The 115,343-nt window shown below is 50.8% G+C and carries 108 protein-coding genes, 5 pseudogenes and 3 riboswitches (1 of these 116 cut by a window edge); of the genes and pseudogenes, 30 read left to right on the forward strand and 83 right to left on the reverse strand.

Annotated elements, in window-relative coordinates; translation table 11 throughout:
- Positions 1-13 precede the first annotated feature (13 nt).
- The 3 genes from FPL14_RS00795 to FPL14_RS00805 all read right to left on the reverse strand — a co-directional run bounded on the left by FPL14_RS00795 (position 14) and on the right by FPL14_RS00805 (position 2,051).
- Positions 14-706: a DUF3105 domain-containing protein gene (locus FPL14_RS00795; protein WP_182301235.1), complete on the reverse strand. Its 693-nt coding sequence runs from the start codon at positions 704-706 to the stop codon at positions 14-16.
- Positions 707-777: 71 nt separating this feature from the next.
- A complete protein-coding gene (locus FPL14_RS00800; protein WP_182301236.1) occupies positions 778-1,638 on the reverse strand; it encodes a M56 family metallopeptidase in 861 nt (286 codons plus the stop codon).
- A complete protein-coding gene (locus FPL14_RS00805) occupies positions 1,635-2,051 on the reverse strand; it encodes a BlaI/MecI/CopY family transcriptional regulator (RefSeq protein ID WP_182301237.1) in 417 nt (138 codons plus the stop codon). The genes FPL14_RS00800 and FPL14_RS00805 overlap by 4 nt, the downstream gene beginning before the upstream one ends.
- Before the next feature lie 144 nt (positions 2,052-2,195).
- On the opposite strand from FPL14_RS00805, the gene FPL14_RS00810 reads away from it, so the two are divergent.
- A complete protein-coding gene (locus FPL14_RS00810) occupies positions 2,196-2,603 on the forward strand; it encodes a FixH family protein (protein WP_182301238.1) in 408 nt (135 codons plus the stop codon).
- A gap of 19 nt (positions 2,604-2,622) precedes the next feature.
- On the opposite strand, the gene FPL14_RS00815 is transcribed toward FPL14_RS00810, so the two are convergent.
- From FPL14_RS00815 to FPL14_RS00850, 8 genes are all read right to left on the reverse strand, one after another.
- Positions 2,623-3,306: a sulfite exporter TauE/SafE family protein gene (locus FPL14_RS00815; protein ID WP_182301239.1), complete on the reverse strand. Its 684-nt coding sequence runs from the start codon at positions 3,304-3,306 to the stop codon at positions 2,623-2,625.
- A gap of 30 nt (positions 3,307-3,336) precedes the next feature.
- Positions 3,337-5,520 carry a heavy metal translocating P-type ATPase gene (locus tag FPL14_RS00820; RefSeq protein WP_182301240.1) on the reverse strand — a complete coding sequence of 728 codons (2,184 nt, stop codon included), beginning with the start codon at positions 5,518-5,520 and terminating at the stop codon, positions 3,337-3,339.
- Positions 5,521-5,629: 109 nt separating this feature from the next.
- A complete protein-coding gene (locus tag FPL14_RS00825; RefSeq protein WP_182301241.1) occupies positions 5,630-7,153 on the reverse strand; it encodes a DHA2 family efflux MFS transporter permease subunit in 1,524 nt (507 codons plus the stop codon).
- A gap of 1 nt (position 7,154) precedes the next feature.
- The gene (locus tag FPL14_RS00830; RefSeq protein ID WP_182301242.1) at positions 7,155-7,691 is read right to left on the reverse strand and encodes a PadR family transcriptional regulator; all 537 of its coding nucleotides are present in this window, start codon (positions 7,689-7,691) and stop codon (positions 7,155-7,157) included.
- A 311-nt stretch (positions 7,692-8,002) separates the two neighbouring features.
- Positions 8,003-8,203 carry a twin-arginine translocase TatA/TatE family subunit gene (gene tatA, locus FPL14_RS00835; RefSeq protein WP_182301243.1) on the reverse strand — a complete coding sequence of 67 codons (201 nt, stop codon included), beginning with the start codon at positions 8,201-8,203 and terminating at the stop codon, positions 8,003-8,005.
- A 59-nt stretch (positions 8,204-8,262) separates the two neighbouring features.
- A complete protein-coding gene (tatC, locus tag FPL14_RS00840) occupies positions 8,263-9,018 on the reverse strand; it encodes a twin-arginine translocase subunit TatC (protein WP_182301244.1) in 756 nt (251 codons plus the stop codon).
- On the reverse strand, positions 9,015-10,736 hold the full coding sequence (locus FPL14_RS00845; RefSeq protein WP_182301245.1) for a GMC family oxidoreductase: 1,722 nt from the start codon (positions 10,734-10,736) through the stop codon (positions 9,015-9,017). Before FPL14_RS00845 ends, tatC begins: the two co-directional genes overlap by 4 nt.
- A gap of 12 nt (positions 10,737-10,748) precedes the next feature.
- Positions 10,749-11,528, reverse strand: coding sequence for a gluconate 2-dehydrogenase subunit 3 family protein (locus FPL14_RS00850; RefSeq protein WP_229263734.1), 780 nt, complete (start codon positions 11,526-11,528; stop codon positions 10,749-10,751).
- 298 nt (positions 11,529-11,826) lie between these two features.
- Here FPL14_RS00850 and FPL14_RS00855 point away from each other — a divergent pair, with 298 nt between their 5' ends.
- On the forward strand, positions 11,827-12,354 hold the full coding sequence (locus FPL14_RS00855) for a discoidin domain-containing protein (protein WP_229263735.1): 528 nt from the start codon (positions 11,827-11,829) through the stop codon (positions 12,352-12,354).
- A gap of 83 nt (positions 12,355-12,437) precedes the next feature.
- On the opposite strand, the gene FPL14_RS00860 is transcribed toward FPL14_RS00855, so the two are convergent.
- Positions 12,438-13,094, reverse strand: a complete 657-nt coding sequence (locus tag FPL14_RS00860; RefSeq protein WP_182301247.1) for a nucleotidyl cyclase domain-containing protein — start codon at positions 13,092-13,094, stop codon at positions 12,438-12,440.
- A 153-nt stretch (positions 13,095-13,247) separates the two neighbouring features.
- Positions 13,248-13,386, reverse strand: a riboswitch (cyclic di-AMP (ydaO/yuaA leader).
- 188 nt (positions 13,387-13,574) lie between these two features.
- Between FPL14_RS00860 and trhO the strand changes: the two genes are divergently transcribed.
- Positions 13,575-14,477, forward strand: coding sequence for an oxygen-dependent tRNA uridine(34) hydroxylase TrhO (trhO, locus tag FPL14_RS00865; RefSeq protein ID WP_182301248.1), 903 nt, complete (start codon positions 13,575-13,577; stop codon positions 14,475-14,477).
- Between the two features lie 27 nt (positions 14,478-14,504).
- Positions 14,505-15,134, forward strand: coding sequence for a helix-turn-helix transcriptional regulator (locus FPL14_RS00870; protein ID WP_182301249.1), 630 nt, complete (start codon positions 14,505-14,507; stop codon positions 15,132-15,134).
- Between the two features lie 58 nt (positions 15,135-15,192).
- Here the strand turns inward: FPL14_RS00870 and FPL14_RS00875 are convergent, their stop codons facing one another.
- The 6 genes and pseudogenes from FPL14_RS00875 to FPL14_RS00900 all read right to left on the reverse strand — a co-directional run bounded on the left by FPL14_RS00875 (position 15,193) and on the right by FPL14_RS00900 (position 19,621).
- Positions 15,193-15,447, reverse strand: a complete 255-nt coding sequence (locus FPL14_RS00875) for a hypothetical protein (RefSeq protein WP_182301250.1) — start codon at positions 15,445-15,447, stop codon at positions 15,193-15,195.
- The gene (locus tag FPL14_RS00880; protein ID WP_182301251.1) at positions 15,434-16,648 is read right to left on the reverse strand and encodes a hypothetical protein; all 1,215 of its coding nucleotides are present in this window, start codon (positions 16,646-16,648) and stop codon (positions 15,434-15,436) included. Before FPL14_RS00880 ends, FPL14_RS00875 begins: the two co-directional genes overlap by 14 nt.
- A gap of 16 nt (positions 16,649-16,664) precedes the next feature.
- Complete coding sequence (locus tag FPL14_RS00885) at positions 16,665-17,483, reverse strand: hypothetical protein (RefSeq protein ID WP_182301252.1); 819 nt, start codon at positions 17,481-17,483, stop codon at positions 16,665-16,667.
- Entirely contained in the window at positions 17,480-18,169 is a 690-nt protein-coding gene (locus FPL14_RS00890; protein ID WP_182303786.1) for an ATP-binding cassette domain-containing protein, read from the reverse strand. Before FPL14_RS00890 ends, FPL14_RS00885 begins: the two co-directional genes overlap by 4 nt.
- A 36-nt stretch (positions 18,170-18,205) precedes the next feature.
- Positions 18,206-18,592, reverse strand: a pseudogene (locus FPL14_RS00895) (GntR family transcriptional regulator); the annotation flags it as partial.
- A 249-nt stretch (positions 18,593-18,841) separates the two neighbouring features.
- The gene (locus tag FPL14_RS00900; protein WP_407644637.1) at positions 18,842-19,621 is read right to left on the reverse strand and encodes a MerR family transcriptional regulator; all 780 of its coding nucleotides are present in this window, start codon (positions 19,619-19,621) and stop codon (positions 18,842-18,844) included.
- Between the two features lie 173 nt (positions 19,622-19,794).
- Between FPL14_RS00900 and gdhA the strand changes: the two genes are divergently transcribed.
- A complete protein-coding gene (gene gdhA / locus FPL14_RS00905; RefSeq protein ID WP_182301253.1) occupies positions 19,795-21,168 on the forward strand; it encodes an NADP-specific glutamate dehydrogenase in 1,374 nt (457 codons plus the stop codon).
- 78 nt (positions 21,169-21,246) lie between these two features.
- On the opposite strand, the gene FPL14_RS00910 is transcribed toward gdhA, so the two are convergent.
- Both FPL14_RS00910 and FPL14_RS00915 read right to left on the reverse strand, forming a co-directional pair.
- Complete coding sequence (locus FPL14_RS00910) at positions 21,247-22,017, reverse strand: undecaprenyl-diphosphate phosphatase (protein WP_182303788.1); 771 nt, start codon at positions 22,015-22,017, stop codon at positions 21,247-21,249.
- Positions 22,018-22,212: 195 nt separating this feature from the next.
- The gene (locus FPL14_RS00915) at positions 22,213-22,926 is read right to left on the reverse strand and encodes a hypothetical protein (RefSeq protein ID WP_182301254.1); all 714 of its coding nucleotides are present in this window, start codon (positions 22,924-22,926) and stop codon (positions 22,213-22,215) included.
- 191 nt (positions 22,927-23,117) lie between these two features.
- On the opposite strand from FPL14_RS00915, the gene FPL14_RS00920 reads away from it, so the two are divergent.
- Positions 23,118-24,791 carry a ribonuclease J gene (locus FPL14_RS00920; RefSeq protein WP_182301255.1) on the forward strand — a complete coding sequence of 558 codons (1,674 nt, stop codon included), beginning with the start codon at positions 23,118-23,120 and terminating at the stop codon, positions 24,789-24,791.
- On the opposite strand, the gene FPL14_RS00925 is transcribed toward FPL14_RS00920, so the two are convergent.
- The 11 genes and pseudogenes from FPL14_RS00925 to FPL14_RS00975 form a co-directional block, all read right to left on the reverse strand.
- On the reverse strand, positions 24,778-25,710 hold the full coding sequence (locus FPL14_RS00925; protein WP_182301256.1) for an EamA family transporter: 933 nt from the start codon (positions 25,708-25,710) through the stop codon (positions 24,778-24,780). The two genes, FPL14_RS00920 and FPL14_RS00925, sit on opposite strands and share 14 nt — an antisense overlap.
- Positions 25,711-25,785: 75 nt before the next feature.
- Positions 25,786-25,885: riboswitch (purine riboswitch) on the reverse strand.
- Between the two features lie 92 nt (positions 25,886-25,977).
- Positions 25,978-26,388 carry a DUF2203 domain-containing protein gene (locus tag FPL14_RS00930; RefSeq protein WP_182301257.1) on the reverse strand — a complete coding sequence of 137 codons (411 nt, stop codon included), beginning with the start codon at positions 26,386-26,388 and terminating at the stop codon, positions 25,978-25,980.
- A gap of 103 nt (positions 26,389-26,491) precedes the next feature.
- Positions 26,492-27,379, reverse strand: a complete 888-nt coding sequence (locus FPL14_RS00935) for a DMT family transporter (protein WP_324617858.1) — start codon at positions 27,377-27,379, stop codon at positions 26,492-26,494.
- A gap of 179 nt (positions 27,380-27,558) precedes the next feature.
- Entirely contained in the window at positions 27,559-27,831 is a 273-nt protein-coding gene (locus FPL14_RS00940; protein ID WP_229263925.1) for an ABC transporter permease, read from the reverse strand.
- Positions 27,828-29,744, reverse strand: coding sequence for a YhgE/Pip domain-containing protein (locus FPL14_RS00945; RefSeq protein ID WP_182301259.1), 1,917 nt, complete (start codon positions 29,742-29,744; stop codon positions 27,828-27,830). Before FPL14_RS00945 ends, FPL14_RS00940 begins: the two co-directional genes overlap by 4 nt.
- A 144-nt stretch (positions 29,745-29,888) precedes the next feature.
- Positions 29,889-30,515 carry an FMN-dependent NADH-azoreductase gene (locus FPL14_RS00950; protein ID WP_182301260.1) on the reverse strand — a complete coding sequence of 209 codons (627 nt, stop codon included), beginning with the start codon at positions 30,513-30,515 and terminating at the stop codon, positions 29,889-29,891.
- Between the two features lie 171 nt (positions 30,516-30,686).
- On the reverse strand, positions 30,687-31,346 hold the full coding sequence (locus tag FPL14_RS00955; RefSeq protein WP_182301261.1) for a response regulator: 660 nt from the start codon (positions 31,344-31,346) through the stop codon (positions 30,687-30,689).
- A complete protein-coding gene (locus FPL14_RS00960) occupies positions 31,343-33,010 on the reverse strand; it encodes a GAF domain-containing sensor histidine kinase (RefSeq protein ID WP_182301262.1) in 1,668 nt (555 codons plus the stop codon). The genes FPL14_RS00955 and FPL14_RS00960 overlap by 4 nt, the downstream gene beginning before the upstream one ends.
- 154 nt (positions 33,011-33,164) lie before the next feature.
- A complete protein-coding gene (locus FPL14_RS00965; RefSeq protein WP_182301263.1) occupies positions 33,165-33,983 on the reverse strand; it encodes a DUF2935 domain-containing protein in 819 nt (272 codons plus the stop codon).
- 255 nt (positions 33,984-34,238) lie between these two features.
- A pseudogene (locus FPL14_RS29700) lies at positions 34,239-34,985 on the reverse strand (VanW family protein); the annotation flags it as partial.
- Positions 34,986-35,075: 90 nt separating this feature from the next.
- Positions 35,076-35,252 (reverse strand): annotated as a pseudogene (locus FPL14_RS00975) (small acid-soluble spore protein H); the annotation flags it as partial.
- A 128-nt stretch (positions 35,253-35,380) separates the two neighbouring features.
- On the opposite strand from FPL14_RS00975, the gene FPL14_RS00980 reads away from it, so the two are divergent.
- Positions 35,381-35,809, forward strand: coding sequence for a hypothetical protein (locus FPL14_RS00980; RefSeq protein ID WP_182301265.1), 429 nt, complete (start codon positions 35,381-35,383; stop codon positions 35,807-35,809).
- 23 nt (positions 35,810-35,832) lie between these two features.
- Positions 35,833-36,582 carry a hypothetical protein gene (locus FPL14_RS00985; RefSeq protein ID WP_182301266.1) on the forward strand — a complete coding sequence of 250 codons (750 nt, stop codon included), beginning with the start codon at positions 35,833-35,835 and terminating at the stop codon, positions 36,580-36,582.
- Here the strand turns inward: FPL14_RS00985 and FPL14_RS00990 are convergent.
- On the reverse strand, positions 36,561-38,051 hold the full coding sequence (locus FPL14_RS00990; RefSeq protein ID WP_182301267.1) for a PQQ-binding-like beta-propeller repeat protein: 1,491 nt from the start codon (positions 38,049-38,051) through the stop codon (positions 36,561-36,563). The genes FPL14_RS00985 and FPL14_RS00990 overlap by 22 nt on opposite strands.
- A 180-nt stretch (positions 38,052-38,231) precedes the next feature.
- A complete protein-coding gene (locus FPL14_RS00995) occupies positions 38,232-39,416 on the reverse strand; it encodes a KamA family radical SAM protein (RefSeq protein ID WP_182301268.1) in 1,185 nt (394 codons plus the stop codon).
- A gap of 198 nt (positions 39,417-39,614) precedes the next feature.
- Positions 39,615-39,754, reverse strand: a riboswitch (cyclic di-AMP (ydaO/yuaA leader).
- Between the two features lie 120 nt (positions 39,755-39,874).
- Between FPL14_RS00995 and FPL14_RS01000 the strand changes: the two genes are divergently transcribed.
- Positions 39,875-41,047 (forward strand): AI-2E family transporter, encoded by a 1,173-nt coding sequence (locus tag FPL14_RS01000; RefSeq protein ID WP_182301269.1) that lies wholly within the window; start codon positions 39,875-39,877, stop codon positions 41,045-41,047.
- Between the two features lie 92 nt (positions 41,048-41,139).
- Here the strand turns inward: FPL14_RS01000 and FPL14_RS01005 are convergent, their stop codons facing one another.
- Positions 41,140-42,858, reverse strand: a complete 1,719-nt coding sequence (locus tag FPL14_RS01005) for an ABC transporter ATP-binding protein (RefSeq protein WP_182301270.1) — start codon at positions 42,856-42,858, stop codon at positions 41,140-41,142.
- Positions 42,859-42,860: 2 nt separating this feature from the next.
- A complete protein-coding gene (locus tag FPL14_RS01010) occupies positions 42,861-43,232 on the reverse strand; it encodes a hypothetical protein (protein WP_182301271.1) in 372 nt (123 codons plus the stop codon).
- Positions 43,233-43,406: 174 nt separating this feature from the next.
- Here FPL14_RS01010 and FPL14_RS01015 point away from each other — a divergent pair, with 174 nt between their 5' ends.
- Both FPL14_RS01015 and FPL14_RS01020 read left to right on the forward strand, forming a co-directional pair.
- Positions 43,407-43,868 carry a MarR family winged helix-turn-helix transcriptional regulator gene (locus tag FPL14_RS01015; RefSeq protein WP_182301272.1) on the forward strand — a complete coding sequence of 154 codons (462 nt, stop codon included), beginning with the start codon at positions 43,407-43,409 and terminating at the stop codon, positions 43,866-43,868.
- On the forward strand, positions 43,855-44,169 hold the full coding sequence (locus FPL14_RS01020; RefSeq protein ID WP_182301273.1) for a hypothetical protein: 315 nt from the start codon (positions 43,855-43,857) through the stop codon (positions 44,167-44,169). The genes FPL14_RS01015 and FPL14_RS01020 overlap by 14 nt, the downstream gene beginning before the upstream one ends.
- Before the next feature lie 63 nt (positions 44,170-44,232).
- Here the strand turns inward: FPL14_RS01020 and FPL14_RS01025 are convergent, their stop codons facing one another.
- From FPL14_RS01025 to FPL14_RS01080, 13 genes are all read right to left on the reverse strand, one after another.
- On the reverse strand, positions 44,233-44,568 hold the full coding sequence (locus tag FPL14_RS01025) for an antibiotic biosynthesis monooxygenase (RefSeq protein WP_182301274.1): 336 nt from the start codon (positions 44,566-44,568) through the stop codon (positions 44,233-44,235).
- A gap of 25 nt (positions 44,569-44,593) precedes the next feature.
- Positions 44,594-45,610 carry a siderophore ABC transporter substrate-binding protein gene (locus FPL14_RS01030; protein ID WP_220471200.1) on the reverse strand — a complete coding sequence of 339 codons (1,017 nt, stop codon included), beginning with the start codon at positions 45,608-45,610 and terminating at the stop codon, positions 44,594-44,596.
- 63 nt (positions 45,611-45,673) lie between these two features.
- Positions 45,674-46,432 (reverse strand): iron ABC transporter ATP-binding protein, encoded by a 759-nt coding sequence (locus tag FPL14_RS01035; protein WP_182301275.1) that lies wholly within the window; start codon positions 46,430-46,432, stop codon positions 45,674-45,676.
- Positions 46,429-47,376, reverse strand: a complete 948-nt coding sequence (locus tag FPL14_RS01040) for an iron chelate uptake ABC transporter family permease subunit (protein WP_182301276.1) — start codon at positions 47,374-47,376, stop codon at positions 46,429-46,431. Before FPL14_RS01040 ends, FPL14_RS01035 begins: the two co-directional genes overlap by 4 nt.
- Positions 47,369-48,319: an ABC transporter permease gene (locus FPL14_RS01045; protein WP_182301277.1), complete on the reverse strand. Its 951-nt coding sequence runs from the start codon at positions 48,317-48,319 to the stop codon at positions 47,369-47,371. Before FPL14_RS01045 ends, FPL14_RS01040 begins: the two co-directional genes overlap by 8 nt.
- A gap of 111 nt (positions 48,320-48,430) precedes the next feature.
- Positions 48,431-49,981: an AraC family transcriptional regulator gene (locus tag FPL14_RS01050; RefSeq protein WP_182301278.1), complete on the reverse strand. Its 1,551-nt coding sequence runs from the start codon at positions 49,979-49,981 to the stop codon at positions 48,431-48,433.
- 140 nt (positions 49,982-50,121) lie between these two features.
- Positions 50,122-50,322 (reverse strand): copper chaperone CopZ, encoded by a 201-nt coding sequence (gene copZ, locus FPL14_RS01055; RefSeq protein ID WP_182301279.1) that lies wholly within the window; start codon positions 50,320-50,322, stop codon positions 50,122-50,124.
- 18 nt (positions 50,323-50,340) lie between these two features.
- Positions 50,341-50,670 (reverse strand): metal-sensitive transcriptional regulator, encoded by a 330-nt coding sequence (locus FPL14_RS01060; protein WP_324617859.1) that lies wholly within the window; start codon positions 50,668-50,670, stop codon positions 50,341-50,343.
- 110 nt (positions 50,671-50,780) lie between these two features.
- Positions 50,781-51,941, reverse strand: coding sequence for an MFS transporter (locus FPL14_RS01065; protein ID WP_229263736.1), 1,161 nt, complete (start codon positions 51,939-51,941; stop codon positions 50,781-50,783).
- 140 nt (positions 51,942-52,081) lie between these two features.
- Positions 52,082-52,618, reverse strand: a complete 537-nt coding sequence (locus FPL14_RS30255) for a Dyp-type peroxidase domain-containing protein (protein WP_220471201.1) — start codon at positions 52,616-52,618, stop codon at positions 52,082-52,084.
- A complete protein-coding gene (locus FPL14_RS30260) occupies positions 52,540-53,313 on the reverse strand; it encodes a Dyp-type peroxidase (protein ID WP_220471202.1) in 774 nt (257 codons plus the stop codon). The genes FPL14_RS30255 and FPL14_RS30260 overlap by 79 nt, the downstream gene beginning before the upstream one ends.
- 17 nt (positions 53,314-53,330) lie before the next feature.
- Positions 53,331-54,545 (reverse strand): hypothetical protein, encoded by a 1,215-nt coding sequence (locus FPL14_RS01075; RefSeq protein WP_182301280.1) that lies wholly within the window; start codon positions 54,543-54,545, stop codon positions 53,331-53,333.
- 119 nt (positions 54,546-54,664) lie between these two features.
- Entirely contained in the window at positions 54,665-56,947 is a 2,283-nt protein-coding gene (locus FPL14_RS01080; protein ID WP_182301281.1) for an ATP-binding protein, read from the reverse strand.
- 213 nt (positions 56,948-57,160) lie between these two features.
- On the opposite strand from FPL14_RS01080, the gene FPL14_RS01085 reads away from it, so the two are divergent.
- From FPL14_RS01085 to FPL14_RS01095, 3 genes are all read left to right on the forward strand, one after another.
- Positions 57,161-58,231, forward strand: coding sequence for a Delta(5) desaturase DesA (locus FPL14_RS01085; protein WP_182301282.1), 1,071 nt, complete (start codon positions 57,161-57,163; stop codon positions 58,229-58,231).
- 101 nt (positions 58,232-58,332) lie between these two features.
- Positions 58,333-59,478 carry a sensor histidine kinase gene (locus FPL14_RS01090; RefSeq protein WP_182301283.1) on the forward strand — a complete coding sequence of 382 codons (1,146 nt, stop codon included), beginning with the start codon at positions 58,333-58,335 and terminating at the stop codon, positions 59,476-59,478.
- Entirely contained in the window at positions 59,475-60,080 is a 606-nt protein-coding gene (locus tag FPL14_RS01095) for a response regulator transcription factor (RefSeq protein WP_182301284.1), read from the forward strand. The genes FPL14_RS01090 and FPL14_RS01095 overlap by 4 nt, the downstream gene beginning before the upstream one ends.
- Here the strand turns inward: FPL14_RS01095 and FPL14_RS01100 are convergent.
- Entirely contained in the window at positions 60,073-60,885 is an 813-nt protein-coding gene (locus FPL14_RS01100) for a glucosaminidase domain-containing protein (RefSeq protein WP_182301285.1), read from the reverse strand. The genes FPL14_RS01095 and FPL14_RS01100 overlap by 8 nt on opposite strands.
- 432 nt (positions 60,886-61,317) lie before the next feature.
- Here FPL14_RS01100 and FPL14_RS01105 point away from each other — a divergent pair, with 432 nt between their 5' ends.
- From FPL14_RS01105 to FPL14_RS01125, 5 genes are all read left to right on the forward strand, one after another.
- On the forward strand, positions 61,318-62,412 hold the full coding sequence (locus FPL14_RS01105) for an endospore germination permease (protein ID WP_182301286.1): 1,095 nt from the start codon (positions 61,318-61,320) through the stop codon (positions 62,410-62,412).
- Positions 62,409-63,890, forward strand: a complete 1,482-nt coding sequence (locus tag FPL14_RS01110; protein ID WP_182301287.1) for a spore germination protein — start codon at positions 62,409-62,411, stop codon at positions 63,888-63,890. Before FPL14_RS01105 ends, FPL14_RS01110 begins: the two co-directional genes overlap by 4 nt.
- Positions 63,887-65,032, forward strand: coding sequence for a Ger(x)C family spore germination protein (locus FPL14_RS01115; protein WP_182301288.1), 1,146 nt, complete (start codon positions 63,887-63,889; stop codon positions 65,030-65,032). Before FPL14_RS01110 ends, FPL14_RS01115 begins: the two co-directional genes overlap by 4 nt.
- Before the next feature lie 143 nt (positions 65,033-65,175).
- Complete coding sequence (locus tag FPL14_RS01120; protein WP_182301289.1) at positions 65,176-65,817, forward strand: metal-dependent hydrolase; 642 nt, start codon at positions 65,176-65,178, stop codon at positions 65,815-65,817.
- Positions 65,818-65,885: 68 nt separating this feature from the next.
- On the forward strand, positions 65,886-66,311 hold the full coding sequence (locus tag FPL14_RS01125) for an SRPBCC family protein (protein WP_182301290.1): 426 nt from the start codon (positions 65,886-65,888) through the stop codon (positions 66,309-66,311).
- Positions 66,312-66,368: 57 nt separating this feature from the next.
- Here the strand turns inward: FPL14_RS01125 and FPL14_RS01130 are convergent, their stop codons facing one another.
- The 5 genes from FPL14_RS01130 to FPL14_RS01150 form a co-directional block, all read right to left on the reverse strand.
- Positions 66,369-66,719: a PH domain-containing protein gene (locus tag FPL14_RS01130; protein ID WP_182301291.1), complete on the reverse strand. Its 351-nt coding sequence runs from the start codon at positions 66,717-66,719 to the stop codon at positions 66,369-66,371.
- Between the two features lie 88 nt (positions 66,720-66,807).
- A complete protein-coding gene (locus tag FPL14_RS01135; protein ID WP_182301292.1) occupies positions 66,808-71,271 on the reverse strand; it encodes a DEAD/DEAH box helicase in 4,464 nt (1,487 codons plus the stop codon).
- A gap of 79 nt (positions 71,272-71,350) precedes the next feature.
- On the reverse strand, positions 71,351-73,090 hold the full coding sequence (locus FPL14_RS01140) for an ABC transporter ATP-binding protein (protein ID WP_182301293.1): 1,740 nt from the start codon (positions 73,088-73,090) through the stop codon (positions 71,351-71,353).
- An 81-nt stretch (positions 73,091-73,171) separates the two neighbouring features.
- On the reverse strand, positions 73,172-73,687 hold the full coding sequence (locus FPL14_RS01145; RefSeq protein WP_182301294.1) for a GNAT family N-acetyltransferase: 516 nt from the start codon (positions 73,685-73,687) through the stop codon (positions 73,172-73,174).
- A 92-nt stretch (positions 73,688-73,779) separates the two neighbouring features.
- Positions 73,780-74,490 (reverse strand): M15 family metallopeptidase, encoded by a 711-nt coding sequence (locus FPL14_RS01150; RefSeq protein ID WP_182301295.1) that lies wholly within the window; start codon positions 74,488-74,490, stop codon positions 73,780-73,782.
- A gap of 115 nt (positions 74,491-74,605) precedes the next feature.
- Between FPL14_RS01150 and FPL14_RS01155 the strand changes: the two genes are divergently transcribed.
- A complete protein-coding gene (locus tag FPL14_RS01155; RefSeq protein ID WP_182301296.1) occupies positions 74,606-74,797 on the forward strand; it encodes a uracil-DNA glycosylase in 192 nt (63 codons plus the stop codon).
- 43 nt (positions 74,798-74,840) lie between these two features.
- Here FPL14_RS01155 and FPL14_RS01160 read toward each other — a convergent pair whose 3' ends face one another.
- The 4 genes and pseudogenes from FPL14_RS01160 to FPL14_RS01175 all read right to left on the reverse strand — a co-directional run bounded on the left by FPL14_RS01160 (position 74,841) and on the right by FPL14_RS01175 (position 77,006).
- A complete protein-coding gene (locus FPL14_RS01160) occupies positions 74,841-75,119 on the reverse strand; it encodes a YqkE family protein (RefSeq protein WP_182301297.1) in 279 nt (92 codons plus the stop codon).
- 6 nt (positions 75,120-75,125) lie between these two features.
- Positions 75,126-75,788 (reverse strand): PIG-L deacetylase family protein, encoded by a 663-nt coding sequence (locus tag FPL14_RS01165; RefSeq protein WP_182301298.1) that lies wholly within the window; start codon positions 75,786-75,788, stop codon positions 75,126-75,128.
- 20 nt (positions 75,789-75,808) lie between these two features.
- Positions 75,809-76,006, reverse strand: a pseudogene (locus FPL14_RS01170) (SDR family oxidoreductase); the annotation flags it as partial.
- 79 nt (positions 76,007-76,085) lie between these two features.
- On the reverse strand, positions 76,086-77,006 hold the full coding sequence (locus FPL14_RS01175; RefSeq protein ID WP_182301300.1) for a glycerophosphodiester phosphodiesterase: 921 nt from the start codon (positions 77,004-77,006) through the stop codon (positions 76,086-76,088).
- A 190-nt stretch (positions 77,007-77,196) separates the two neighbouring features.
- Here FPL14_RS01175 and FPL14_RS01180 point away from each other — a divergent pair, with 190 nt between their 5' ends.
- Positions 77,197-78,108, forward strand: coding sequence for an SDR family oxidoreductase (locus tag FPL14_RS01180; RefSeq protein WP_182301301.1), 912 nt, complete (start codon positions 77,197-77,199; stop codon positions 78,106-78,108).
- Positions 78,109-78,215: 107 nt separating this feature from the next.
- On the opposite strand, the gene FPL14_RS01185 is transcribed toward FPL14_RS01180, so the two are convergent.
- Both FPL14_RS01185 and FPL14_RS01190 read right to left on the reverse strand, forming a co-directional pair.
- Complete coding sequence (locus tag FPL14_RS01185) at positions 78,216-79,700, reverse strand: DHA2 family efflux MFS transporter permease subunit (RefSeq protein WP_182301302.1); 1,485 nt, start codon at positions 79,698-79,700, stop codon at positions 78,216-78,218.
- Positions 79,693-80,148 carry a MarR family winged helix-turn-helix transcriptional regulator gene (locus tag FPL14_RS01190; RefSeq protein ID WP_182301303.1) on the reverse strand — a complete coding sequence of 152 codons (456 nt, stop codon included), beginning with the start codon at positions 80,146-80,148 and terminating at the stop codon, positions 79,693-79,695. Before FPL14_RS01190 ends, FPL14_RS01185 begins: the two co-directional genes overlap by 8 nt.
- Positions 80,149-80,357: 209 nt before the next feature.
- On the opposite strand from FPL14_RS01190, the gene FPL14_RS01195 reads away from it, so the two are divergent.
- Complete coding sequence (locus FPL14_RS01195) at positions 80,358-81,308, forward strand: helix-turn-helix transcriptional regulator (protein WP_182301304.1); 951 nt, start codon at positions 80,358-80,360, stop codon at positions 81,306-81,308.
- 70 nt (positions 81,309-81,378) lie between these two features.
- Here the strand turns inward: FPL14_RS01195 and modB are convergent, their stop codons facing one another.
- The 4 genes from modB to FPL14_RS01215 form a co-directional block, all read right to left on the reverse strand.
- Positions 81,379-82,041, reverse strand: coding sequence for a molybdate ABC transporter permease subunit (modB, locus tag FPL14_RS01200; protein ID WP_182301305.1), 663 nt, complete (start codon positions 82,039-82,041; stop codon positions 81,379-81,381).
- Positions 82,042-82,070: 29 nt separating this feature from the next.
- Positions 82,071-82,847, reverse strand: a complete 777-nt coding sequence (gene modA, locus FPL14_RS01205; protein WP_182301306.1) for a molybdate ABC transporter substrate-binding protein — start codon at positions 82,845-82,847, stop codon at positions 82,071-82,073.
- A gap of 443 nt (positions 82,848-83,290) precedes the next feature.
- The gene (locus FPL14_RS01210) at positions 83,291-83,836 is read right to left on the reverse strand and encodes an NADPH-dependent FMN reductase (protein ID WP_182303792.1); all 546 of its coding nucleotides are present in this window, start codon (positions 83,834-83,836) and stop codon (positions 83,291-83,293) included.
- A gap of 108 nt (positions 83,837-83,944) precedes the next feature.
- Positions 83,945-85,891 (reverse strand): ATP-dependent DNA helicase, encoded by a 1,947-nt coding sequence (locus FPL14_RS01215; RefSeq protein WP_182301307.1) that lies wholly within the window; start codon positions 85,889-85,891, stop codon positions 83,945-83,947.
- 174 nt (positions 85,892-86,065) lie between these two features.
- Between FPL14_RS01215 and FPL14_RS01220 the strand changes: the two genes are divergently transcribed.
- Together FPL14_RS01220 and pdxR are read left to right on the forward strand one after the other, a co-directional pair.
- The gene (locus tag FPL14_RS01220; protein WP_182301308.1) at positions 86,066-87,700 is read left to right on the forward strand and encodes an S-layer homology domain-containing protein; all 1,635 of its coding nucleotides are present in this window, start codon (positions 86,066-86,068) and stop codon (positions 87,698-87,700) included.
- 98 nt (positions 87,701-87,798) lie between these two features.
- A complete protein-coding gene (gene pdxR, locus FPL14_RS01225; protein ID WP_182301309.1) occupies positions 87,799-89,262 on the forward strand; it encodes a MocR-like pyridoxine biosynthesis transcription factor PdxR in 1,464 nt (487 codons plus the stop codon).
- A 2-nt stretch (positions 89,263-89,264) separates the two neighbouring features.
- Here the strand turns inward: pdxR and FPL14_RS01230 are convergent, their stop codons facing one another.
- From FPL14_RS01230 to FPL14_RS01240, 3 genes are all read right to left on the reverse strand, one after another.
- Positions 89,265-89,477 carry a hypothetical protein gene (locus tag FPL14_RS01230; protein ID WP_182301310.1) on the reverse strand — a complete coding sequence of 71 codons (213 nt, stop codon included), beginning with the start codon at positions 89,475-89,477 and terminating at the stop codon, positions 89,265-89,267.
- A gap of 23 nt (positions 89,478-89,500) precedes the next feature.
- Positions 89,501-90,751, reverse strand: a complete 1,251-nt coding sequence (locus FPL14_RS01235) for an MFS transporter (protein WP_182301311.1) — start codon at positions 90,749-90,751, stop codon at positions 89,501-89,503.
- A 174-nt stretch (positions 90,752-90,925) separates the two neighbouring features.
- Positions 90,926-91,903 (reverse strand): hypothetical protein, encoded by a 978-nt coding sequence (locus FPL14_RS01240; RefSeq protein WP_182301312.1) that lies wholly within the window; start codon positions 91,901-91,903, stop codon positions 90,926-90,928.
- A gap of 209 nt (positions 91,904-92,112) precedes the next feature.
- Between FPL14_RS01240 and FPL14_RS01245 the strand changes: the two genes are divergently transcribed.
- Positions 92,113-93,024 carry a DMT family transporter gene (locus FPL14_RS01245; RefSeq protein WP_182301313.1) on the forward strand — a complete coding sequence of 304 codons (912 nt, stop codon included), beginning with the start codon at positions 92,113-92,115 and terminating at the stop codon, positions 93,022-93,024.
- 53 nt (positions 93,025-93,077) lie between these two features.
- On the opposite strand, the gene FPL14_RS01250 is transcribed toward FPL14_RS01245, so the two are convergent.
- The 6 genes from FPL14_RS01250 to FPL14_RS01275 all read right to left on the reverse strand — a co-directional run bounded on the left by FPL14_RS01250 (position 93,078) and on the right by FPL14_RS01275 (position 100,340).
- Complete coding sequence (locus FPL14_RS01250; RefSeq protein ID WP_182301314.1) at positions 93,078-94,358, reverse strand: ArsB/NhaD family transporter; 1,281 nt, start codon at positions 94,356-94,358, stop codon at positions 93,078-93,080.
- A 192-nt stretch (positions 94,359-94,550) separates the two neighbouring features.
- On the reverse strand, positions 94,551-95,567 hold the full coding sequence (locus FPL14_RS01255; RefSeq protein WP_182301315.1) for a zinc-binding alcohol dehydrogenase family protein: 1,017 nt from the start codon (positions 95,565-95,567) through the stop codon (positions 94,551-94,553).
- Positions 95,568-95,582: 15 nt separating this feature from the next.
- Positions 95,583-96,527 carry an aldo/keto reductase gene (locus tag FPL14_RS01260; RefSeq protein WP_182301316.1) on the reverse strand — a complete coding sequence of 315 codons (945 nt, stop codon included), beginning with the start codon at positions 96,525-96,527 and terminating at the stop codon, positions 95,583-95,585.
- The gene (locus FPL14_RS01265; protein ID WP_182301317.1) at positions 96,527-98,020 is read right to left on the reverse strand and encodes a UxaA family hydrolase; all 1,494 of its coding nucleotides are present in this window, start codon (positions 98,018-98,020) and stop codon (positions 96,527-96,529) included. The genes FPL14_RS01260 and FPL14_RS01265 overlap by 1 nt, the downstream gene beginning before the upstream one ends.
- Entirely contained in the window at positions 98,017-99,513 is a 1,497-nt protein-coding gene (locus FPL14_RS01270; RefSeq protein ID WP_182301318.1) for a tagaturonate reductase, read from the reverse strand. The genes FPL14_RS01265 and FPL14_RS01270 overlap by 4 nt, the downstream gene beginning before the upstream one ends.
- Entirely contained in the window at positions 99,510-100,340 is an 831-nt protein-coding gene (locus tag FPL14_RS01275; protein ID WP_182301319.1) for an amidohydrolase family protein, read from the reverse strand. Before FPL14_RS01275 ends, FPL14_RS01270 begins: the two co-directional genes overlap by 4 nt.
- Positions 100,341-100,480: 140 nt before the next feature.
- Here FPL14_RS01275 and FPL14_RS01280 point away from each other — a divergent pair, with 140 nt between their 5' ends.
- Positions 100,481-101,344, forward strand: coding sequence for an AraC family transcriptional regulator (locus FPL14_RS01280; protein ID WP_182301320.1), 864 nt, complete (start codon positions 100,481-100,483; stop codon positions 101,342-101,344).
- A gap of 3 nt (positions 101,345-101,347) precedes the next feature.
- Here FPL14_RS01280 and FPL14_RS01285 read toward each other — a convergent pair whose 3' ends face one another.
- Positions 101,348-102,592, reverse strand: coding sequence for a DUF445 domain-containing protein (locus tag FPL14_RS01285; RefSeq protein WP_182301321.1), 1,245 nt, complete (start codon positions 102,590-102,592; stop codon positions 101,348-101,350).
- A gap of 85 nt (positions 102,593-102,677) precedes the next feature.
- Complete coding sequence (locus FPL14_RS01290; protein ID WP_182301322.1) at positions 102,678-104,138, reverse strand: MDR family MFS transporter; 1,461 nt, start codon at positions 104,136-104,138, stop codon at positions 102,678-102,680.
- Positions 104,139-104,653: 515 nt separating this feature from the next.
- Between FPL14_RS01290 and rsgA the strand changes: the two genes are divergently transcribed.
- Complete coding sequence (gene rsgA, locus FPL14_RS01295; protein WP_229263737.1) at positions 104,654-105,760, forward strand: ribosome small subunit-dependent GTPase A; 1,107 nt, start codon at positions 104,654-104,656, stop codon at positions 105,758-105,760.
- 366 nt (positions 105,761-106,126) lie between these two features.
- Here the strand turns inward: rsgA and FPL14_RS01300 are convergent, their stop codons facing one another.
- From FPL14_RS01300 to FPL14_RS01320, 5 genes are all read right to left on the reverse strand, one after another.
- Positions 106,127-106,489 (reverse strand): hypothetical protein, encoded by a 363-nt coding sequence (locus FPL14_RS01300; RefSeq protein ID WP_182301323.1) that lies wholly within the window; start codon positions 106,487-106,489, stop codon positions 106,127-106,129.
- 342 nt (positions 106,490-106,831) lie between these two features.
- On the reverse strand, positions 106,832-107,353 hold the full coding sequence (locus FPL14_RS01305) for a DinB family protein (protein WP_182301324.1): 522 nt from the start codon (positions 107,351-107,353) through the stop codon (positions 106,832-106,834).
- A gap of 13 nt (positions 107,354-107,366) precedes the next feature.
- Complete coding sequence (locus FPL14_RS01310; RefSeq protein ID WP_182301325.1) at positions 107,367-108,440, reverse strand: M42 family metallopeptidase; 1,074 nt, start codon at positions 108,438-108,440, stop codon at positions 107,367-107,369.
- A gap of 120 nt (positions 108,441-108,560) precedes the next feature.
- Positions 108,561-109,439 (reverse strand): radical SAM/SPASM domain-containing protein, encoded by an 879-nt coding sequence (locus FPL14_RS01315; protein WP_182301326.1) that lies wholly within the window; start codon positions 109,437-109,439, stop codon positions 108,561-108,563.
- A 69-nt stretch (positions 109,440-109,508) separates the two neighbouring features.
- On the reverse strand, positions 109,509-110,015 hold the full coding sequence (locus FPL14_RS01320; protein ID WP_182301327.1) for a metallophosphoesterase family protein: 507 nt from the start codon (positions 110,013-110,015) through the stop codon (positions 109,509-109,511).
- Positions 110,016-110,141: 126 nt separating this feature from the next.
- On the opposite strand from FPL14_RS01320, the gene FPL14_RS01325 reads away from it, so the two are divergent.
- Positions 110,142-110,633: a DUF5643 domain-containing protein gene (locus FPL14_RS01325; protein WP_182301328.1), complete on the forward strand. Its 492-nt coding sequence runs from the start codon at positions 110,142-110,144 to the stop codon at positions 110,631-110,633.
- Complete coding sequence (locus FPL14_RS01330; RefSeq protein WP_182301329.1) at positions 110,630-111,235, forward strand: hypothetical protein; 606 nt, start codon at positions 110,630-110,632, stop codon at positions 111,233-111,235. Before FPL14_RS01325 ends, FPL14_RS01330 begins: the two co-directional genes overlap by 4 nt.
- Positions 111,236-111,305: 70 nt before the next feature.
- Here the strand turns inward: FPL14_RS01330 and FPL14_RS01335 are convergent, their stop codons facing one another.
- The 3 genes and pseudogenes from FPL14_RS01335 to msrA form a co-directional block, all read right to left on the reverse strand.
- Positions 111,306-112,301 (reverse strand): LLM class flavin-dependent oxidoreductase, encoded by a 996-nt coding sequence (locus tag FPL14_RS01335; protein WP_182301330.1) that lies wholly within the window; start codon positions 112,299-112,301, stop codon positions 111,306-111,308.
- 79 nt (positions 112,302-112,380) lie between these two features.
- Positions 112,381-113,313, reverse strand: coding sequence for a manganese-dependent inorganic pyrophosphatase (locus tag FPL14_RS01340; protein ID WP_182301331.1), 933 nt, complete (start codon positions 113,311-113,313; stop codon positions 112,381-112,383).
- A 142-nt stretch (positions 113,314-113,455) separates the two neighbouring features.
- Positions 113,456-114,420: pseudogene (gene msrA, locus FPL14_RS30915) on the reverse strand (peptide-methionine (S)-S-oxide reductase MsrA).
- Positions 114,421-114,600: 180 nt separating this feature from the next.
- Between msrA and FPL14_RS01350 the strand changes: the two are divergent.
- Positions 114,601-115,343: the 5' portion of an alpha/beta hydrolase gene (locus FPL14_RS01350; RefSeq protein WP_182301332.1), read on the forward strand. The gene runs 106 nt beyond the window's last position; 743 of the gene's 849 nt are visible here — the first part of the coding sequence; it begins with the start codon at positions 114,601-114,603; the stop codon falls past the right edge of the window.

Below are 115,343 nucleotides of genomic sequence, written 5' to 3' on the forward strand. Positions count from 1 at the left end.
ATGAATGAATCCTTTACATCGTCCCGCCGCCGCGACGCACGTTGGCCGGAATTTTCTCAGGGCCTTCATTGATATACTCGTAAATGAAAGTACCGGCCTGCTGCTCGTCGTAGGTCGCTAACTCTAATGTTTTGGTCCAGGCATTCAAGATGATTTCCTTGCCTTCCGGTATGTCCGCGCTTGGTACCGCAAGTACGCCCGCTCCCGCTTTGGTGAAGTGGGACAAATATTCGACCGCGTCCTTAATAGCCGAACTTGCGTCCGGACGATAGTAAATCAGGATATCTCCGTGCTCTAGATTATGAACGAGCTCTTCCATGGAAGGCTTGTCCTCGTAGAAACCGAATTTCAGGTCGTGAGGGCTGTGCGTTCCGGACGTCGGAAACTTCATCTCGTACTGAACGGGCATCTCCGTGTGACCGGCTCCGTAGTCGCGATCATTCCGGACTTCGATCCGAGCCTTATAGTTAAGCGTCTCCAAGTCGTATTTGCCTGCCGCGTTCAATAACAAGGAGATCAAGACGAGCACGATCGCAACCCCTAACATGGAATGGGCGGCAACGCGCATTTTTTTGACCTTTTGTTTGATTTCGGCTTTCTGCCCTTTCTTCAATTGACTCGTGTTCTGTTTGTTCCATTTGGAAACTACCCCGTATCCGACAAGAGCTCCGCACAACAATATTGCGCCAACAATGCCTACGATCATTAAAGCAACTCTCCTCTAGCTGTTAGTATACCGCCAACACTACGCTCTGTAGTTTAAGAAAACGAAAAAAATTACATTCCCGCAACGATCATCAACATCAAAACAAGCATCAACATATAGACGGACGTCACCATAGAAACCGCGTCCAGCTTGACCGGAAGGGAACGCTCAGCGTTCACGAGCTGTTTCAGCCTGTAATTGATCGATCCATCGGCGAATTGGACGATTACAGGGGCCGAGCTCGACTTAAACCCTCTTCTGATCAGCTTAAGCATGGCGCTTCCCAAGCCTAACTCGGAGCCCGACCTATCGATCGCATACTCGTCGGCCGCAAGCTCGCTAATGATTTTATAGTTTTGATAAGACCAATGAGCGATCGGAATAAACCATAGCGCTTGCGAGATGAATTGCAGAACCAATATTTTGATCCCGTCCCGGTTGATCTGATGAAACGTCTCATGCTCGATGACCGCTCGCAGCTCATTCTCGTCCAGCATCTCCAGCAGAGCGTCCGAGATTACGATTCGCGGATTTCTGAATCCAACCGTGAATGCTAGCATCCGGTCGTTGTTCACGACAACAAGTTCGGAAGGATTCCTATTCAGCCGGCCAAGCAACTTCCGCGTTAGCTGCGGGTTCTCCAAGGCAAACAACCGATTCCTGAACTTACGAACGAGAAAGAATTGCCGCACCGCGGTGACGAGTACGATTAATATCGTATATACGATCAAGGCATTCAGGACGAAAGTAATCAAATGGTACGGAAAAGTATTCGGTTTGAACAATCCGATGCAGACATCGAACACGTTCTTATGCAAGCTGACCCCCCATAACAAATGGGCAACGTACAAGGCCATCTGGCTAAACACGATAAAGGCGGTTAACAAGCTGACGCCTAGGACGAAGGAGGACTGTTTTCTCCGTTGCTTCATTCGGAATTCCTCTTCAAACGTTGAATTTTGAGCTCCAACTCATGGAGCAGATCTTGATCCACGTCCTTCAGTACGTCGATCATATGGTTAAGGACGAGACCCCCGAATTCCTCGTAGAGATTTTCCGTTAGCTTCTTGGATTGCTCTTCGATAAAACGCTCCTTGGATTGGTTGGGCCGGTATAGAGACAATCGGGCTTGCGACCGCTTGACGAGAATGCCTTTGTCGACCAATCGATTCATGACGGTCATAACGGTATTGAAGTTGACAGGCTTGTTTTGTTCCAGCCTGGTCTGGACGTCCTTAATGCTCATCTCCTCGGCTTCCCAGAGCAGCTCCATCACTTTAGCTTCCAACGTCCCGAAAAAACGGTTAAGCCCTACCTCGTTATATTTAAAACTTTTGATATTCAACCCTTCACCCACCTTCCACTACACATTATAGTGTAGCTTTCCATTCGAAACAAGGGACGATCCTTTGCCCAGAAAACGAATCTAGAAGAGATAGCATGCATACACATCTAACGTTTGCAACTAGACTACGAAAGAGGGGATAATATGAAATCTTTTGTCCTGTCCCTATTGCTCTTAGTCGTCATTATCGCGTCCGTGTTCTTTTTGCTGCCTTCGGCTCCTAACGCGGCCGCAAAAACCGATTTCCAAGACGAAAGCGTAAGATTAACCGTCGTCTCGAACGAAGATGCCGCCGAGCGCATGCGCAGAACCTCCTTCACGCTCACCCTGGAAGACCTGAAAGGCCAACCGATTCAACGGGCCGATCTTAAGGTCATCTTGCAAATGCCGAACATGTTATGCGGGAACATTCCAACGGAAATCGTCGAGGATAAACCGGGTTCTTACGTCATTACGGGCATACCGGTCATGCAGGGAAGCTGGGAGGCGCAAATCTCGCTGCGGATGCCGGACAAACTCGTTCGCGTCGATCATCCTTTCTCCACTCATTAATTAACGATGCTAAATATCCTCACCACAGCCAGGGATGAATAGATGGTACCCATCCATTGGCGACGAATCCTTTCATCAACGTTAATATTCCCATCATATAGGCAAGCACAGCTCCAGCCGTTCTCATCCCCTGCTTCCATCTTTTCCGAATGCCTCCGGCAAATAAACCAGTCAAGAGCAATATGGGAAAAGTGGATAATCCGAATACGAGCAGGAGGAGAAAACCTTCCGTCCAAGATCCCGTAGCCGCTGCGTTGATCTGCATCGCATAAGTGAGGCCGCAGGGCAGAAACCCAAGCATTAACCCCGTTAAATAAATACCCGCAAGATCGTATTTTTCCCGGACGACCGCGATTTGCCGTGTAAAAAATGAATGTCCGGGCAACCGATGATGGAAGATGGGCAACGTGTAGCGCCAATAAGTCCATAACAGAATGAGAATGCCTCCAACGATGCTGGCAATGCTCTGAATTCCCACTAAGCCGCCTGCAACGTTCATGAACGATCCCGCAAAGCCCATAAAACCGCCGAGCAACGAATACGTCGTTACTCTGCCGGCATTATAAGCGAGTACGGATTTGAGCGGGGATTGTTTCGCGTTCATCGCGAACGACGAAGCAATTCCTCCGCACATGATGAGACAATGAGGGGCACCGGCCAAGCCGGACAAGGCAGCGATGACTAACGCGTTGCCCGAGCTCATCTTCTTGATCCCCCCATTCTTACTGTAACCTCAACGTTTGTGCAGCTTTTGCAGCCTTAAGGCATTGGCCACGACGGTAATGGAGCTTGCCGCCATCCCCATGCAAGCCAATCGAGGATCCAAATACCCGAGCGCCGCGAAAGGAACGGCTATGACGTTATAGACTGCCGCGATCGTCAAATTTTGTTTGATATTCCCCATCGTCCTGCGACTGATCGTTATCGCGTCCAATACGCCGTACAGACGATCGTTAACCAAGATAACGTCCCCTGCTTCCCTTGCGGAATTAACACCGCCACCCATGGCTATTCCAACGTTCGCGGCAGCCAAAGCCGCCGTATCGTTATTGCCGTCTCCAATCACGGCGACGATTCGTCCTTGATCGCGGAGCTCGCGCACGACGTCCAGCTTCATCTCCGGACTCATGGCCGCGCGATAATGCTCGACTCCGGCTTCTGATGCAATCCGGTTTGCCTGATGCCGCTGATCGCCCGTCAGCATCCATACATCGGCTTGAGCCTTAAGCTTGCGAACGACGAGCGGAGCTTCTTCCCGCAATTGATCGCTTAAGACTAGCCACCCTGCCATCTTAGATTGGATGGAAACATACAGAATCGTCCTTCCGGAACCGGTTGATAAGTTCCAGGGCTGTTCCGTCATAGACATTGGAACCCGCTCCGATTGCATCCATTTGTAATGGCCTACGCGGACCGCTTTACCTTCCACCAACCCTTTCATGCCATTCCCCGGAATCTCCGACACTTCCGCGGCGTCGGGAATGAGGATTCGCCGTTGCTCCGCCGCTTGAACGATAGCCTGCGCGAGCAAGTGTGCAGAATGCTGTTCGACCGCGGAAGCCATTCGAAGCAGATACGATTCCGATTCCATAAGGCTATGAACCGCTATCAAACGAGGTTTTCCTTCCGTCAGCGTGCCCGTCTTGTCGAGCAGGACGTGATTGGTCCTGTGCAGCACTTCCATCGCTCGGCCATCCTTGAAGAGAATGCCGGATTTCGCCGACAATGCGGTCGCGATCAGAATCGAGACGGGCGTAGCCAAACCTAGCGCGCAGGGACAAGCGACCAAAAGCACGGACAGCGCTTGGCGCATGGCAAGCTCGGACGCGTGCTCGTGCGATGAGTACATCCATGCCGCATAAGTCGATATGGAAGCTAGAATCATGAAGGGCACGAAATAAGCGGCGACCCGATCTACTTTGCGCGCGATCATCGGTTTATTGCTCTGCGCTTCTTCTACCATCGCGATCATTCGCGATAAGCGGGAACCTTGCGTATCGGAAGCCGCTTTGATGACAAGGCTGCCGTTCAAGCATCTCGTTCCGCTATAGACGCGATCCCTCGTCGACTTCATGACCGGATAACTTTCCCCGGTCAATAACGATTCGTCGATCTCCGAAGCTCCGGCGACGACGATTCCGTCCGCCGCTATCCACTCTCCCGCGATCACTCGAACGATATCGCCCTTGCGTAATTGTTCGGAAGGAATCCAGCTTTCTTCCCTGCCTCGAACAACGCGCACAAGACGGATCTGCAAATCATGAAGCTCGTTCAAATCCTTTAACGCTTTTCCTTTGGCAATCGATTCAAGCCATTTCCCTAATAGGATGACCGTTAAGATCATGGCGATGGAATCGAAATATAACGGGACGTGCTCCGCCGACCGACTCATGCGAAACAGCTGGTAATGGCTATAGAAATAAGCAGCGGAGGTGCTGATCACGACCAATACATCCATATTGGCGCTTCGTTGTTTTAATGCCTGGTATGCTCCCTGGTAAAAAGGATAACCGATGTAAAATTGCAAAACGGTGGCGATAACCCATTGAAAGTAAGCGTTGTGGAGGATATGGGGAACCCAAACGGCGGACAGCAGCGGCAAATGCGAGAACATACCCCATAGGAGCGGCATTGACAAAATCAAGGAGACGAGGAACCGAATTCGATAGTTGCGGATTTCCGAATCGTTGGCGGCTTTCGGCCTGACCGCCTGTTCGATTCCGTAACCCAGCTGTTCGATTTTACGGTAAATATCGGCTTCTGCGACGACGCTTTGATTCAGTTGAACGGATGCTTGCGCCGTTGCCAGACTAACGGATATCCGATGGACGCCCTCCAGCCGCCCCACTGCTTTCTCGATTCTCGAGGAGCACGCGGCACAGGTCATCCCCGTAATGTACAGCCTTATCGTCTGCAATTCGATCCCTCATCTCGCTCGTCGATTTCGTTCCGGTTTTTCGCTTGTCCTCTAATCTATGACCGGGGAAAAACGTTCAGAATCGTTCTGATCGGAGTGAGGAACGCAATTACATGTGCGCGGCGCCCGACTGCGGCTTCTTCTTCATATCCAGTCTGCCGTTTCCGACGAACAGCGCCGTAATCAAGCCGATTCCGCCGACGCAAATGCTAAGAATAAAGCCATGATTGATCGCGGTTCCAAGCGATTCTTGAAGAAACTTGCGAATCGTCGGATCGATTTGGTCGGCGGCCCGCATCAGCAGCTCCGGATTCGCCAACGTGCCGATTTTGTCCGTCGGTATACCGACTTTGGCCGCGCCGTTCGAAATCAACGTACTCAGATCGTTGTTTACGATAGTCGCCATAATGGATGCGCCCAGCACGCCGCCGATGCTTCGCCAGAAACCGACGATAGAGGAGCTGACCCCCATGTATTTCGGATCGACGTTAGCGGCAATGGAGCTTTGGGCTACGCTCATTAACGGTCCTACGGCACCGACACCGAGCAATATCATCAATGCCATCATATATCCGTTGGAAGCGTCGCTGCCGACCAACGACAGCAACGAGGCTACGATAATCGACATAAGCATGCTGACAAACATCAACGTGCGGAAAGCGAACTTGGACTGAAGGAAACCGAACAGGATCGCGCCGGCGATTAAGGAAGCCATCATGGGCGTTAACGTTCCGTTCGAATTCGGTTGTCCCAATACACCGACCGTAAAGCTCGGCAAATACGTAATCGCCGAGAACATCAGCACTCCTTGGCAGAAGCAAATAATGCTCGTTCCAAGCACCATCTTATTCTTAAAAATGCTTAGCGGAAGCACGGGTTCTTGCGCGCGACGCTCGACTAGTATGAAGAGCGTCCCGACGATCAATGAGGTCGCGAACAAGCTCATTTCCTGCCAGGAGCTCCAAGCGTAATCTTTGCCGCCCCATTCCAGCGCCAACATTAGCGAGACGGTCGTCACGATCAAGAAAACCGTGCCCAAATAGTCGATTTTCGGCTTATGCTCCGAACGGGTTTCCTTCAAAGCGATTATAAGCACGATCATCGCCGCTAGGCCGATCGGAACGTTCACGTAGAAATTCCATCTCCAGCCCAGATGTTCCGCGATAAAGCTGCCTAGCTGAGGACCCGCGACGGACGACAAGCCGAAGATCCCGCCGAATACGCCCGACATCTTCGCCGCGTCCTTCGGATCGCTGAAAATCGTATAAATGATCGTAAAGCTGATCGGGAACAATGCCCCAGACCCGATACCCTGGATAACGCGGAACCAGATCAACTGATCCACGTTCTGCGCGATTCCGCACAAGGCGGAACCGATAAGAAACATCCCGATCCCGATCAAGTAAAACAGCTTTCTTCCGAACAAATCGGACATCTTCCCGAACACCAGCATCGTGCTGGTCGCAGCAAGCATATAAGCCGTGAATACCCAACTGACTTTATCGAACACGTTAAAATCTTCGCTAAGCTTGCTAATGCATGACGCGACGATCGTATTATCCAAGGAGGACATCAGTAGTCCCAATGCCATCGCAACGATAATAAGCCCTCTATTCGAATCTGTACCCGCCATCCTAATCCCTCATCCCTTTATCTAATCGTTCCAAGCTTGCCAATCCCTCGTCGATCGTCTCCAAGTTGGCCTGATATCCTTTGAGCCCCATTTGGATGCAAATTATTTTCGACGGATGCAATTTATTCTTCTGTTGCGCGAAGATTTCGCTTAGGCGATCCATATTGCTCTGCGTCGCCGTTCGAGCCTCCTTCAACCAAGCGATGACTCTGTCTTCACCGACGTATTCTCCGAAAAATAACCTCATCAAAAAATCGGACTTAAAAGACGAGCTTTCCACGGGACTGTCCATATACTCGTTAAACCGCTCTTTGCCTAGTTCCGTTATCGTATAGACGTTTTTGTTAGGCTTCCCTTCCTGCTGCACGTTTTCCTTGGTAATAAGCCCGTCTTGCTCCATCCGGCTAAGCGTAGGATATATCGTTCCGTAACTGGTTTGATAAAAGTAGGTAAACACTCCCTCCAGAGCTTGTTTGATTTCATAACCCGATCGCGATTGTTTCATCAGCATTCCTAAAATAACGTCTTGGCTGTTCAATTCATGGCCTCCTTATCGTTACTCGCCGAATTCGGCGAACAATTCCATTCATTTCCACAAATAATATATCAACCCGATATATATCGGGTCAATATATATTTTCTTAAAAATGTTATTGTTTTAGCTCAAAAAAGAAGCCACCCGAATATACTTATGGGCGGCCTCTTGGCTATTTCTATCGATTGTCATTTTTTACGGGGATGTATCTCCTCTTTTTTATCGATTAAGATAAGAACAATTTCATAAAGACGAAAAATAGCGGTACAGGAATGAGCCCCTGTACCGCTATTATCGAGACATTCGAGTTTTGATTATCTCTTCGCGCTTTCCAATTCAACGACGGTCACTTTCTCGTCTGCTTCTTCATCCACGATTCCTTTCGTGGAATTGCGGAATTCCCGCAACGTATCTCCGAAAGCTCGTCCTAATTGCGGCAGCTTAGCCGGTCCGAAGACGATCAGCGCAATGACCAAAATAATGATCAACCCTGAAATGCCAATGTTGTTAAACATTTCGGAACACCTCCTTCCCGCTGGATAACGAATCATCTAACCGGACTAGCAGGCTTGCATCAGGTCGGGCTGATCTTCATGATCGCTCGCCTGCGGTGGTAACGCACGGAGATGAGCGCGCTGATCTCGAACAACAGAATAAGCGGTACCGTCACCGACAAGTGCGAGACGAAATCCGGCGGAGAGATGAGCGAGCCCAGAATGGCCAAGCCCACGTAGGAAAATTTGCGGACCTGCTTAATCTTGCCGGGAGTCAGCATGCCGATTCTGGTCAGGAACATCATGACGAGCGGCATCTCGAAAGCAATCCCCATCGGCAGCAGGAAGCTCGTCAGGAACGATACGTAATGTTGAATTCCGTAAACTTCGTCGGCGCCGATTCCTTGATTCAGCTTGATCATGAACTTGATCATCATAGGCAGAGCGACGGTGTAGCCGAAGCCGACCCCGAATACGAACAGCAAAAACGAAGACGGCACGTAGAGCAGCGTGTTTTTGGCTTCCGAATCGGTCATTCCCGGACGCGCGAATGCCCATAGATGATACAAGAGCACCGGCAGCGTTAACACGACTCCAACCATTAGCGCGCATTTCATATACACGACTAGTCCGTCGGAGAGCGCGAAGACGCTCCATTGGACTTGTATGCCGCCCAAATGTCCCTTCACGAACGACAAGATCTTAGGCGAGATGTAGAGTCCGAAGCTAAGCGCCGCGATAAAATAAACCGAAACGTAAATGAGTCGCTTGCGGAGCTCCGATAAGTGAACGACCAGCTCATGGTCGAGCGAGCTCGAGCCCTGCCCCGCGCTCAAACGAGCGGCCCGCCTTTCTGCAAGTACTTCTCTACGCCTTCCGCGGTCCGATAAGCCAGCGCGCCTACGGTAGCCGTCGGGTTGTAGCCGCTGTTATGCGGAAAATTGGAGGCGCCGCAGATAAATACGTTCTCCGCATCCCACATTTGCAAATAGTTGTTCACGACCGACGTCTTCGGATCGCTGCCCATTATCGTTCCGCCCGTGTTGTGCGTGGATTGATAGGGTACGATATTGTATTGCCTAATCGTATCGTGTATTTCCGTTTTCGTAGCTCCCATCCCATCCGCTATTTCTTTCGTTTTCGCAGCAATGAACTTTACGAGCTCGATATCCTGCTCTTCGAAGTCGAAAGTCATTCGAATAAGCGGAAGTCCTAATGCATCCTTATATTCGGGGTCGAGATCCAAGTAGTGATGGCGGTAAGGCATGCTCGCCCCTTGTCCGGAAACGCCAAGCACCCGATTGGCATTGTGTATGGAAGCTTGCTTGAATTCCTTCCCCCACTTCGGCGTGTTCAACGGTACCGGCTGATACTGGATCGGACGCAAGCCTGTCTGCGTAAAACGGATATTCGCTCCGTGCAGAAACTTAAGATCGGTGTGATCGAAGTTATCGCCGTTAAAATCATCCAAGCTGCTCCCTAGCGCGCCCGCGCCCATTGCCATGTTGAACTCCCGGTCCTCGTAGAACGCGGAAGTGCTCGCGCCGTTTACTTGATAAGCATAATTTCTTCCTATCGAGCCCGTATCCGTCTTCGGATCATAAGGTTTCCCGAGCTTAGACAGGAGCAGCAGCCTGACGTTGGTGAACACGTATCCTGCCAAGATGACAACGTCAGCCGGTTGAATATGTTCTTCCCCTGTCGGCATGCTCACGTATTTGACGCCGGTCGCTTTCTTGCCGTCATGAATAATCTCCGTCACGTTAGCGAAGGTACGAAGCTCAAGCTTGCCTGTTTTCAAAGCCACGGGAAGCACTGTCACGACAGGATCCGCTTTAGCGCCGTATTCGCAGCCGAACCGCTCGCAAAATCCGCAGTATTGGCAAGCAGCCCGCTCGATTCCGTCCGGGTTTTTGTATGTATCGGACAGATTGGCAGATGGAATGATGTAGGGATGGTAACCGAGCTTTTTGGCGGATTCCGTGAACAGCTTCATGCCGGGCGTCTGTTTCATCGGTCCTGTCGAAAAAGGCTTAGACATTTTGCCGATATTGTCGGGAAGCTCCTTCTCCCCCGAGATTCCCGACATTTCCTCGTACTTGACGAAGTATGGTTCAAGTTCGTCGTAGGTGATTCCCCAGTCCCGAATCGTCATCCCTTCGGGAATTTTCTTTTTTCCATAACGCTCGACCGTCTTGGTATAGATTTCGAAATCGTACGGGAGAAAGCGATAATACTGCCCGTTCCAATGCACGCCCGCTCCTCCAAGGCCATCTCCAAGGAGGAAAGAACCGTATGAACGCATAGGCAGCGCCCGCATTTTCTCCGTATTGCGGAAAGTGATCGTCTCCTTGGACAAATCTTGCATCAATTCGTAACGAGTCGCATAACGCAATTCATCGTGAACATGGTAATAGTCTTGGGTTCCGCGGCTCTTGCCCCGCTCGAGGCCAACCACGTTATGGCCCGCCTTCGTTAATTCGGCGGCGATAATGCCTCCTACCCAGCCCATCCCTACGATAACGACGTTTACTTTCGGAAGTTTGTTCGCCATGTCGATTCCTCCTTAGCCTAACTCCAGATGATCATGCAAGCTTAACGGTTCCAACTTGATAAACTCTTCCTTATCTATTGCGTCGAAGTAACTCATCTGGTTGCCGGGGTAATTGCGCATTTTCCAGCCGGCCATATTCTTGTTGCCGCCGTACAGCGGATCCGAATAGACGCCTTCGATCGTTAAATTTTGCAGTAAATTGAAAAAGGTTGCCGCCGGAACCCCCTTCAATTTAACATCGTTTTTCTCGAAAGCAGTCAACACGGCATCTTGTTCTTCCGGCGTAATTTTCGTGAACGGCTTTTTGTAAGCGTCGTTACTGTAGTCGTTCAATGCGTCTAGTCCAAGCGCTAGCAGCTCTTTTCTCTTAAAGCTTAGCTGGTACCCTTGCGAAGCTTCCGAAGGATGGAATGGCGGCATCATATAATCCCTCGCGTTTGTTCCATAATCGCTAACCATTTGATGGTCGATGAAGAAGGCAACTCCGAGTTCCTTGGCGCCCGGTCCTAGCTCGTCTTTGGGAAATATTCGCTCGGATGCCGCTTCGGCGACCAGGAACTGGTCCTGCGTGAAGTACATCAATGCCTGATTGTAATCCCGATCAGGCGCGGCACCCGGCGTCTCCGGCTGAACCGGCTCCTCTTCCGCTACATTCCCCGTTTTCTTTAAGCTCGAGCCGACGATTCCGCCGATCACTCCGCCGACGACAACGCCTCCAAGCGCCGTGCCCGAGTATTTGAGAAACCTTCTGCGCGATTCGTCTTGGGGCTTTTGCGATTGTTCATTTGCCACTATCGGATCGTCCTCTCTTCCTCTTATGGAAAGAATATAGGGTGAGTGTTTCCCTAGAATTGGTTTTTCATCCAACAAAAAACCGCTTTGTCGAATAAATCTTCTCCTTCGCCGACCTTTTCCGGCAAATTGCGCAAATCCGGCGTGATATACTTTCCATGCGTGCAAACGTATGCACAATGGAAAGGAGGGAGTCGTTGACGAGCTTGCTAGAACATTGCCCGCAGAAAACAGCAGAATTCGAAGGTTAAACCGATTCGATGAAGCATGAATCCAATTAAAAAGGAGAGATGCAAAGATGCGACTGACTCGAAAGCTTCTGAACCGAAGACTGATGTCGATCACTGCCGCATTGCTTATCACTTCCGGACTCGGCGTCATCAGCGCAAGCGCCAGCGGCAACATCATTCCGCTCATGACTTCCAACTCCAACCCGTTGGGGACGGCTTACGCAAGCAGCGAGTGGAGCACCCACGAAGCCTATAAGGCTTTCGACCACGACAACAGCACGTACTGGTCCACGTCCAGCGGAGCATACGGGGAGCTGCGCTTCACCTTCAGCAGCACGAAAAACGTGAAATCCTACACGGTCCGCACCTCATCCCAACCGCTCGGCAACGTGCCGAAGACATGGACGTTCCAAGGCTCCGACGATGGCGTTAGCTGGTCCGTGCTGGATAGCGTATCGTCGTATCTTTACCCGAATTTCACGTACACGTACGACCTTCCTTTTAACAACAGCTACTATGATCGTTACCGGCTCGTCATTACGGCCAACAACGGCGCCTACTCGACATCGGTTGCCGAAGTGCAGATGTTCGAATAGCTTTTAAAACGAAAAAAGTGTCGGTACAGCGGGTTATCCCTGTTACCGGCACTTTTTCTTATGCGTTCCGCTTCCTCTAATCCTTAACCGACCTTAAACTGATATCCGACCCATTCGTGATAACGATAAGGCTGGAATTGCACTTTGAATCCCGTTTCCGAACGTTCGATCTGTTCCTTAATTAACCGATCGACGATAACGACTCCGCTCGACATGTTGGCATATTCCACGGCGCTGGAGATTGCATCGCCGTAATATAACCGATTCATCGGCGCTTGCAAGCCGGTTTGGAAGCCGAATACCGATCCCATGCTAATCCCGATCCCGCAATGAAAGCTCATCTCGATTCCTTCCTCTCTTAAGGAAGGTTGAATCACATTGGTGATCGCGTTAAGTATTTGCATTCCGCATATGCAACTGCGACTGGTAGCATCGGGCTCGGACATTGGGAAAATAGCCGTATAGGCGTTAAGATTCGTTTCGATTAACTCTCCGCCCCATCCCGAAACGATCTGCGAGACAACGGATATAAACCGGAAGACGCCAAGCTGCGTTAAGCTGAGATCTTGCGAATGGTCGCCATTGCGTTTGCCTTGGCTCTCCAAGCTCATATGAAGAACCGCATATTGATCTTCTGTAGGATAATGCTCCGGATGTTCAACCTGACGTTCGACCAACCTTTTAGATTGCTTCATCAGATTGTCGTAAGTAGCTTTAACCGTATCTGTAGTATGGTTCATAAATACACCTCCTAAGATGATGGTTACTGACAATTTCCCGATAAATACGAAAAAGACCCGTATGTTATCGAGAGGAAATACTCCGATAATTGAAGGGCCTTAAATAAACAGAAAAGACCCTTGTGAAAGGGTCCGAAATGTTTAATCAATTGACAGACCCATCTGCTGCTGACGAGGTTAGCTGACGGACTCGGGTAGATGGTACCCTTCATTCCTAAGAATGATTCGCCCCTAATGACTGGTTCCCCCGCTTCTCTCCCCTTACAGGTCGAGAACTAAGCGTACTCTAAATTTTAAGCGGAATGGCTCCGATTGTCAACCACTTAATAAACATCCATGTTGACTAAGTAACGACAAGGAGCTAAAATAGCTAAATAACGGCTGCAACCGCTTGGATATTACGACTAGCTTGGCGGAAGAGAATTTCCCTTTCTCTTCCGCTATTCTTTATTCCGATACAATTTAGAAAGGGGTTTGATCATGACTACAGAATATCGCATCCTATTATTTTACAAATACGTACCCATCGCCGACCCGGAGGCTCTGACTGCGGAGCATCTCCAATATTGCAAGGAGCTCGGAATCAAGGGACGGATCCTGATCGCCAGCGAAGGCATCAACGGAACGTTATCCGGTACGATCGAGCAAACGAACCGCTATATGGAAGCAATGCGGTCGAATCCCCTCTTCTCGGATCTTCTGTTCAAAATCGACGAGGCAAGCGGGCACGCGTTCAAGAAACTGTTCGTCCGGCACAAGAAGGAACTCGTCACGTTGCGTTACGATAAGAAGCTTGATCCGAATACGGACGGCGGAGGAAGACTGACGCCCAAAGAATGGCATGATCATCTGGACAGGGACGATGTCCTTATCCTGGACGGAAGAAGCGACTACGAATATGATCTCGGCCATTTCCGCAACGCGATCAGACCCGACCTCGAGACGTTCCGCGAATTTCCGGAGTGGATTCGAAATAACCTAACGGAACATAAGGACAAGCGCATTCTAACGTATTGCACGGGCGGCATACGTTGCGAAATGCTGACCGCCGTGCTCAAAAACGAAGGCTTCGAGGACGTATTCCAATTGGATGGCGGCATCGTCACCTACGGACAAGATCCCGAAGTCCAAGGAAGAGGCTTCGACGGCAATTGTTACGTGTTCGATGAACGCGTCTCCGTTCGAATTAATCAGACGGACGAGCATATTTTAGTTGGCGAATGCCATCACTGCGGCAAGAAGACGGACCGTTACGTCAACTGCAAGGACGATACTTGCCATCTTCAGCACCTGGTATGCGAAGAGTGCGAGAGCGACAAGCGGGGATATTGTTCATCGGACTGCGAATCCCATGATCTGGTTGCTTCCGGGTCAACCCTCTAATCATTCGCGGTATCTGGAGGTTACGAGATGAAAGACGAATTGGACTTATCTACCCGCAACAGAATCATGCAGATGTTGAAGACGTCCGGAGAGCTTACGACCAAGGATCTAACCGAACAGTTGGGCATTACCGGAATGGCGGTCAGGCGCCACATCTCGAACCTGGAACGGGAAAACCTGATCGAATCCACGACGGTGCGCATACCGATGGGACGACCTGCAGCCGTCTATCGGTTGACCGATCAAGCCGATGACTTTTTCCCGAAAAATTATCACGCCGTCACGCTTGATCTGTTAGCGGAACTAGAGGGCGAGGCCGGCGAAAATATGGTCAACCATCTCTTCGACCTTCGTAAGACGACTCTTATGAATAGGTACAGCGGCAAGATGACGAATAAAGATTTGGAGAGCAAAGTAGCTGCCTTATCGGAAATCCAGAACGAAAACGGTTATATGGCTACTTGGGAGAAAAGCGGAGACAATGACTATACGATAACCGAATACAATTGCCCGATCTCCCGGGTCGCCAATAAATACAATCATGCTTGCTCTTGCGAGCTCAAACTGTTCGAATCCCTGCTAGACGCGGAAGTCAGCCGATCCGATTGTTTGGCCAAGGGGGACAAGAAGTGCGTCTACCATATCCGTCCCCAATAAAAAACGCTTCTTTCCTTGAGTCATAGGAAAGAAGCGTTTTTTTTATTGCATGGAAGGATCAACTTGCGTAGTGAAGCTCTATCGATTTCTTAATAATCGTTTTCTTGAAAAAGGCACGCTGACGTTCAGGCGATTCTTGATAGATGTCATCGTTTAAGCCAACTTCGATTAAGCCTGCTTTCGTTGCGTCTATAGCTAAGTTCTCATCCTGAAGAATCAAGTATGCGATCTGATAACCGTACACTTCAAGACTTCTGAGCACCTCGATTTTGCTCTCGAGATTTAACTCCGGACGACGATTACGATTTAACATAGATATTCATCAAGTGCAGGTTTTTCATCTGTTCCTCGGATTTGGACTCCGGTCCCTCGAAGGTTGCCTTGCCTTTGTACAAAACGTTTCCGTTCGTTGCATCGACGACGGCAACATAGGAGACGTCCGCTTTGCGGAGCAGCATGTAGATTCGGTCTCCTCTATTCGTCGCCGAAGCGATCTCGTCGACATCCAGCTCCCGCGCCGTTAATTCCGTTACTCCGGGCAATGGCTGTTGAGAAGCAACATCGTAGCGTTTCAAAGTAACAACGTTCCGATCATTGACAATCGATGAAAATATGTTCCCGTTTAACGTATTGCCATCGAAAAGGATCAATTCTTCGCCTTGCTTAGCAGACTGAGGCAGTGCGGTAAGTTTGCCCGTTCTGTATGCGTACGAGTACACCCGTTCGGACCGAATGATCTCGCTGTAGCTTCCGTTGGATTCATTTGTAACTTCCTTCTCCAGAGCCCTTATGACAACGTGTTCCGCGGGTTTCGAGCGGATTTCGTTGGAAACCGCGTAAAGATCGACGTAGATTCCCGGTTGTTCGGAAATCGCTCCGACATCCAGCTTCTCGTCCCTGATGAGCTCGCCGTTGCTTAGATCCAAGACATAAATGCGATACTCATCCGATATGCGGACGAGAATATGAACTTCATCGCCGATCCGTTGAACGTCTCCGATAGCGACGTAGCCAAAGAAAACGGATTCCGCGATTTTCGTCCTATAATGATTAACATTTCCGTTTTTTTCGTTCAGCAGATCCATTTTCAAAAACACGTCTTGTTTGTCCATGAGTAAATTGTCCGTAATCGTATCCGCATAGATGAGCCACTCTTCGTCTTTATAGAAGTTGTCCATCGAACTCTTTCCTCTCATGAAATTGCGATGCTCTTTCTTGAGATCTTTGTATTCCCGATCCGAATAAAACCAATTGAAATTTTTCTTCACATGCTCCTCGTAGAGGGATACGTCTTTCTTATACACGGTCCCCTTCGTATTCAAGGTTAGAAATTCGGAATGCAGTACGCCTCCATACCAACCGTTAATCTCGATTACGTCCATTTCCGTCGGACTGCCTTCTATCGTATTCAGTTTATACTCGGGCAATTTTTCCATCGCGCCGTATACATAGTACGTGCATATAGCGACGACTATGAACGCGCCAAGCAAGGCAGTTAATAGATACCGTTTCATTTCCGTTCCCTCCTTTCTATACCGATACCTTCTTGGTTATTAATCGGAATCCGAGCCAGATGGAAACCGTAACGATAAGGACGCAAATGAGGAGTTCGATCCCCCAAATCTCTTCCGGATAGAGATAAGCATCCGAAGTGTCGATCCCGGCGAACAATGGAAACGAAAAAGCGAGCAAACAAGCAAGCAGATATAGGACACCATATACGATCCCGATTAGCCGATAGCTTCTTTCCAGCAAAATCGCCGTAAACACGGCCACTACGGACATCACGCCTATTCCATAGGACAGTACAAATTGATCCAAGTTCCTCGGCAGCAGCAATTCGAACGCTTGATTGACGGAAACCGCGTCCATGAAATAGGAAGGTTTAATTTGTTCCGCAGGAACCATAAGCTTAAAAATGAAATGCTCGATCGGAAGGAGCAGCAGTTGGAAGGATATGAGCCCGAATACGAACAGAAGCATCGCCGTAAGCTTGGCCAAGTAAATATGACTCCTGGCCGTCGGCAGCATAAGCAAACGGTAAACGAACGTATTTCTTCCTAGCCAGTCACGATACCAGATGAAGAAGATATATAAGATCAGCACTGATATGCTGGCGATGATCGGGATGGTAAACAAGAATTGGGTGCTCGCTATCGCCTGCGCGAACGACATGTCCATTACCGGGTATCCATACTTGATCAGAACTTTCTCATGCATGTTCAACTCTTCGTTTAAGTGCCAGATCAATGCGACGAATTGGATAATCATCGTAAAGGCCATTAAGCCGGCAAGAATATACCTGAATCTGTGTACCTCCATATGCACGAGCTTTAAGTATCGGTTCAACCGAGATACACCTCCCTCATGACGTCCACGATCGACTTGCCTTCTTCGCTGCGAACTTCTTCGCAATTAAATTCGCGTACAACCTTCCCCTGATGCATAATGACCGCTTTATCGATCAGATGCTCCATTTCCACGATCTCGTGCGTCGTCAGCAGAACCCCTCGATCCTCGATCAAATGGCTTGAGAATACTTCGCTTATGAGCTCCCGACTAAACAGATCTATGCCCGAGAACGGTTCGTCCATCAGCACGTAATCCGTGTTCTGGGCCAGGCCCAGCACGAGGTTGTATTTTGCCGCCGTTCCCTTGGACAAATTGCCGATCTTATCCGAGCCTTCCAGACGGAAGAAGCGCATGAGCTCGTCCGCTCTCCCCGTGTCCCAGTTGTCGTAGAAATCGGCCATGAAACGCAAGCCCTCGGTCAGCTTCATCCCAAGAGGCATCGTCAAGCGATCGGGAATGAAAGCCACCTTCTCGTATGTAGTTTTGTTAAGGGGGACGCCGTCGATCAGAACTTGACCGTTCTTAAGCGGAGTTAATCCCATAATGGCTTTCAGGATCGTGGATTTGCCTGCTCCGTTAATCCCCGTTAAACAGGTGATTTGCCCTTTCTCCGCGGTAAATGAAACGCCGTTCAAAACGTTTCGCATCCGATACCGCTTATGAATGTCGCGGACTTCAATCATTCCGTTCGCCTCCCGTTCGAAACGACCCGCCTGCGTCCTCTGCTCCGAGTATTTGATCTTCACCAAATCCAACAGTTCCTCTACCGGAACGTCGATCTTCCGCACGGAAGCGACGAAAGCTTCGACGGCTTCCCCCAGCAACTCCGCGCGAATCGCTCTAAGCACTTTCTCGTCAGCCGTAATTCGGCTTGGCGAATTTCCCTCCGTAACGATCAACTGACGTTCCTCCATCTCCTTATAAGCTCTTTGTGCCGTATTCGGGTTGATTTTCAACATGGCTCCTAATTCCCTGCGGGAAGGAATGACCTGACCCGCCTCAAGCCGGCCGGTTACGATTTGTTCCTTGAAATGGCGCACGACCTGCAAATATACCGGATCCCGGTTATTAAACGCGACTTCCTCCCAGCCCTCGCCTGTTTTCATGCCAAAACCTCACAATCTTCAAGTGTGTGTACCAAATAGTTCATACACTGGATAGGTGTATTATCCCCTCAGTACACTTTCGCTGTCAACCCTTTTATTTCCCAATAAGTATTTATAGAGTACTCACGGCTAAGAGCGCTCGTTCAAGGACTGGAATCGAATAAAACTCAAGCGGAAAACAAAAGAAAAGGGTTATCCGACCGGTCTGAGTTGACCTGAGGGATAACCCCTTAATTCCTTATTGTTTCATTATTCAACGCCAGTGTAGATCAGTACGGCGTCTCTCAGAAACCGGGCAACTCCCGGCTGATCCTTATCGTAGTAAGCGGTAAATCGCCCATCGTCTACGTACATTTGCGCTACGCCCGCGTGCGCTTCTTTGCTGTAGCTGTCCCAGTAGAAGCTTAGCCATTGTCGATGCAAATCGGCAGCCTCCTGGGCGAGCTCTCCCGCCGGATCTCCCGTGGCGAAAGCTTTCGCCAGAGTAGTATGAATGTTCTCCGCTAACCGCTCTACCTCCGCATGTTGCTGCTCCGTCATTCCTCTTAGCTTGTCGTTTGCTTGGTTGATCCGGTCTTCGCCGTATTTAGCTCTAATCTCCGCTCCGTATTTCCGTTCGTTATCGTCGATCAGTTTTTGTTTGAAACCTTCGAATTTTTGCTTATCGCTCATGGTTTGAGTCCCCTCTCGGCTTGCTAAAGTGAGATCGATGTTCGCCAGCAATACATCCAATTGTTGCCTTCTGGCCAGCAGATTGTCCCGATGTTTCCTCAGAGCGCGTTCCGCATCGAATTGTGGAGAAGTCACAATTTCCTTAATCTCTTCCAAGCTAATGTCAAGCTCGCGATAAAATAGAATTTGCTGTAACCTATCCACCTCCAGTTGCCCGTAGATACGGTAGCCCGATGAATTGATTCTCGCCGGCTTGAGAAGTCCGATTACATCGTAATACCTGAGCGTTCGGGTGCTGACTCCGGCCAATTGCGCCAGCTTTGTATGGAATATTCCACCTTCAATCCCCCCTTGCAAACTGATCGTACACCTTTACGCAACGTAAATGTCAATACACATAAAGTAATTCATTCACCTTTAAAAAAAATTTTAATTTGCTTAAATTTCGTGTATAATCTACAATCATTAAGTATAAAAATGCATGGTTTATAACGTTTAATGCAAATAATATTAAGGAGTGTTATGAAAGAGTGACAACGATCACAGCAGAGCAATCTTCAGCCGCGCAACAATATGTTCAGTCCGTATACGAAGCGGTAATTAAACGCAACCCACACGAAAGCGAATTTCATCAAGCGGTTAAAGAAATTTTAGACTCCCTTACTCCTGTATTTGCTAAACATCCTAAATATATGAACTCAGGGATTCTGGAACGGATCGTCGAACCGGAACGCGTCGTATACTTCCGAGTTCCATGGGTAGATGATCAAGGCAAAACTCAAGTCAACCGTGGTTTCCGCGTTCAATTCAACAGTGCAATCGGCCCTTACAAAGGCGGTCTTCGCTTCCACCCTTCCGTTAACGCAAGCATCATCAAATTCCTCGGCTTCGAACAAATCTTCAAAAACTCCTTGACCGGCCTTCCGATCGGCGGCGGTAAAGGCGGTTCCGACTTCGATCCTAAAGGCAAATCAGACAACGAGATTATGAAATTTACCCAGAGCTTCATGACCGAGCTCTACAAATATATCGGTCCCGACGAAGACGTCCCTGCCGGAGATATCGGCGTAGGCGCTCGCGAGATCGGATACATGTTCGGACAATACAAGCGCATCAGAGGCGGACACGAAGCAGGCGTTCTTACAGGCAAAGGCATTATTTACGGAGGAAGCCTTACTCGTACGGAAGCTACCGGATACGGCTGCGTTTACTTCGTGAACGAAATGCTTGAAGCCAAAGGCTTGAGCTTCCAAGACAGCACGGTCGTTGTTTCCGGTTCCGGAAACGTATCGATCTACGCCATCGACAAAGCTACTCAATTGGGCGCGAAAGTTATCGCTTGCAGCGACTCCAACGGTTATATCTACGATCCGAAAGGCATCAACCTTCAAACCGTTAAACGCTTGAAAGAAGTCGAGCGCAAACGGATCAGCGAATACGTGAACGAGCACCCTCATGCCGTCTACACGGAAGGCTGCACGGGCATCTGGTCGATCCCTTGCGATATCGCGCTGCCATGCGCTACGCAAAACGAAATCGACGAAGAGTCCGCTAAATTGTTGGTTGCTAATGGAGTTAAAGCAATCGGCGAAGGCGCTAATATGCCTTCCACTCTTGAAGCGATCGAAGTGTTCTTGGACAAAGAAGTTCTATTCGGACCTGCCAAAGCGGCTAACGCCGGCGGAGTTGCCGTTTCCGCTCTGGAAATGTCCCAGAACAGCATGAGATTGTCTTGGACTTTCGAAGAAGTCGACGCTAAGCTTCACGGAATCATGAAAAATATTTACCAAAACAGCGTTAAAGCCGCTCAAGCCTACGGACATCCGGGCAACCTGGTCGTTGGCGCCAACATCGCCGGCTTCATCCGCGTTGCGGACGCTATGCTTGCTCAAGGCGTTGTCTAATAATCATACAACACGAAAAAAATAGCGGACAGGAAGGCTCAACCTTCCACCGCTATTTTTTTGTTTTTGTTCTATGTTCTAAAGATACAAAATAATGAAAAAGATAATGGCGAGCGCGAACCGATAGTAAGCAAACCACGACAAACTCAATCTTTTAATCAAGTTCAAGAACGTAACGATGGCGATCATGGCGACGATGAAAGCCGCTGCCAAACCGACTAAGAACAACGGAATATCGGATGAAGTCAGGAACTCCCTGCTCTTGTAGAGATCGTATGCGGAAGCGCCGAACATGATCGGAACGGAGACGATAAACGTGAATTCGGCCGCCGCCTTCTGGCTCGTTCCGAGCAGCATCCCTCCGGATATCGTCGACCCGGATCTTGAGAACCCCGGCCAAACCGCCAAGCACTGAAAGAGACCGATACCGAACGCCTGTTTATACGAAATCTCGTCCATCGTCTCCGCGCTGACTTTCCTTCGAATCCGATCCGCGACTATCATGAGGATACCGCCGGCGACAAGACCGATTAATACGGGCGTTGGACCGAATAATCGTTCCTTGATGTAGCCGTGTATCGTAAAACCGGTAATCACGAATGGAATCATGGCGACAATGACATGGATGATATTGATTCCCGGGCGTTTCAGTGCAGTAGGAGTGATATTCAAGAAACCGACAAACCTTCTCCAATACAAGACAAGAACGGCCAGTACCGCCCCTAGCTGGATGACGACCTTGAAAGTATCCGCCGCATCCCCTTCGAAGTCCAGCAACCGCCCCGTTAAGATCATATGGCCCGTTGAAGATACGGGGAGAAATTCGGTTAACCCCTCTACGATTCCCATAATGACAGCTTTAATGTATTCGTTTAACTCGTTCAATCTAGCAACCTCCGCTTCTTTATTCCTTGCTCTACTATAGACAATCCGATATATGGAAAGCCATCGATTTCCATGACAAAACGAAGCTTGTCCCTTACAAGTTTGTAAGGTGACCCGCCGCGCATAAAGACGGCTCGTCCCAAGAACGAGCCCTAAACGCTACGCTTTAGTTATTTTGGACGGATTGTTGACCTTATACAAAATTTCTTTGTTGAATTTCTTGTCTACGACTTTACCTTCAAACGTAAGCACGTTCCCGACCTCAAGTTCGAATCCTTTAAGCGTGTTGCTATACCCGCACCAAGCATCGCCGATCGCAAGCGGAGAATCGCCGACGATCGCGACTTCTTCCAATAGCAGTATCTCGTCGTCATTGTCGGAAAATGGATTCGGCTTCGTCGTGAACTCTTTTACCTTGGCGGTAAACTTCACTTTATCGACAGGCAGCTCTAGTTTTTCTTTTTTCTCGGCTTGTTTTTTCGGAGCTTTTTCGGCTTTGGGCGCCTTCTCTCCTGTTGCTTTCTTCTTCGGCTTTTCCGCTTCCGCTCTTGGAGTCTCGCCCTCTTCCACAGCTTCCGAGTCGTCCGAAATCGTTTCTTTGCCGAAGGTTCCGCTTTGCATTTCTTTCAAATACGAAGGGTGGATGCAAGATAAGCTGCCATCCTCGAATTCAACGACGAGTACGTTCAGGTTACGGTACTCTTCATAGCCTTTGATTACGACCTGGCTCTGGCTTGAGCCGTGCTTGTACAAAAACTGCTTTTTAGGCGTCTTGCCGAACAGTCCCCAGCTTCGTCCCTTTTCACCGTAATCTTCTTCGTTCTCGAACGTTATGTACTCACCCTTGGGCGGGTAATATTGAATACTGCTCATATAGACATCCCCTCATTTCCGCTTAATCAAAGAAGTGCACCTACTTCAACGCTTCTTCTCATTGTACCTGTGATAAGGCTTGAGAACAATGGATAAGCCGGCCTGCTTTTTGGAAGAGTTCCCGAATTCGGATGAAACCCGGAGGACTAGGCAATACTGCTCTTATTCTTCGGATATTGGGGGTTCTGTAGTTGAGCACTGTGGACAAGAAATTATCGATCGCGGCCCTTGGCGGCGTCAACGAGATCGGCAAGAACATGTACGTCATTCAATACGGAGACGATATAGTAGTCGTCGATTGCGGCTCCAAATTCCCTGACGAAAGCTTGCTTGGCATAGATGTTATCATTCCCGATATCGCCTATTTGCTTGAAAATCACACGAAAGTCAGGGCGTTAGTCGTCACGCATGGTCATGAGGATCATATCGGAGGCATTCCATACGTCCTTAAACAACTGAACATGCCTATTTACGCGACAAGGCTAACGCTAGGGCTGATCGAAGGTAAATTAAGGGAGCACGGATTGCTCGCCCAAGCGCGGCTAAATCAGATTCAATCGGATTCCCACATCGTCTTGGGAACGATTAGATTGAGTTTCTTCAGCACGAACCATAGCATCCCCGATTGCCTCGGAATCGCCTTCGATACTCCCGAAGGAACGGTCGTACATACGGGCGATTTCAAATTCGATCTCACTCCGGTGAATGAGCAATATCCCGACATCCACAAGATGGCCGATCTCGGCAAGCGAGGCGTGCTAGCTCTTCTCTCCGAAAGCACGAATGCCGAACGTCCGGGCTTTACCCCGTCGGAACGGCTCGTGGGCGAGCATATCGCCGAAGCTTTCAACAAAGCGACGCAAAAGATTTTCCTGTCCACCTTCGCCTCCAACGTCCATCGGCTGCAACAAGTGATTGACGCCGCGGAGCACACCCGCCGGAAGATCGCCCTGTTAGGCAGAAGCATGGTTAACGTCGTAAACGTAGCCGCGGAGCTTGGTTATTTGCGTATTCCGGACGGGATGTTGATTGAACCCGCGGAGGTGAACCAGTACGCTCCCCACGAGGTCGCCGTGCTCTGTACCGGGAGCCAAGGCGAGCCGATGGCCGCCCTGTCCCGATTGGCCAGCTCGAATCATCGTCAGGTCGAAGTCTTGCGCGGAGACACCGTCATCATTGCCGCCACTCCTATTCCGGGCAATGAACGCAACGTTGCGCGCATAGTGGACAACTTATACGAGCTTGGAGCCAAAGTGATCTACGGGACGGGCTCCGTTACAGGGATGCATGTATCGGGCCATGCGAGCCAAGAAGAGCTAAAGCTGATGCTGACGTTAATGAAGCCGAAATATTTTATTCCCGTTCACGGCGAATTCAGGATGCTGCATCAGCACCGATTGCTGGCGGAATCCGTGGGCGTGAGCGCGGGGCATACGTTCATTGTCAAAAACGGCGACGTCGTAGACATCCAGAACCAAGTCGCCGTCCAAACCCGTAAAATTCCGACGGGCATTACGCTCGTGGACGGTCTTGGAATCGGCGACGTCGGCAATATCGTCTTGCGCGACCGCAAAGTCTTGTCCGAAGACGGGATCTTGATTATCGTCATCACCCTCAGCCGGGCGGAGGGCAAAATCATTTCCGGGCCGGATACGATTTCGCGCGGATTCGTCTACGTTCGCGAATCGGAAGGGCTGATCGAGGAAGTCAACCGCATGACGGTAGCCGCCGTTGAGAAATTGCTTGCGGACAACGTTAACCAATGGAACATATATAAACAAACGATCAAAGAATCGATCGGCAAGTTCGTCTTCACCCATACGAAGCGGCGGCCGATGATTTTGCCGATCATTATTCAAATTTAAGCGGTCGAATGCGTCTCAACAGCTCCGGAAGCGCCACGCCCAGCATAACGAGCATAACGCCTGCCCACTGCAGAACGCTAACGTGTTCGTGGAGAACGATTGCCGATAAGAACACGGCAACGGGCAGCTCCGATGCGCCGAGTATTCCGGTCAATCCTTCCCCGATATGAGGAACGCCGATCGCGAACAGTACCGGAGGCAAGAAGGCTCCGAACAATCCGAGCAATCCTCCGAATAAGAGCAGTTCGCTCCATAGCTGTCCATTGATCAGGAAATGCGGAGGGAACAGAACAAACACGAGCAGCATTCCGCCCGTGATCATCCAAGCGCTGCGGGAAGATGGAGGAACGGACGGAACTGCCTTCCCGCTCAACCAGATGAACAAGGAGTAACTGACGGCAGCAGATATTCCGAACGCTACGCCAATCCAGTTGAATCTTGCTATCCCCTGCTCTAAGATTCCAGCCGCCAGCAAAGTTCCGCCTAACAGAACAACCAGCGTAAGGACCATTAATCCGTTAGGACGTCGACGATGAATAATCGCATGGAGCAATACGCCCATCCACGTAAATTGAAACAATAACAGAATCGCCAGCGAATTCGGAATGTAGCGAAGGGATTCGTAATAGAGCAACCCTGTAACGGAAGAGGGAGTTCCCGCAGCCATCAAGATCAGACGCTGTTTCCATGTCAGCCTAGCCCCGGCTTTATCGCTTTGCAGCCCGGCAGCCGTTCGTCTCCCGTTCTTTTGCCGTACGCGCATAATCAACGCTAATCCCCAAGCGAGGATAAACCCGACCAACAACTGACTTCCGACTACTTCTCCCAGTTTATATCCTTCCCCGTATGCCTTAACGACGATCGTCGATAAAATACCGTAACTGATCGCTCCTAACAGAACGGACAACCTATATTTCATAATAAATGAGGCCTCCTTGCCCAGCGCTAACTAATAGAAAACAAAAAAACTTCCTGCCAAGAACAAGGGAAGATGCGAACAAGATCCCCTATCCGTAGCAAGGAAGTTAAGGCTTCCCGTAGAAACCCCCACCCTGATTTCGTGAGGTTATACGAATGATTGAAATTTATGAAAGACATATCGCAAAGCAACTCGTTGAATCATACTGCGCATTGCAGCGATTGTCAATCCCGTTAACGCGGAACTTGGACAATGACGATCAAACGTTTAATGGTCTTCCGGAAGACATTTACGTCCCATGAAACCATCGTTCCAACCATGATAATGGGTGATCGTCTCCTCGCCTTCCCTCCAGCACAGCAAAACTTCTTCCCCGTCCAATCGGGCGGGAAAGTCGACGAGGCCCGGACTGATCATCTTCAATTGGACGCCTTTGCGCGCGAAATTCTTAATGAGCATCTCCGCTTCCATGCGCATGAAATCGATCCGGCTCTCTACGACGAAAAACTCGTCTCGGCCTTCCTTAGCCGGCGGTTGCTTATGGCTTAGCTTCATTTTCTGAAGCTCGGAATGCTGGTCTTCGATCCGGTCGACGAGCTCCTGCAGCGCGGCCAGCTCTGCCTTAATTTGCGGCAGTAAAGCCGTCGCTTCGCTAAGAGTAAACCATTTGTCTCCCATTGCTCACCTACTCCTTACCTAAACGGAATATTCCTTGCCGGAAGCCCTTTATATAAGAATATATCATCCCTAACCTAACTTTACCTAATTTAAGAGGGTTGTTTCAAGACGCGTTCGCTTTTGACCGGCAGGTCGGCTGGTCTGTTCTGGCTTTCCCAGTTGACGAGGAATATTCGACGCAGATAAGAGCTCCGCCCGCGTATACTTCCCATACCACTGTCTCGCCAAGGAGCAGCCAACTCGTGAACACGCCGAACAATGGCACTAAGAACAGGAACGCGCTCGTTTTGGCGGGATCCCCTTTGCCGAGCAAGTAGTACCACAGCGAAAATTGAACGATCGAACACAGCAGGCTCAACCAAAGCAATGACGTTATCGAGATAACGGTCATTTCGAAGTGAGGCCGCTCGGAAATCGCGCTTAAGACGAATAAGGCGAGCCCGCCGAAAATCATTTGATACGCTGCCATCGCCGTCATATCGAATGAAGAACCCCAGCGTTTGATAAGCAACGTTGCAGAGGCAAAACAGATCGCGCCCGCGAAGCTGATGTACGTACCCGGTTGCAGTCCCATATGGAAACCTAATGTAATGACGACGCCGAGAATACCTACCGCAACGCCAAGCCACTGTCGTGCCCGGTACACGGCGCCGGTCAGCAATGTTCCCATGATGATGACTAACAGCGGATTCGTGAAGATCATAATCGAGGATTCCCCGGACGTAATCCACCGCATGCTGTAGTAGCTGCATCCCATGACGCCGGTCGATTGCAGCAATCCGATCGCGGCCACTTGGAGCCATTGCTTCGCGCCCGCAGGACGAGCTTTTTTGGCGACGATCAGCGCAAGCAAGCTTCCCGCTATAACGAACCTCAATCCCATTAACAAAAATGGAGGAGCATAGTCCAAGCCGATTTTGCCGACCGGAAATGCGATCCCCATTAAGAAAGTCGTCACTATGACGAGAATGATAAATTTGAATTTGCTCATGAATGTTGCCCTCCGACGATGACCGGCAAGTTGAGTTTGGACTAGCTTAAGTGTATATGAGGCGGCACTGGATGTATAATGATTGTTTTAAATGCCTGCTATCACTTTTTTTTATACCCTCTCGGCAAGCCGAGCATAACGTCAAGAAGATCTTCGCTCTAGCGAAGATCTTCTTGACGTTAGAACTTAACCGGCAACGATTGTTCGTCGGATTGTTTTTTCTCCTTATTCCTAATCGCGAAATAGAGAAAGGTCAGCAACAAAAATACGATCATGTATACGGCCAAATATGAGGCTTGATTCCACATTTCGTCATAATCGCCGCTGTTGATAACGTCCCTGAACCCGCGAATGCTGTAAGTCATCGGCAACCAGGGATTCATCGCCTTAGCCCAGCCGGGAAGCAGCTCTAACGGGAACGTTCCCGCGCTCGACGCGAGCTGGAAGATCATGAGCAACAGGACGACGAACGCCCGGGCAAGTCCAGCCAGGTCACCATCGCCTGCACGATAAACATGAAAGTGAATCCGACGATCACGGTATACGCGTAAAACAAAGGGATGCTCTGAACCTTCAGGCCGAGAACATACACAAGAACGGTTACGGCTATAAGAGACTGGGCAAGACTGATCAGCCCGAACGTTAAGGTTTTGCTGATAAATAGAGGAAAGCCTTTTGCGTTGTCGACGACCGTGGTGCGGGCGGAAATGATCGTCGTGAAGACGAGCGCTCCCGCGAAGAGCGCCATCGAGATAAAGTAAGGAGCGATCCCGTTCCCGTACAGCATGACCCTCCGCTCGTCATTCGTTCGTATCGTTACCGGCTGAGCCAGCATCTCGATCATCCGGTCGTTCGCTTGAATCGCCGAAGTTTTCTGCGCGGCTTCGTTCAGCTTGGACGAGAGTTCAAGCGAGCCCTCCGCTAGCTTAACCGAACCATCGACTAGCGGAGCAACTCCGCTGTTCAATCGCGAAGCGCCGTCGGCTACTTTGCCGATTCCGCCGCCCAGTCGGCTTAATCCGGAATGCAACTGCCCGGCGCCGTCGCTTACTTGACTAGCTCCTTGGGCCAATTGACCGCTGCCGCTCACCAGTTGGGCGAAGCTTGCATTAAATTGTTTCAAGCCGTCCGATAGCTGTTTTTGTCCGCTTACTAGATCCGTTACCCCTTGAAGCAAGCGATTTTGCCCGGCGCTTAACGTTTGGCTTCCCGCTAGCAATTTCTGCTGGCCTGCCGCTACGCTCCGGCTTCCCGAAGCCAATTTCTTTTGCCCGCTCAGCAGCGCTTTCGTTCCGCTGGACAACTCTTGGCTTGCGGTAAGCAGTTGCTTCAACTGGGCATTCGATGCGAGCTCCGCATTGTCGTCCATAAGCTTCTTGAGGCCGGAAGATAGTTGCGAGCTGCCTGCGGCTAATTGCTCAATGGAAGCGATCGAGCTTTCAAGTCCCGTTTCAAGCTGATTCGCGCCCGAAGCCGCGCTTTGCAAGCTAGCCGTTAATTCATCCGCGCCGTCTTTGGAAGCTTGGATCCCCGAACGCAATGCCGACGGGGCTTGTTCCGCTTGCGTTGCCCCTTCCCGCAGCTTCAAGCCGGCGTCCGACAGCTTCCGGGCACCAGCCGTTAAGTCGGCAGCCCCGCTGGCGACTTTGGAAGCTCCGTCCCGCACGCGGCTTGCTCCATCTACCAACAAGCCGATCTTGCTATTTAGTTGCGCTCCCCCGCTAGCCAGCTCCGCTAAACTTCCGGACGCTTTTGTTATTCCGTCCCGTACTTGGACAGCCCCCGTATTCAGTTGGGCCGCTCCTTCGCTTGCGTCGCCGAGTCCGCTGGATAAAGTCTCGAATTGCGAGTAAATACTTCTCGAGTATGCCTCCGTCAAATTGTGCGACAGCTTCTCCTTCAGTTCTTTGGTCGCGTTCTCGCTAATTTGCCCGGCAACGAAGTTATAGTAACTGTTGGATTCGAAGATGATTTCCGCTTGTCTGGGGTTATCGCTCGATAGAGACGCCACTTCTTCGGAAAACCGAGCGGGAATCGTGATCGCCGCATAATATTGATTCCCCTTCATCCCGACGAAGGCTTCATGCTCGCTTATGAAATGCCAGTCGAAGCTATGGTTTTCTTTCAGCTCGTCTACGAAATCTTGCCCCACGGTCATCGTTTTGCCTTCGAAGGTTCCCCCTTGATCGAGGTTAACGATCGCTACGGGAAGATTGCTCAACTGACCGTATGGATCCCAAGTTCCTTTAATCAAAAATCCGCTGTACAAGATCGGTATAAAGGCAACCGCAACGAACGTTACCATCAGCATCGGTTGCTGGATAAAATGGCCGAAAGCTTGCTTGAACACTTGAAAAGGGCGCATAACAGTCCTCCGATTGTATTGCGAGTCGCTGGTAGTATGTAACAATAACCCGCTTTCGTATGCACAAGAAGCCGACAACCGCATAATGCGATCGTCGGCTTCCATATGATCGATAATCGAGGATGAACTGTTGAAGCTGCCGAATTAGAATCCTACTGCGGCTTTTTCGGCTTTGGCAATGCCTTCGGCTACGATAGCTTCGGCTTTGTCCTGCATTTGGTTGTGGCCTTCGACGATGATGTTCTCGAAGTTCGTTACGCCGAAGAAGGACATAATATTACGGATATAATTGAACGACATTTCCGCAGCCGCTGCAGGACCTTCGGAATATACGCCGCCGCGCGCGTTAAGCAATGCGATTTTTTTGTCCGGAATCAGACCTACAGGGCCTTCAGTCGTGTATTTGAACGTTTTGCCCGCTTCATAGATGTAATCGATGTACGTGTGCAGAACGGCGGGGATCGTCAAGTTCCAAAGCGGGAATCCGAACACGACTTTGTCCGCAGCCAGGAATTGCTCAAGATATTTGCTTTTGACATCTACCGCCGCTTGTTCTTCCGGAGTCAGATCATAACCGCGGGCTGCTTTGAAGCTGCCGTTGATCATGTTGGCGTTCAAGTAAGGCAATGTTTCTTGGAACAGGTCCAGCTCAACAACCGTATCTTCAGGATGGCTTTGCTTGTAGCTATCCAAGAACGCTTGATACAGCTTTACGCTAACGGCTTGCTCAATGCCGCGGTCATTCGCTTTTACGAACAGTACAGTACTCATATCGGAAAACCTCCACCTTATTATTTAAGTTAGTAACTTTAAGTAACTACCATTACTATATACAGTTTTATTGGCGATCACATCGGCAATTAGGCCGAAATCCGCGCACAAAAAAATCCGCCATAGGCGGAGGACTAGTCTTAAGACTATAGGCTTAGATCTTTTGTGGATTTAATCTTTCGGCTGGAACAACTGAACCGCGAACAAAGCGGCCTGGGTACGGTCGGTAAAATTCAGTTTGCTAAGAATGCTGCTCACATGCGTTTTTACCGTTTTCTCCGCGACGACGAGACTGCTGGCGATCTCCTTGTTGCTTAATCCTTTCGTAAGCTGCTCCAATACTTCCATCTCTCTGGGCGTCAGCGAATCGACCGCTTCCTTGCCCGGCATCTTCCTAAGTTCGCTTGTAACCGGCGATAGTTGGGACAAAATCAAGTTCGAAATGTCGGGATGAAGCTGAATGTTGCCTCTATACGCGCTGCGGATCGCTTCGACCAATTGGTCCGGCTCCACTTCCTTCAGCATGTAACCGATCGCCCCGGTCTGCAGTGCCGGAACGATATGGCTGCGATCCGAGAAGCTCGTCAGGACGAGCACCTTCACTTGCGGATGCTGCTCCGAGATTAGCCGGCTTGCCTCGATGCCGTCCATAACGGGCATATTCAAATCCATCAATACGATGTCAGGCTGCAGTTTCCCGGCCAATTCTACCGCCTCTTGCCCGTTGTGGGCTTCTCCGACGATTTCGAAATCAGGCTGCAAACCTAAGAAAAACGAGATTCCTTTTAGTACGATTTGGTGATCATCCGCTAACAATAATTTGATCTTCACAGTCGATCTTGCTCCTCTTGCCGCTTTTCCTCTAGGATATGAATCGGAATGGTCACTTTGACGGTCGTGGCTTTGCCTTTGCCGCTCGTAATCTTGATCTCCCCGCCAAGCGCTTCCGCTCTCTCTCGCATGGACATCATTCCCATGGTCAGCTTGCCTATTTTCTTCTCGGTCGCGAATCCGTTGCCCCGGTCCGCGATTTCAAGACTCGTTTCCTTCTCCGACTTGAACAAACGAACATAAGCCGTATTCGTACCCGCGTGTTTCTTGACGTTGTTCAACGCCTCCTGGCCAATCCGCCAGAACGCCTCTTCAATCGCGCGCGGCAATTCCATGACGCCTTCCACTTGCTCGTATACCGTTAAATCCAATCGTTGGGCATATTGCTTTAACGCCGGCAGCAACCCGTTCTCCAATCCGGCCGGCCGAAGCTGCCAGATAAGCGATCTCATTTCCTTCAGAACTTCCTGCGACAGCTGTCCGATTTCCTGCAACGATTGCTCGATAACGGCTTCTCTGCCCGCCAGCATCGATTGAGCTCCCTTCGCCAGAAAAGAAAGAGAGAACACTTTCTGAATGACCGAATCGTGAAGATCGCGCGCCATCCGATTCCGCTCCTCCAATAGGGCAAGCTCGCTCCGTTGTTCATAGATTCGCAGATTCTCGATGCTCAACGTGAAATGGTCGCCAAGCGAATACATGAAATCTTCGTGATATTCGTCGAACTGCTTATTATGCGGGCTGCTAATCAGCAATACGCCGTATGGACGGCCTCGGCTGCGGAGCGGGATTGCCGCCGCCGAGCCGTAAGGGGGAATGCCGATCTCGGAGAAAACCGTACGGCAACTTTCCTTTTCCGAGCATGATTCGATAATCAATCTATTCTGAAGATAAGCCGTACGAACAAGACCCGCTTGATCCATCGCCAATGCTTGCCATTTCTCATCGACCTGATTGTGCTTGTATTGGGCATGAAGCGAAAGCTGGTCATTGTTATACTTAAATAAGGAAACGTGCGGCCAGTTAAACGTATCCCCGATGATCCTCACGGCTTTGACGGGGAACTGGTGCGATTCCGGGATCGAGTTGATTTGCTGGATGACGTCTCCCAGCTTCGCGTAGAGGTTTGCATTCTGTTCCTGAGCTTGATAGAGACGGACCCGCTTGATTGCCGTTCCGATCTGCAACGCGACCGCCTGCAGCAAAGCCAGCTCGTCCTCCGAGAACCGTTCTTTCCCTGCCGCCGCCACGTTAAGAAGCCCGAAACTCTCATGCCCGGCTTTCAGAGGGACGGTCGCGTGATGAGTTATTCCTTCCGTATCGCCGATCTTATGGGCGATCGCATAGTTGATTCGCTTGCACTCGATAATGTTGATAGCGCGATCCAGCTTGTTCTGCCGATAGCTCTCGATGCAGGAGCAGTCCTCGCCGCGCATCAGCGCATAGTTGCCTGCCGTCAAAGCCGGAGGCAGGTTCCGCGAGGCCGCGCATAGGTTGCCCGGTTGGTCGTTGAAGAGAAAGATCCAGCCCGTCGTAAAACCGGCAACCTGCAACAACTTCTTCAGGACATCGTCGAGCATCGGATCCATTTCATTCGTCGTATTCAGCATCTCCGCGATTTCTTTGAGCGCAAGAAGCTCGTTGGCGCGTATTTCCCGAGGCATTATTCTCCTCCTCTAACCATGCTCTATCTTATTATTCTGAACTTCATTCCCTCCTTAAGCAACCCCTTCTTATCCGATAGCAACAAGTTTACCCGCTTCTCGGCGATAACTCATCCGATTGGCGGGTATTCTCAACGTATTTGCCCTTCGCCAATTAGTGGCGCAGCATCTCTACATTCACTTGATTACCTGTTAATTGCTGTTCGAACATATCGATAATGAACAGGAACCTCTCCGCTTCGCGGAAAACGTGATCGGCCAGCAATGGATGAATGATGCTCTTGATTCGGCATGCGCTTATCAAATCACGGGCGGTTTTCTTAAAGTCTCGCAACGATTTAACCGACACTCTGTTCTCATCCAGAAATTGATCCAGCAGCGGCACCGTCTGGGATTGAGGGCTCATGCTTTCCAAATCCTTGGCTTGGAAGAGCAATTGGTCGAAGTCGTGGCTGAAATTCCTCGCTTGCTCGACGAGCTGCCGCTCGGACGGATCGAGGAGATGACTGATGAACTTGGCGTGATCAGCCATAATTCGCAGAAAAAACACGTTCTCATGGATGATCGCATCGGGCAACGGCTCCAACTTCCCGGCATTCAGTTCCTCTAATCGGTTCCTGAAATAAAAGGCTTCCCTGCTCGTGTGATCGACCAGTAACGGAAAGTTGTTCGCTCCGGGAAGCTGGCAGCGCAAAATCAATCCCAGCACTTTGCGTTTGAATGCCCAAATGTGGGAGGCTGCGTTATGAACCTCTGCGTTAAACCGTTGGATCGTCCGAGGATCGGTTTCCGTCGAGAACGCGTTCGCTCTGTTCTCAATGCCCTCGAATAAGGCGTAGAATTGATTAGCCTCATTGATTAATTGCGTATCTTCGCATCGGAACCCTAGCTTCAAGAACAAAGAATGCTCCTTCATAATGCGCGACCAAAATCTGACTTCATCCAACGACCTTGCCACGAATTCAATGGACACAACGATTCCCCTCTCGTCGAATCTTCTTCGACACAGCCTATGCGCGAGGTTGACGATGGGTGTATGCCCATTGACTGTCCAATTCGGATTATGGCTCGACAAGGTGTACATCTTGATCGGAGGGGACTTCTTCCGGCAGCCGTTTCGATGCGCTCGGAACGCGCGCGGCTTGTTCTTAATTTCGTCCGACGAAAACAACGTAATGGTAATTTGACCTCCATAGACGACGGCTCTAATCAACACGGGATATTCGTACTTGTTCTGAAAGACGAAATCCGGGCCGTACCAGCTCACCGTCGCATCGCGTCCGGGCGGAACGTAAGGGACGCTTCTGCTGTGCGAATAGCGTTGAACGATCTGAAGTCCCGCGCGATCGGCCGCATTGAATAAGGTCGAGGAAATTTGGCAAATGCCTCCGCCGATTCCTTCGGAAACTTCGCCTCGTACGATGACTTTCGCCCGCTGGTAACCTTTCTGCACGGATCGTTCGCCTACGACCTGATTGAAGGAGAAAGACTCCCCGGGAAACACGTATTGATTGTTAATGGCTTGGGCGGCAAGCCTAATGTTGTTTGATCGGTTCTTATTGTTCGAGTTAAAGTACGTCGTATATTGTCCGATCAATTTCTCCTTAATGGAGGTCAGCAGTTCGCTGTCCACCTTCGGATGAATCAACCGTTGCGGCGCCTGAATCCGTGAATCGCCGCCCTCTACGATGAAGCGGAATATCCGATCCACGAACGCACGGCGATCGAGTTCGCTTCCCATTTGCTCCGGAATGATCTTGCCCCCGTCATCCAGGCCTGCGTTAACGGGCGCTCGGTACACTTTCCTGCGTACTTCTTCCGTAAGCTTGTGCAGCTTGTCTTCGTTGACGACCGGCAAGCTTTGATAGGGAAGGATTAATTCGGAACGTTTGATATTCGTGATGGGCTGGTCTCGCTCTCCTACGATTAAGCGATCCGGAAGATCCGCTTGTTGCAAGAGCAGCAGTACGCCCATGATCCAATGGAACGCCAAACCGGTTACCCCCCGTGCGGCCTATTTGTTCGGACAGGCGATAGGCGTATTTGCTTCGAATTGCGCTGGCTCATGTTCCATAAGCATGTCTATCGGCACTTCTTGCTCTTGCTCGGGATGAGCTAACGGATAAATTCTGGCCGTATCGTTCTCTTCGTCCACATGTTGAATGTAGACCGGGTTGTCTCCGAAAGTCACGTTAGCCATTACGGGTGACGAAGCAATCTCGGCTGCTCTTTGCTTGTTCATCGGTACATTCCTCCAATTATAGAATAGTTGCGGCGGATATTCCGCGTTCCCTCCTAATGTCCCCCATTTCCTTACATAATTATTTGTCCCGTTGCCCAGAATAAAATAAAGGGATTGGAGGGAATGAGATGGCCCGAAGGATCGGAAGTACGGTTGTGCTTGTTGTAATCGCGTTTATATCCATATTTCTTGACCATGGCAACCTCTCGGCCGCTGCCGCTAAACAATCTGCCGCAGGCAAAATCACGATTAGCGTACAATCAAGCTCGGCTTCCAGCTTATACAGCACGCTTGTGATCGTTAATCCCAAGTTGGCGAATCAAGTATTGAACGCCAAGAAGGAAGCCGCCGAAGGGGCTTCCTTGTACTCGGATATAGAAGTTGCTCTGGATCAAGGGCAACGGCAATCTAAGTTTCGGGTGGATCGATCCGGTTTTTTGTGGGAACGTCGTCCGACGGATCAATGGCGCGCAAGCTGGTTCTCCCCTCTTCCGCTGCCCAACGGTTCAAACAGTATGCGGAAGCTATACGAAGCAATCATTACGGACGATTATTAGCTTGGGAAGATGCTCGCCAAATCGTGAAGCGCAAAAGCATATTCACTCTGACCGACTTGGAAACCGGACTTTCTTTCCGCGTTCAGCGCCGAGCGGGCAGCAGTCATGCGGACGTTCAGCCGATCACGAAAGAAGATTCTAAAATCATGCATCAGATCTATGGCGGCAAGTGGAGCTGGAAACGGAAAGCCGTCCTTGTCCAATCCGGTCCGAATCGCATCGCGGCATCGATGAACGGCATGCCCCACGGAGGAGACGGTATCCCGGATAACGGCTTTTCCGGCCATTTTTGCGTCCACTTTCGGAATAGCACTTCCCATAGGTCAGAGGTTCCCGACCCGGCGCACCAGTTAATGGTGCACAAAGCCGCCGGTCAATTGGAAACCTACTTCAAGTCCGCTACTCCGCTGCTCCTGGCATTAAGTTTCGTCGAAGCGATGAACCAGCAAGATGCCGACATGGTTCGCCAGCTCTCGGAATGGATGCCGCCGGAACGCTCGGCCTATTTCATCGATGAGTTATCTTCGCTGAAGTCTATCCAAGTTCGTCTAAGGAACAATAAAGACGGATCGTCTTCCCTCAATCCGAACATGGAGGATGGCGACGTATCAACGGAGATCCGCTTGCCGATCAAGCAACAAACAAGCGGACGCGGCGATCGGAATACTCATTACTCGTTCATCTTCAAGAGGGATAACCCGCAAGCCCCATGGAAGATCGCAGACATTGTCGCTGCCGGGACTTCAGGTAATCATTCCAGCTTAATCCCGTAAATTTTCCCTCCGCGGGAGGCGACAACGGCGTAATTGTTGAATACCGCCGGAGACGACTCGATATTCGTGCCGATATTCAAACTTCCCGCCACTTGGCCGTTGCTTGCTCTGATAACGGAAATTTGGCCGACGGAATTCGCTTGAATCAAATAGGCTCTGCCCGCTTGATCGTATACGTCTACCGGAGACGACCATGCATAGTTTTTCATCGGAAGTCTCCATGCTTCCTTCCCCGTCGTTTTGTCCAGCGCAACCATCAACCCTCCGTTGAAGGTGTCGTATCTCGCGATGGTAAAGATAACGAGGTTGGCTATTTCATGCTTGCCCACGACCGGGGTTGCGAGCAGACCGCCGTTGATCGGATGTTCTCCGAGAACGGAGAAGCTCTTATATTCGTTTTGCCACACGACCGCGCCTGTCAACCCGTTGATTTTGCGGATATAAGATTGGCCGGACCGTCCTTGCTTATCCACTTCGGTACCGGTATACAGGAAAGGCACGCCGCCTTCCGTCTCCAGTACGATCGTGGCATCGGTGTCGTCAACGGGCGGGAGCGACCACTCCGACGTATAGGTATTTAAGTTCAAAGCCTGCAAGCTGCCTCCGTTATCCGCGAAAAAAGCGAGGTTCTCGTGGATGGCAAGCGAATTTTCGATTCCTTGATAGGCATTTCCGGCAATCTTATAACGATACTTGCTAATGATCGGATCGATCGTTATCGTTTTGCGTGCGGGATTAAATACCGTATTCAGTTTAAGATGATAGACTAGTCCGTTTTCCCCTCCGACGATAAGCGTATCGTCCTCCCGGTTAAACATCGCCGAGCTGTCGAAGGCGCCCCAGGAACGATATGCGAAAGGATCCTTGCCCGACACGCGAAGCAATCGCTTTTGATCCGTTAAGCTGAACAAATTGAAGCCGATCGTTCCGTTCTCCGGAATTCCTTCACCGACATAGAGCAGCGGATACCCGCGCGCGTCCACGGAGACGCTTCCTTTAATCGGATTGCCGATCTTGATCGGACTGCGCGTCTCCTCGCCCGTCTCGAGCTCCATGAAATAGACGTATCCGTCAAGCGAGGCGTAGATGACTTCGGTGAAACCGGGCTGCGCCAGAAACTTCGCCTTCACGTTCATCGTCTTGAGCACTTCCGGCGACCACTTCACGATCGCGGGCTGTCCGGTCCATCCGGCTCCGCCGCCCCATGAGCTCGACTTCGTTTTTTTCTCCCATGCGATCTTCGGACGGAATAGCTTCATGTCCGTCGTCCCGTATGACGGCGCGCTGCGCTGTTGATTTCCCCGGAAGGTCAATATTCCTTCCACTTCGGTATATTTCGCCGGGAACTTTTGCGACAGCTGAGGTTTTACGCTCCATTGCGAGGAGTATTGACTTCCGGCAAGCGCGATTCCTTGGTACAAACAAACGAGGATTAAGGTTAGGATGAAAGTCTTTTTTCCACGGGACATCTCTATTTATTCCCTCCAACGGTTCGAATAAATAGATTGTACCCCCCCTCTATCGAAAAGCTTGTCAAACGGTCAGGGAGTAATACGGGAGGATTTGTCGCATTGGACGACATTCGATCGGATCGGGGAACAAAATGAAAAATACCGCCTCGCGGCGGTATTCGGTGTCACGTGGTTTCGTTATTTAAGCACTGTCGTTTTACTCGATCTCGGTTGCGGATGATCCGGCATTTCATTGACGGAAACAACGGCATCCGACTTTTTCGCCGGTTTCTTCCAATATTTCTCGTTGCCGGGCAGATCGTCGAACCATGCGGCCTCTTCCGGACAATCGAGCATCATGAACCTGCCATAATGTCCGTCACGCGATTGATGATATTTCAAATAAGCCTTTCCGTTCTCGACGGCGAGAATTTCGATCTTGCCCGACGTATGGCTCATCGATAAGCGAACGCGTTTGCCCAAGCCGGATGTCCGGGCTTTGGCTTTCTCGACGATGTCGTATACTTTGGCTAGAGGCAGGACAAAGTCGCCGTTGCCGGCGACCGGCCTGTTAATGAAGAAATAATAAGGCGTTACTCCCGCCCACGACAGCTTATCGAGCAGCTCTCCGAGAACTTGAGGATCGTCGTTGATTCCTCGCAAAACCGGGGTTTGATTAACGACGATCGCCCCCGCGTCATGCAACGCTTGAAACCCGCGGACGGCTTCCGGCGTAATCTCTCTAGGATGATTAATATGGGCCATGACGTAGATTCTTTTCTTGGCGCTGGAAAACTCGCGAATCGCCTCGAGCAACTGCTCGTCTTCGTAGATGCGCATAGGATTGAATACCGGTATTTTGGAGCCTAGCCGGATAATTTGCACGTGTTCGATCTCTCTTAATCTATGCAGAATCGCGCGCAGTTTAGCGGTGGCGAGAATCAAGCTATCTCCTCCGGTCAGCAATACGTTGCTGATTTCCGGATGCTCCGCGATGTATTGCAGGCCCGGCTCGATATCCGAGGTCGCTTCCTTGACGTCGTTGCGGAACAATCGTTTGCGAAAGCAATACCGGCAATAGGCGCCGCAAACTTCAGAGACGATTAATAAAGCCGTAGATTTGTACTTGTGCTGACAGCCCTTCACGACGTAGTTCGTATCTTCGTCCGAAGCGTCCCATCTTCCGTATTCCTGCAACTCTCCCTCGTTCGGGATAACGAGCTTGCGGATCGGATCGTCAGGATCGTTCCAATCGATCAAGTTCAAGTAGTACTCATTCACGCGGAATACGAACTTCTGAGTAATTTGTTTCAGCTTCTCACGTTGCTGCTCGGGGATGCGAGTGATTTTTCCGATATCGGTAATATACTTGGGTTGCGACATATTGGTTTATTCCTCCTCAAGGTATATTCAGTCGAATTCGAGAACGAATCCATTCCAAACCCCAGCTACTCCCCCTCTCGTTCCATAGTAAATAGACCCGACAACACAGAAGACCATCCCTTCTGTATGCAGGGCCCGAAGAAAACAAAAAAGACCCTTGTTCGGGTCAAAAGAATGAGCAGTTTATCTGCGCATGACAGTCCGACCCATCCAACGCCGACGAGGTTAGCTGACGGACTCGGGATAGATGGTTCCCTACATTCGCATGGAATGATTCGCCCCTGAAAAGTGGTTCCCCCGCTCTCCGGTCTAAACCGGAAACTAAGCTTAGGGTTACTATAGTTTACTCAGGAAGAGATGTCAATACGTGGATAACTCTCGGTCCGCCCATTTTCCAAACGTTGTTGTCGCTATTCGAAGTCGGTTAAAATAGTAAGTATCATGAAGGAGGAAGTTCCATGCAAACGAAGACCAAGTGGTCGGACCGCATCAAGTGGATGCTGCTAAACCAGAAAGTAATCTTGTTCCTGATCGTCATCTTATTGCTTAGCCTGAATATCTTCGTACTCGACAAAATCTCGTATGTCTTTCATCCTTTTATCGTTGTACTGGATACGGTCTTCCTTCCTTTTCTGCTTACGGGGGTCGCCTATTACTTGCTCAACCCGATAGTGGACTACTTGGAGCTTCGCAAAGTAAAGCGCGTATATTCGATCATCGTGCTGTACCTCGTCATTATCACCGTTCTTACGCTTGTCATTATGAAGGTCGTGCCGCTGCTCAGCGAACAAATCACGAGCTTGATCGTGCAATTCCCAAGCTATAGCCAAAACGCGCAGTTGAAGTTCGAGGAATTGATCGGGAACGAATACTTCAACCAATTGCAGAACACGCTCGGAATCGATTCTTCCAAGCTGGTTAACGACTTTTCCGGCCGGGCATCCGCCATTATGAGCAACGCATGGTCCGGGATCGGTAATCTCGTGGGCAAAATCACGGAAACCGTTCTTGCGATCATCACCGTGCCGTTCATTTTGTTCTACTTGCTGAAGGACCGCAAGAAACTGACGCCGTTCGTGCTCAGCTTCGTGCCGACTTCCTTGCGTCAGCGTTCTTTCGGCGTCATGCTGGAGATGAACCATCAGATCAGCTCCTACATTCGCGGACAGATCGTCGTCAGTTTCTGTATCGGCGTTCTACTGTACATCGGTTATCTAATCATCGGATTAGATTATTCGCTCGTTCTTGCCGTTATCGCCGCTTGCACGAGCATTGTCCCTTACCTAGGACCGGCCATCGCGATTACGCCGGCATTGATCGTCGCGATGATGACGTCGCCGGTCATGCTGCTCAAAATGATCGTCATCTGGACGATCGTGCAATTAATCGAGGGCAAATTCATTTCCCCCCAGATCATGGGCAAGACGATGCACGTTCATCCGATCACGATCATCTTCGTCATCATCGCCGCGGGCAACCTGTTCGGCATCATCGGCATCATTTTGGCCGTACCGGGTTATGCGATCATTAAAGTCATCGTCACCCACATCTTTCGGTGGTTCAAAGCTCGCACGGGGCTCTATGATCCGCTTGAAGAAGGACAGGAGAAAGCCGAGGAACGCACGGAATAAAAGCGAAGAGGCTGTCCCATTTGTCATATTTATGACGTAGGGAGAGCCTCTTCCTGAATCGACTTGAATATGTCAGGGGGGTCCAGCCTAACTTACGCCTGCTGATATTGCGCTTGATGCAAGCGGCTATAGATACCTCCGGAATGAACGAGATCTTGATGTCTGCCTTGCTCCGCAATTCCGCTCTCGTCGACGACGACGATTCGGTCGGCGTTCTTGATCGTCGCCAGACGATGGGCGATGACAAGCGTCGTCCGTCCGACGGAAAGCTCGGACAAGGATTGCTGGATAGCCGCTTCGGTCTCCGTATCGAGCGCCGAAGTCGCCTCGTCGAGAATAAGAATCGGAGGGTTCTTCAGGAACATCCTCGCGATGGCCATCCTCTGCTTCTGTCCGCCGGAAAGCTTAACGCCGCGCTCTCCGATAACCGTGTCCATTCCTTCCGGCAATTGTCGGATCATGTCCTCCAACGAAGCGCGTTTGGCCGCTTCCCAGATTTGTTGTTCCGTCGCGCGCAAATCGCCGTAGGCGATATTCTCTCTGATCGTCCCGGAGAAGAGGAACACGTCTTGTTGAACGATGCCGATGTGCTTGCGCAACGATTGAAGCTTCATCTCCCTAATATCTATTCCGTCTACCGTGATCTTTCCTTCGATAACGTCGTAGAATCGGGGAAGCAGGCTGCAGATCGTCGTTTTCCCCGCGCCGGAGGGACCGACGAACGCGATCGTCTCTCCTGCCCGGATCGATAATTCGATTCCGTTCAGAATGTTTCTGCCTTGCTCGTACCCGAATACGACGTTCTCGAATCGGATATCGCCGCGTAACGAATCGACTTCCACCGCATCTTTGACGTCTTGTATATCCGGCTCGGTGTCAAGAATTTCGGTATATCGCTTAAAGCCTGCAATCCCTTTCGGGTAACTCTCGATGACCGAATTGATCTTCTCGATCGGACGGAAGAAAATGTTCGATAAGAGCAAGAACGCCATGAATTCCCCTAATTCCAGCTTCCCCTCAATGAAGAACCACGCTCCGCAAATCATGACGAATACCGTAATCAGGCGCATTAGCATGTAACTGACAGAGATGCTCTTGGCCATCGTCTTATAGGCAAGCAGCTTAGTCTCCCGAAAGCTCTTGTTGTCTACCGCGAACAACTTCTTCTCATGATCCTCGTTCGCGAACGATTGCACGACGCGAATGCCTCCAACGTTCTCTTCGATGCGGGCGTTGAAATTGCCGACGTCTCCGAATAACCTCCGGTACGTGTTCGTCATCTTGCCGCCGAACACGATGATCAGCCACGCCATAAGAGGAATGATGATAAACGTAAGCAATGCTAGCTCTAGGTTAATATAAGCCATTAAGGTGAACGAACCCGCGAGCGTCATCACGGCGATGAAGACATCTTCCGGCCCATGGTGGGCGACCTCTCCGATATCGTTCAAGTCGTTCGTCACCCTGCCGACCAAATGTCCCGTCTTATGGTTGTCGAAGAACCGGAACGACAGCTTCTGGATGTGCTCGAACATCTTCCGCCTCATGTCGGTTTCGATGTTAATCCCAAGCATATGTCCCCAATAAGTTACGACATAATTCAACACCGTATTCAGGGCATAGATGCTTAACAAACCAACGCAAGCCAACACGATCATCGGCCAATCCCCTCCCGGCAACAGATCGTCTATGAACGTGCTCACCGCAAGCGGAAATGCCAGCTCTAATAGACCGGCGATGACCGCGCAAGAGAAATCCAATACGAACAGTCCCTTATAGGGACGATAATAAGAAAAAAATCGGCGCAGCATCTTTAATTCCTCTCTCCTCTTCTCCCCGCCGGAGCAGAATCGCCTTCTCCCGATTCCGCGCCGTTCTCTTGAAGATCAAACAATAGGATGTATTCCTCGATTACCTGATCCAACGCTTTAAGCTCGCCGCACAGAACCTGCTGGATCGCTTGAAACTCCGGTTCCTGGAGCTGGCGAACTAACGTCGCTCTCTTCACCCTCAACTGCTCTAAGAAAAGCAAGATCCGGCCTCTGCGGAATGTTTGCGCGCCGATAGGTCCGTGGCGCTCTCCATGGCGTCCCCCTTGGCCTTCCCCACGGCTTTCGCCGCGATGTCCGCGTTCTCCTCTTCCTTCGAGATCGGCCCTGCCGCCTCTTCTTCCGCGATGTTCCATTTTTATCGCACCTCCGTGTATACATTTGTATACAATTCGTTGTTGTATACAAATGTATACCAACTCCACGATCATGTCAATCTATTCCGTGCGTCTACATAAAAGATTGATTCGTACGAATTATACGTGTATTATACATCATATGTATAATACACGTTTTATGGAGGGATACCCATGAACATCGAAAACATCGCCGAATTAAGATCGGACATTCATAAATTCATTCGACTCTTCGGATTGCTCGAACAAAACGTTACCCCGTGCGGCTACCCTCTTTCCGTATCCAAAGTCCACGCGTTGCAGGAGCTGGAGAACGCTTCCTTGTCGATAACGGAATTGTCCCGCAAGCTCCATCTCGAGAGAAGCTCCGTCAGCCGATTGGTTGACGCGTTGGTCAAAGAAAATCTGATCTGCAGAGAAGTGAACGAAAGCAACCGCAAGGAAACGATACTAACGTTGTCGGATAAAGGGCTCCGAAGCGTCTCGCAAATCCGTTCGCAATCGATCAAGTTTTATCAAGACGTTCTGGCCCCTCTCTCCTATGATGATCGAGTGCAAATCTATGAGGCCTTTAAGAAGTTTAACGGAGCTTTACATCAATACAGAGGGAAGGGGTTAAAGCATGAACCATTCTAAGCAGCAAGCCGCAACCAGCGTCTTCTCCCTCGTATTCTCCTTTCTTGCTTCTTCGCATCATTGGCTCCATATGGGAGTACTAATGTTATTGGGCAGCTCTTCGAACATGATGGAGACGATGTCGGCTATGCTGGGAATCAGAAGATTCATGATCGTTGCGACGGTGGTTACGATCGTCTTCGCGGTCTATCGATTGATTAAACACCGCTGCAAAAACTACTGGGTCATCTCGTTAACCGCCCTATCGACGATCATCTCCGCCAGCTTTATCGCCCGCACCTTAATCGACTTCGGCTGGTAATCGCTTGACGTTACGCCCTATAAGAAGGTCCCGCTCGTCTACCGAGAGGGACCTTCTTATAGCCTATACGGTTTCGGAAGAGAACTTCCCTTTTCTTACCTTCTTCACTTCGTACATGTTCACGGTCGTGCTAATAACATAATCCGGAGGCTGCTGCCCTTTGTTGTCGCGGTGGCCTTGGATATGTTCGGGACTCTTCTCCCAATTTTTCCATGCTTCCTCGGATTCCCAGCGAATGAACACGACGACTTCTTCGTTTTCTTTGCTCCGCTTGTTCACCATGACGGAAATGTCGATTAGCCCTTCCCTATTGTCGAGAATTCCTTCTTGGCTGAAGCGCTCCACGACTTTGTCGGCATTCCCGGGTTCGACAACGATTGTTCTTGTTTGAATGAGCACCGCTGCGATTCTCCTTTACGATGACTTATTGAACGGCTTGCGCAGCTTCTTTGACCATTTCCAGCTCCGTTTGAAGTCCGCCGCCCGATAGGTACCAGTAGTTGGCATCCAGGTAGATGATTTTACCGTTTTTGAACGCGTTCGTTTTCTTAACCAGGTCATTCTCGATGACTTCTTTGGCCGGAACCGTACCTTCGCCGCTGACAACCGCATCGCGGTCGATAACGAACAGAATGTCCGGGTTTTTCTCCGCGATATACTCGTTCGTGATTTTATCTCCGTGCGTATCCGGTTTGATTGCTTCGTCCGCAGCCGCGAAACCGTAAGTGTCGTGGATGTTGCCGAAACGGGAACCTTTGCCGTATGCGCTGATTTTACCGCCTGTCGTAAGAATGATAAGCGCTTTGCCCGCCGTAGATGCTTTGCCTTTCAACTCTTCGACCGCAGCGTTATAGGCAGCGAGTTCGGTGGCGACTTCGGCTTCTTTAGTAAAGATTTGACCGATAATGTTGGCGTTAGCGGCAAATGATTCGGCATATTTGCTATAGTCGATCGACATTTGAATCGTTGGGGCGATTTGGTTCAACTCTTCGTAAGCTTCCGCGGTTCTGCCGCTGATGAAGATGACGTCCGGCTTCAGCTTGTTCAGCTTCTCGAAATCCGGTTCGAACAACGTTCCGGCATCTTCGTATTTCGCGTCGCCGAATTGGGACAGATTAGACGGAATCGAGGCTTTCGGAAGCGCCGTTACTTCGATGCCGAGCTTGTTCAACGTATCTAACGTTCCGAAATCGAACACGACGACTTTCTCGGGGTTCGTTTTTACGGTTGCAGTACCAAGCGCGTGCGTAATCGTTACTTCAGCGGGAGCAGCGGGCGCGGATGCGCTCGGGCTTGCGGATTCGGATGCTGCTGCGCTAGAGGAAGCGCTCGAAGAAGCCGAAGGGCTTGCTGCTCCTTCATTATTGTTTTTCGATCCGCATGCGGCCAGAACGGCAATCATCATTACGGACATTAGAATTACGGATATAGCTTTTTTCACGATAGACCACTCCTAAACCTATTTTTTTATATAGTCAATTGGGGCTTGCGCCGCCAAAATAACTCAAGCGAAGTAAACGCAAATTTTGTTGCCGTTCACGACATGGATCGGAATGTCCATATCGTATACTTCCTTTAACACCGCGGAATCGATCATTTCGTCGGTCGCACCCTCTTGTACGATTCGCCCGTCCTTCAACGCCACGATGTAGTCGGAATAAGTAGATGCGAAGTTGATATCGTGAAGCACGAGAATGACGGTTTTGCCCAGCTCGTCGACAAGCCTGCGAAGCACTTTCATGATTTGCACGGAATGCTTCATATCCAAGTTGTTAAGCGGCTCGTCGAGCAGGACATATTCGGTGTCTTGAGCGAGGACCATCGCGATGAAAGCCCGTTGCTTTTGTCCCCCGCTAAGCTCGTCTAGGTACTTCTCTTTCATCCCGTCAAGCTCCATGTAGCTAACCGCGGCGTCCACATGTCGACGATCCTCCGCGTTTAATCTCCCTTTGGAATAAGGAAATCTACCGAACTCGACCAGATCGATAACCTTAAGCCTGACGTTAATATGGTTCGCTTGCTTCAAGATCGAGATTTTCTTGGCAAGCTCGTTGCTGTCCGTGCTCCCTATGTCCATACCATCGATAAACACTTGGCCTTGATCCATCTGAAGGAGCCGGCTGATCACCGATAGCAACGTGCTCTTCCCCGCTCCGTTCGGACCGATGAAGGACGTGATCTTGCCTTTGGCGATCGTCGTCGAAACTCCGTGAATCCCGTTTTTGCCGCCGTAACTTTTCGTTATGTTCCTTGCCTCTATCACGATTTGCTCTCCTTCAGCAGCAGGTATAAGAAGTAGATACCTCCGATAAAATTGAGGATGACGCTAAGCGTCGTTGAAAAAGTAAACACTCTCTCGACGATCAATTGTCCACCGACAAGCGCAACGACACTGATCAATATCGTGCACGCAATGACGCTACGGTGCCGGAAAGTGCTCATCATCCGGTAGGCTATGTTCGAGATCAGCAATCCGAGGAAGGTGATCGGACCTACCAGAGCGGTTGATACCGCTACTAACAAAGCTACGGCCACTAACAATCTCTTCGTGATCCGATCGTAGTCGACGCCGAGGTTAACCGCATGCTCTTTCCCTAACGCAAGGACGTCGAGATACTTGAAATCCCGGTAGAAATAAACCGCGACGAGCAATACCAGTACGACGGAGATCAACAGAATGTCCGTATTCACGTTGTTGAAGCTGGCAAACATCTTATCCTGCACGATCAGGAACTCATTCGGGTCAAGCAGCATTTGCAAGAAGCTTGCAATGCTCGAGAAAAACGTCCCGCAAATGATTCCGACCAGCAGCAAGAAATATAGATGATTGCCTTCCCTTCGGAACAACAGCTTGTACAGCAATCCCGCGAATAGCACCATTAATCCTATCGCGACCGCGAATTGCACGTTCTTGCTCATCGACGTAAGCACGGTCGAACCGTAGACGAATACGATCGCCGTCTGTAACAGCAAGTACAGGGAATCGAGTCCGATCAAGCTCGGCGTCAGGATCTTGTTGTTCGTCATCGTCTGGAAAACGACGGTAGACAACGCGATCGCCGATCCGGTAAGCAGCATAGCTAATATTTTCTTAGCTCTGCGCGGAAGGACGTAATCCCAATTCCCGCTGCCGTCGATCGTCATGAATAGAACGACCAGACCGGCGGCTAGAACGGCTAGCGCAGTAAGCTTCCATCTATCATGCATGGCTCTTCCTCCTCAAGATCAGATAGAGGAATATGCCGCTGCCAAGTACGCCGACCGATAATCCTATGGATACTTCGTAGGGATAGATGATAATGCGCCCAAGAATATCGCAAGCCAGAACGAATATGGCGCCCAGCAATGCCGTATGGGAAAGACTGCTTCGCAAATTGTCTCCCTTATAGATAGAGACGATATTCGGAATGATCAGTCCCAGGAAAGGCAACGAGCCGACCGTAAGGAGAATGACCGCCGATACTAGCGCAACGATGACTAACCCAATATTGACGACCTGCTTGTATTTAAGGCCTAGGTTTGCCGCGAAATCCTCGCCCATCCCGGCAATCGTGAACCGATTGGCGAACAAATAGGCGAGCGCGATGAGCGGCAAGCTGACATACAGCATCTCGTACCTGCCCTTAAGAATGACCGAGAAGTCTCCTTGGAGCCAGCTCGAAACGCTTTGCAGCAAGTTGTATTTGAGCGCGAGGAAAGTCGTGACCGAACCGACGATTCCGCCGAACATCAGACCGATAAGCGCGATCAGAATCGGATCCCGGAACTGGACTTTAGTCAAAATACGCATGAACAGCATCGTTCCCAAAAACGCGAATACGAACGCGACGACGATTTTCAGCAACGGGGATGCCCCTGGAAAAAGCAGCATGGCGACGAGCACGCCCAAGCTTGCCGAATCCGTCGTTCCCGCGGTTGTCGGCGATACGAATTTGTTTCTAGCCAACTGTTGCATGATCAGACCGATGACGCTCATCCCTACCCCTGCGATGATAATGCTGATCAATCGCGGAATTCGGCTGATCTGCATAACCTCCCATTGATATTCCGTCATGCTGAACAAATCTAACGGGCTTAAATCCGTGACCCCGACGAATAAAGACGTAAAGGATAGAACGACAAGACCGATCCATAAATATCCGATTTTCATTTCCATTCTCTTTCTATTCTTTGATAATGATTATCATTTGCATGAACAAAACCCATTTTACATGAAAAAAAAGAAACCGGAATGGACTTTCCGATTTCCCCATGGACTTTTCTATTTCAGTCCGTGCTGCGTATGCAAATGGTTCACCGTTTGATCGACGAGCAGCTCGTGCATCGCTGAGTTATACAGGAACGGCTCTTCCAAGCGGATGAAAATGCAATGCCGCTCCCTTCCGTCGGATTCTCCCGCGCTCTTCCACTCCCGCTCCAGCTGCTCGCAATAAGCGTCCGATGCCGGAAATTCAATTAAGAACAGGATGTTATCGCTTGCGATTGCCATCACTTCCGCCAGCGTCTTCGCGTCCGCGAAGCCGATATCGTCGGCAGCAGCGGGCGCTTTGAAGCTTAGTTCGTCATATAGCAAATCCGTGAACTTCCGTCTTTGCTTACCGTAGACGCGAAAGTTTTCTTCCCGCACGCCGACGAGCAAGTACGGCGTATCCGGCCAACGATCCTCGACATGCTGCCTCGCGTTGTCCGTCTTGCGTTCAAAATCTGCCAGCCACCGATCGGCGACGCTCTCCAGCCCTAATAGCTGTCCGAACTCGACCAACCGTTGTTTCCAGGAGTAATCATGCCAATAATAGACCGACACGGGGGCGATTTTTCTTAGTTCATTCTGCAAGAACTCGGATATTGGACCCGTCAGGATATAGTCCGGTCGAGCGAGCTTAATTTCTTGCAAATAGTTGTCGATATTCGGAAAATCGATATCCCAATCCCTCTTCAAAGAGACGCGCGGAGTCAGCCCGAGAACCGCCAAATCCCCCGTGAAAATCGGACATAAGCTAGCAATCGAGACATGTGCCCGCGAGGCGTATTCGGTTGGCGTAATTCCCATCTGTTTCTTGAACAGCCTGCTGAAATAATACTCGTCCGTATAGCCGACGGAGTGCGCGGCTTCCGTTACGCTAACGTTAGGATCGGCAAGCAGCCGAAGCGAAGCGTTAAGCCTGGTCGTAATCAAAAATTTAAGCGGGCTTAATCCCGTATGCTTGCGAAACGTTCTATAAAACTGGCTAGAACCCGCCCCGGAGCTTCTTGCAAGCTCTTCCATATCCAATGCGGTATCGAAATTCTCGAGTATCCTCTGCCTCGCCTGCTCGACGAACCCGGTTAACTCGTTGTTTTGCCGTCTAGGTTTTAGCGTCGGTTTCACGCAGGCAAACGCCAACGCATAAAGTCGGGATTGCTGCATAAAATAGTCCGGTTGCGGACTGCTCTCGTCATAGTTAACGAATTCGGATATCCAGTTCTTCATCTGCGGCATCCGAAAGCCCCGAAGTACGAACGGGTGGATTAATCCCGACGATTGCCCGGATGAAACGGCGCGAAAACAAACGAGAACAAGCTTAATATCCGATGAAGACAACGGTTGGACGAAGAATGAATACCCAGCGGGGATATAAAAGAGCTCTCCGGAAGGTACAACGGCCGTTTGGCCGCCGGCTTCATGCATTCTTATCCGGACGTCCGATTGAAGGCATACTCCGAATCGGTCGCAGCGGCTTGCCGAAACGGCATATTTCGTTCCGCCGGAGATCGGCACTTCCCTAGATTCCGAATAATGAAGAGAAGCTATGCGGTTAACGGTCGATTTCATGTCTGATCTGCTCCTATTCCCTTACGGACTTATCCGTCACTAACATGAGTTTAATTGATAATCATTATCAAGGTCAATGAACGCAAAAAAAACACCCGGTCCAGGAACCCTGTTGGATCGGGCGTGCAATAAGCCGATTATTATACGACGTCGTATCCTTGATCCTCGATCGCTTCCTTGATCGCCGCGAGCGAAGTTTTGGACTCATCGTAGTCAACCGTTACGGAACCTTTCGCCAGATCGACTTTGGCCGCCGCTCCGAGATTTTTCAGCGCGCCTTCCACGGAATTGACGCAGTGTCCGCAGGACATTCCTTGTACGTTAAGAGTGATATTGCTCATCTTAATCCCTCCATTATCTTATTTCATTAATTTATTAACCGTAATAAGCAACTCGTCGATGACTTCGTGATCGCCCGACTGGATCCGATCGATGACACAGCTCTTCATATGTCCTTCCAGCAATAGCTTGCCTACGCTGTTAAGAGCGGATTGAGCGGCGGCGATCTGATTCAAGATGTCATCGCAATACGTATCTTTGTCGATGAGCCCTTTGATTCCGCGGATTTGTCCTTCGATTCGGTTTAACCGGGAGATCAGGTTCGATTTCATTTTATCCGAATGGTGGCTTTTTCTCTCATTGTCGGCGGAACAGCAATGCTCCTCTTGCGCTTCCGTTTGATTATCCACTTCTATGTCACCTCGTTCCTGCTCTTATTTTATTTCAACTTTTTATCCTTTATACCCCTAGTGGGTATCTCTTGATCTAAATATACCCCCCAGCAGTATGTTTGTCAACGTTATTTTTCTCTGAGCATTACGGGTATCATAATGGCAAGAGAGACAAGGACGAGCGCCGTAGGAATGTAGAAGATGTTCGGCGTTATCCCTTCGATTAAGACCGGAAGCATGAACCCGACCAAAGATGCCGTCTGCGTTATGAATACGTATAAGCTTGCCCCGAATCCCGCACGATGAAGAAACATTCTCTGCACGTACCCCATGGCAACCCCAAGCAAAACGGAAACGAAAAAAGAGTAAACCGGTTGAACGATAAAAAAGACGGGCAAATAATCGACCGAAGTATAAGTAAGATAGGTAACCAGAGCGCAGACGCTGCTAATTACGATTATTCGTTTGCTTCCGTATTTAGCGGCCCAATATCCCGCTAAGGTCATGAATAACAGTTCGAATACCGCTTGCGCGCTCCAAATATACGACGCTAGCCTAGGATCTCCGAACCTCTCGTTCACGACTAGCGGCAAATACAAGCCTCTGATCGCGTCCGCGCACGACAGCAATAATAACGCGAACAGCATAACGAGAGAGAACGGTTCTCCCCCTTTGGCCGATCGGCTGCCCGGTTCGGCAAGCACCTCGCGGTAAAAGAATAATAAGACCAGCAGTGCTGCGTATCCGAGTAAATTACCCCATAATACCCCTTCGAACGAAGCGACCAAATAGATATTCGCTCCGAGCAGCAGCCCGGTGAAGAACCCGACGCTGAACGTCGCGCGAAGCCATAATTGGGACATCTCCACGATATTCGGAGCCATGCGGGTGAAGTGGTTACGTGCCATAGCGAACATTTGCCCCATGATCATCCCCGAAGGGGCCGTTGCCAATGCCATTCCGAGCAAAGCAAAAGCAAAGCCGTCCGCTTGCATGTAGAGCCCTATTCCTAGGGCGCAGAGGAAAGCGGCGACCATCGGAATAGGTTTGCGTCTTTGCAGCTTGTCGCTCATGAAACCGACGCTCATCGTAAACGTCATGTTCAAAAGCAAAGAAGCCGCGAAGATAACGGCTATCTCGTTTTTCGTGAGTCCGATGCCCTCCTGCATGTATATGGCGTTCATCGGAGCCAGTATGCCTACTCCTATTCCATATAGGAACATGGCCGCAATAAGCATCCATGCCCATCTTATACGCACAAAAACAATAAAATCCGTTCCAATCTTCACGCCATTGACCCCTTTGCAAGATTAGCTTTCTCTAACTTCATACAATAACGCGGATTGCGGCTCTTGTTAACTTATTTCTTCGTAAAAAGAGGCAAGGGATTCCTTTATCGAAAGGTTATCCGTTGCCTGCGCTATGGATATTATTTTGAGAACAACCGGCTCCCCGGGAACGTCTCGTCCGATCGTAAAGGCGGAACGAGATAACACGATGCCGCTTCGACCGTAAGCATCGTTAAAGAGCGATTAGGCAATTGAGTGGAATCTCCCCCTAAATTCGTGCCTCCAAGCCAGCTGTCTTGGGTAAGTAGCTTGAACACCCGCTCCGGAGTATCTTGAAAACTGACGAAATTAAGACCGACTTCGAAATAAGGGGGTACCGGAATCTCATCGAAAAACTCGTAACCTTGCCTGTATATTCGCAAAGAGCTAGGATCGCTGATCGGGTTCAAGTGGTGGTTGGCGAGCTGGACGTGGCTTTGCCTTATGACGCTTGAATCCGATACGCTAGGCGGTTCGAAGAAGCTCTCTTGACCGGGATCGATAATGCGTTTACCCGTAAACGGGCATCCGGGCTGTACGACGGGCTCTCCCGAAGCGTCTATGCCAACGAGCGGAAATCCGGACAGCTTCGCCGCCCGATCATCGTTTCCTGCTGACGACGGGATAGCTGTCTCCATGAGGCTAGATCCGTGCGGATACGGATAAACGCCATGTAGGTGCCGCCTTCCGTCCAACTATCGTCGTCATACCCTGCCGGTTTGATCGCGATCGCGTCGATCCGCTCCTTGCTCTTCATATTCGAGATCCCGTCATGAAAATCGATCCAGCTTCTGCGGTCGTCCCGTTGAAATCCGCCGTAGCTTCTTCCGATCGCTAGTACGGATAAACCGTTCGTACGCTTCCCGTCCTCCAGATGTTTCCACGTCTCGACAACGGCGCGATGTACCGCAAGAGGGGTATCCGCTATGAATTGAAAAGCAAAGGGCCGATCTGCCTCGTTACGAACGATATCCCGTCCGTAACTTAATCCGGCGCCTTGCAAGATAGCTCCCCTGCCATCTATCGATGGCGAGGCAAATCGGCCGAAACGATCAAGAGCGGATGGGATCTTCTCGCCGATTCCCAATAGATCGAATGCGCTCGGACCGTACCCTATCATGACGGACAAGCTGCCGTTCGGAACTTCTTCCCCGGGCAAATCCGGAATCTTACCGAGCTTAAGCTGAAGATAGAGCTGCCATAATCGGCCGATCGCTTCGCCCACTTGCGCGATGCTTGCGGACTGATCCGCCGATAGAAATAACAATGTATAAAACTTACCGCTTCTCATACCCGGCGCGTAATGGATTCCTTCTTGCAATTGGGGTGCCATACCCGTTCCCACTCCCCTTATTTCGGTTGGTTAGCTTCCTCGTATTTAGCGATCAGCTTGCGGAAGCTTTGGCAATCTTCCTGTTGTACGCATGATAAAGCTTCGTTATAGGACTTAATCCGTACATATTCCTTTTCCTCTACTGGGCTAGGCTCGCTTAATACGAGAAGAGGTCCGACTTCCAGATGCCGCAACAACTGATAACCACCGGTTACTTGTTCTTCCTTCGCACCGACGCTCAACACAATCTCGTCCAAATATGCGTCGTCCTCATCCCCCGGACCGAACTCCAGCCGTTGATACATGCCTGGGCGGCCTCTGCTGAATCGGACCCAGCTATCGGGAAGAGGCAAGTTCCGATAAGAGAACAACGTTTGCGCGAATGAGCGCAAATATATGCCTAGAGGATTTTCGAATGCGACGGTTCTTCCTTCGAACGCGGCTTTATTTCCGCCGGCGACGACATTCGGATCGGCATGATGGCAAGCCAGATATTCGACTTTGAATGCCTGTAAAATCTCGCCAAGCGTTGCGGCGCGAATTCCATCCGTAACGGGTACCGCAAAAGGCTTCGCGCCGAACACGACGATATACAACAAGTCGTCTAAACCGTTGATCGTGTTCTTCATGAACAGAGCCTGTTCCGTATTCAATTTGCCGACAGGTTGCGCGGGAACTTTGATTTTGATTAGACCGGTATCGTTGCCATGCCCGGCCGTATAGGTCGAAAAGGCGATTTCCCGCTGTTTCACGCTCAACGCGAACGGATCTTTGATGCCATATAACATCTCCCAAGAGGGCTGGTATCCTATAATCTCTTGAGTCATTCGCCGCAATTGAAACGGGTCGTACATCGCAACGCATAACCAATATTCCCGCAGCTCCGTAGTCACTTGTACTCGCTTAGGACGAAGGTTCCCGTTCGCATCCCGCCTGCGAATGATCGCATATTCGCAATACTCATGGTGCAGCCCTCGCCTGCCTTCGTCTCCCCAGTCGGCCAGAAGCCGCGTCCATTCGTCTCCGATACATCTCCTAGGCTGCAACGGGTCGCCGAACCATTTCATGGGCGCGCGAGCCGGCTGGGGAAACTTTGCCGAATCTAATTGTACAAACCGGCTATCCCCATAACTCTTGGTTAAACTATCGAACGTCCGCCTGATTATCTCGTTCCATTTATCCGTCACGAGCGCGTTCGTCTCGTCCGCCCTACCCGGCACGTCAAACTCCATCCCTCTCAATCCTCCCTACTGAAAACATATTCCGAATCTATGAAAATAGGATAGAGAACAACAAAAAAAAACACTTGAACGGGCGTACCCTGTCCAAGTGCCGTAAGCAAGCCGTGCGCTCAAATGACCCGGTCCCGCGCGGGAAGACGAATCTCGACGCAGGTTCCTTTCCCTAATTTGCTGCTGAAGCTCATCGTCCCTTTATGATTGGCGATAATTCTATGGCTGACCATTAGGCCTAATCCGTTGCCTGACGCTTTGCTCGTGAAAAAAGGTTCGCAAAGCTTAGGCAAATCCTCTTCCGATATTCCGTGGCCCTGATCCTTGACGCGAATGACAGCTGCCTGATCGGCCGAATCGAATTCCAACTCTACCGTAATCGTACCGCCGCCCTGTTCCATGGCTTCCAAACTATTCTTAATGATATTTATGAACACTTGCTTCAGTTGATTCGCATCGCATTCGACCGGCGGAATAGGTCCGGCGAAACGCGTCTCGAAGCTTGCGTTAATAAGGCTGGCCTGAGAATCCAGCAGGGAAACCATATCTTGAAGCAAACTTCGGATATCGACGGGAACAAACTGCCCGATCTGGGGTTTAGCCAGAATCAGAAACTCGCTTACGATAAAATTAATCCGATCCAACTCGGATAGCATGACGTCCAGATAGGCATCGGACAAAGCTCCCTGTTGTTTATTGAGCTGCACGAACCCTCTTAACGTCGTAAGCGGATTCCGAATTTCATGCGCGACTCCGGCGGCAAGCTGTCCGATCACAGACAGCTTCTCGGATCGGCGGATGACCTCTTCCGTCTGTTTCCTTGCCGTAATGTTCCGCGAAATCTCCGCGAACGCCATGATGCGGTCCTCTTCGTCCCGGATCGGCGATAGGGTTATGCTCACGTCTATCGTCCGGGAATCCTTCCTTAAGCGCATCGTTTCGTAATCGGCTACCGATTGACCGCGCTCGATACGCATCCGCAGCTCCTCGTACTCTTGCCGCAATCCCTCCGGGATATGTTTCAGCTTCCGGTTCAAAGATTCTTCCCTGCTCCAGCCGTACATCGTTTCGAACGCATCGTTCACTTGAATGATCCGCCCCTGCAAGTTCGTAACGTGGATGGCGTCCGAAGTATGATTGACGAACGATTCCAAATACTCCTTCGTGTTTCTCAATTCTTCCGCGGAGTCCCGCAATCGTCCCATCACCGAATGCAGATTGTCCGCCATGGCGTTGACGCGCGAAGAGAGCAATCCGAGCTCGTCTTGGCTGCGTATCGCGATTTTACTATCGAATTTCCCTTCCGCAATCTCGTTGACGTAATTCAGAATCTGGTGAAGAGGTCGGATCAGGAATCCGGAAATCAAATAACTGGCTATCCAAGAAGCGACGATCAAGCTGAACGAGATGACGGAATGGATAAACAGCTGCCGGTTCAACTCGTCCTTAATTGCTCCGTAATCGAAATTTACGCTAATGACGTAAGGGGTTTCCTTGCTCAGAGGGATGAAGCTCTTAATGACTTCCTTCCCGTTCTGAGTAAACGTAGTCGTCACGATTTGTCCCGACTGCGCTGCCAGGCGCACGTTCGCAACGTCGTTGTCTTTGTCCTGGAACGTATAGTCGCCGAACGGGACGTCTCGCACATCCAAATTATGAACGACTTTCCCTTTCTTTACCTTTACGATCTGAGGTTTGCCGAAAAATCGCGGATCGAAGCCGGTAATCCCGACAATATCGGGATTGTCTTCCAACAGGTGGTTGATCAACGACGTCGTGCCGATTTTGTTCTCATAGTCGAGGAACACCTGGGCGTTGATGTACGGATTAATGATGTAATCCGTTGTCCCATCGTAATAATATCCCCATTTGTTCACGCGCTCGGGGTCGGACGAAGCGTATTGGTAAGGTCCCGACCAATAATTCAGAAGCTTCTGCCCTTGCGGGATCGTCACCTTGCGGTCATCCAGCAGCTGGTTGAACGCCGTATACCAATAGTCCCAGCTTTTGGAGCCCATGTTGAGCTCGCTTGGTTCGGATGACTTCAGGACGACGATATTGTCTTGCGTCCTCTTCCACAGCGAAATGTGATCTACCCCGAGCGACGTGCTTAACTTCGCTAGCTGCTCGTTCGTAACGTTGACTATGGACGGATCTAACTCGCTTTTGGCCGCGACGGCCGTCGCGCGAAGCTTCTCTCCGATCGTGTCTTCCATGAACTTCTTGGATTTCTCGGCCGCGTCGAGGCTTGTCCCGATCTGCTTGGCGATAGTAACCATCTCTTGCCTGACGTTATCTTCGAGCTCGTTCTTGGACGAATAGTAATAGATCGAAATGTTCAAAGTCAGGATCAACGTAACGAAGATGGAGATGAGAAGCGAGAGCTTAGCTTTAATGGACACGACGACCTGCCTCCGGATCTTAGGTGATCCTTATGAATTAGACAGAGTTCGACAAAATCCTTTATTTTTCGTCAACCCTGAAGTCGGATATGACAAATGTCATATGAGGATGCTGACACTTATGACTAACGGCGATCGCGATCATTCCCTACAATAGGGTTACGGTTCAAATCCATCATGACGTGACTATGCAATCATCATAAGGAGGAAACTATGTCCAATCCTAATCAAGCCCTGTTGAAAAAAGGTGTCGCTCCTTATGAAAAATCGAATACAAAAGCGAGTATGATCCAACTACTGAATACTTTGCCGCCCTTCTTCTTGCTTTGGGCCTTGGCATACCTAAGCTTATCCGTATCGTATTGGCTTGCTCTTCCATTCATCGTTCTAGCTGCCGGATTCGTCATCCGGACTTTTATCATCTTTCACGACTGTTGTCACCAATCGTTCTTCAAGAGCCGTAAGGCGAATGAAGTTCTGGGCACCCTAACCGGTATTCTCACCCTCTTTCCTTACCATCAGTGGAAGCATAGCCATTCTATCCATCACTCGACGAGCAGCAATCTAGACAAACGCGGCATCGGCGATATGTGGCTGCTCACGATCGACGAATACGTAGCCGCGCCGTGGTGGAAAAGAACTTATTACCGCATATACCGGAATCCGCTCGTCATGTTCGGGATCGGTCCGATCGCGGTTTTCCTTATCGAGTACCGTTTTAACGTCAAGGGCGCCAAGCGCGCGGAAAAAATCAATACTTGGATCACGAATATCGGCATCGTCGCCTTGTACGGCTTACTGATGTGGGCGCTCGGATGGCAAAATTTCCTGCTCGTTCAAGCACCGATTTTCTGGATTTCGGGCGTGATGGGTATCTGGCTCTTCTACGTGCAGCATCAATTCGAGGACTCGTATTTCGAGCACGACGAGGAATGGAGTTACGTGAAAGCGGCGGTCGAAGGCAGTTCGTACTATAAGCTTCCGAAAGCGCTGCAATGGCTTACCGGGAACATCGGCTTTCATCACGTTCATCACTTAAGCCCGAGAGTGCCCAATTACCATCTGGAGGACGCCCATGCGGCCGTCCCTCCGTTGCAGCACGCATCGACGGTCACTTTGAAATCCAGCTTCAAGGCACTTAAATTCAAGCTATGGGATGAACGGAACAAAGAGTTCGTTAGCTTCAAACAAATCCGTCACCTCGTCGGCAAGCCGGGAACGACGCATAACTCGGGCAAATCCCACGGCCAATCCGATGCCAAACTGAGCGAAGAAGTCGCTTGAATGCAACGACGCAACGATAAGGCAACATCGGCACTCATTTATGATAAACTAGGGATTAGGCTTAACGATTAGGCCTGTAACCGCGCATAGGAGCGTTACCGATGTTCAAGAAACTCAAAAGAATTCAAGTTTTTCCGAAAAGCACGGGAGTAAGCCCGTATGTATGGCTGATGTTCAGCATCTTGCCGTTCTACTTTATCTTTCGCGCCTCTACCGATTTCGAGATCGTTTCCGGAATCTTGATGATCATTTTATTTTTCCTTTGCTACCGGCTGACCTTGAATGCCAAAGGTTGGCCGGTTTACGTCGGGACAAGCGTTCAAATCGCCATTTCCATCGCGATGACGCTTATTTTCGGTTATGCTTATTTTTCTTTTTTCCTCGCGTTCTTCATCGGGAATATACAGAATAAGGCCGGATTCATTACGCTATATACCATTCATATCGTAAGCAGCTTCATTACCGTTAATTTGGGATTTATACTGCAGGACAAGTTTTTCGTCACGCAAACCCCCTTTATCCTTATCAGCTTGCTCGCCGTCATCCTCCTTCCGCTCGGCAATTATAACCGCAATAAACGCGGCGAACTTCAAGAACAATTGAAAGACGCCAACATGCGGATATCCGAGCTCGTTAAACTGGAGGAAAGGCAGCGAATCGCCAGAGACTTGCATGACACCCTTGGTCAGAAGCTGTCACTCATCGGCCTCAAGAGCGATCTGGCCCACAAGCTGATCGCCAAGAGTCCGGAGCGCGCGCGCGAGGAAATCAAAGACGTGCAACAAACCGCCCGCACCGCGCTTCAGGAGGTTCGGTTGTTGGTCTCGAGAATGCGGGGAACGAAACTCGAAGACGAGATTATCCGAATTAAGCAAATTCTCAAAGCCGCGCAGATCGAATTCACGGAGGAAGGCCATCATACGTTGAACGGCGTCTCCCTCCTGACCGAGAACGTGTTGAGCATGTGCCTTAAGGAAGCCGTGACCAACGTAGTTAAGCATAGCGGCGCTACGGCCTGCTCGCTCTCCTTGGAGCAAACCCCGACCGAAGTCATCATGAAGGTTCAAGATAACGGCACAAACCATACCGGCGGTTTAAACTTCAAAAAAGGACACGGCTTGCAAGGAATGAAAGAACGGCTAGAATTCGTTAACGGGTCGCTAGACATTTCATTGGCTGAAGGAACGACGATCGTGACCAGGATCCCTCACATTATGAAAGGCCCTGATAAGGAGGACAACGCATGATTCGTATCGTGATCGCCGAAGATCAACGCATGTTGCTGGGCGCGCTCGGCTCTCTGCTTGATCTCGAGGAGGACATGGAAGTCGTGGGCAAAGCATCCGATGGCGAGAAAGCCATCGAGCTTGTTCGTCTTCATCAGCCCGACATCTGCATTATGGATATCGAAATGCCGGGCAAAAGCGGTCTAGAGGCCGCGGAAGAGCTGAAAGAGCTGCCTTGCAAGGTGATCATTCTGACGACCTTCGCCCGCACGGGTTATTTCGAACGGGCGATTAAAGCCGGAGTCGGCGGTTACTTGTTAAAGGACAGCCCCAGCGAAGAGCTTGCCCATACGATCCGCAGCGTGTTGGCGGGACGCCGTATTTACGCGGCGGAATTGGTCGATGAAGCTTATAGCGGCGATAACGAGAACCCGTTGACCGACCGCGAGAAGGAAGTGCTGGAGCTGATCGCCGACGGCAAAAATACGAAGGAAATCGCGACGGAGCTCTATCTCACGACAGGAACGATTCGGAATTACATCTCTATCATCCTGGATAAATTGAACGTCAGCAACCGCGTCGAAGCGATCAAACGGTTTAACGAAAAAGGCTGGTTTAAATGACGTTCAGCTTCTTGTAATCTCGTTTCATGATGTTTTTAACCAGCCCCGACCACTTGGAATTGGCCGGACAATATTTCGTAGCGATCTTCTCGATCGTCGTATATCCCTTGTCAACGTAACTCTTGGACAGGAGTTGTCCGAATTTTCGAACGCTGTCCCCTTTCGTTTCGAAGCTGAATGCTCTCTTGTGGGCATCTCCGCCCGAAGCGTTAAGTCCGAACAGATTGTTCTTGTTCTTGGCGAGACGGCTGCTGCCGTTGCCGCTCTCCAGCTTCATGACCGCGATCGTAAACAGCGCGTTAATGCCATACTCCTCTTCGACTTCCAGTATCGTCTCCTCTAACCCGTGTCCTGCCAAGTCCGTCCCGTCAAAAATAAGCATGATATCTTCTTCCGTCAGTCCGGACTCCGTTTCAACGGTTGACGTCGGTTTCACTGGCTCCGAAGGTTCCGAACGCTCCGAAGTACCTACTATGTCCGTAGATTCAATCATCTCCGATGACTCCGGCTCATCGCCTGGCGCCGTCGCCTCGTTTTTGTTGAGCCGATCTTCCTTCTCCGCGCTAATCCGCTTCGCGTAATCCCCGTGCACATACCCCCCGCCTTTTATTCTTAACCAGCCGTTGTCGGTTGTTTCCGCGATTTCCAACTGCGTCCCTTTCTTGATGACTTTGAGAATCTTGGATTGGGGATACGCATTCGCGCGCACGTTGAGATAATAAGCCGTTACTTCATAAGTTTGAATAATCGGAGAAGCGGATATATGTACTTCGTTCCCTGCGTTCTTGGCTATGTCTTGAACCATAAGATTCCGAGGTTGTGGCAAAGCGTGCCCAGACACTGGAGGATCAGTGCCCAAGAGCGCACCGGGAGTGCTGATAGGGGTTGTAATCGGGGATAACGAGGGGTCGTTAATAGGGGCTGGAGCAGACGCGGATCGTTCGTTATTTAAGTGTTGCATTCGCATTCCCAACGTCAATAACAACGCCACCCCTAACACGGTAACAATCAACCCATTCCATAGTTTCCTACGCATGACTAACACCTCTTTCATTAATGGTGAAGGTTATTCGCAGTAATATAGGTTAGATTGTACATATATGCGGATGAAAAGCTTGTCATTCTTTAAGTGAATAAAAAAAATTAATTTGTCGAGTTTGAACGTTACATAAAAGATGGACGGATAGAGCATTTTATTCGTGTTACAAACTTTACCAAATGCATGGGTGGTTTTGATTTGACGGCATCCGGTGATAAAATCAATTTTTTGCAAACTTGCATGATTCTGCTCCTGATGAACGGCCTCACCAATCATGTAACCGTCAACCCTATGCTGCTCGATGCGGCGGGTAGAGACGCCTGGATATCAGTCATCGCTACCGGCGTTCTCTTCCTTCCATGGTGCCTGCTATTGGTCGTGTTCATGCGCAGGTCCAATCAGCAGAAATTGCAGCCATGGCTCGCGGAACGGACGCACCCGATCGTCTCATGGATTTTGACCATTCCCCTATACTTACAATTGTTCTTGATCGGTTGGATGACGGTCATCCACACGGCCACTTGGACCATTACCAATTATTTGACGTTGACTCCCAAGCTGGTGCTTACGCTCTCCTTAGTTATTCCGTGCGCGTTATTCGCCATGTGGGGCATTCGGGTCATTGCCATTGCAGCGGGTTTTCTCCTTCCTATCGTCGTCATTCTTGGAATTTTCGTAAGCGTCTCGAATATTCCCGAGAAAAATAACAATCTACTTAAACCGTTCGTCGAGCATGGCTGGAGTCCGGTCTTTGACGGGATGGTCTACGCCGGCGGCGGATTCGTCGAATTAGTCGCGCTGATTGCCCTGCAGCATCGGCTGAAGGCGAAGACCCGCTTATTGCCTCTCCTGCTGTATGCCCTGTTCTCGATCTATATTATGCTTGGGCCCCTTATGGGAGCGATAACGGAGTTCGGCCCGTACGAAGCCGCCAAACAGATGGTCTCCCCTTACGAGCAATGGCGGCTCGTGAAGATCGGAACCTATTTCGAGCATGTCGATTTCTTTTCGATCTATCAATGGTTGGCGGGCGCTTCCGTTCGAATTAGCTTATCCATTTTCCTTTTGATAGATAGCATGCCTATTCAGCATAAACGTAATAAATCAAAATACGTATGGTTGATCGCGATCTTGTACATCGGGTTGGCTATGCTGCCTATTAGCGAATACTCTTTGTATTTGTGGATGTACCGTTATTACTTTCCGATATCCCTTGCGATTGGCCTATCGGTATCTATCGTATGGTTCGCGATATCCTTAATCGCCAAACCATCCACAGGAGGCGCATCATGAGAAGAACAAAGCGCGCCAACAACTCGCGCTGGAACGAATCCATTTTCCGCGAGTTGTTCGCGAATTCCGCCGACGTGCAAATTCAACCCTGCCAATTCGACGAAACCAAGCTTTCCGAAGTCATTCTGATCTATGCGGAAGGATTATGCGATTCATCCCAGCTCGGTAAAGTCGTGCTGCCTGAACTAGGGCAACTTTACCGTAATCGAGGCCGATACGATGTGCAGTCCGGAGCGTTCTCCGGGTCTTTGCCTTTGATCCCCGTTAAGGAAGACGAATCCGACGATTCGATGGCCGAATTCGTATTCCAAGGCGACCTCCTCATTTGGTTCGCGGCGGAAGAACGCTTGTTCAAGATGAATATTTGCGATCGGCCGCAAAGGTCGCCGCAGGACTCCAGTACGGAAATTTCGATCAAAGGCCCTAGGGACGGCTTTACCGAGGATATCGTCATAAATACGGCATTAATCCGGAAACGGGTGCGAAGCTCCAGCTTAAGCTATGAAACATTTACAGTCGGCACTAGAACGAAGACAAGGGTAGGTCTGCTTTATATCCGCGACATTCTACCGCCGAAAATCTTAAACGAGGTTCGGGCTCGAATCAACAAAATAAACGTCGACGGAATCTACAGCATTAATCAGATGGAAGAAAGTTTGTCCGATTCCAAAGCTTCCATCCTTCCTTTGTTCGCTACGACGGGAAGGCCGGATTATGCGGTGAATAGCCTGCTCGCCGGAAGATTCGTCCTCATCGTAGACGGCATACCTATGGTCTTAATCGGCCCCGCTACCTTGTCATTGCTCATGAAATCGCCGGAGGATATTCATTTCAACTATATCTACATTTCATTTGCGCGCATTATCCGGCAGGTCAGCTTGTTTCTATCCATTACATTGCCCGGATTCTGGGTATCGTTGGCCGCTTTTCATCAAGACCAAATTCCTTTCAGAATGATGGCCACCATTTCGGGAACGCGCCTAGGCCTTCCCTTATCGGCTCAGATGGAAATGTTTATTTTATTGATGCTTCTGGAAATTTTCCGCGAAGCGGGCGTCCGTCTTCCGAGTTACATCGGCCAAACCTTAACCGTGGTAGGAGGACTTATTATTGGAGATGCCTCGATTCGGGCAGGGTTCGTGTCGCCGTCCGTCGTTGTCGTGGGCGCGATCACCGCCGTTACGTCGGTCACCTTGGTCAACCAGTCCTTAAGCACCGTTGTCAGCGTTCTCCGTCTGGGGATTTTCCTGGTGGCTTCCTTCATCGGAATGTACGGGCTCATTCTAAGCCTCGTTCTTTTTGTCGCTTATTTATCCAGGCTCAGTTCTTTCGGCGTCCCCTATTTGACACCCCTGACGCCGCTTCATCTTAAGGATATCGCTAGCTCTTATTTACGATTGCCATGGTTTAAGATGAGGCATAGACCAACGCCAATTCAACCGAACGATCCTGACCATCAAGGGGACGATAAGCCATGATCAAGCGTCGGCTAAGGTCAATCGTCATAGTATTTGTCCTTATCCTGACCGGCTGCTGGAACTCCAAAGACATCCAAAACATGGACTACGTAACCGCCATCGGGCTCGATTATGAGAACGGCAAATACATTACTTACGTACAAGTGCTCAATTTTTCGAACGTTGGCCGAGGCGAAAATGTGGAGATCGGTAAGGTCTTGCCGAACTCGATCGGCCGAGGCGAAGGAAAAACGATCAGCCAATCGTTGTCCTCTATTTATTCTACTTCGCAATTGAGGGTTTTCTGGGGCCACGTCAAAGCGATCGTTTGCTCGGAGAACGTGTTGAAACGGGGCGTCGTGGAAGCGTATAACGCCATGAATCGATATGGGGACGTCCGTTACAACATTCTTATCTACGGAACAAGAGAAAAGCTGTCCGATATTTTCATCCAGAAATCGATCTTTAATCTCTCTCCGCTCGATACGGTCATGTTTACTCCCGAGCAGACGTATTCCCAACGCTCGTCGATCCTTTCGATCACCGGCAATCAGTTCGTCGCGCAAATCAACGAACCGGGCGAACCCGCCATGCTGCCCTCTCTTTCCATTAACCGGACGGTATGGAAGGAAGACAAGAAGATCAAATCGATGCTGCAAATCGACGGCGCGTACTTCTTCCATAAGGATAAAATGGCGGCGTGGTTATCCGAACGAGAACTCTCGGGAGCCCGTTGGACGCAAAAACAATTAAAGCGTTCGCTAATCGACATTCCCGCCGAAGGCTCCCCGATTGCTTCCCTTGTGTTAATTAAGCCGCGTTACAAAGTGGATTTCGAAGTAAAGGATAATGAAGTTCTGTTCGATATTCATCTGAAACTAAACGCAACTTTGGAAGAATTAATCCAAAACAGATCGATTCGGGAACTGGAGAAGCAAGCCGAGACCGTCGTGCGGGACGAAATCAGGGATAGCTTCCTCAAAGGGATAGAAAAGAAGATCGACGTGTTGCGCTTAGAGGAAACCCTGTACCGCAACCGCCCCAAACAATGGCATGCCTTGCATCGATCGCAAGATTATATCTTGAACCCGTCTAGTCTGAGATCAATCAACGTAACCGTTAAAATATTCAATACGGGCAAATACAAAGGGCGAGTATATTAATAAAGCGGCTTCCGGTTTTTAGGTTGTTGGTAGGATGTTTTTTTCCTAAATGACCTGTATAATGACGAAGCAAACATATGTTTGCATATTTGGCGTGCTTCCAGCATAACCATCTACATCATGTACAGTCAACGGAGGAAATCATGAAAGGAACGACTCATCTTGCCATAGGCGGTGCCATTGGAGCAGCCGCTTGCTTATACTACCCCTTCAGTCTCGAGCATTCCGCGCTTTATCTTTCCATCGCTTGTTTTTCCGCTTTAAGCGCGGATCTCGACGGCCCTAGTCTATTAAGCGGCAAGCTCGGCAAATTGTCCCGGATATTGCGCAATCTAGCCTTATGGACGGGGATCGGCTTCATAGCCGCATTCGCATATTTGTATTTTTCTTCGGATAAAACGTATCCGATCTTCTCCACCATCGCGGTCGCCATGTTCATTCTCGGACTCATTACGAAAGAAGGCACGATCCGCAACGCTCTCGTCAGCCTTGTCGGTATCGCGCTACTCTATTTCGGCTGGACTTCAACCCAACAATGGCTCATGGGATTTGGACTATTCGTCGCATGGGTTCCATGGCTCAAGCATCGCGGCATGACCCATACCCTATGGGCATTGGTAATATGGGGCACGATCGGCCGCGGACTGGAGCAGCAGTTAGGCATAACCGGAATAACCGCCGTTGCCGTAGCGGGATACGCTTCTCATCTAATTGCGGACACCTTGACGCCCAGCGGCGTGAAATGGTTATATCCGCTATATAAAAAATCGATCAAAATACACTAAACCTATAACCGTTTGATGGTATAATTATCCAGAGTCCAAAAAATTAAAATAGTGAGGCGGTATCGATAATGGAAACAGGTGAAAAAGCAACGATAACGGTAGAAACCTCTGTTCATGCACCAATTGAAAAAGTATGGGCGTATTGGACGGAACCGCAGCATATAACGAAGTGGTCTTTTGCTTCCGATGAATGGCATGCACCGAATGCCGAAAACGATTTAAGGGCTGGCGGTAAATTCGTTACGAGAATGGAAGCAAAAGACGGAAGCTTCGGATTTGATTTCGGCGGCGTTTATGATGAAGTGAAAACGAACGAATGGATTTCTTACACTCTTGGAGATGGAAGAAAAGTCGCGATTCAATTTATTAGTCAAGAAAACAGCGTTAAGATCATTGAAGAATTCGAAGCGGAAGGAACCCATCCCATCGAGCAGCAAAAAGCAGGCTGGCAGGCTTTTATGGACAATTTCAAGAAATATGCCGAAAATTTCTAAACAAGATTAAAATTAAAAACCTTCCAATCGGAAGGTTTTTTGTGAATTTCCCGTACTCTATTGGACTTGAATTTCGGTAAGCTCTTGCGCCTTATATCGGAGCCGGGCGTTCTCCGCGGCTTGGCCGAGGAGATCGGACACTTTGACGCTGTCCCTGATATTCCTTAACGTATACGTGGGAGAGGTTGTGTCGGTCGAGAAGACCGTTATGTCGCCGAACTTAAGTATTCTCTCAAGCAAGTTCCGCTTCAATGTAATATCCCGGACGCGATAGAGTTGGATTTCTTCGCGCCTTTTCGTAAAGATCCCTCTCTCCACGATGACTCTCCGCTCCGTTATCTGATAACGGGTAAAACTCGGGATTCCATAGTTGAATGGCTTCCCTTCCCATAGGACGTTCTCGTTCATTTCAACATCTCCCTAGAAATGGATGGAATCTACCGTTATTGTACACTAGAACCGCATCCTTGGCTTCAACTAATCGGGGAGGAGGACATTAGTTGGACCAGAGCACCAGCGATCGAAGATCCTTCTCCGCTCCGATCTTCAATAGCTGCCTACCGATTGCCGTCTCGGCAATGGGCTCGCCGTTCCAGCTGTCGACTTTGATTTTGACGAGTTTACGTTGACGGATGATGTCTTGGAACGCGGATTTGAGTATTTCCGCCTGACTGACGACCGATTCGTCCTCCGACTCCGAAGGCGTATTCGCGGATATATCCTGTTGCGAGAGACTGAATACTCTTTTCCCGTTATTCTCGATCCACAACCGCCAATGGGCGCCATGGAGGACAAGGAAATTGCCAGGTTTCCTCGCATAGGAAACGCCTCCGACTCCTTCCGGCCAATCGATCAGCAATCCGAACGGATTAGCCGGATCCGCTGACGACAGTACCGTCGAGCGCGAATTCGCCAGTACCGGTAGAGGCTGTCTGATCGATTCGCTCAGCTCGCGCGTCGTAAACTGCACGGAAGACATTCCCCGTACGTACGCCCCTCTAGTGAGGACCCCCCACTCTTCCAACCTCTTTAACACCGGATACAAAGCGTCCCATGAATAAGGCGCCGACTTCGCGACTAAATCTTTATTAATTAAGCCGTATACCTGCAACAAATGATGTACCCAGTTTAACGCTGGAGATTCCTTCTCCGACGCCATCGGAACATTGGATGCCGGAATAGGAACCCCCGTCGAAGTTGGTGCGTCTATCGCGTCTCGAAGCGAACTCGTGGCGTACCAGCGACCTAATCCAGAGCCGGTTTTGGCCCAGTTGGCTTGTTTTTTGTTCGTTTGAAGGCGCAGCGGCGAAAATTGATCATTCGAGGCGCGGCCTTCCCACGCCAGATCAAGCAAGTCCGACAGTAATTCCGAAGGCGGCTTGTCAATCTCCCGGCTTAGCCGCGTCAGGAAGCTGGCGCCTCCTTCTTCCAATAGCTTCAGAAGATGAGGATGCTTCGACGTTCGTTCGCTCGGGTTATCCAAGAACGGAGCGAATAAGGCTTTGGAGCCGGTTAGGAAGAAAGCGATCTTCCCTTCCTGGTCTCCCTCCTCTTTGCGTCCCAGCCATAACACTTCTCCTGAAGCGCACAGCATATCCAGATGCTCCTTACGATAGGGAGACAATCTAGACGGAAAAATGATCGTTTCCCAATGAGACAGCGGAAGAAACAAGCCCTGAAGCCTATCGATTACGGCCAATAGGCCTTCGCTTCCTTGCTGTTGCGTCCCGTGCAGCGCATGCTGCATGAATGCGATCTGATTGCACCACCGAGCCGCTTCGACGGGCTCCGACCGTTCCCGCGCATGACGAATCGATAGTCTGACCATCCGCGAAGCCACTTTGGAGCTTGACCAGATCCGTTCCTTCTCGTCGGCTGCATGGGGCGCCCTTTCGATCATTCCGTTGCTTAACAATTGTTCGACGGCGTTCCTGGCTTGATGAAGGGTTAAAGAAGGATATCGCTCGCATAACTCGGTTTCCGTGAACGAGATCACGCGATCGGCATATCTGCCTAGCACGAAGTTAACGGAATTCTGCGTCTCGGGAAACACGGCATAGGCGTCGCGTTCATCCGATGATATCCAACGAAACTCGCCGTCGCCCGTTAAATCGACAGAAACGATCTTTCCCGCTTCGTGCAGAGTTTGCAACCAGATTAACGACCGTTCGCCCGCAAGCTTAGAGATCTCTTTTGCCGTCATATCCCCGCGTTTCTTCAGAAGTACCGCCAGTTCATGCTCGTTCGCCGGAGGTTCGGCTTCGTTCAATTTATGCCCTACATCTTCTAACACTTCGCGGCTAATCGCATTGCCTAAATCCGCCGAGTCGAACAGCTGGCCCGCCAGCTCCTTGCTCACGTTCAGCAATTGAAGCCGGGTCGACTCGTCCAGCCCGTCCCCTTCGTATACCTGCATGTTCACGTACTCCGCGATAAACTGCGCCGCGAACGGCGACGGGAACTGCGTTTCCTGTACGACAACGGCCATTCGTCCCGAGACGAGCCGCTCAAGAAACCCCTTCAAATGATCATAAGCCAGATAGTCATGAAGGCATTCCGACATCGCTTCCCGCAAGTAAGGAAAATGCTCCGCATAAGGCAGCGCGCCGCGCAGCAGCTCCTCGCTTCGTAGCCGTTTCTGCCAGAGCGGAGTGCGGGTAAAGCTCCTAGACAGGAGCAACGAGTTTTCCGCGATTCTTCGAAACGCGATTCCGAGCAAAGGTGATCCCGTTATCGCTTCCACAAGCAATCGTTCAAGATTCGCGGGGGTAACTTGGTTCAAAATCTGAAGCCAGGAAGAATCCCACTCCGGGAGCACGAATTCAATGCCGTTATCCTTGGCGTTGCCATACAGACGATAAGGCAGCAGTTGCTCGAATTGTCTCTCGACAGCGAGCAGCCACGCCCGATTAACCGTTCGTCCGCATTGGTTATGGATAATAACGTGCGTCTGATTCATAACATCCCGATAATGCTCGATGACGATCTGCTTGTCCGTCGGCAAGGCGCATGCACGATGCTGCGACCTCACGAGAGAGATCAGCTCGTCCGCCGACGTACGGTCCATTCCGTAATTTACGTCCAGCCAATCATATGCCCTATCGTTTATTTCCGCTTCGTTAGCCGATGCAACGGCGTTGTCGTTCTCAAGGTCAAGGAGTCGCGACAACTCTCGCAAGAACGCTCCGACCTTCGAACCCAGTTCGTATGAACGGCTGCCCGCCTCATTGCGCCAGAACGGGATTTCGCTGAACCGGTTACCCGCTTCGGATACGTAAACCCTATCGTTGCGAATTTCCCGGATCATCCACGAGCTAGCCCCCAATTGAAAGACGTCCCCGACACGGCTCTCCTGAACGAATTCTTCGTCCAGTTCTCCTAGATGCGCCCGACTGTCCGAATGATGAACCGGATAGTTGCCGCTTTGCGGGATCGTACCGACTCCCGTGATGGCTGCCATCGCCGTATTGCTTCTCTTGGTCAGGACGTTATTCGCGCGGTTCCACTCCAGCAACGGCTTAGCGAACGGATAGTAACCGGAAAGGACTTGCAACATGCTCTCCAGCCGATCTCTCCGATATAGATGGTAGCTGTCCGAATGAACGATCAATCGATGCATCTCGCCGATCTCCCAATCATCCATAGCGACCATGGATACGATATGTTGGGATAGAACGTCCATCGGACCTTCGGGGATTCGGATATCTTCGATCTCGCGCCGGGAGATTTGCCTGCACAACACCGCCAGCTCCGGCAGATTCGCTTTCTGCCTGGCAAGCAGCAACCCGCGGCTTGCTTCCCCGACGGCATGGCCTGCACGCCCGATCCGCTGAATGCCGCGCGCCGCTTCCAACGGAGAATCCAACTGAATGACGAGATCGATATAACCGACGTCAATGCCGAGCTCAAGCGACGAGGTCGCCACGATACAACGCAAGCTGCCTTCCTTAAGCAAGCGCTCGACCTCCAAGCGCCGTTCGCGAGAGATGCTGCCATGGTGCGACCGCGCCATCTCGTAGCCGACATGATCGTTAAGGCGCAGACATAACCGTTCGCATAGCCGTCTGCTATTCACGAACAACAGTACGGAACGGCAGCCTTCCATCGCTTGCACGATACGATCCAGCAACGGCAACCATACAGCTTCCCTAGTCGCCGCGGGTTTGCTCTGATCCGGCATCGAAATACGCACGGTCATGTTCTTGCTCATTGCGCTCTCGATGATCGTAACGGGACGAGGGGTCATCTCCGTTCGTTCCCGATCAGCATCTTCCGCTTCCGCGCGATTACTAGCGTACTCCCAACCCGCAAGGAACCGAGCTACCCTATCCAGCGGTTTCTGAGTCGCCGATACTCCGATACGTTGAGGCGTGTTCCCGCAGTGATGGGACAATCTCTCCAGAGTAAGAGACAAATGGGAGCCTCTTTTGTCCGATGCTAAGTCATGAATTTCGTCTATGATGACTTGCTCCACGGATTCTAGCATCGCGCGCCCTTTGCGGGAAGTGAGCAGTAAAAAAAGCGATTCGGGCGTCGTAATCAGCAAGTCGGGAGGATTGCGCAGCATAGAGGCGCGCTTGCTTTGGCTCGTATCCCCCGTTCGGATGCCGCAGCGGATGCCGGGCCACTCCAACCCGAGTTCGGCGGCCGTTGCGTCTAACTGCTCGACAAACCGCAGCGCATGGTGGTGGATATCGTTGTTCAGCGCTTTAAGCGGAGTCACGTAGACGATCCTCACTCCTGCCGAGCCGGAACGGGATCGCGTACGGACAAGCTTATCGAGGCATGGCAACAATGCGGCTAACGTTTTGCCGGATCCCGTCGGAGCGGCAATGAGCGTATGGTGTCCCGCTCCTATCGACTCCCATGCTTCGGCTTGAACGTTGGTCGGATCCCCGAACGATTGGGTGAACCATCCCGTTATTACAGGATGAAACGGCAATTTCGCCTTTGAATCCATCGGTACTATCGACTCCTCTTACACGGAATCTATCCGTTAAATCCTCACGGTTACTCACTGTGCTATTCTAATCGATTATTTATAGATTTTGCACATTATATAGCCTTGCATAAACCCCATCCAGCTTCATCAAAGAATCGTGAGTCCCTCTCTCCACGATCTCGCCGCGTTCGATCACGATGATTTGATCGGCATGCGTAATGGTGGAGAGCCGGTGCGCCACGACAAGCGTCGTCCGATTATCCGACAGGGCTTGCAGCGATTCTTGGATCAAATGCTCGGACTCCAGATCCAGCGCCGAAGTCGCTTCATCCAGTACCAGAATCGCGGGATCTTTGAGGAACACCCGCGCGATCGCTATGCGTTGCTTCTGGCCGCCGGACAGCTTCACCCCGCGCTCTCCGATTTCCGTATCGTAGCCGTTCGGCAACCCCATAATAAAGTCATGCGCGTTGGCTCTTCTAGCCGCGTCGATCATTTGGCGCTCCGACTGATCCGGGTTGCCGAGCATAATATTCTCGCGAACGCTGCCGCTGAACAGGATATTGTCCTGCAACACCATACCGATCTGCGAACGCAAGCTCTGCTGCGTCACCCGCGAGATATCCTGGCCGTCAATACGAATGCTGCCTTGCTGAATATCGTAGAAGCGCGGGAGCAAACTGATCAACGACGATTTTCCTCCTCCGCTCATCCCTACGAAAGCAACCGTCTGCCCCGGCTCGATGGCGAGCTCGATGTCACGCAGCACGTCATCTGTTTCCTCGCGGTAGCGAAACGAGACGCGATCGAATTCAATCCTACCCGATACCTTCTTAAGCGGCATGGCAGCCGGATCGTCCTTAATTCCTTGAGGCTCGTTAAGCAGCTCCATTACTCGCTCTAACGAGGCGGAAGCCTGGGTTAGTTCCGTAGACGCGTTAACAAGCCTGCGCAACGGCGTATACAGCCGGTCGAGATAACTATAGAAAGCTATGAACTCCCCGATCGTCAGCGCATTCGTAATGACCATATAGCCTCCCCCGAGCAATATAATCAGGGGAGCTATTTCCGTTAACGTATTGATGATGGCGTTGGTTAGAGCGTTCCAGCGAGTCAAAGCGAGCGCGCGTTCGAGAAACTTGCCGTTTTTGACCCCGAATTGCTTTTGCTCGTATTGCTCCAGAGTGAAACTCTTAACGACCGGTATGCCGACTACGTGTTCGTTCAGGTAGCCTTGCATATCCGCAAGCGCGGCCGAACGCGACCTCGCGTAAGAGCGAAGCCGCTTATACAGCTTCACGACGGCTACCCCGTAGAAAGGCAGAATAAGAATGCCGAACAACGTCAAAGTCGCATTCATATAAAGCATAATTCCTAATGCGATAGTCAACGTAAACAAATCCAACCAGACGTTCATCATGCCGGTTTCTACGATCGCTTTCGTCTGCTCCGCATCGTTGATCATCCGAGAAATGATCTCGCCGGATTTACGCTCTTGATAGAATCGCAGAGAGAGCCGCTGCAAGTGGGCGTACAGCTTATTTCGAAGATCGAACAAAATGCGGCTGGTCGTCAATTGCGCGAAATATTGGCGATAATATTCCACGGGATACCGAACGACTACGAATAGGACGAACGATACGCCGATCAATTCTAGCAAACGGGAAATTTTATCGTCCTTCGATATTTCGGCTAGCAAAATATCATCGACCGCATATTGTAGAAACAGCGGTACGGCTAGCGGAATGGCGAACTTCAGCATACCGATCAGAAGCGTGACGGCTACTAACCAACGGTAAGGTTTCACGAATCTGAGGTACATACGAAACTCTTTCATCGGTTGTCTCCTTCATCTTGAAAACAGCTCAACTCTCGCGAGTTAAGCTGTTTATCATGTGTGTTCGCTATAAGATGGAAATTAGAGGCGCTTCTCGTATTTGCTGTACTCCCCATAGGCATTGGAGGCTTTCCCTAAGAAGTCATATCCTAAACCGCTATAGAAGCCGTTCAGCACTTCGTTGTTAGCCAAGCAATCGAGCCTGACGACTCGTTTGCCCAATGCCGGGGCTTCCGTTTCCACCCAGTTCATAATATGTCTGCCAACGCCTTGACCCGCGAATTTGCGATTAATCGCAAGCCGGTGAACGTAGACGGCGGTATTGTCGGATGCCTTCGCTCCCCAAACGTCGAGATCCCATGCGTTCGGTTGCGGCAAAAGAATCACCATTCCCACGATCTTGGGTTCCTGCCGGAACAGATACACCTCTCCCTTGCTAACGGACTCGGGAGTGTTATGAGTATCTTCTCCCCTCAACAAGGCGTTCCATTGGTTGGAGCCTTTGCTTAGCAACCATTCCGCGGTATTGACGAGCAGGCGCATAATGTCTTGCGTATCTTCAGGTTCGGCGCGTCTAACGCTGGTTATCAATGTCATAAGAGACCTCCTGATTAATTGAAAATGGTGAAATACGGAAAATGCGTTTGTGTTATCATACCCGCGTTGCGGCGGGATAAACCCTTATCGGTCTATTCAACGTCGAAATCGAAGTACTTCTTCGGAAATGGTTCCGCCTTAAGCGTGTAGTGCCACCATTCTTTATCGTATGGCTTGAAGCCGTGCTTGACCATCGCGTTCTTAAGAACGTTGCGATTAGCGGTTTGTTTCTCCGTGATCAGCTTCGTTCCGTGACCGGAGATGTCTCCGAAAAAATCGTACGGACTGCCCATGTCGACCGGTTTGCCCGTTTTCTCGTAGACGAGCGTTAGATCCACCGTGCTTCCGCGAGAATGTCCGGATTTCGAGGCTACATACCCCAGCTTAAACACTTTCGTTTTGTCCACCGCCGGGTAAAACTCCTTTTTCATCTTCGTATCCTTAGCGTCCTTGGCCCAGCGAATGAAATGGTTGACCGCCTTTTGAGGTCTGTAGGCATCGTATACAAGCAATACGTATCCTTTACGTCTCAGCTCGTCGTTGACTTCTTTCAAGGCTATAGCGGCTTTGCTGGATATAATGGGAACCGGCGCCTTATACCCGTCTATTCTCTCGCCTACGAAGTTATAGTCGCTGTAATAACGAATCTCGAACTTGGCATCCGGAACCTCTTCGTCCAAGTACACAAAACCTTTCGGCAGCTTTCTCTGCTTGACGACGGGATCGGGCTCCCCCGTCCCCGTTGCCCCGCTGCTCCTAACGTGAAGATCAGCAGCGAGCCAACGATCAAGAATGGCAGCCATCTTGCCCTCTTCTTCCATAATACCGTCGATCGGATAAGCCCATCACTCCTCTCCGAATCGGAATGAATAAGTTATAATAGATTTATTCTATCATTATAGCGGGGGAGGAAAGGCCATGTCGGAAAAAATTCGCGTGGATTGCATGAAATGCCGTCATTATTTTGTCACATGGGACCCGAATTTCCCCAGAGGATGCAAATCGTTCGGCTTTAAGTCGTATACGATGCCCAGCCAAACCGTCCTTGCCTCTTCCGGTAAAGCGTGCCTGAACTTCGAACCCAAAGAAACGAAAACGACTTCGACTTAATCGACGGAACGCGGAATAGCTGCTCCATCATCACCCGAAAAGACTAATTGTATTTTCTGCCGACCTCCGCGCTATTGTTCAATAAGTATTCGAAGTCGTTTTCCCTCGCCTTCCGCTCGGCTTCGCGCGCTTGTTCCGCTTCCTTGCGTTTCGCCTCCCGCAGCTTGGCTTCCTCCAGCTTCATTTCCTCCGCTTGCTGCTTAAGCTTGGCCACGGTGCCTGCCCCGAGCAAATCCTTCAGCGTAACCGGCTTATCCCCGTTCTCCGGTGCATATGGTGCGGTTTGCTGCCTATGTTGCTGTTTCTTCTTGTTGTTCGCCATTCCGGCTCAACCTCCTATATCGAATTGTATCTTTACGAATTCCTCAAAGCGCCGATCGTTCGGCACTTCGTCCTCAAGCGCGCCGAAATAACGTCTAATCGCGTGCTTCTGCGAGTCGTGGGCTCGCAAAGCTGCAGCTTTCACCGGCCAATGCTTCGCTGCATCAATCGTCAAATCCGGCTTCCTTCCTTCGGAGACCCATCCCGGTGACATGGAATAATATAAAGCGCGAACCGATTCGCACTTGCCGGATTGGAATGCCAAAGTCGCAGCCAGAGAAATCGCGATATGATCGGGATGACCGTTGCCGCCGTCCGGCGGAAAAGTGAACAGCGATTCGACATCGTGCGCATTCGCGAAATTCACGATCTGCAATGCTAAACGGTGCGCTTCGACTTCATTCAATTTACCGTCGGGGTGTCCGAGCTGTTCGACCGTATCCAAGCCGAGAATGGACGCGGCTTCCGCCATCTCCCCGTCCCGTATGCCAGCAAGCTCTTCCCGCGACGAATGGGCATAATCCCCGTTTTTATTGCCGGCATCGCCTCTAGTCGCGACTAACAGCACAGGCTTAAGGCCTTCATCCGCCAGTTGCCTGATCAAACATCCGCTCATGAACGTCTCATCGTCGGGATGCGCATATATAAAAGCCGATCGGCCATTAAGCATCGCTTCTTCCTCCTTATTCCCTAATCCTCGGCGTAAATCATTTTCTTCGTCATTCCTCCGTCGATCGTCAAGTTCGTTCCCGTAATAAAATCATTGCTCGGGTCCGTCAAATAAAGGCATGCCCTAACGATGTCCTCCGGCCGTCCTACCCGACCCGACGGATGCTGGTCATGATCCTCCGATCTTAACCGTTCATAATCTCCGGTCTCGATCCATCCCACGACGACTTTATGATCGAATGGGCTCGCCATTGCGCATCTCTCCTTCTCGGAATCCCCGCTTCCATGCGATGGACGCTCATCCTCCGGCATCCTCGAGTTCCTCCTCGATGACTTCCTTAAAACGATCCGGATAATCCGTATGAACGCCGTCGACACCCCACCTTAACGCCTTGTCCATATTCACTTGGTAGTTAACCGTGTAAGGATACATGAGCAGGCCCGCGTTCTTGACTTTATGCACGTAGCTCTCGTCGATTCTCAAGAAGTTCGCGCCGACCCCGTTCGCATAACTGCCGATTTCGGCCAGGAAGGCATCGGAGATGTATGCCGGCCTGTTATACCATAGCAATTGAAACAGCGGAATATCTTTGTTCCATTCTCGAATTTTGATTAAGCTTTCCTGGCTGAAAGATTGTACCGCCACATGATCGATCAAATCGAATTCCTCGACTAACGCCCACATCTTCTCTTCCATGCCCGGATTCTCGTCCGGCGATTTCGTCTCGAGCATGTAATTCGTGCCTTTGCCGAACGCCTCGAATATCTCGCGCAACGTCGGAATCTTCTCGTTCACGTATTCCTCTCTGGCGTAGATCTCATGCTTCTCGTTAAACCAAGATCCGGCATCCAGAGCTTTAATCTCGGCGAGAGTCATATTCTTCACTCGTCCCGACCCGTTGGTCGTCCGGTTAACCGTCTCGTCATGAAGCGCGATAAGCTCGCCGTCCTTGGTCTCTTGCAAGTCGATCTCGATATAATCCGCCTTCATGCGAATTCCCAGCCGATAAGCCGCCAACGTACTTTCGGGAGCGTAGCCCGAGGCTCCCCTATGCGCAACGGTGGCAATCTTCGATTCGCTGGAAAATGCTCTTCTCAAGCTCGAGTCATTGCCCGTTAACCAAATGATAAATCCCGCAATCGATAAGAGTAGAAAAACGTGCATCACGTAAAAATATAACCTGGGGATTTCCATCGGCTTAAGCCATCTTCTGAGCATACGACCTCCTGATGATTGACCCGAGCTTCCAATGCTCATGGCGACGTCCTTTAAATGATACCACTTTTGCCGGATTTTCTCTCGTTCAATCTTCATCGTCCGTATGTGTCCGACATGTAATTAATATGACACAGGTTGACATATTTAAGCTCTATAATGAATGGTAGATCATCGAAAGGAGTAACGGTTCATGAAACTTCTAAATGGAAAAGTGGCTTGGGTGGCAGGCGCAACGCGCGGCGCCGGCAGAGGAATAGCAATCGAATTGGGAGCGGCCGGGGCGACCGTATACGTAACAGGACGCACGACACGAACGCAACGATCCGAGTACAATCGTCCCGAGACCATTGAAGAAACCGCCGAACTGGTAAATCATGCCGGCGGACGAGGAATAGCGGTTCAAGTGGATCATCTGGATCCTGATCAGGTTCAGGCCCTAATCGCTCGCATCGAGAAAGAACAAGGGAGACTGGACATCTTGGTCAACGATGTATGGGGGGCTGAATATCTGGCGCAATGGAACGTGCCCGTATGGGAGCATTCCCTTGATCGGGGATTTCGCATGCTTCGGCTTGCGATTGACACTCATATCATTACAAGCCACTTTGCGCTCCCCTTGTTAATCCGAAACAAGAATGGATTAGTCGTCGAGATTACGGACGGCACGGCTGAATACAACGATGTAAACTACCGTCAATCCATCTTCTACGATCTTGCCAAATCTTCCGTTATACGCATGGCTCGGTCGTTGGCCCATGAACTTTCGCCTTATAAGTGCAACGCGATCGCAGTGACGCCGGGTTGGATGCGTTCGGAAATTATGCTTGATCACTTTGGGGTTAAGGAAGAAAACTGGCGAGACGCTACCGAGACGGAACCTCATTTCGTCATCTCGGAATCGCCCCGTTTCGTAGGGCGTGCCGTCGCCGCGCTAGCCGGAGATCCGGAAGTTGCCCGTTGGAACGGTCAATCCGTTTCAAGCGGCAAGCTCGCTCAAACGTATGGTTTTCGTGATCTTGACGGCTCGCAGCCGGACTGCTGGCGATACCTCGTAGAAGTGCAGGATGCTGGCAAATCGGCGAACGCTTCCGGTTACCGCTGATATTCAAGAAAAACTAACTAACTCAATAAAACAGAGACAGTCTCGGACTTTATTTTCACGTCCAAGGCTGCCTCTGTTTCTTCAATTGAGTTAATCTGACTAACGTATTAGCCGCCTTGCTTCTCCAGCTGCGCGGAAGCGACCGTCTCGGAATGAGGCTTCACTTTCTTAATGAAGAATGCCAACACGAGCGCCGCTACGGTCATCCAAGTCGCAACGACGAAGGAGTGATTGATTCCGTAGATCGTTCCTTGCTGAGTGGCTTCCAGAATGCCCGCTTTATCCGTCTCGGCGATTTTCCCTTCGATGATCAATGCCTTCACGCGGTCCGCGGCCGTATTCGACATAATCGTGACGAGGAATGCTGTACCCAGCGCGCCCGCCACGTTACGCAACGTCTGTGACATAGCGGAACCGTGCGCATTCAAGCGCTGCGGCAGTTGATTCATCCCCGCGGTCTGAATCGGCATCATCAGCATCGACATCCCGAACATCCTCAGCGAGTACATAATGATCATATGCGTATAAGTCGTATCGATCGTCAGCTGGCTAAATTCGTAAGTCGTGAATACGGTAATAAGCAAACCGACTACGGACAACCAGCGCGCGCCGACTTTATCGAAGATGATCCCCGTAATCGGAGACATGATGCCCATAAGGATCGCTCCGGGCAATAAGAGCAAACCGGCTTCGAGCGGAGTGAATCCGCGAATGTTCTGCAGATAGATCGGCAACAGGATCATCCCGGAGAACATCGCCATCGTAATAATCATGTTAATAACGGTCGTGAGCGAGTACATATTGTACTTAAATACGCGGAATTCCAAGATCGGCTTGTCGACCGTCATCTCTCTCCAGAAGAACAGCAACAAAGATACGACGCCGACTGCCAAGCTGGCAATGACGCGCGCGCTATCCCATCCGTCATGTCCGGCATCGCTGAATCCGTACAACAATCCTCCGAAGCCAAGCGTCGATAGAACGATGCCAAGCGCATCCAGCTTAGGACTGGACGTTTTGGTCACGTTTTTCATGGAAATCGCACCGAAGATCAGGGCGAACACGGATATCGGCAAGACGATATAAAACAGAACTCTCCAGTCGTAGTGCTCCACGACCCAACCGGATAACGTAGGCCCGATCGCGGGCGCGAAGATCATCGCAAGTCCCATCATTCCCATTGCCTTCCCGCGTTCTTGGATCGGGAAGATGGTCAAGAAAATAACGGACATGAGCGGCATAAGAATACCTGCGCCGGCGGCTTGAACGAGACGGCCGGTCAGGAGGATCTCGAAATTCGGAGCGACCGCGCACATGACGGTACCCGCGGTGAATAAACCGACCGCCGTAATAAACAATTGGCGAGTAGAAAATTTATCGATCAAATAAGCGCTGATTGGGATAAAGACCCCGTTGACCAGCATATAACCGGTTGCCAGCCATTGAATGGTGTTCGCGCCGATGCCTAAGTCTTCCATCATTTTAGGCAAAGCGACATTCAGTAAGGTTTGAGCGAGTATCGCGACGAACGCGCCGATTAACAATGCGGCGACGATCGGTCCTCTCCTCAACGTTGACGATGAATTACTCATGGTTCTCTTCCTCTCTCTGTCTCTGTATGATGTTCACAATTTGTTTGTGTATGCGTATCAATTGCCGTTCATCCTCTTCAGGGATGTTCAGAAGCGAAGTCGCAAGCTGCGATATTCGCATTTCGCTGACGGTATGCCACAGCGCTTTGCCTTCCTCCGTGGCGGTCAAACAGATGGCTCGGCGATTGCTTGCCGGGCGTTCGCGCAACAACCAGCCCGCCTTAACCATCCTGTCCACGATGCCGCTTGTCGAGCTTGTTACGGAATGAATTTTCTCGGAAAGCTCGTTTAACCCTATTCCCGGATGATGGACAATGACCTTGAGGACGAAATACTGTATCGCCGTGATGCCCAGATGTTGGGTCAACTGCATCATGGATTGATGAAAAGCTTGGTTGACTTCACGGAACGATGCGAATATGTTTTCGATTCTTTGTCTGTCATCCACGGATAATCGTCACCCCTCTCTGCTTTCCGGTTATTATTCGCAACAGAATATTTCGCATACGAAATAAAATACTCTCTTTTGAGTTTTATGTCAATGTTTACATATGTTAATCTGGACATATTTTTCACAATCGATAATTCGTTAATCTTCTTGCTCGCCTCCTTATGATATACTGATTGGAAAAAGCTAGCCTTGCGCGGAGGGTAAAGATGGCCAACGAGTCTTATACGACCGAGGAAGTCGCGAAATTGCTCAAAATATCCAAACTGACCGTCTATGATCTGCTGAAAAAAGGCGAGCTTCCCTCCTACCGGGTAGGCAAACAGATGCGTGTCGACGCGGCGGATCTTGAAGCGTTTAAGCTTCGTTCCAAAGGGGGAGCCGTAAGCGAGCAAACCGCGCCGCTGCGTCTGCCGCAAGCGGCGAAGCCAGTGCCGGGATCTCTAAGCATCGAGAGGCCGCTCGTCATTACCGGACAAGATATTAGCCTGGACATTCTATCGAAACATATGGAGAAGCATTCGGCGGGAATTCGCCCTCTCCGTTCCTATAATGGAAGCATGGACAGCCTAGTCTCGATGTATCGCGGGGAAGCGGATATCGTAAGCACTCACCTGCTGGACGGGGATAGCGGACAATATAATCTGCCTTACATACGTAAACTCTTCGTCGGGCAGTCTTACGTCGTCGCGCGGCTGTTGTCGCGTTCCGCCGGCCTGTACGTCAAGAAAGGAAATCCGAAAAAGATCTCGGATTGGGAAGATTTGGCGAAACCCGGCGTGCGTATCGTCAACCGGGAAAAAGGCTCGGGGGCTCGCGTCTTGTTGGACGAGCAGCTGAGGATTCGCGATTACCAAGCCTCACGGTTAGGTGGCTATGAGCACGAGGAGAATACTCATCTCGCGGTCGCGGGCAGAGTCGCTTCGGGGGAGGCGGATGCGGGGGTTGGGATCGAGAAAGCCGCCCAACTCGTCGGGGGGATAGACTTCATCCCGCTCATCCAGGAAAAGTACGATCTCGTCATGCTGAAGCGACCGGACAACGCGCAATGGATCGAATCCGTGTTAGCGATCATTCGGTCCGAGAGCTTCAAAAGCGAGCTGCAAATGATTCAAGGCTACGATCTTTCCCAGACGGGACAAATCTTACTGGATACTTAATCTATGGTTACGTTATGCGATGAACAACAAAGCCCTTCGCGCTCTCTATCATGCGCGAAGGGCTTTCCGTTTACGATTTGGAATATCGATTGGCTACGAGCAACATGACGAACGCCAGCAGAATCATGACGGCGGCCCATAGCCAAGCCAGCCTCATGCTTCCTCCGTCAACGGCGACGTAGATGGCCGTCGGTATTGTCTGGGTCCGCCCCGGAATATTGCCGGCGACCATTAACGTCGCCCCGAACTCTCCTAGAGCGCGGGCGAAACCTAGTACGTAACCGGCGCGCAATGCGTTCGCCGCGAGCGGCATCGTCACGTAGCGGAATACTTGCCATTCCGATGCCCCTTGCGCTCTAGCCGCGTCCTCCAAGTCGCGATCGACGCCTTCGAAGCCCGCCCTCATCGTACGGTAAGCCAGAGGAAACGCGATCACGATCGCGGCCAAGACGGCCACTCCCCAGGTAAACAGGATAGGACCGTTAAACAGCTTCTCGTACCATTCTCCGATCAAACTCCGTCGGCCTAAGGCGACAAGTAGAATGAAGCCTATGACCGTTGGCGGCAACACCAGCGGCAGCAGCAGCAGCGTTTCGACCAAGCTCTTGCCGAAGAACCTCGCCCTCGCCATCCATCGCGCGAACAAGGCTGCTAGGCCGAACACGATGACGCTTGCGATCGCCGATATTTTCACCGACAAAATGATCGGGTCGAAAAAGGATTGCCCGTCCAACGTTCATACACCTCGTTTACTGACTGATGTTAAGGTAATTTAAATCCGAATTTGACGAATACGGCCTTGGCCTCGCTGGATTGCAGGTAATCGTAGAAAGCATTCGCTTCTTTTTCATTCTTGGTTTGCTTAAGCACGGCCGCCGGATAGACGATCGGCTTATGCGCAAAGGAATGAACTTTGAACGCGATTTTGACTTTATTGGAAGCAAGGGCATCCGTGCGATAGACGAACCCCGCATCGACGTTGCCGCTCTCCACGTAAGTCAAGACTTGGCGAACGTCTTTGGCATAGACGAGTTTATCCTGCAGCGGCTCCCATACTTTGCGCACGGTTAACGTTTCTTTGGCATACTGCCCTGCAGGTACGGATTCCGGTTGTCCGATCGCAATCCGCTCGATAGCCTTGCCCGTCAGCTCTTTCACGGAATTGATCGTGGCGGCAGAGTCGCTAGGAACGATCAGTACAAGATCATTCTTGAGCAACAGCTTGCTCTTGGACACGAGTTTGCCGTCGACCAGTGCATCCATTTGCTTCTGGCCCGCGGATAGGAACAAATCCGCGGGAGCTCCCTGCTCGATCTGTTTCTGAAGAGTACCGGAAGAACCTAAATTAAATTGCAGATCGACGTCCGGGTGCGCTTTTTCGTAGTTCTTCTCGATCTCGTCAAGGCTATCTTTCAAGCTTGCCGCCGCGGACACGAGCAACGTCGTTTTGGACGCCGCGTTCGCCGGGGCTGCAGGTAAAGCTAGCATTCCTGCAAGCAAAACGATAGCAAAGCCGAAGTGCATAACTTTTCTCAACATACCTAATCTCCTTTACCTATCTATTATAATGTCTTGATCGGTAGGAGCATATCATATTTATTTTCAGTTTTAAACCTATTTAGATATGGTTATATATAATTAATTATATTCAGTAATAAAAGTCACAACATATTTGATTATTTTTTGTCATTATTCGTCATTTCGATTATAACTAGACCTATTTAGTTACATATGAATTTTGGATTAGCACTTCACAACACGCAAGTATGCATATGCCTTTTTTGAACTGCGCTAGCCATTCTCGAGTCACCAAGGCCAAAAAAGTGCCTTCGTCGTTTCTCGTGCAAAAGGAGAACTAAGAAGTCGCAAATGAGGAAACAACAAAAAAGTGCGGGCACAGAAGTGTTAGTCCTGTAACCGCACTTTGAAACCACTTGTCACTTACGAACGAAAAATAGCAAGAACCTTCTCTATCGTTAGCCTTATTTTTGGGCGAACTCGATAAACTTGTCCATTACGCGGTCGATAAAACGCAAAGTTGATTCGTCAACGAGCCGGCTTGTCGTCTCGTCGAACTTCAATCCGGCAGAGCTGATATATATCTCATTGCCTGCAGGCGGAAGCAGCTTCGCTTGAATGCCCGGGCTGGCCAATATTTCACGCAGATGAAGCTGCGCTCGGATCGTTCCCATCATTCCCGGCGATACCCCTGCCGTCAACACGGGTTTGCCGATTAACACCTTGTCTAAGCGAGACAACCAATCGATCGCGTTCTTGAGCACTCCGGGAACAGACCAGTTGTATTCCGGAGTAATGATGAATACTCCGTCAGCGGTCGCCACCTTGCCCAACAGCTCCTTCACGACTTGCGGCGGATTCAACTCGATGTCTTGATCGAAAAACGGAAGAGATCGAATGTCCGCGATTTCTAGGTCTATTTTGTTGATGTAGCGTTCCTTCATCGTATGAGCCAATTGCAAATTGTAGGAACCTTGTCTAAGACTTCCGATAAGTACGGTGATTTTCAGCATTCGATCACTACCTCCTCTTGTTCGATTCCAATAGATTCTATTTCTATTTTAGCACCGCGAACGTATAAAGAACAAATCATTTGAGAACAAAAGAACAAATGGTCGTCAGTCGGCCTTTAACTCGACGCCCTCCGGCAACAGCGCCTGAATTTGTTCCCTCAAAAGCGCATCCGTGTGGATTTGTTCGCTCAGAATGACGATTATTCCAGAGTCTTCCCGCGTGCGAATCAAGCGTCCGATCCCTTGCTTCAACCGAAGCAGCATATAAGGCAAATCGACCTCATCGTATGGGGAATCCGCTTCTTGGCGCTTCGAGGCGAACACCGGATCTTGCGGGGGAAAAGGAAGCGACCATACAATTACGTTAGATAAGGAAGGCCCGGGAACGTCCAACCCTTCCCACAACGTAACCGCGCATAGAACGCTTGTCTCTTCCCGCTGAAAATCCGCGATCAGATGGCTAATCTCCCGATCCCCTTCGAAGCCGAAGTTCATGCCGGCCACTTCCGCATATGAGACAATTGCTTCTTTGAACAATTTGAGTTCTTCTCTCGAAGGGAATAGAATCAATGCTCTCCCTTCGGTTCTTTGCAGCATCTTGACGGCTGTCTTCATTTTCTCCCCGAAAGTTGCCCCGTTATTCCACTTAGGCGCGAGCACTTCCATCCGGCTCTCGTATTCGTAAGGAGAATCGACGCTGAAGGATAAATAGTTCTCGATGCCGAGACTGTAAGCCAAGAAGTCGAACGAGCCGTTAACGGACAAAGTCGCCGAAGAGAACACGACCGGCATCTTCGCGGAGAATACCCGCTCGCGCAGCACTTCCTTAACGGCCTTCGGCATGATGACGAGCGTAAGGCCCGTCGGGCTTTCCGTCGCCCAGCAAATCAACGAATTCGAGTTCTGGAATAAACTCAGCGCCTTCTGCATCATCTCCAGATGCTCTTCCACGATGCGAAGCTGATAACCGTCCAAGTTAAACAGCTCGCTCTCGAACACCAGCTCTTCTTCGATTCCGTCCAATGCCGAACGGAGCCGGGACACCTGCTTCAAGAGCTGATCGTTCAAGACGATCTGCCGCCGATCGGAACCCGGGACAGCCACGCTCTGACGCTCGAGCAGCTCGAACATCGCTTCGCTGCCATCGATCGCTTCGTCGATCAAGACGGCCAGAGACTCGCGGATATCGTTTTTCAGCAATCGGGTGATCAGCTCTTCGAATATAGAGTGCTTAACTCGATACGTTAACGCTTTCTGCGCTGCAGACTCCAATAGATGCCCTTCGTCGAAAATAACGGCGCAATGGTCAGGCAGCAACGGAAGCTGGCCTTCTCTCTTCCGCCCTTCATACGTCCATACATGCTCCATGTAGAAATCGTGTGAGCAAATAATCAAATCAGTCGATTGGCGATAATGCTCTCTGGACAACGTTTGCCCGCAGCGGTGGCGCTTATCGCAGACGAAACAATCCTGATAGGGATCCCAATTGATTCTATCCCATTGGACGTCGTTGAGATGCGGATATTGCTTCCTATCGCCGTAAGCATAAAACGACTGCATGCCTTCGCTCTTATGGACGAACGATGGCAGCTCTTGATATAAAGCGTTATACAATTCGACGTCCACGTATTCCGTTCGCGCATGCTCCAGCTTTGCCAGACAGAGGTATCGGTCCTGGGATTTGCCCAATCTAGCGTCGATAACGAGCTCCAAATGCCGGGCAAGCTTGGCGATGTCGCCTTCCGGCTTCACAAGCTGTTCGATTAACGACTCGTCCGCGCAAGCCACGATCACGGGTTTGCGATGATACCGGGCATAACAGATCGCGTACAGCAAATAAACCAACGTTTTGCCCGTACCGACTCCCGCTTCCGCGAAAATCGTCTGCTTCTCCGCGAAGGCGCGTTCCAGCTGGAATGCCATATAAATTTGCTCGTCGCGAACTTCGAAGCCCGCTTCGGGCAAAATGTCGTAAAAAACATCCGCAACCCATTCCCCGACCTGCTGCAGAAACGGTTTCGAATGCTCGTATTCAAAAGGATACCGGCTCAATAGGAAAATGCCTCCACTTCATGTTGTCCGTGCCATTATCACACGATCGCCCGCGAAAAGCAAAGCCATTTTGCGATTGCCAATAATTGAACATAGGACTCGTCTGGCGAATTCAGTACGATAGAAGAATGGTTTCTACTCTATCGTTTATTTAGAAAGCGGGTCGATCGTCATATGCGGCATTCGAGGTACATAGGCAGCACCCTGCTCGCCGTCCTTATAGCATTTACTAGTTTCGCTCATCCTAATCGCGTCTCCGCGTCTAGCGCAAGTTCCCAACTCCCCTTCGACGATATCGCGGCTAATTACGCCACGGAAGCCATTTTACATCTCTCGCAGCTGAATATCGTCAGCGGTACGGGGCAACGCAAGTTCGAGCCTCGGAAAGCGATCACGAGAGCGGAATTCGTCGCGATGCTTGGTCGATTACTGTCCTTATCGCCGGTATCCAGCGCGATTGCCGGCTTCGAAGACGTACCTAAGACCGTTTGGTATTATGGCTGGGTACAAGCCGGCATTCAATTAAGCTTCGTTCAAGGAGCCTCTTCTACCCGGTTCGCGCCTGCCCAAGAAGTAACAAGGCAAGAAGCTGCAGCCTTGCTGGCTCGAGCTTTGAACCAAACCGAAGCAAGCTCGTCGGATGGAACCGATATCTATACGAAGCCGTTTGCGGATCGGCAACAGATCTCTTCATGGGCCGTGCCGTTCGTCTCTCGCTTGGTTCAGATCGAATTAATGAAAGGAGACGAACGGGGCAACTTCCGTCCGCAATCCGCGATCACCAGACAAGAAGCCGCTGTGCTTCTGGACCGAGTGCTTCAGCGGGAACAATGGGCGGATCAAATCAAGCTGCAACCGGAAGATAGCGTTCAGCTTGGATGGCAATACGGACAGACGACCAAGCAATTCGAACAACAGGTTGCGACTTCTGCCGTTAATACGTTGTCGCCTCGCTGGTTTTTCCTCGGGAAATCCGGCGGTTTAGACGATTACACGGACCCTTCGCTGTTGACTTGGGCGCACCAGCGCGGCAAAAAAGTATGGGCCATGTTAGGCAACCGGTCAGACATGGCGAATACCCATCTCATGTTATCCGCCTCTTCCACTCGCACCGAGTTCATCGCTACGTTATCGGACGCCGTCAAACGGTACGGAATCGATGGAATGAATATTGACTTCGAGAATGTAGACCCCCAAGATCGGGAAACGTTAACTTTGTTCATTAAGGAATTATCTGAAGCCTTACGCAAACTTAAAGCCGTGCTATCGGTTAACGTATCTCCGGATTTAGGGACGGATTGGACGGAAGCGTTCGATTATTCCGCTCTAGGACAGAACGCGGATTACCTCGTCTTAATGGGGTATGACGAGCATTGGGGCGGAGCGCCGGAGGCGGGATCCGTCTCCTCTCTGCCTTGGCTCGAGTCGGGTTTACGGAAACTCCTCTCCCGCGTTCCCGCGAGCAAAACGATACTCGCCCTCCCGTTCTACACGAGAGACTGGGTTACGAACGCTTACGGCGTCCATTCCTCCGACTGGAGTCTCATCGATCAGAACAGTCTCTTGCAGGCTAATCGGCTTAAGCCCGTATGGAATGAAAAGCTTGGACAGTATACGGCCGAGTATCGCCAAAACGGCGTGCAACACAGCTTATGGGTAGAAGACGGACGTTCCATGACTCGGAAAATCAAGCTCGGGGAGGCTCATTCCATTGCCGGTTACGGCTACTGGTACATGGGCGGCGAGAGCGTTGACATGTGGACTAGCGTGCGGAACGCCATGAGGTTTGCCGATTATCGGTTTCAATAAGGAAACGGAACATCCGATGAGGGGATTCGCCGGGGATCGTTGTGCTATAATCATTGGGATATGCACGACACGCGAAAATCAGGAGGCGCAACCGCAACATGGAGTGGAAACCCGATAAGTCGTTGCAAGTCCCGGTATATATACAGATTTCCGATTATTTCGAGACTCGAATCTTGAACGGCGAATATCCCTCGGGCAGTTCCCTGCCGTCGGAACGGGCGCTAGCGGCTCTTCTCGACGTTAACCGAAGCACGATCATCTCCGCTTACGACCAATTGAACTCGCTAGGCATCGTCAAGAGAGTGAAAGGATTCGGCACCGTCGTTACTTTGCAGAAGAACGAAGAAGGCAACGTGAAACGGGTGCCGAATTGGGAAGAATACGTTAAAGGCGGCATGCGTCACCTTAACGATCCGATCACGAGGCAAATTCACAAAATCGTCGGCACGGACAAGCCTTATCTCAACTTTGCGATCGGCGAACTAAGCCCCGATTTGTTCCCGGTCAAGCTCATGCAGGAAGCGCACAGCCAGCTCGAATTGAGCCAATACCTGGGCTACGAACACATTCAAGGAAATCTAAGACTGAGGGAAACCATTTCGGAGCACTTGCGGCAATACCGGCACATTCCGTCCACCGCCTCTTCCGTACTGGTTACTTCCGGTGCCCAGCAGGCTTTGCAGCTTATCATTCAGTGCCTCCTGCAGCCGGGTGACGCCATCGCGATCGAGGACCCTTCCTATTGTTACTCGTTGCCGATTTTCCATTCCGCCGGGCTTAGAACGTACCGCTTGCCGGTTGAACGGAATGGAATCGATCCCGAACAAATCGTATCTCTATATAAACAGCACAGGATCAAGATGGTGTTCGTCAACCCGATCTTCCACAATCCGACCGGAACTACCCTTAGCTACGAACGAAGGAAACGTTTGTTGGAGATTTCCACGAAATACGGAATTGCCATCGTGGAAGACGATCCGTATAGCCTGACAAGCTACGATCACGATACGAGGAGCACCTTGAAGTCGATGGATCAGGATGGCTCCGTGCTCTATGTAAGTTCCTTGTCCAAGATCGTATCTTCCGGTCTTCGCATCGGCTGGATTACGGGGCCGCAATCGGTAATTCAACGGCTGACGGATGCCAAGCAGCAATTGGATTTCGGACACTCCAATATCCCGCAGTGGATAGCCTCGCAGCTTCTCTCCTCCGGGGAATTGGACAACCATCTGACAAAGCTAAGAACCGGGTTGCTGTCAAAGCTTGAGTTGACGGTAAACGCACTGCGAGCGGAGCTTGGCGACGAAGTTCGTTTCCAAGCCCCGCTCGGGGGAATCCATCTGTGGTGCGAACTGCCCGGGGAATGGGATGAGCTGAAGTTATTTAACCTGGCGATCGACAATGGCGTCGTCTTCACGCCGGGTTCGACGCTAGGCTCGTCGTCCCGCCGAGTCCGGCTTACGTACAGCAAGGTGGACGACTTGCTGATCCCGCAAGGAATCCGGAAATTCGCCGAAGCCTTTCGCTCGTTGAATTCAGCTACAGCGAACAAGCCGCGCTGAATTCAACCGCGCATGATCACGATAAATACGATCAATACAGCTACGATTACGATAAGGTAGTAGGATAACAGCCTGCCGAGTTTGCGTCCCGGATTGGCGGAATAGGTGCTGTTGCCTTCTTTGTTCCCGATAGACGTACCGATCTTTATCGTCAATACGACGGCAACGGCCATTATAATTAAAGTTGCGATCAATAAAATGTTCGTGGTCATCATAAGCACCTTCCTTTGTGCTCATTTTAACCGTTTTGTCCGCGTCTGACACCATCCATTTCGGAAATTTGCGAACCATCCACTCCAATTTGGACGTGGTCTTTTTTGCGTAGGAGCGTACTAATCAAGAGCGCGCCGACAAGGAACAGCATAGCCGCCGAACCGAATACGAACATCAGCGACGAAACCTCTTTCCATGCGCCGCCCAGCGACATTCCGATGACCATCATCCCCATGAACATAGGCGTAAGCACGCCTCCTACCCGTCCGATGAATTCGGCTTTCGTGTTTTTCATGATCAAGGTGTTCATCCCGATATGGATCATTGGATAACAGAAACCATTGATGACCTGAAACAGCAAGGTCAGAACGATGCTCGTCGACCACCCTATGCCGAACGTTCCGATCGTGCTCGCCAGCAATCCGATCATAAGCAGTAACTGCGGTTGAACCTTTTTCGCCAGACTCATAATGACCGCGCCCCCGGCTAACATCGCCGCTCCGTTCGCCGTAAGCAGCCACTGAAGATGCGATTTGTCCTGGCCTAAATTCTCTATCGTTATGAAGATCATTAGAGGTTGAATCAAACCGACCGCAAAACCGGATACGATGAACGTCCCCCCGAGCGTCCTTAGCTCGCGATTCTTGAACACGTACCCGAATCCGTCCTTCAAATCTTGCGCGAAACTGTTGCCTTTATTCGCTCTTTGCACCTCTGCGTCTTTCGGAAGAGACATAAGAACCAGTCCCGAACAGACAAACATCGCTCCCATCACGCCTAGAGACACTTCAATACCGAATTGAGCATAAATAAACGCGCCGATAATCGGACCGATCACCATGAAGAAAGCCATCATCGATTGGAACATCGCCATGACGCTTTGCAATTGCTCTTGCGGCACATGCTGCTTGAACAGCTTCATCGCCGAAGGCTGCGAGAATTGAGACATGATGGCTGACACCAGCGTCGCGAAAAACAAAGCTTTCCATGAACCGTATGCCAGAACTAACATTACGGCGACGATGGACGCGGCCGACAAGAAGTCGCTGGCAACCATCGTGCGCTTGGGCCTCCACCTGTCCGCGAACGTCCCCCCGATGATAGCGAACAAGAAAATCGGAGCGAACTCCGCGACGGAGATCAACGAGACGGATAACTCGTCGTTGTTCGTGATGTCGGTGATATACAGTAGGATTGCGAAATTCCTGACCCAAATTCCTAATTGCAGCAAAAAACTAGACAGTACGATTGTTCTTACGTAACGATTGGCGAACATTTAAACCTGCTTCCTTTCTAATAATTATTATAAACAAATTGTTTATTCGTTTATTAATATACAAACAAATATTATTATTGTCTACAAAAAAATAATCGAAGAGACAACAAAAAAGCCTGCCGAGTTATTCTCGGCAGGACTTATAGGATGAATTATTGCAACCGGACGGCCGATCTAGCGAATCGGATAATGGGATTGGCGGAACTTCTCCACTTCTTCGGTCAGCCTGTTCTCGTTGTCCGCGACCAAATCCATGAATTCCTGCAGCTTGGTTAAATACGGACTAAGCTTGGCGTTATTCCAAGCCAACATGCCGTTGTACCCGCGCAGCGCGTTCGGTTGGATCTTTTGGCTGCCGTACTCGAACAACGGCGTGTTATTGACGCCATAGAACGTTAGAAGCTCATAGCTGCGGAATAGATTCCGAATATGCGGAGCGCGATTGGAATACGCATACTTTGCCAGAAACCTCTCCTGGGCTAACGCGCGGTTAACGAGTTGCTGATACCCGATGACGAGCGCGGCGTCCTTGACTTTCGGCTGATCGGACTCCGTCGCCATGATCGCGATGTAATCATCGATATCGGGGTTGACGCTGACGGAATACGTTCTGAATGCGGCATAATCGATAACCGGATAATAGAACCCTTCCGCCGTCTCGAGCTTATAACCGCTGTCCCTGGTTTCCTTCAATAACGCTTTTAAATTCGAATCTTTCGTGCGCGAGATGACGTCATCGAATGTCGCTCCCCTCTTGTACGCTTTGCCGATTCCGGATTGCACGGCGCTCTGCTCGAAGCGCTTCTGTATCACAGGCAATCGTTTTTTGAGAGCATTCTCCAAATGAAGCACCATTACGGTTGCTTGCGACGTCGTGACTTCGCCGATATGAGCTTTCAAATAAGCGATCGCGGCGGGAAGCTGATCTTTGCTCAAGTAAGCTTCGAACGCGTTTACCGTCTTCGTAGATGCCGTTCCGCTAATCGCTGCCGCCGATTGCATGCTCGCGGTCGCCGACGGCGACCTTGCCGCGGCCACGGACGCGAGTTGAATCGACAACGATAAAGCGGCGATCGCGGCAATCGTCATCGTTGTCTTGCGACGGGATTTGTAGACGATCGGCGTATTCTTGTTCGTCCAACTTTTATCCATGCGTTATCCTCCTCATGTCCTTTCCGGTAGATTAAGTCCAAGTCGACTCTATTTCCGGAAGCTAAGATGAGTATAAAAAATAGTTGTATCCTCTTAATCTCCGAATGTATCTAAACTGCAAACTTTTTACACCTTCGCGCGGGTTGATCTTTCCTAACCGCGGCTTTACAATAGCTTAATTGCACCTTAGAACAGGAAGTGAATTGCCCGTGAACAAATCATCGCCGCCTATCCCAACGCTCATCCCCTTAATCGTAGGCATGATCGCCATATCCTTCGCCCCGATCTTCGTTCGGTACTCCGACGCGCCGGTTGCCGTGCAAGGAATGTATCGCATGTTATTCACCGTCGTCATCATGCTTCCATTCGGAACCCGCCAACTGCGAACGATGCGCTCGATCTCGCGCAAAGATTGGACACTGCTCGGATTAGCCGGATTTTTCCTTGCTCTGCATTTCTTGTTATGGATGGAATCGCTGAACTATACGTCCATTGCGAGTTCGACGATTATTCTGGCATTGGAGCCCGTATTCGTCTTGATCGGCGCGTACTTCGTCTTCAAAGACAGAATCGGGAAGATTGCCTTACTAGGGCTGACGCTGGCGCTGGTCGGAGCGTTCTTCGTCGGTTCCGGAGACATAAGCTTATCCGGTACCGCTTTTAAGGGAGATCTGTTGTCGCTCCTCGGTACCCTTGCGGTAGCCGTGAACATGCTGATCGCCAAACGTATTCTGACCCGCGTCTCTTCTTATTTGTACAGCTTAATCGTCTTCGCGATTGCCTTTGCGTGCTTTGCTGCGTATAACCTTTTCGTAGGCTATGAGGTCGTCGGATTTCCCCCGCGGGAGTGGGCTATCTTCATGGCGCTGGCGATCGTCCCGACCGTATTCGGGCACATGATCTTCAATTGGCTGCTTCAGTACGTGAAACCGACTACGATATCCATTACGGTGTTCGCGGAACCGGTCGGCGCGAGCTTGCTCGGGATGCTGCTATTCCGGGAAATGGTGACAACGTTCCAGCTAGCGGGCGGCGCCTTCATCATCTTGGGCTTGCTGCTGTACATGAAAACGGAGTACGCCGACAAACCGGCCGTTGATTCGCAGGCCGAAGCCGCATAAGGCTTAAATCAGGAGCCTCTCCGTTTTATGGAGCGGCTCCTTTTCTAGCTGGATTACATCAAATATCTCAAATAAATATATACGCTCGAAATGATAACCGTAAGGATCATGATCGGAAAACCGACCATCAAATACTTCATGAACGTGATCGGATGACCTTCCTTAGCAGCCATTCCGGCGACGATCAGATTGGCGCTAGCTCCAATCAGCGCGCCGTTTCCTCCCAAGCAAGCCCCCAGCGCCAAGCTCCACCAGAGCGGTTCTAGGTTATCCATACCCATTAAACCCATTTCCTGAATCATCGGGATCATCGTCGCGACGAACGGAATGTTATCGAGAAAGGCCGAAGCGATCGCGCTTAGCCATAAGATCAGCATCGAGGTCGCCGTCAAGTCGCCTCCCGTCCATTCGATCGCCTTATCGGCCAACTGCGAGATAACCCCGGTCTCGACCAACCCGGATACGAGCACGAACAAACCGACGAAGAAAAAGATCGTCATCCACTCGACTTTGGCGAACGCTTCCTCCATTTTATGTTCTCCGGTTAGCAGCAAGAGGAGAAAGGCGCCGGCAAGAGCGACCGTCGCCGACTCCAGATGAAGCAGCTGATGCGTGAAAAAGCCGACAATCGTTAAGCTTAGAACGATTAAGCATTTGTTCAACAGTTTGGAATCGGTGATCATTTTTTTCTCGTCAAGCTCCATGATTCCTCTCTTGAGCTCGTCGGTCGTACGAATGCTCTTGCGGTATAGCCAGACGAATATCGGGATCGTTACGACCATGACGATGGCTACGACAGGGGCAAGATTCACGATAAAATCCATGAAGCTCAGCTCCTTAACCGCGCTTCCGATCATGATGTTCGGCGGATCTCCGATCAACGTCGCGGTTCCCCCGATGTTGGATGCCATAATCTGCGTAATCAGGAACGGAATCGGATTGACCTTCAGTTGCCTCGTTATGCTAAACGTAACGGGAACCATTAGCAGCACGGTCGTCACGTTGTCCAAGAAAGCGGATCCGACGGCGGTGATAAGCGACAACGAGACGAGGATGCGGACGGGCTCGCCTTTCGACTTCTTGGCCGCGTAAACCGCGATCGATTTGAACAGTCCCGTTTCCGCCGTAACGCTAACGATGATCATCATTCCGATCAGTAAACCCAGAGTATTGAAGTCGATATGATGCAGGGCCGTCTCTTGGTCTACGATTCCAAGGGCGACCATCAAAATGCCTCCGATCATAGCGACGATCGTGCGATGGATTTTTTCCGAGACGATAAGCGCGTAAATAACTAAAAAGATGCCGATTGCCCATAGTGCTTGCTGTTCCATAATGATCCTCCTTAAGATGGAATGCCCTCATGATGTCCAAATTTCGGCAGAGCCATCCACGCTCACCAACAGGTTTGATACAAATTGTAACTATAAAAATAGCAAAAAAGAGCCTGCTGGTGGCAGGCTCCTCCGGTTGTTCCTATTTAGTTCATCATTAGATCTATCATAGCCTAACAATCGGTCTGTTGTCTATAGTTCAACCATCGCTTTAATGACTTTCGATTCCGGCTTCAGCCAAGTTTCGAATTGGCCGATCATGCCTTCGAACGAAGAACGGTGCGTAATGTAGCTGTCCACGTCGATGCCGCCGCTCTTCACCGCGTCGTACACGTTGGCGAAGTCCTCTTTGGTCGCGTTGCGGCTTCCCATCAGCGTCAGCTCGCGCTTATGGAATTCCGGGTCGTTAAAGGCGATATCCGCTTTCACCAAGCCGACGTACACGAGCCGGCCGCCATGGGCGACTAACCCGAATGCATCCGTCATCGACCTTGCGTTCCCTGTCGCGTCAAAGACGACCGTCGGGAAGTCTCCTCCCGTTAGCTCAGCCAGCTTCTCTTGCGGGTTCTGGAGGGCATTCACGGTTTCGTCTACGTTCGCCCATGCGCGACAGAAGGCAAGCCTCTCTTCGTTAATATCCATCGCGATTACCCGGGCTCCCGCGTATTTGGCGAACGCCATCACGCCTAAGCCGATAGGCCCTCCGCCGATGACAAGCACGGTCTCGCCTTTAAGCAGACCGGATCTTCTGACCGCATGCGCTCCGATGCTGAGCGGTTCCAATACCGCCGTTTGGTCGAAGGTCAAGCCGTTCGTTTGAATCAAATGGGTAACCGGAACCGAGATCCTCTCCCGCATCCCCCCGTCGATATGAACGCCGAGCACCCTCATGGAGGTACAGCAATTGGTTTTGCCGTTCCGGCAAGCCACGCACTTACCGCAATGCATATAAGGGATCACGCTAACCTGATCTCCTGCCGCAAGCCCCGCTTCATTGTCGCCGATCCGCTCGATAACGCCCGCCAATTCGTGTCCAAGCACGCGCGGGTAAGTGAAGAACGGCTGATTGCCCTTGAAGGCGTGCAGATCCGTTCCGCAAATCCCCACTCTGCGAATACGGACGATGGCTTCCCCCTCCACGAAGTTAGGTTCAGGAAGATCTTCCACTAAGTTAAAACGTTCGATTTCTTCGCACACGATTCCTCGCATCGTAAACAACTCCCCCTATGTCTTGATTCCAAAGTTGTATTCCGGTCTTCCGCTTACCCACGTCAAATCATGCACGGGCTCAAGAATGTCCAGTACGTCCTTAAGCAACTCTTCATCGATAGGCTCGTCCGTCCACGCCGCGTTATTCCGAATGTTAACGGGATTCGCCGTACTGACGAGAGTCGTCGGAATCTGTTCGTTAGCCGTCGAATATTGGACGGCCAGCTTGGCGATATCGAACCCCCGGCTTGCGCATAGTTCCGCCGCGCGCAGGCATTTCGCTTTCAGTTCCGGGCTGGCCAGATGCCAGTCCGGCGTTCCTCGAGCGCTCAGCAATCCCATCGACAACGGAGAGGCGTTGACGAGCCCGATCCCTTTCCGCTCCAGCAACGGCAACAATCCGAGCAAGGCGGTATCGTTCAAGGAATAATGGCAATAAGAAATGATCGCGTCCACTTCGATCTGCGGAAGCAACGTCTCGAACAAGGAGATCGGCAGCCCGCAGATGCCGTAGTAACGGATTTTACCTTCCGCTTTCAAGCGTTGCAGCGTCGGGATCGCTTCTTCCAGAATAATATCGGAAGAAACGAACTCGATATCGTGCAGATAGAGAATGTCGACGTAGTCGGTATTCAGCCGGGCAAAGCTCTCTTCCAAGCTTGTCGCGATCCGCTTCGCGCTGAAGTCGAACTGGTCAACTCCGTAACGTCCGGCTTTTGTCGATAACAAGAACCGATCGCGAGGAAGCTCCTTGATCGCTTTGCCCAATACCGTCTCCGCCTTCGTCAGCCCGTAATAGGGAGACACGTCGATATAATTGATTCCCGAATCCAGCGCTTCATTCACGGTACGAATCGCTTCCGATTCGTTCGTCTCGCGGAACACCGATCCAAGCGAGGAGGCCCCGAAGCTCAAGACGGATACGTCCAATCCGGTCTGGCCAAGCGCGCGATACTTCACTACAGGATCACCCCGTCCTTGAATATGGCGATTTCGCGGAATCCGTTCGCTTCATTGTGCGTTTGCACGTCCCCTGAAGCGATATCCAGCAGTTTGTTCCACAGCTCTTCCGTCAATTGATCCATTCCTTTGCCGTTCAGAAGCTGTCCGGCATCGTAATCGATCCAATTTTTCTTGCGGCCGGCAAGCTCGCTGTTCGTCGAGATCTTGACTGTAGGCACCGGTCCGCCGAACGGAGTTCCCCTGCCCGTTGTGAACAGAACGATATGCGCGCCTCCCGCGGACAGCGCCGTGACGGAGACGAGATCGTTACCGGGCGCCTCCAACAGGTTAAGCCCTTCCTTATGAACCCTCTCGCCGTAAGGGATAACGTCGGTGACGATCGAGTGTCCGCCCTTCTGCGTGCAGCCTAACGATTTCTCTTCCAGCGTGCTAATTCCACCGGCCTTATTGCCAGGAGATGGATTCTCGTAGATCTCCTGGTCGTGGCGAATGAAATATTGCTTGAAGTCATTCACGAGCGAAACGATCCGCCCGAACACTTCCTCGTCCTTCGCACGGTTCATCAGAATCGTCTCCGCCCCGAACATTTCGGGCACTTCGGTCAAGATTGCCGTGCCTCCCGTTGCGATCAGCCTGTCCGATACGGTTCCTACGAGCGGATTCGCCGTTATGCCGGACAAGCCGTCGGAGCCTCCGCACTTCAAGCCTAGCTTCAGCTTGGATGCGGGTACGGTCTCGCGCTCGAACCGTTCCGCGTATTCGACAAGTTCCTCGATCAGAGCAAGACCCTCTTCGAGTTCATCTTCGACGTCTTGGGATCTCATGAACTTGATCCGGTTCGCGTCGAACTCCCCGATCGCCTGCTTGAACGCATCGATCTGGTTGTTCTCGCAGCCAAGGCCGATGACCAACACGCCCGCCGCGTTCGGATGGTTGACAAGCGAAGCGAGCAGCTTCTGCGTATACTTCAGATCGTCTCCGAGCTGGGAACAGCCGAACGGATGAGAGAAGTGGTACACGCCGTCCACTCTTCCCCGATGCAGCGAGTTAGCCCGGTTCGCGATCACTTCGCATGTTTTGTTAATGCAGCCTACCGTGTTGATGATCCATATCTCATTGCGGATGCCTATCTCTCCGTTGACGCGCACATACCCTTGAAACGTTTGTCTGAGCGGTTTTTGCGCTTGCGTAACAGGCGGAGTCGGCTCGTATTGATAGTCTAAAAATCCTTTTAAGCCCGTTCTAAGATTGTGCGTGTGCACCCAAACTCCGGGAGGAAGATCCTCCTTCGCTTTCCCGATCGAATAACCGAACTTCAACACGTCCTGCCCTTCGGCGACCGGTTTGGTCAAGATTTTATGCCCTTTCGGCACGTCACCCGACAAGGTCAAGCTCGATCCGTCCTCAAGGAAGACGACCTCCCCCGCCGAGAATTCTCTTAGCGCAATCACCACTTGATCGTTAGCCGACAATCTTATCCAATCGCTCATTGCTGCTCCTCCTTAGCTGTCCACCCTGCCAACGTTTCCGTTACTTCGGACGCGAGTCCGTTCCAACGCGCCAAATCTTCGCCCCAGAGGGTTTCATCCGATAGAATCCGAGTTACGGTCGCGATCAGCGCTTCATTCGCATGCTCAGCGTCCGCCCATATGCCGGCTAACGTATCCAGCACCTTCGCGTCGTCGCGAACGGTATATGGCTGTCCGCTCAACGACCGGCCTTCGAATTGATCGCCGTTGCGTTTTACATGGTAATAGCGCACTAATCCCGCGAGTCCTTGCGCCAAGCCGGTCGGCACTCGCTCTCCCCGCTGGGCGTAATAAGAGAGCGAAGGAATCAGTCGCGTCTTAAACTTGCTGATGCTATTCATCGCGATATCCGCGAGCCGATGGCGAATATACGGGTTTAGATATCGTTCGAACACGGCGTCGGCGTAATCTCTCATCTCCCGTGCCGGATACGGAAGCGATGGAATAATCTCCTCATAAACCGTAGAGCGGACGAACGCTCCCAGCTTCTCGTGCTCCATCAGCTCGCGAACGTGCTCGACTCCATGCAGAATGCCGATCGGAGTCATGAGCGTGTGCGCCCCGTTAAGAATACGAACTTTGCGTTGCTGGAATGGCTTTAAGTCCTCTACCCATTGCACGTTAAGCCCGGAACGATTAAACGGCAGCTCTTCGTCCAGCTCGGGCTCGCCTTCGATCGCCCACAGATGATAAGGCTCCGCCGTGCATAGCAAGCCGTCCTCGTATCCCCATTCCGCGAACCATTGCTCCGCTTGTACCCGATCCGGGTAACCGGTTACGATCCGGTCGACGAGGGAATTTAGGAACCGATTGTGTCTTTGAACCCAATCCACGAAGGTTTCCGGCAGCTCCCAATCCGTCGCGTATTTAAGTACGGCCTCCTTAAGCGCGTCGCCGTTTCTCTCCAACAGCTCGCAAGGCAGCAGAATAAGTCCGCGATCAGCCGCCCCGTCGAACTTTAAGTACCTCCGATAGAGCAAGTACGCGACTTTGCCGGGAAACGATACGATAGGCGCACCTTCCGTTAACTCTTCCGGCCGATACACGAGACCCGCTTCGGTCGTATTCGAAACGATAAAACGCAACTCCGGGCTTACCGCCAATTCGACCATCCGGGCCCAATCGCCATAGGGATCGAACGCTTCGGAGAAAACCGATATCACCTCTTTGCGTTCGACGCTTGCTCCGTTCTCGAGACCGCGAATGACAAGCGTATATAAGCCGTCTTGTCCGGCTAGTGCGTCAATCTTAGGTTTCCCCGAAGGACGGGGCTGCGTGACCGCTACGCTTCCTTGAAACAAGCCTTGCTTGCGCGATTCGTGAACCATCCAATCGAAGAATCCGCGTAGAAAATTGCCTTCTCCTATCTGCAGCACCGTTACCGGACTTGCGCTTGTCTCTTTCGGAAGCTTCGCTTCTTCGTCTTGTAGAGCCGATCGATTTAATTGTCTCATCGTTTGTAGAACTCCTTCGCGTTTTCTCCGAACAGCCTAGCGCGTTCGCGTTCGCCCCAGCTTTCCGGCAGCGCTCGTTCAACGATCTCGATCACTTGATCGTAACTCGCGGACAGCAAGCAAACCGGCCAGTCGCTGCCGAACATGACGCGTTCGGGGCCGAATAGTTCAAGCGCGTGGCGAATATAAGGGGTAAAATGTCCGGAATCCCACTTGCCGTGATCGGCCTCGGTCACCATTCCGGACAACTTGCAATAGATACCGGGATGCTTGGCAATGCTCTTCATCCGGCTTAACCAAGGCTCTATCTCGCCGGCGGCGATTCGCGGCTTGCCGATATGATCGATAACGCCGCGCAAACCGGGTACTTGATCGAGAAGCCGGGCGAGCGGTTCGAGCTGATGGGACACGACAAGCAGATCTATAGGAATATCTTCCTCCGCGTAGGAGCGAAGCGCTTTCACGAAATGCGGTTCAAGAATCTTCGAAGCGTCCGGCATCTCTTGGATCATTATGCGGAATCCGACGAATTTGGGGTGCCTACGGAATCGTTCGAAATGGGAGCGATGGTCCGGGTCGTTCAAATCCAGCCACCCGACGACTCCGACGATCGTATCGGATTCGTCCGCGAGCGTAAGAATATAATCCGTCTCCTCAATCGTAGGCGCGGCTTGCACGAGAATCGTTCCGTCCAATCGATGCTCCGTCAAATGGGAAACGAGGTGCTCGGGCAAATAATCGCGATAGAGCGTGGGCAGCTCGGGCGTTATCCAGCCGTAATCGTTGCGGGACATGGTCCAAAAATGCTGATGGGCATCCAGTCTCATAACCGAGCATTCTCCTTTGCTTTTCAAGCTTATGCTTTTATTTTATCAGCTATTTTTAACATAAATAGAGTTTATATTTGCACGATTGTACTCTATTTTGATATTTTAAAGAGACCCCTAGCATGAAGGAGGATTGTCGAATGAATCCGGTTCGCAAATCGTTCTCTAACGATCCGTTATTTCCCTTTGATCTTGTATTTAAAGATACGAAAAGCCCGGAGCGAGAGCTGCCGGACCATCTTCACGATCGCTATGAATGGATCTATGTATACGCTGGCAAAGGCAGGTTGTTCATCGACCAGAAGTTCTACGACATGGGCGCGGGCGACCTGTTCCTTATCCCCGGCAACTCCATCCATCGGGCATTTCCCGATCCGCTTGAGCCGGTTACGTCTACGGCCGTTTTTTTCGCGCCGACCCTGATCTCGACCGAAAATTACGATGATTCTTACAACGGCTTGCGCTGCTTTGACCTGGCCAAAAAGAGAAAGCAGTATAAACTCGAGACGACGGAGCAAATGCGTGGTTACACGGAAGACGTATTGGAAAACATCCGATCGGAGCTGGAGTTGAAAAAGCCGGGGTATCGGCACGCCGTTTCGCTTCAGTTGCAGCAATGGCTGCTTCGAGTTAACCGCGATTCGCTTCCCGACCATCCGGAAGATCATGAGGATTCCAGAATCGGTCCCCAATGGATGAAGGATATTCTCGGTTACATAGCTAACCATCCGGACGAAGACTTAGGGTTATCCGCGTTAGCGCAGCAGGCCTCGGTAACGGCTGCCCACTTCTCGCGCGTGTTTAAGCAACTGACCGGAATGAACGTCACCGATTACGTCAACGCCAAACGAATCGTTCAAGCCAAAGAGCTGCTCCAAGAGACGGACGAGAGCATCGGATCGATCGCCGAACGTTGCGGATTCGAGAGTCTCCCTCACTTCCATCGCATCTTCAAGCGAATTACGGGACTTACTCCCGGGGCCTATAAACGAGGAAAAGGCTAAGCCTCAGCTTAGCCATTGAATACTCGTCAAAATCAAACCGATGATGAAGCCGCATAAAGCTCCGTTGACCCGGATCCATTGAAGGTCGCCGCCGACTTTTTCCTCCAGCATCTTGACCAGTTCCTTATCGTTCATTTGATCGATGTTGTCTTTGAGCAGCAATCCTACCCGATAGTGATTCGCTTCGACGAAATCGACGATGAACGATAATATTTTGCGCTCCGCGTTGTCGGCGAGCTCCTTTTCCGCTTGGAGCTTCCGGATCGCATACCGAACGACGGCGACGACTTTCCGTCCTCCGCCGGCTTTCTCCTTCTCCAATGCGGTTAACAAGGATGATCGGATTCCTTCCATTCGCTCCAGCATAAACTTCCCGCTGTCCGGGTGACCGGCTCTATCGATAAGCCATTGCTTACCCCGGTTCAACATCTCCTCGTCGCCCGCGACCCGTTGCAGCTGATGGCGAATTTCCCCTAGTAATTTCTCACGGCTGGCGTTACCCGAATGGCTTAGATCCTGAATGCCCGAGAGGAGCAGCTTTTGGATCATCGTGCCTAGCTTGTCCTCGCTCATGAATCCGGCGAAAGCTTGAACGGCAAAGCCCATAAGACCGCCGACTTTGGCTTCCTGCATTTTCTGGTGCGCGATCGAACCGAGCATATATCCGGTTTCCGGTTTGCTTACCCATATTCTGCCTTGATTCAGAGCATAATCCAGCGCGCGCTCCTCCCATCGGTCTCCCATGGCCGTGTTAAGCAGCTTCTCCGCGAGCGGACTTGCATCCGTCTGCCGGATCAGGGATACGATTCCCGATTGAATGTGGGGAACAAGCGACTCTAGTGGCAGCTTAGTTAATAGGGTCTGCAGAAACTGAATAACGCCTACCCGGTTGCTTCGCTTGCTCACCTGCTTCACCACGGCAGATCCGGCAACTTTTAACAGCTGAAACTGTTTGAGTTTGCGCGTAATGCTCTCTTTGTTAAGCAGCTCGTTCTCCAACGCGGAGATTAAAGATTTGGCGATCTTATCCCTGTTCTTCAGGAGCAGAGAAGTATGCGGTATCGGGATGCCTAGCGGGTGGCGGAACAGAGCCGTCACCGCGAACCAGTCCGCGAACCCGCCCACTAAACCTGCTTCGAACCCGCCCTTCAGCAATTCCACGATCGGGTGCTCCGGCAGGAACAACGTCGTAACGAAACCCGCGCCCATCGTGACGAGAGATAAGCCGGCGATATATCTTGTTCTCATAGTCGTTAAACCTCGTTAAGGAATAGGTGCAGAAAAACCGCGCATGTTCTGCAGCGGTTTCTCCGTGTAAATTTGGATTTGGATCTTATTCCTCTTTCGGAGCTTTCGTTCGTTTCACGAAGAACGTCAACACGAGCCCGACGATCGCGAAGATCATCCCGATATAAAACGCGTTGTGAATTCCCGCGTTTAACGCGAGGGCCATCTCGGTAGGCGCTGTAGGATCGGAGGATTTAGATAAATAATCCTTCGTTCCCGCCGACATCATGCTGATGAAGAAGGCGACGCCGATCGCACCGGATACTTGCTGCAACGTGTTCAGAATCGCCGTCCCGTGAGGATAATATTTTCTAGGCAGCTCGTTCAGACTGTTCGTCTGCGCGGGCATCATGATCATGGAAATGGCGACCATCATAATGCAGTGGTATAAAATAATCGTTCCTTTGCTCGTCTCCAGATCGATCTGCGTGAATAACCACATAACTCCGACAAGAATCGCGGCTCCCGGAATAACGAGCACGCGCGGTCCGAATTTATCGAACAGCTTGCCCGTGATCGGGGACAGGAAACCATTCAGAATGCCCCCCGGAAGTAAAACGAGACCGGAAGCAAATGCCGTGAACAGTAGGCCCTGTTGCAGGAAAATGGGCAATAACATTAAGGTGGAGAACAACGCCATCATAACGATGATGAGCAATACCGTGGTTAACGAGAACATTGGAAACTTAAATGCACGAAGATCAAGCATCGGCACCTTAGACAACAGTTGTCTCCATACGAACAGCAGCAACGATATTCCGCCGACGATCAGCGTTAGGTACACCTCGGGGCTGGACCAGCCGGTATTCTCTCCGCCCGCGCTGCTGAAGCCATATACGATGCCCCCGAATCCGATCGTGGACAAGATGATCGACAGTATATCTACTTTAGGCTTCGTTACGTCGGAAACGTTTTTCAAATAAATGGCTGCGATAATGACTGAAATGACGCCGAACGGGAAGACGAGGTAAAACAACCAGCGCCAGTCGAACGACTCCAGAATCAAACCGGACAATGTCGGTCCGATAGCCGGTGCGAACATAATGACGAGACCGATACTTCCCATTGCCGCTCCGCGCTTCTCGGGCGGATATAGCACGAGAATCGTGTTCATCATTACGGGAAGCATGAGCCCCGTACCGAATGCTTGAATAATCCGACCTATGAGAAGGACATAAAATTCAGGGGCTAACGCGCACACCAATGTTCCGACGGTGAATAAGATCATCGCTCCCAAGAACATCTGCCTGGTCGTAAACCATTGAACCAGCAACGCGGAAATCGGGATCAATATCCCTACGACAAGCATATAGCTCGTCGATAACCATTGGATCGTCGTATACGATACGTTAAGATCGATCGTCAGGTCAACTAAAGCAATGTTCAACAATGTTTCGTTAAGGATGGAGAAAAACGCGCCGATTACGAGGGTAATCAAGATCGGCAACCGTTTAATATTCCCCAAATCCCTAGGCTGCGAGTTCGCAGCTGCGTTTGCGGTATTCACTTATGTACCTCCAAATTCGTTGACGTATAGACATTTACTATATCATTCAACATTATTTTCTTCAAATACTTATCTTCTTAATCTATAGTACAGAATCGCTTTCCATCGCGACATCGGGCTAGCGATGTATCCCTACTTACCCTTTAGGCGTAACTTTGAAGGTTTTTTGAATGTTGACATTAAATTCCTCAATCATTATAATAACAACATCATTAACGAGGAGGCTGATGTGCTATGTCAAACTTATTGAACGTTTCGATTGCGTCGGCGGTGTCGATTGGTTATGAAGAGCATAAGATTCGGTCTCTACGGAGTATTGCGCAGCAACGTTAGTCGGGGTTCGGCAGGCGACATTCGCTTATCGATTCGCGATTCGTGATGTGCCGCTTAGAGACTTTGGAGTCTCTAAGCGGTTTTTTTGTGCGCGTTCGGCGTGAACGCGCAGCTTAACTGCCGCAGGGATTCCCTGCGGTTTTTTGTTTGTCCAACAATACGAAAATAAGGGGTTATCTAATTTGCATATTTATCACTTGAACGAAACTTTGCGAGCTTACGGTTGGAATTCCGATTGGGACCGCACCCTCTCGCAGCAAAATAACGAGCTTCAACGACTGTCTCCGGCTCGCGTCATCGCGCAGTTCTCCCACTCGTACAACGTTATGACGGAATCGGGCGAGCATAGCGCCAACGTAACCGGAAAATTCGAGTTCAACGCCGCTAAGCGCGGCGACTATCCTGCCGTCGGCGATTGGGTCATGGTCGATCGTCTCCCGAACGAGAATCGTTCCGTCATCCATGCGGTCTTGCCTCGCCGAACCGCGATGGTTCGTAAAGCAGCCGGAAATACGATCGAGGATCAAATCATCGGGGCGAACTTGGACTATCTGTTCATCGTGAACGCGCTTAATCAAGATTTCAACCTTCGCAAAATCGAAAGATACCTTATCGCGGCTTGGGAAAGCGGAGCGCAGCCGGTCGTGTTGCTCACGAAGTCAGACTTATGCGACCAACCGGAACGATTCGTTGCAGAAGTCGAGAACGCCGCGCCCGGCGTGCCGGTGCACTTCATAAGCGCCCATCGCGATCAAGGCAAAGACGCATTGGCGACTTACTTGAAAACCGGAATTACGATTGGCATTACCGGATCTTCGGGGGTCGGCAAGTCTACCCTGCTCAACTGGCTGTCGGGCAAATCGCTTCAAGAAGTACAAGGAATCAGGGAAAGCGATGCTAGAGGAAGGCATACGACGACGCATCGCGAGCTATTCTTGCTCGATAACGGAGCACTCGTGATGGACACGCCGGGCATGCGCGAGCTGCAGCTATGGGAAGCCAATGACGGTTGGCAGCACGCCTTCGCAGATATCGAAGAACTCGCTAAGCAATGCCGTTACCGCGACTGCAAGCATGAACACGATGTCGGATGCGCGGTCATCCAAGCGGTCAACGCCGGAGAGCTCGATCCGAAGCGGCTCTCGAACTACAAGAAAACCTCGCGAGAGCTTGCTCATCTTGCCCGCAAAGAAAATTCCGTCAACGCCAAAGCGAGTAAGCGAGCTTCTCGCGCGAAAACCAAGTCGAAAAACCGGTCGGATACGCGTGCATTTCTATCGGATGATTGACGTTCGTCCAGCGAGGCCGGGGGCTTGAGTTTGATTCCGCTGACGTGAAAGTGTCGAAAACCTCGGATAAAGGTGCTCACCTTCGTTAATACGCGGATAGTCTGTTTCTGACTCGATTAGCATAGCTCCCAGTGCGCGGTGTGGCGTTGTATGATGGCGGTCTATCAGGTGCACACCTCCGCTAATTCGCGGATAGGATAGTTATTGTCTTGATTAACGGTGCTCACCTCCTCTATTTTGGGGAAAAGTTAGTTTCTGTCTCGTTTAACGGTGCTCACCTCCTCTATTTTGGGGAAACGTTAGTTTCTGTCTCGATTAACGGTGCTCACCTCCTCTATTTTGGGGAAAAGTTTGTTTCTGTCTCGATTAACGGTGCTCACCTCCTCTATTTTGGGGAACGTTAGTTTCTGTCTCAATTAACGGTGTCTCACCTCCACTGTTTCGCGGCGACTTAGTTCGGCTGGTTGATGCGGTTTTTGGTGCGGTTTTGGTGCGGTTGTTGGTGCGGTTGTTGGTGCGGTTGTTGGTGCGGTTGTTGGTGCGGTTGTTGGTGCGGTTGTTGGTGCGGTTGTTGGTGCGGTTGTTGGTGCGGTTGTTGGTGCGGTTGTTGGTGCGGTTGTTGGTGCGGTTGTTGGTGCGGTTGTTGGTGCGGTTGTTGGTGCGGTTGTTGGTGCGGTTGTTGGTGCGGTTGTTGGTGCGGTTGTTGGTGCGGTTGTTGGTGCGGTTCATGCTCATATACCAAAAATGGCGGCATCCAGATTACTCTGGAGCCACCATTTTCTCACCAACTCTTAGTACCGCCACACGGTACTATTTCCAGACAGCGGCGCTCTTTCACCATTTAAGTACCGCCACACGGTACTACTTTCCAGCCGGCTGGGTGCTTTCGCCACCAATAGTACCGCCATACGGTACTATTTCCAGCCGGCGGGCGCTCTCGACACCATTAGTACCGTCACACGATACTATTTCCCGCCGACTGGCGATCTCGCCAACAATAGTACCGCCACACGGTACTATTTCCAGCCGGCGGGCGCTCTGGCCAACAATAGTGCCGTCAAATGGCACTCATCATTTGATGACCAGATATCTTTCTTTTACGATATTCAAGTGATGAATCTCATGCCCGGCAATGATGTAAGCGAGGGACCTAGCCGACAGGACGTTATTGTTCGCCGAGCCGCTTCTCGTCCATGCTTCTTCGGACAAGCCGCGAAGCAACGTCAATGTTGCCCTGCGTACGGCGATATAATCGTCGATCAAATCGGCCAACGAGGAGGAACCGAAGTTTACCCCCTTCATGAACTCGTCCTGATCGTATCCGGCTAGCGGAGTCTGATCTCCCCTGGCGATCCGAAGGAGGCGATAGCCCATGATGCGTTCGTTGTCGTTGATATGCCCAATGACTTCCTTGAGGCTCCATTTCCCCGGCGCGTAGCGGAAATTTCCCTGAGCCTCGGGGATATCGGATAGGTAGGCGGACGTATGATCAAGAAGCTCCGCCAGAATATCCCTAATGTTACCATCCGGAACTAATCGAACATATTGATGATAATAAGCACCATATTCTTCTTGCGCTGGACGAAGATTCATCTTAACACTCTCCCTATTCCATAATATAAGCACCGAGCAGAGCTGCCGTATTCACAACGGCGTCGACATGCGTTCGTTCCATTCCGTGCGAGGCGTGAACGCCTGGCCCGATAAGCGCAGCGCGGATATTGCTTCCCCCGCGCAAGGCTGCCGAAGCGTCGGAACCGTAATGAGGATAGATATCGATAGCATAGGCAATTTTCTCTCTCTTAGCAAGATCTATCAACTTAGAGGTCATCTCGTAATCGTATGGGCCCGAGGAGTCTTTGGCGCAGATCGAGACGTCGAGCTCCGTCGTCGTAAGATCGTCTCCGATCGCCCCCATATCCACCGCAATCATCTCGGTAATATCCGCCGGAATATAGGCGCTCCCGTGTCCGACCTCTTCGTACGTTGACAAAATCAACTTAACCGTATGGGCGGGAGACTTGTTCTCGCGCTTCAGCCATTCCATTAGCCCGAACAACGCGGCAACGCTCGCCTTGTCATCCAAATGACGCGATTTGATCCACCCGTTCGGAGCCATTCTCGTCCTCGGATCCCAAGAGATGAAATCTCCGGGAAGGATACCTAGCTTCTCGGTATCTTCCTTCGACTTCACCGGTTCGTCGATGCGAATCTCCATATTGGCTTCCTCGCGCTTCAAATCCCGCATATCGGTATAGACATGCACGGAAGGCTTCGTGGACAATACGGTGCCTTCGTACGTTTTGCCTTCGCGCGTATGGACGAGACAATATTCTCCTTCAACCGTATGCATCGCGTAACTGCCGATCGGCGTAAAGCGCAGCATCCCGTTGGATTTGACCGAGCGAACCATCGCCCCTAGCGTATCAACGTGCGCGGTGAGCGCTAGAACTTTCCCAGCAGCGTCACCGGCTCCGGCCCCCCCATGCTGCCCCGGGATCGTTATAATCGCATTTCCTTTGGGCGTCATCTCAAGCGCATAACCGAGCTTAGCCGTTTCCTCGCGGATCAGCTTCATGATCTCCATGCAATAACCGCTTGGACTCGGCGTTGCTAATAAAGCGTTAAGCATTCCGACGATATAATCGCGGTCGAACCGAGCATTCAAGGCTGCAGACATCTTCGCAAGTCTCCTTTATACGGAAATGAACAAATTCTCTAACAAGCATAACTCCACTAGCCCTATCATGCAAAAAAAGCCGCGTTCCCGCGACTCCTTTCACGAATGCTTGCAGATCCGCTAGGCGTTGAACCTTTGGCGATAGCCGCATTTTCTGCACAATTCTTCGACGACTTCCCTTCTGGAAAATCCATCGTACAGTTTAGTCGCCCGCTCGCCTTCGATAATTTCGGAAAATGGGGTCTTGTTAATGTTCCCTAGATTAATGACGCCTTCCCCATCCAAGCAGCAAGGAATAACCGTCCCGTCCACGAGCACGCCGGCCTGGTTGCGAAGCGCATGGCAGAAGCCCTTGCCCTCGTCTTCCTTCTCCTTAAGGTCCGGCCACACAAACTCTTCCTCATGGTTCAAATAAATCCGATCCGCGATCTTGATGCCTTTGCCTCTGACGAAATGCTCTTCGATCTTGTAATCGAGCTGAAACGTCTTCTCGATCTGTTCGAGAATTTCCCTGTTCCGATCGTTCTTCAGGTTAGTCTCGTTATCCGGGGTCAAATTCCATAATCTCAAGGAGATGAGGATATCCGAAACGGCAACCGCTTCTTTGGCGAATTCCAGCACACTAGATACGTACCCTTCTTTATCTACCGAGCCCTCATGTCCGTCGAAGCTATGCAAGGAGAAATTGATTTGCCTTAACGCCGGCTTCCCCAGAATCTTGGACTTGGCTTTATGCAGCAGAGTGCCATTGGAGGTCAAGTTCACTTTGAACCCTTTCTCATGGCTAATGTCCAGCAACTCATCGATCTTCGGATGGAGCAGAGGTTCGCCTTTCACGTGAAAATAAATATGTTCGGCGTGCCCCTGTATTTGATCAAGCGTATTCGTAAAGGCATCGACTTTAATAAAGTTCGCTTGACGCTTAGTCGGAGGACAGAAACTGCAGGCAAGGTTGCATATGCTCGTTATCTCGATGTAAAACTTCTTGAATTTCTTCAATCTCGGGTGCTCCAATCGATCAAGCTCATAGAATAATGCCTTTATTATAGCACATGCCAGGCACTCGGCTCATGTTTTGTCGGCATAGAACACATGCTTGGCCGTCAATGCTCCGTTCTTGATGCTGAAAATTCCGAACGAATACAACGTCTGTCTTCTCTTGTCCGTCGGAGACCCGGGGTTAAAGACGAGCATCCCTCCGGATCGCTTCATCGCTGGAATATGGGAATGGCCGTACACTAGAGCATCTAGCTGGACGCCCTTAAACGTGCTGATTGCCTGCGATTCCGTACCCGTCCTCTTGACGGAGCCATGACCGTGAACGACGCCGATCCGGCAACCTTCGAAATCGAGTAATTTGCGATAGCCGAATTTGCGCACAATGTCTTCCCCATCGTTGTTTCCCGCGACGCCATAAGTGGCGGCATGCTTAGCAAGCTCTTCATAGACGGACATATTCGTCCAATCTCCAGCATGAATGATCGCATTGGCATTCACCAGTTCGCGTATCAGCCGCTCGGGCAGCTTCTTGTTCATTCTGGGCATATGCGTATCCGATACGACGACGATTTTCATCCGCACCGACCTCGATTCCTAAGTGGTTATATTTTCATCATATAGACCCGCTCTGTTACAATCAATTCCGCTTCTGCGTAACTTTTCCTATTTTATCTCGTTATGTATATAAAAGGAGGTTATTCCGTGAGGCGTTTCCACTTGGTGGCAACCATCATACGAAGAGGGATTATCGTTATTTTCGCGATTCTGCTCGTTCCTCGGGCAATAGCATTCGTTCCCGATAGCCGAGGCGACAAAGAAAACATAAAAGCGCTGAAGCAGGATGGCCCGGTCACCAAATACGAAGTCCATCAGACGATGGCAATAGACCAGGATCGATTCACGGTTAACGAGCTCTATTGGACTCCCAAACAAACCGTAATCCGATATACGTATCGCACGCAAGATGCGGGAGGGTGGTCGTTGCCGCAAATAGCCTTTAAACTCTATGGCCCGCAGGGCGAAGAATATAAATTTGACTCGTCTAGCAGCAGCGGATCGCCATGGGGATCAACCGGGTTCATCTACTACGCCAGCTCGAAGGAACCGCCTACTAGCTTGAATCTAGTCTACGAATGGTATGATCGGCGAGCCGAGTTAAACCTTCCTCTGCAGAAGGGCGGCGAAAAGATATGAGAAGAAAAACGTGGACCGTCACATTGGAATGGGGCCTCGCCATCGTGCTGATCGTCCTTTTCTTCTGGAAAGGACTCGACATGTTAGGCAGCACCACAGCCACTAAGGCGCATGAGCGTTCCGAGAGAAGCTATCATTACGGCCCTTCGCAAATCGTAAGGGAAATTCCTTACAAAGACGACATCGTGATCTTTTTAGGTTCCTATAAAAAATGGTTCTCCGCGGATACATCGGTTAAAAAGGGCTGGAGGTGGTTTCCCGGCGGCGGGGTAGGTGGCGTCGAGATCGACCAAAGCAAGAAGATCTCCTATAGTTGGGATATAACACGTTACAAGAGAGATCGCTGGCTTGCTAAATTTTACGGATACGTATCCGATCCGCGAATCGTCAAATTTGAACTGGAAGTGATAAATACGGACGGCGAAAAGGTAAAAGCTACTCAAGCCGATAAGCCGAATTGGACCGTATTATCGGAAACGATAACCGACGATCGCATGTTTTTGTTTCTGTGGGACGAAAATGAGATCAGATACAAGTGGAAATCGCTGCGAGGGTTGGATGCCGGGGGCCAACTTCTGTTCGAGCAATCCTTAAATTCCTAATAACGAACAATAAACCGATGGTTCCGTTTAATTGGACGGGAGTCATCGGTTTGTTCGTTAGCGGAGCATACTAAATCCCGAAAGCTTCAGCGATATAGCGGTAAGATCGAACTCGTTTGTCGAAATCGTGTATGTGCGAGACGATCATTAGTTCGTCCAGATGCAAGCGGTCCGCGTAGCGCTTAAGCCCTTCCTTCACCTGTCCGGGAGTCCCGATGAACCGACGGGATTTCATCTGCTCGATCATCTGCAATTCCATCGGCGAGTAAGGATATTCCGTTGCCGTTCGCACGGAAGGCATATATCCCAGCTCTTGTCCGCTGAGCAACTTCAAGAAAAACAGTTCGTTGCTCCTGGCTAGCTGGCGCGCCTCCTCTTCCGTATCCGCGCAGATCGCCATAACGGCCGCAAGCGCGACGGGTTTGCTATTGTACTCCGACGGGCGGAAATAAGCGAAATATTGCTGAAGCGCCTCGTCTCCCGCAGCTCCGAAAAACTGCGCGAACGCATACGCAGTACCTAGTTGCGCCGCGATCTTCGCGCTTCCGTCGCTTGAACCGAGCAACCATAATTCCGGAACGTTATCCGTTTGCGGGAATGCTCTCAATCCCGGAAAACGATGGTTGGCCGGATTATTATCGTGAAGATAAGCGTTCAGATCCACGACCTGCTGAGGATACTGATCGATGTCTCCGCGTTTATGCTCTTGCAAGGCTCGCGTCGCGATGGGCATGCCGCCGGGTGCGCGTCCTAAACCGACGTCGATTCGGCCGGGGTGCAACGCTTCGAGCAGCTTGAAATTTTCCGCTACTTTATAAGCGCTATAGTGCGGAAGCATAACCCCGCCGGAGCCAACCCGGATTTTCTCCGTATGGGATGCGATATGTCCAATCAGAATCTCCGGACTAGAAGAAGCAAGCGCCTCCGAGCCATGATGCTCGGACACCCAGAACCGGGTATAGCCCAGCTTCTCCGTCTCTTGGGCAAGCGCAACCGTCTCGGCCAGCGTTTCCTTCACGCTTCTCCCTTCATTGACATGCGAATGTTCGAGCACGCTTAATTTCATCGATCTTCCAAGCCTCCGTCCAGTATCTGCCCACGTATGCAAAAAAGCCCGCAAAGTGACGCGGGCCTCGTACCTTTTATTAACGTTTGTTGAAAATATCGGTCAAGACAGGTACGATCTGCGATTTGCGGGATACGACGCCTTTCAAGACCGCTTTGTTATCTTGCAGCTTCACGTTGTAAGCTTGCTCGACCGCATCCGCCGCGCGTCCGATAGCCAGACCGACGGAATCGTTGTTAAGGATATCCGTTACGACGAACAGGAACAGATCCAGACCTTTGGCGTTGATGATGTTCGTAAGCGCATCTTCAAGCTCGGCTTGTTTGGACAGAACGTCGTTCACGTCCACGGCGTTCACTTGCGCGATTTCGACTTTGGCGCTGCCCATTTGGAATTCTTTCGCATCCAGAGAGATCAGCTGCGCTATCGTTTTGTCGCTTAGATCCGCGCCGGCTTTCAGCATATCCAGTCCGTAGCTTTCGGCGTCTACGCCGGCGATGTCGGCCAGCTCGCGAGCTGCTGCTACGTCTTGCGCCGTGCAAGTCGGGGATTTGAACAGCAAGGAATCGGAGATGATCGCGGAAAGCATCAACCCTGCGATATTTTTAGGAACGGATTTTCCGTTTTCTTTGTACAGTTTATTAAGAATAGTAGCCGTGCAACCGACCGGCTCTGCACGGTAGTAGAGCGGAGCGCTTGTCTCGAAATTCGCGATACGGTGGTGGTCGATGACTTCGAGTACCGTAACTTGATCAATATCGGATACGCTTTGTTGACGCTCGTTGTGGTCTACGAGAATAACGCCTTTTGCCTCGTTAGCAACCGTCTCTACAAGACGCGGCGCTTGAAAACCGAATTTATCCAACGCGAATTGAGTTTCGCCGCTTACGTCGCCCAGACGAACTGCCTCAACGTCTTCTCCCAGCTGTTTCTTCAAATCTGCATAGGCAATAGCGGAACAAATCGTATCCGTATCCGGATTTTTGTGGCCGAAGATCAATACTTTGCTCATTTTCTTGCTCCTCATCTATTATTTTGGCGAGAAAAGTATACCTCAAAAGAGTAGTCATAATCAAGGAATTCCACAATCTATTCCGATAGGCTTACAGAATGACAACGTATCATCCGTTTTTTGCCTATAGGTCATCCCCCATTCAAAGCTCGGACAAATACCTGCCGTAGCCTTCCTTCTCCATCTGATCCTTAGGAATAAAACGCAGCGATGCCGAGTTAATGCAATAACGCAGGCGCCGGGCTTCGGTCCGTCATCGAACACGTGGCCGAGGTGAGAGTCCGCTTCGCGGCTTCTGACTTCGACGCGGAACATGCCATGCGAGAAGTCTTGGTGCTCCTGAATGCTGCCGCCGTGCAGCGGCTTGGAGAAGCTCGGCCACCCGCAGCCGGCGTCGAATTGATCCCGCGAGCTGAATAGCGGCTCGCCCGATACGATGTCCACGTATAACCCGGGTTCCGTATTGTCGTAAAATTCATTGCGGAACGGCGGTTCCGTGCCTTTGTTCTGCGTAACCTCGAACTGCATAGGCGTCAGCCGCTTACGTAACTCTTCCTTATCCTTCGGAGTGTTCCAATGCTGCTCCAAGTACGCATCCCGTCCGGATCCATGGCGATAATATTTGTACCGGAGCGGATTCTTGTGATGATAATCCTGGTGGTATTCCTCGGCAGGATAGAACTCGCTTGCAGGTTCGACCGTCACGGCTATCGGTTTGCTGAATCTTCCGCTTTGCTGCAGCTCCTCTTTCGAGGCTTGAGCTTGTTCGCGCTGCTCTTCGTCGTGGTAGAAGATCCCGGGACGATAGGACGAACCCCGGTCGTGAAACTGCCCTCCGGCATCGGTCGGGTCGACGGAACGCCAGAAGATATCGAGCAGCTTCCGGTAGGGGAAGATTTCAGGATCGTACGTAATTTGCACGGCTTCCGCGTGGCCCGTCGTTTCCGAGCATACTTCTTCGTAAGTCGGATTAACGGTATGTCCGCCCGTATAGCCGGATACGATTCCGTAAATGCCCGGCAATTCCTCGAATGGCGTAACCATGCACCAGAAACAGCCTCCCGCGAATGTCGCTATTTGCAAGGAACCTTGATCAACTTTATCCATGCTCATTCTCCTTCCCGTAACTAGTTAGCGAAGCTTATCGTTCTATTGTAAACAATAATCGCTTCCTATTCCAATGATGCCGCAAGGAATTGCGGAAAGTTCGGTACGCGGCCTTCAAAATCGTTTATGATAAGTTTACCGAGAGTAGAAATTGTTATTAACGCTAAGGAGGATCCAGTCATGAGCTTTAGCACGATGGAATGGAGATGCGCGGATGGCACCCGAATGCATGCAAGCGAATGGAGCCTCGAACCTGAGAGAAAGGCTAGAGCCGTTATTGGAATCGTCCATGGCATGGGCGAGCATATGGGCAGGTATTCGCACGTAGCGGAGATGTTGAATGCCGAAGGATACGCGGTCATCGGGTTCGATCAGAGAGGTCACGGTCAAACCGAGGGCAAGCGCGGTCACGTAAGCGGGTACGAAGGGCTTCTCGAAGGCGTAGACAGACTCATCGCGGAAGGTCAATGCAAATATCCCGGCGTCCCCTTCTTCTTGTTAGGACACAGCATGGGCGGCAACGTGACGCTTAATTACTTGCTGAGAAAACAACCGGACATCGCCGGAGCGATCGTAACGGGGCCTTGGTTAAAGCTGGCGTTCAAGCCCCCTTCCCTGCAGGCGACGATCGGCAAAATCATCGAACGGATTTATCCGAAATATACGAACAACCGTCCGATGGTCGCCGATAGCCTGACGACGGATCCGGTCATGATCGAGCGTTATCTTAACGATCCTCTCGGACACGGGCAAATCACGGCCAAATTCTTCTTCAGCGTTCAAGGCGCCGGTCTCTGGGCGCTAAAGCATGCGAAAGATTTGAAGCTCCCCCTGCTGCTAATGCATGGGGAAGACGACAAAGTAACCTCCATCCATGCCAGCAAGCAGTTCGCGGAACAATTGAGCGGCGCTAACGTCACCTG

Origin of the sequence: Cohnella cholangitidis, from assembly GCF_014107495.1 — a bacterium.
GTDB classification, from domain to species: domain Bacteria; phylum Bacillota; class Bacilli; order Paenibacillales; family Paenibacillaceae; genus Cohnella; species Cohnella cholangitidis.

Excerpts from the sequence above, each read along its gene's own strand:
- FPL14_RS01095 (WP_182301284.1), top strand. The coding sequence starts at position 59,475 with ATGATTCGTATCGTGATCGCCGAAGATCAACGCATGTTGCTGGGCGCG.
- FPL14_RS00870 (WP_182301249.1), top strand. The coding sequence starts at position 14,505 with ATGAAAGACGAATTGGACTTATCTACCCGCAACAGAATCATGCAGATG.
- FPL14_RS01100 (WP_182301285.1), bottom strand. The coding sequence starts at position 60,885 with ATGGTTCAAGACATAGCCAAGAACGCAGGGAACGAAGTACATATATCC.
- FPL14_RS01175 (WP_182301300.1), bottom strand. The coding sequence starts at position 77,006 with ATGCTCAGAAGATGGCTTAAGCCGATGGAAATCCCCAGGTTATATTTT.
- FPL14_RS00995 (WP_182301268.1), bottom strand. The coding sequence starts at position 39,416 with ATGTCGCAACCCAAGTATATTACCGATATCGGAAAAATCACTCGCATC.
- FPL14_RS01285 (WP_182301321.1), bottom strand. The coding sequence starts at position 102,592 with ATGAGAACAAGATATATCGCCGGCTTATCTCTCGTCACGATGGGCGCG.
- FPL14_RS01300 (WP_182301323.1), bottom strand. The coding sequence starts at position 106,489 with ATGAACCGCACCAACAACCGCACCAACAACCGCACCAACAACCGCACC.
- FPL14_RS01195 (WP_182301304.1), top strand. The coding sequence starts at position 80,358 with ATGGCCAACGAGTCTTATACGACCGAGGAAGTCGCGAAATTGCTCAAA.
- FPL14_RS01140 (WP_182301293.1), bottom strand. The coding sequence starts at position 73,090 with ATGAAAGAGTTTCGTATGTACCTCAGATTCGTGAAACCTTACCGTTGG.
- FPL14_RS00945 (WP_182301259.1), bottom strand. The coding sequence starts at position 29,744 with ATGCGCCCTTTTCAAGTGTTCAAGCAAGCTTTCGGCCATTTTATCCAG.
- FPL14_RS01120 (WP_182301289.1), top strand. The coding sequence starts at position 65,176 with ATGAAAGGAACGACTCATCTTGCCATAGGCGGTGCCATTGGAGCAGCC.
- FPL14_RS00825 (WP_182301241.1), bottom strand. The coding sequence starts at position 7,153 with ATGGCGGGTACAGATTCGAATAGAGGGCTTATTATCGTTGCGATGGCA.
- FPL14_RS00915 (WP_182301254.1), bottom strand. The coding sequence starts at position 22,926 with ATGAGCAGTATTCAATATTACCCGCCCAAGGGTGAGTACATAACGTTC.
- FPL14_RS00880 (WP_182301251.1), bottom strand. The coding sequence starts at position 16,648 with ATGAAACGGTATCTATTAACTGCCTTGCTTGGCGCGTTCATAGTCGTC.
- FPL14_RS00810 (WP_182301238.1), top strand. The coding sequence starts at position 2,196 with ATGAAATCTTTTGTCCTGTCCCTATTGCTCTTAGTCGTCATTATCGCG.
- FPL14_RS01040 (WP_182301276.1), bottom strand. The coding sequence starts at position 47,376 with ATGCATGATAGATGGAAGCTTACTGCGCTAGCCGTTCTAGCCGCCGGT.
- FPL14_RS01250 (WP_182301314.1), bottom strand. The coding sequence starts at position 94,358 with ATGGAACAGCAAGCACTATGGGCAATCGGCATCTTTTTAGTTATTTAC.
- FPL14_RS00860 (WP_182301247.1), bottom strand. The coding sequence starts at position 13,094 with ATGAACCATACTACAGATACGGTTAAAGCTACTTACGACAATCTGATG.
- FPL14_RS01165 (WP_182301298.1), bottom strand. The coding sequence starts at position 75,788 with ATGCTTAATGGCCGATCGGCTTTTATATATGCGCATCCCGACGATGAG.
- FPL14_RS00980 (WP_182301265.1), top strand. The coding sequence starts at position 35,381 with ATGGCCCGAAGGATCGGAAGTACGGTTGTGCTTGTTGTAATCGCGTTT.
- FPL14_RS01255 (WP_182301315.1), bottom strand. The coding sequence starts at position 95,567 with ATGCGAGGAATCGTGTGCGAAGAAATCGAACGTTTTAACTTAGTGGAA.
- FPL14_RS01135 (WP_182301292.1), bottom strand. The coding sequence starts at position 71,271 with ATGGATTCAAAGGCGAAATTGCCGTTTCATCCTGTAATAACGGGATGG.
- FPL14_RS00935 (WP_324617858.1), bottom strand. The coding sequence starts at position 27,379 with ATGAGCAAATTCAAATTTATCATTCTCGTCATAGTGACGACTTTCTTA.
- FPL14_RS00795 (WP_182301235.1), bottom strand. The coding sequence starts at position 706 with ATGATCGTAGGCATTGTTGGCGCAATATTGTTGTGCGGAGCTCTTGTC.
- FPL14_RS00855 (WP_229263735.1), top strand. The coding sequence starts at position 11,827 with ATGCGACTGACTCGAAAGCTTCTGAACCGAAGACTGATGTCGATCACT.
- FPL14_RS01310 (WP_182301325.1), bottom strand. The coding sequence starts at position 108,440 with ATGTCTGCAGCCTTGAATGCTCGGTTCGACCGCGATTATATCGTCGGA.
- FPL14_RS00890 (WP_182303786.1), bottom strand. The coding sequence starts at position 18,169 with ATGATTGAAGTCCGCGACATTCATAAGCGGTATCGGATGCGAAACGTT.
- FPL14_RS00815 (WP_182301239.1), bottom strand. The coding sequence starts at position 3,306 with ATGAGCTCGGGCAACGCGTTAGTCATCGCTGCCTTGTCCGGCTTGGCC.
- FPL14_RS01020 (WP_182301273.1), top strand. The coding sequence starts at position 43,855 with ATGAACCATTCTAAGCAGCAAGCCGCAACCAGCGTCTTCTCCCTCGTA.
- FPL14_RS00930 (WP_182301257.1), bottom strand. The coding sequence starts at position 26,388 with ATGGGAGACAAATGGTTTACTCTTAGCGAAGCGACGGCTTTACTGCCG.
- FPL14_RS30255 (WP_220471201.1), bottom strand. The coding sequence starts at position 52,618 with ATGGAGACAGCTATCCCGTCGTCAGCAGGAAACGATGATCGGGCGGCG.
- FPL14_RS01265 (WP_182301317.1), bottom strand. The coding sequence starts at position 98,020 with ATGAGCGATTGGATAAGATTGTCGGCTAACGATCAAGTGGTGATTGCG.
- pdxR (WP_182301309.1), top strand. The coding sequence starts at position 87,799 with ATGGAGTGGAAACCCGATAAGTCGTTGCAAGTCCCGGTATATATACAG.
- FPL14_RS00910 (WP_182303788.1), bottom strand. The coding sequence starts at position 22,017 with ATGGGAATCGTAGAGGGGTTAACCGAATTTCTCCCCGTATCTTCAACG.
- FPL14_RS01155 (WP_182301296.1), top strand. The coding sequence starts at position 74,606 with ATGTCGGAAAAAATTCGCGTGGATTGCATGAAATGCCGTCATTATTTT.
- FPL14_RS01160 (WP_182301297.1), bottom strand. The coding sequence starts at position 75,119 with ATGGCGAACAACAAGAAGAAACAGCAACATAGGCAGCAAACCGCACCA.
- FPL14_RS01220 (WP_182301308.1), top strand. The coding sequence starts at position 86,066 with ATGCGGCATTCGAGGTACATAGGCAGCACCCTGCTCGCCGTCCTTATA.
- FPL14_RS01180 (WP_182301301.1), top strand. The coding sequence starts at position 77,197 with ATGAAACTTCTAAATGGAAAAGTGGCTTGGGTGGCAGGCGCAACGCGC.
- FPL14_RS00925 (WP_182301256.1), bottom strand. The coding sequence starts at position 25,710 with ATGAAATATAGGTTGTCCGTTCTGTTAGGAGCGATCAGTTACGGTATT.
- FPL14_RS01320 (WP_182301327.1), bottom strand. The coding sequence starts at position 110,015 with ATGAAAATCGTCGTCGTATCGGATACGCATATGCCCAGAATGAACAAG.
- FPL14_RS01000 (WP_182301269.1), top strand. The coding sequence starts at position 39,875 with ATGCAAACGAAGACCAAGTGGTCGGACCGCATCAAGTGGATGCTGCTA.
- FPL14_RS30260 (WP_220471202.1), bottom strand. The coding sequence starts at position 53,313 with ATGGCACCCCAATTGCAAGAAGGAATCCATTACGCGCCGGGTATGAGA.
- tatA (WP_182301243.1), bottom strand. The coding sequence starts at position 8,203 with ATGTTTAACAACATTGGCATTTCAGGGTTGATCATTATTTTGGTCATT.
- FPL14_RS01150 (WP_182301295.1), bottom strand. The coding sequence starts at position 74,490 with ATGGCTGCCATTCTTGATCGTTGGCTCGCTGCTGATCTTCACGTTAGG.
- FPL14_RS00845 (WP_182301245.1), bottom strand. The coding sequence starts at position 10,736 with ATGGCGAACAAACTTCCGAAAGTAAACGTCGTTATCGTAGGGATGGGC.
- FPL14_RS01125 (WP_182301290.1), top strand. The coding sequence starts at position 65,886 with ATGGAAACAGGTGAAAAAGCAACGATAACGGTAGAAACCTCTGTTCAT.
- FPL14_RS01090 (WP_182301283.1), top strand. The coding sequence starts at position 58,333 with ATGTTCAAGAAACTCAAAAGAATTCAAGTTTTTCCGAAAAGCACGGGA.
- FPL14_RS01010 (WP_182301271.1), bottom strand. The coding sequence starts at position 43,232 with ATGGAACATCGCGGAAGAAGAGGCGGCAGGGCCGATCTCGAAGGAAGA.
- FPL14_RS01045 (WP_182301277.1), bottom strand. The coding sequence starts at position 48,319 with ATGAAAATCGGATATTTATGGATCGGTCTTGTCGTTCTATCCTTTACG.
- FPL14_RS01075 (WP_182301280.1), bottom strand. The coding sequence starts at position 54,545 with ATGGAGTTTGACGTGCCGGGTAGGGCGGACGAGACGAACGCGCTCGTG.
- FPL14_RS01185 (WP_182301302.1), bottom strand. The coding sequence starts at position 79,700 with ATGAGTAATTCATCGTCAACGTTGAGGAGAGGACCGATCGTCGCCGCA.
- FPL14_RS01270 (WP_182301318.1), bottom strand. The coding sequence starts at position 99,513 with ATGAGACAATTAAATCGATCGGCTCTACAAGACGAAGAAGCGAAGCTT.
- FPL14_RS00950 (WP_182301260.1), bottom strand. The coding sequence starts at position 30,515 with ATGAGTACTGTACTGTTCGTAAAAGCGAATGACCGCGGCATTGAGCAA.
- FPL14_RS01130 (WP_182301291.1), bottom strand. The coding sequence starts at position 66,719 with ATGAACGAGAACGTCCTATGGGAAGGGAAGCCATTCAACTATGGAATC.
- FPL14_RS01275 (WP_182301319.1), bottom strand. The coding sequence starts at position 100,340 with ATGAGACTGGATGCCCATCAGCATTTTTGGACCATGTCCCGCAACGAT.
- FPL14_RS01330 (WP_182301329.1), top strand. The coding sequence starts at position 110,630 with ATGAGAAGAAAAACGTGGACCGTCACATTGGAATGGGGCCTCGCCATC.
- FPL14_RS00875 (WP_182301250.1), bottom strand. The coding sequence starts at position 15,447 with ATGTTAAATCGTAATCGTCGTCCGGAGTTAAATCTCGAGAGCAAAATC.
- FPL14_RS01235 (WP_182301311.1), bottom strand. The coding sequence starts at position 90,751 with ATGTTCGCCAATCGTTACGTAAGAACAATCGTACTGTCTAGTTTTTTG.
- FPL14_RS01145 (WP_182301294.1), bottom strand. The coding sequence starts at position 73,687 with ATGACATTGATAACCAGCGTTAGACGCGCCGAACCTGAAGATACGCAA.
- FPL14_RS01005 (WP_182301270.1), bottom strand. The coding sequence starts at position 42,858 with ATGCTGCGCCGATTTTTTTCTTATTATCGTCCCTATAAGGGACTGTTC.
- FPL14_RS01015 (WP_182301272.1), top strand. The coding sequence starts at position 43,407 with ATGAACATCGAAAACATCGCCGAATTAAGATCGGACATTCATAAATTC.
- FPL14_RS01230 (WP_182301310.1), bottom strand. The coding sequence starts at position 89,477 with ATGATGACCACGAACATTTTATTGATCGCAACTTTAATTATAATGGCC.
- FPL14_RS01335 (WP_182301330.1), bottom strand. The coding sequence starts at position 112,301 with ATGAAATTAAGCGTGCTCGAACATTCGCATGTCAATGAAGGGAGAAGC.
- FPL14_RS00960 (WP_182301262.1), bottom strand. The coding sequence starts at position 33,010 with ATGCCTCGGGAAATACGCGCCAACGAGCTTCTTGCGCTCAAAGAAATC.
- FPL14_RS01240 (WP_182301312.1), bottom strand. The coding sequence starts at position 91,903 with ATGGATAAAAGTTGGACGAACAAGAATACGCCGATCGTCTACAAATCC.
- FPL14_RS01115 (WP_182301288.1), top strand. The coding sequence starts at position 63,887 with ATGATCAAGCGTCGGCTAAGGTCAATCGTCATAGTATTTGTCCTTATC.
- FPL14_RS01110 (WP_182301287.1), top strand. The coding sequence starts at position 62,409 with ATGAGAAGAACAAAGCGCGCCAACAACTCGCGCTGGAACGAATCCATT.
- modA (WP_182301306.1), bottom strand. The coding sequence starts at position 82,847 with ATGTTGAGAAAAGTTATGCACTTCGGCTTTGCTATCGTTTTGCTTGCA.
- FPL14_RS01340 (WP_182301331.1), bottom strand. The coding sequence starts at position 113,313 with ATGAGCAAAGTATTGATCTTCGGCCACAAAAATCCGGATACGGATACG.
- copZ (WP_182301279.1), bottom strand. The coding sequence starts at position 50,322 with ATGAGCAATATCACTCTTAACGTACAAGGAATGTCCTGCGGACACTGC.
- FPL14_RS00800 (WP_182301236.1), bottom strand. The coding sequence starts at position 1,638 with ATGAAGCAACGGAGAAAACAGTCCTCCTTCGTCCTAGGCGTCAGCTTG.
- FPL14_RS00990 (WP_182301267.1), bottom strand. The coding sequence starts at position 38,051 with ATGTCCCGTGGAAAAAAGACTTTCATCCTAACCTTAATCCTCGTTTGT.
- FPL14_RS01305 (WP_182301324.1), bottom strand. The coding sequence starts at position 107,353 with ATGAATCTTCGTCCAGCGCAAGAAGAATATGGTGCTTATTATCATCAA.
- trhO (WP_182301248.1), top strand. The coding sequence starts at position 13,575 with ATGACTACAGAATATCGCATCCTATTATTTTACAAATACGTACCCATC.
- FPL14_RS01050 (WP_182301278.1), bottom strand. The coding sequence starts at position 49,981 with ATGAAATCGACCGTTAACCGCATAGCTTCTCTTCATTATTCGGAATCT.
- FPL14_RS01085 (WP_182301282.1), top strand. The coding sequence starts at position 57,161 with ATGTCCAATCCTAATCAAGCCCTGTTGAAAAAAGGTGTCGCTCCTTAT.
- FPL14_RS01280 (WP_182301320.1), top strand. The coding sequence starts at position 100,481 with ATGAATCCGGTTCGCAAATCGTTCTCTAACGATCCGTTATTTCCCTTT.
- FPL14_RS00940 (WP_229263925.1), bottom strand. The coding sequence starts at position 27,831 with ATGATCTTCCAGCTCGCGTCGAGCGCGGGAACGTTCCCGTTAGAGCTG.